Raw genomic sequence first — 113332 nt, forward strand, 5'->3', positions numbered from 1 at the left:
GATGCGGTGCAGGTAGGTCTTCTCGTCCTCGGGGGCCTGGTAGTTGACGACGTGGGTGACGTCGTCCACGTCGATGCCGCGGGCGGCGACGTCGGTGCAGACCAGGACGTCGACCTTGCCGTTGCGGAAGGCGCGCAGCGCCTGCTCGCGGGCGCCCTGGCCGAGGTCGCCGTGGACGGCGCCGGCGGCGAAGCCGCGGCGGGTCAGCTGCTCGGAGATGTCGGCGGCGGTCCGCTTCGTGCGGCAGAAGATCATCGCGCGGTTGCGGCCCTCCGCCTGCAGGATGCGGGCGACCATCTCCGGCTTGTCCATGTTGTGGGCGCGGAAGACGTGCTGGGCGATGTGGGCGTGGGTCTGGCCCTCGTCGTCCGGCGAGGTGGCGCGGATGTGCGTGGGCTGCGACATGTAGCGCCGCGCGAGGGAGATGACGGCGCCCGGCATGGTGGCCGAGAACAGCATCGTCTGGCGCTTGGCGGGGAGCATCGTGATGATGCGCTCGACGTCGGGCAGGAAGCCCAGGTCGAGCATCTCGTCGGCCTCGTCCAGGACGAGCGCCTTGATGTGCGCGAGGCTGAGCTTCTTCTGGCCCGCGAGGTCCAGCAGTCGGCCGGGCGTGCCGACGATCACGTCGACGCCCTTCTTGAGGGCCTCGACCTGGGGCTCGTAGGCGCGGCCGCCGTAGATGGCCTGGACGCGGACGTTGCGGACCTTGCCGGCGGTGAGGAGGTCGTTGGTGACCTGCTGGCACAGCTCACGGGTGGGGACCACGATGAGCGCCTGCGCGGCGTCGGTCAGCTGCTCGGGCTTCGCCCGGCCGGCCTCGACGTCGGCGGGGACCACGACGCGCTCCAGCAGGGGCAGGCCGAAGCCCAGGGTCTTTCCGGTGCCGGTCTTGGCCTGGCCGATGACGTCGGAGCCGGAGAGGGCGACCGGGAGCGTCATCTCCTGGATGGGGAACGGATTGACGATGCCGACGGCCTCGAGGGCCTCGGCGGTTTCGGACAGAATCCCGAGTTCGCGGAAAGTGGACAGAATCTTGCCTCTTCTGTGAGACGCGGCGCGTGGCGCACGAAGGGGGTCGTACGAATGTGACGTACGGACCGCGCCGGGTGACGATCCGGCCATGGGGTGACCGGGTGACGCGGGACCACTGCCTTCGCTCGAGCACACGTGCCGCTAGCGGATCCCTCCAGGTGTGCGTACGTCTCGTACGTACCGCGCGGAGGGCGGTCGGTTTTGTGGAAGCCGATCGGGCCACCGACCGGGCATCCGCTGGTGCCCCGGAGACGCGCCTCCAGAAGACTCAGCATGAGTTCGGCCCGTCGAATACTCGACTGGCCTATTACCACTGTACCCCGGAAAGGCGCATGTGTGTCCGGACAATCCCGTGTCCGGATCCTGAGGAACTGTCTGACCAGGGGCTTCCGCGTGTCGCGCGGGGGGCTATCGTTCGCTGCATGGAGACGCCCGACACGCCAGAGAACGCCACCGAGCCCGTGGCCGAGCTCACCGGAATCGCCGCCCAGGACTGGGCCCACGCCTCCGCCGACCCGCAGTACCGGGCGGCCGTGGTGGATCTGCTCGGCGCCCTCGCCTACGGCGAGCTGGCCGCCTTCGAGCGGCTGGCGGAGGACGCCAAGCTGGCGCCGACCCTGGACGACAAGGCCGCCCTCGCCAAGATGGCCGCGGCGGAGTTCCAGCACTTCCAGCGCCTGCGGGACCGCCTGGAGGCCATCGACGTGCAGCCGACCGGGGCCATGGAGCCCTTCGCGGCCGGCGTGGACGAGTTCCACCGCCAGACCGCGCCGTCGGACTGGCTGGAGGGCCTGGTCAAGGCCTATGTCGGCGACTCGATCGCCAGTGACTTCTACCGCGAGGTCGCGGCCCGGCTGGACTCCGACACCCGGGCGCTGGTGCTGACCGTGCTGGACGACACGGGGCACGCCACGTTCGCGGTCGAGAAGGTGCGCGCGGCGATCGAGGCCGACCCGCGGGTGGGCGGCCGGCTCGCGCTGTGGGCGCGGCGGCTGATGGGCGAGGCGCTCTCGCAGGCGCAGCGCGTGGTCGCCGAGCGTGACGCGCTGTCGACGATGCTCGTGGGCGGAGTGGCCGGCGGCTTCGACCTCGCGGAGGTCGGGAAGATGTTCTCCCGGATCACCGAGGCGCACACCAAGCGGATGGCCGCGCTCGGCCTGGCGGCGTAACGAAGGACGCGGCAGGGACAACGCGCACCACCGGATCCCGCGGGTCCGCCCCTCAGGCCGTGGCTGATCGGCGGGGCCGGGCGGCCGGGCGCAGCAGCAGGGAGACCAGCGCGAGGGCCACGCCCAGCGACACCCCGAGGGTGGCCAGGGTGTGGCCCGGTCCCAGCACCGAGTGGGCCAGCAGGGCGCCGAACAGCGCGGCGCCCGGTCCGGTGGACAGCGCGAGGGCGCGGGAGCGGAACTGTCCGAAGCGCGCGGGAAGCCACCGCAGGGCTCCGTAGGAGACGGCGAGGCCGATCAGGACCGAGCCGAGCGCTTCCCAGAGGATCATGCTCATTCCCTCCCGTGAGTGGCCGAGAAGCGGGGTGCAAATCGGTCGTAGCGGTCTTACCCCATGACCGACCCGGGCAACCCTCGTTCCGGGCCCGGTGTGGCGTACGAACAACGGCGGGGCCCCGGTGACTTCAGCACCGGGGCCCCGCCGTTCATTTCCGCTGAACGCGGGTCACATGGCGCCGAAGCCGACCTTGCGGACGGTGGGCTCGCCGATCTCCACGTACGCCAGGCGGTCGGCCGGGACCATGACCTTGCGGCCGCGGTCGTCCACCAGGGTCAGCAGCTGCGTCGTGCCGGACAGCGCCTCGGACACCGCGCGCTCGACCTCCTCGGCAGTCAGCCCGCTCTCCAGAACGATCTCGCGGGGCGCCTGCTGCACGCCGATCTTGACCTCCACGGTCTGTCCCTCCGAAGGTGTGGGGTTCCCCCTTGGCTGAGCCCAGGGGAGGGGTGCGCGGAGCGATCCGCGCCGTACGGTCCACACATTAGCCCGGCACGGGCGCCCAGCCGGGCCCGGTGCGCACGCTCGCAGCGAACACGTGCGACGCGCCCGGCCGCGGGGGTCAGTGCTGCTCGGGGCCGACCTTGGGGAAGCCCGCGATGCCGCGCCAGGCCAGCGAGGTCAGCAGCTGGACCGCGGTCTCACGGGGCACGGAGCTCTCGCTGGAGAGCCAGTAGCGGGCCACGACCTGCGAGACCCCGCCGAGGCCCACGGCCAGCAGCATCGCCTCGTCCTTCGACAGGCCGGTGTCCTCGGCGACCACGTCGCTGATCGCCTCGGCGCACTCGAGCGAGACGCGCTCGACGCGCTCGCGCACGGCCGGCTCGTTGGTCAGGTCGGACTCGAAGACCAGGCGGAAGGCGCCGCCCTCGTCCTCCACGTACGCGAAGTAGGCGTCCATGGTGGCCGCCACCCGCAGCTTGTTCTCGGAGGTGGAGGCGAGAGCGGTGCGGACGGCCTGGAGGAGGTTCTCGCAGTGCTGGTCCAGCAGCGCCAGATAGAGGTCCAGCTTGCCGGGGAAGTGCTGGTAGAGAACCGGCTTGCTGACGCCCGCGCGCTCGGCGATGTCGTCCATGGCCGCCGCGTGGTAGCCCTGGGCCACGAAGACCTCCTGCGCGGCGCCCAGAAGCTGGTTTCGTCGGGCTCGGCGCGGCAGGCGCGTGCCTCGCGGGCGCGCCTCGGTCTGCTCGATGGCTGTCACGCCGCCTCCCATGATTGTTCCCTGCACGGTGTGCACCGCGCCCGCCATCGTACTTTTGGGTAACCGGGCCGTGCGTGGTCGGAGCGGAGAATTTCACGGACCGGACGCTGTGGGAAGCCGACAAAGTCGACAAGCGGGCACAACGCCGCCCGTCCGCCCCTGTCCGTACCGGCCGGTATGCGGCTAGCGGTAGTCGTCCTCGTCGAGCTCCACCACCCGGGCCTGCTCGACCCGGTCCGCCTCGTTGGCCGAGGCCGGGTCGCCGGCCGGCAGTGCCTCGTCGCGCTGTGGGGCCAGGTCGGCGTGCTGTTCCGCGACGTCCGCCTCCGGGGTCTCGGGGTCGGCGGTGATCACGTCGGTTGCCGCTGCGTCCTCGTCCTCGAAGGTGTCCGGGTCGGTCGGGTCGACAGGCATGCGGGATCCCTTTCCAGCATCCAGGATGAGCGCCCTCGTACTCCTTGGTACGAGCCTAGGAGACACGGACGCGCACCGCCAGGCGATCTGTGACCGCCGCCACAACAGTCCCGGCGTGATCGTCTCGTAACATTGCCCGCATGTCTTCGACCGAGTCGCCGGATGCCCGCGCCGTACCGGTGGTGCCGCCCACGCGGTCATCGCAGGTCAGCGCGGGCGAGAAGCTGCGCACGGTGACCCTGCCCGGGGTCACGCTGACCGTGCGCTCCCGGCCGCCCGCCCGCGAGGGGCTGCCGCCGGCGCTCTACGTCCACGGACTCGGTGGTTCCTCGCAGAACTGGTCCGAGCTGATGGAGCGGCTCGCGGACACCGTCGACGGCGAGGCGCTCGACCTGCCCGGCTTCGGCGACGCGCCGCCCCCGGGGGACGGCGACTACTCCATCACCGGGTACGCGCGCGTGGTCATCCGCTACCTCGACGCCTCCGCCCGGGGCCCCGTCCACCTCGTCGGGAACTCGATGGGCGGCGCCGTCGCCACCCGCGTCGCGGCCGTGCGGCCCGACCTGGTCCGCACCCTCACGCTCGTCTCGCCCGCGCTGCCCGAGCTGCGGCCGCAGCGCACGGCGGTGCCCACCGGGCTGCTGGCCGTGCCGGGCGTCGTCTCGCTCTTCGCCCGGATGACGAAGGACTGGAGCCCCGAGCGCCGCACCCGCGAGGTGCTGGCCCTCTGCTACGGCGACCCCTCGCGGGTGTCGCCCGAAGGATTCGCCCTGGCGGTGGCCGAGTACGAGCGACGCCTGGAGCTTCCCTATTTCTGGGAGGTCATGGCCCGCTCGGCGCGCGGCATCGTCGACGCCTACACGCTCGGCGGACAGCATTCGCTGTGGCGTCAGGCGGAGAAGGTCCTTGCCCCTACTCTGCTGGTGTACGGAGTGCGCGACCAGCTCGTCTCCATCCGTATGGCCCGCCGCGCGAGCAAGGCGTTCCGCGACTCGCGGCTGCTGACGCTTCTGCAGGCGGGTCATGTCGCGATGATGGAGGACCCGGACGTGGTGGCTCGCGCCTTCCGGGAACTGCTCGCGGATACCGCCACGACATCTGAACGGAGCGCCCCGCCCCGTGGGTAAACACAGCGCACGCGCCGACCGGCCCCGCCAAGGCTCCGCCGCAGGCTCCGGCCGCCGGGTTCCGGACGGTCAGGGACCGGCCGACCACGGCCCGGGGGACCTGCCCCCGGTACCCGGTCCGGGATCGGGGCGCAGGCGTGGAGGGGCCTCCGGCGACGACGCCGCGGTGCTCGCGGCCGACTTCGACGCGGGCTTCGGCCCCGACTTCGACGCGGGCTTCAGCGCCGGGCTGCGGACGGGCTCCGGCCCGGAGGCGGACGCCGCCGGACGCGAGCAGAGCGCCGGGTGGGGCGTCATCGGCGCCCAGCGCGTCCAGGACGCCCCGGCCGGTCAGGTGCCCTCCGGACGGACGCACTCCGCCACCGGCTTCAGCCCCGGCGGGCTCGACGTCGCCACCCCCACCCGCACCCGGCCGGCCGCGCCGGCGGACGGCCCAGGGCGGCCGCGGGGTCGCGCGGCGGGCAGGACCGGCAGCGCCTCGCGCGCGCCGGGCGGCGCCGTGGCCCGCACGGTGACCGGGGTGGCCGCCGCCGTGGTGACGGCCGTGCTGGCGGTCACGGTGGCCGGGCAGGTCGAGGAGACCACCGAGAGCAAGGCGCAGGCGCGCTCCATGGACCTCGCGAAGCGCGGCGGGCCGGACGCCGCCTCCCGTTCGGACAGCAGACCGACACCCAACGGCGGCGTCACGATCCCCGCCACGTACGAGCAGAAGATGGCGCGCGCGTACCCGCTGGACGCCAAGGCGAGCGCCTCGGGTGAATTCGAGACCGTCGAGGGCGGCGAGAAGGCCCCCGGTAAGGGTGAAGTACTGCGATACCGCGTTGACGTGGAGAAGGGGCTGCCGCTGGACGCCGCGCTCTTCGCCGACGCCGTGCACCGCACCCTCAACGACGACCGCAGCTGGGGCCACGACGGCAAGCGCACCTTCGAGCGGGTCTCCTCGGGCAAGCCCGACTTCGTGGTGACCCTGGCCAGCCCGCGGACGACGGGCACCTGGTGCGCCAAGTCCGGGCTGGACACCACCGAGGACAACGTCTCCTGCGACTCGGCGGCGACCGACCGGGTGATGATCAACGCCTACCGCTGGGCGCAGGGCTCGCAGACCTACGGCGACGGCCGGATGTACCTCTACCGCCAGATGCTGATCAACCATGAGGTCGGTCACCGGCTCGGCCACGACCACGAGTCGTGCTCCGAGGAGGGCGCGCTCGCCCCCGTGATGATGCAGCAGACGAAGTTCCTCACCTCGGACGGCAAGACCTGCCGGCCCAACCCCTGGCCGCACCCGGAGGCGGCCGGCTCGCCGTCCTGAGGCCCGTAGCGGGGGCCGGTCGGCGTGTCTTCCTATCCGAGACGATTCGTCTCTGGATATGAGACACCTTTGCCACGGGCCGAAAATTCGTTCAGTCTTCTTTGCATGTCGCACCGCCACGCCTCCGAGAACGCCGGCTTCCAGCTGGCGCTGATCGGCGTGGCCGCACACGCTGTCGCCGACATCCACTGTCGCTGAGAAGTACTCCCTTCCGGCAGTTCCCCCTTCACGCGCCACCGCGCCTTTTGGCGTCGCGTCCGCCGGGGGCGGTCCGCGGTGCTTCCCGTGTGCTTTTCCCGACCGCCTTCCGTGGGTGCTTCGCGCTCTCCTCCACCTCGCTTCCCGCGAAAGGCTCTTCCTGTCATGCGTCAGATGTCCGTCATATCCCGTCGGGTGGCCGCAGCCGCCGTCAGTGTGGTCCTGGCCGGCGGCGCGGCGGCGTGCGGCCCGGAGAAGAGCGACGCCCAGGGCGGCGGCGCCGACGGCGCGCCCAAGAAGGGCGGCACGCTCACGGTCCTCAACAGAGGCCCGCAGAAGCAGTTCGACCCCGCGCGCCTCTACACCTCCGGCGGCGGCAACGTCCCCTCGCTCGTCTACCGCACCCTCACCACCCGCAACCGCGAGAACGGCGCCGAGGGCACCAAGGTCGTCCCCGACCTCGCCACGGACACCGGCACGCCCAGCGACGACGCGAAGACGTGGACGTACAAGCTCAAGGACGGGCTGAAGTTCGAGGACGGCTCGCCCATCACCTCCGCCGACGTCAAGTACGGCGTGGAGCGCTCCTTCGCGGCCGAACTCTCCGGCGGCGCCCCCTACTTGCGCGACTGGCTGATCGGTGGCGACACCTACCAGGGCCCGTACAAGGAGAAGAAGGGCCTCGACTCCATCGAGACGCCCGACGCGAAGACCATCGTCTTCAAGCTGAGGAAGTCCGAGGGCGACTTCCCCTACTTCGCCACCTCCACCCAGTTCGCGCCCGTTCCCAAGGCCAAGGACACCGGCGCCAAGTACGCCGAGCACCCGGTCTCCTCCGGCCCGTACAAGGTCGTCAAGAACGTGGGCGACGGCGAGCAGCTGACGCTGGAGCGCAACCCCCACTGGTCCGAGGCGACGGACAAGGAGCGGCACGCCTACCCCGACCGGATCGAGGTCAAGTCCGGTCTGGCCCCGGCCGTCATCAACCAGCGGCTGTCCACCGGCTCCGGCGCCGACGCCGCCGCGATCACCACCGACACCAACCTCGGCCCGGCCGAACTCGCCCAGGTCACCGGCGACAAGAAGCTCGCCGCCCGGGTCGGCACCGGCCACTTCGGTTACACCAACTACCTGGCGTTCAACCCCAAGGACAAGCCCTTCGACGACCCGAAGGTGCGTGAGGCGATCTCCTACGCCATCAACCGCACCAGCGTCGTCAACGCCGCCGGCGGCTCCTCGCTCGCCGAGCCCGCCACCACCTTCCTGCCGAACCAGAAGTCCTTCGGGTACACCGCCCACGACCACTTCCCGGCGGGCGCCAAGGGCGACGTGGACAAGGCGAAGCAGCTGCTGAAGGAGGCGGGCCACGAGGACGGGCTGGAGATCACCCTCACCCACTCCACGGCCCAGAACGCCGAGACCAGCCCCGAGATCGCCACCGCCGTCCAGGCCGCCCTCAAGGACGCCGGGATCAAGGTCAAGCTCGAGGCCCTCGAGGACAACGACTACGAGGAGAAGGTCCACAGCGTCGACAAGCAGCCGGGCCTCTTCCTCGCCCACTGGGGTGCCGACTGGCCCTCCGGCGGCCCCTTCCTCGCGCCGATCTTCGACGGCCGGCAGATCGTGAAGGACGGCTACAACTTCAACGCCTCCCGCCTCGACGACTCGAAGATCAACGACGAGATCGACGAGATCAACAAGATCACCGACCATGACGCGGCCGCCAAGCGCTGGGGCGCCCTCGACAAGAAGATCGGCGAGCAGGCCCTGACCGTGCCGCTCTTCCACCCCGTCTACAAGCGCCTCTACGGCAAGGACGTCAAGAACGTCGTCATCAGCGACTGGACCGGCGTCCTCGACATCTCGCAGGTCGCGGTCAAGTGACGACCGATCCGATCACCACCCAGGAACCGGAGGCGGGAGCCGCTCCCGCCTCCGGCACCCGGCAGGTCTGGCGGCGGCTGCGCACGCGCAAGGCCGCGCTCGCGGCCGCCGCCGTGCTGGGCCTGCTCGTCCTCCTCGCCGCCGCCGCGCCCCTGCTGGCCGCGCTCGAGGGCCAGGACCCCAACGCGTACCACGACACCCTCGTCGACTCCGCCCGCGGCGGCGTGCCCTTCGGCGACCTCGGCGGCATCAGCGCCGAGCACTGGCTCGGCGTCGAACCCGGCACCGGCCGCGACCTGTTCGTACGCCTGCTGTACGGCGCCCGCGTCTCGCTGCTCGTCGCCGTCGGCGCGACCCTCGTCCAGATCCTCGTCGGCGTCGGCATCGGCCTCGCGGCCGCGCTCGGCAACCGCTTCGTCGAGAGCGTGCTCACCCACGTCACCGACGTGATGGTGGCGATGCCCCTGCTGGTCTTCGCCATCGCCCTGATGGCCGTCGCCCCGGCGGACTTCCCCCGCCCGCTGCTCCTCGCGATCGCCATCGGTCTGCTGCAGTGGGGCGGCATGGCGCGCCTCGTCCGCGCCCAGACCCTCGGCCTGAAGAAGCTCGACTTCGTCTCGGCCGCCCGGCTGACCGGAGGCTCCACCTGGCGGGTGGCCCGGCGCGAGCTGCTGCCCTCGCTCGCCGCCCCCGTGATCACCTACGCGGCGGTCCTGCTGCCGACCAACATCGTGCTCGAGGCGAGCATGTCCTTCCTCGGCGTCGGAGTGAAGCCCCCGACGCCCTCCTGGGGCCACATGCTCTCCTCGGCCACCACGTGGTTCCGCGCCGACCCCATGTACGTGGTGCTGCCGGCGCTCATGCTGTTCGTCACCACACTGGCCTTCACCGTCCTCGGCGACGGGGTGCGCACGGCACTGGACCCGCGCGAGGCCTCACGCCTCCGCGTCGGCAGAAGCCGGCGCGCGGCGCGCAAGAGCGGCGCGGAGGGCGTGGCATGACCGGATACCTCCTGCGGCGCGCCGCCGGCGCGCTCGCCGTCGTCCTCGTGCTCACCGCCGTCGTCTACGCGACCTTCTACATCGCCCCCGGCGACCCCGCCCGCCTGGCCTGCGGCCCGCGCTGCAACCCCGAACAGATCGCCCAGGTCCGCGAGCAGCTCTCCCTCGGCGACCCCGTGTACACCCAGTACTGGCACTTCCTGCAGGGCATTCTCGCGGGGCACGACTACTCCACCGGCGCCGAGGTGCTGCACTGCGACGCGCCCTGCTTCGGCCTGTCGTACCAGAACGACCAGCAGGTCACCGACATGCTCGTCGAGAAGCTGCCGGCCACCGCCTCGCTCGCGGTCGGCGCCATGGCCGTATGGCTGCTGCTGGGCACCGGCACCGGCCTGCTGTCCGCGCTGCGCCGCGGCGGGATCACCGAGCGGGTCCTGACCTGGCTCACCCTCGCCGGCACCGCCACCCCGGTCTTCATCAGCGGCCTCGGCCTGCTGATGCTCTTCTGCACCTACCTGGAGTGGCTGCCCTTCCCGTCCTACGTGCCGCTCACCGACGACCCCGAGCAGTGGGCCTGGAACATGCTGCTGCCGTGGGCCGCGCTGGGGCTGCTGGAGTCGGCGAAGTACGCCCGGCTGACCCGCTCCTCGATGCTGGAGACGCTGGCCGAGGACCACATCCGCACGTTCCGCGCCTACGGCGTCGGCGAGCGCTCGCTCGTCGCACGGCACGCCCTGCGCGGCGCCGTCGCGCCCGTCATCGCGCTGTCGGCCGCCGACTTCGGGTCGATGTTCGGCAACGCGGTGCTCACCGAGATGATGTTCGGCCTGCCCGGGATCGGGCAGCTGCTGGTGAACTCCACCAAGAGCCTCGACCTGCCCGTGGTCGTCGCCGTGGTGACGGTCACCGGCACCGCCGTCGTCGTCGCCAACATCGTGGCGGACGTGCTCTACGCCGTCGCCGACCGAAGGGTGGCCCTGCGATGACGACCGAGCCGCTGGTGGCGGTCGACGGCCTGTCCGTCTCCTTCCCCGCCGGCCCCGACCCGGCCGACGGCCTGGTCCGCGCCGTGGACGGCCTGTCCTTCACCCTCCCGCCCGGCGGATCGCTCGGCATCGTCGGCGAGTCCGGCTCCGGCAAGTCCACCGCCGCCTACGCGCTGCTGGGCCTGCACCGGGGCACCGGCGCCCGCGTCACCGGCTCGGTGACCGTCGCCGGGCACGACGTGGGCGCGGCCGACGACGCCGGGCTGCGCCGGCTGCGCGGCGGGGTGGCGGCCATGGTCTTCCAGGACCCGCTGTCCTCCCTGGACCCGTACCAGGCCGTCGGCGACCAGATCGCCGAGGTCTACCGCGTCCACCGCCGCGACGCCTCCCGCCGGGCCGCCCGGGCCCGCGCGGCCGAGGTCCTCGACCGGGTCGGCATCCCGGACGCGGCCCGCCGCGCCCGCTTCCGCCCGCACGAGTTCAGCGGCGGCATGCGCCAGCGCGCCCTCATCGCCATGGCCCTGGCCTGCGAACCCCGCCTGCTGGTCGCCGACGAGCCCACCACCGCCCTCGACGTCACCGTCCAGGCGCAGATCCTCGGCCTGCTGCGCGAGCTGCGCGAGGAGACCGGCATGGGCCTGATCCTGGTCACCCACGACCTCGGCGTCGCGGCCGGCAGCGTCGACGAGCTGCTGGTGATGAAGGACGGGCGGGCCGTCGAGCACGGCCCGCTGCGCGAGGTGCTCGGCACGCCGCGCGAGACCTACACCCGCGACCTGCTCGCCGCCGTCCCGCGCGTCGAGGTCCGCCGCCGGGCCCGGCCGGCCGCCGTGCGCGCGAGCGCGGACGACGACGGCGTGCTCCTCGAAGCCGTGGGCCTGACGCGGCGGTTCGGGCGCGGCAAGCGGGCCGTCGACGCCGTGGACGAGGTGTCGCTGACCGTACGGGCCGGCGAGACCGTCGGCGTCGTCGGCGAGTCCGGCAGCGGCAAGACCACGCTCGGCCGGATGCTGGTGCGCCTGCTGGAGCCCAGCGCCGGGGAGCTGCGCTACCGGGGCCGCGACATCGGCGGACTGAAGGAGCGTGAGCTGCGGCCGTTCCGCAGCGAGCTGCAGATGGTCTTCCAGGACCCGGTCTCCTCGCTCAACCCGCGCCGCAGCGTCGGCGAGTCCATCGCCGACCCGCTGCGGGCCGCCGGGAAGCTGGGTGACCATCAGATCACCGCCCGGGTAAGGGAACTGCTCGAGCGCGTCGGCCTCGACGCCGGCTCCTACCACCGCTACCCGCACGAGTTCAGCGGTGGCCAGCGGCAGCGCGTGGGCATCGCCCGGGCGCTGGCCCCCGAGCCGAAGCTGATCGTCTGCGACGAGCCCGTCTCCGCGCTCGACGTCACCACCCAGGCGCAGGTCGTGCGGCTGCTGGGCGAGTTGCAGCGGGACCTCGGCCTGTCCCTGGTCTTCATCGCCCATGATCTGGCCGTCGTACGCCAGGTCAGCGACCGGCTCGTGGTGATGCGCGGCGGGCGGATCGTGGAGGAGGGCCCGGCCGACTCCGTCTACGAGGACCCCCGGCACCCCTACACCCAGGGCCTGCTGGCGGCGGTGCCGGTGCTCGAACCGGCGGAAGCCGCTGCATAGCGCGAGACAACGTCTCATCTATTGGAAAGTCACTCCTGTTCACCCCTTCCGGTGGCGCGACGGACAACCGTCCGCCGCGCCACCGGGAAGCGCGCATAGCGTGCTCCCCGCTGCCGTAACGGCGGCTGCCGACAAGGGAGAACGGGGGTGCGTTCGTGCGTGTGGGACTGCTTTCCGAGGGCGGGTATCCGTACGCCGCCGGCGAGGGCGGGGAGTGGTGCGACCATCTGGTGCGCGGACTCGGCCAGCACGACTTCGAGCTCTACGCCCTGAGTCGCAGCGCCCGCCAGGAGGACAGCGGTTGGCACGCGCTGCCCGGCAACGTCCGCCGCGTACGGGCGGCCCCGCTGTGGGGCGGCCCCGCACCGGGAAGCGTGGGGAGCGCCCACGGCTCCTACGGCCGCGAGCAGCGGCGCCGGTTCGCCGGGCACTTCGGGGACCTGGCCGCGGCGATCACCCTCCCCGGTGACCAGGCGTACCGTTTCGCCGACGGGCTCCACGGACTCGCCGACCTCGCCCGCGACGAAGGCGGCCTGGCCGCCGCCCTCCGCTCCGAACTGGCCCTGCGCGCCCTCGAGACCGCCTGCCGCGCACCCGGCGCCCACCGCGCCGCCTACAGCACCAAGGTCGCCGACCTCCTCGTCGTCTCCGGCTTCCTGGAACGGGCCCTGCGCCCGCTCTCCCTCGACTGGTACGGCAGCGCCGACGGCGACCGGGGCCTCGCCGGCGTCGACCTCTGCCACGCCACCTCCGCCGGGCCCGCCGCCCTCCCGGGCCTGCTGGCCAAACGCTTCTTCGGCACCCCCCTGCTCGTCACCGAGTACGAGGTCCACCTGCGCGAGTACTACCTCGCCGGCACCGAGACCCTCTCCCTGCCCGTACGCACCCTCCTGTCGGCCTTCCACCGTCGCCTGGCCGCCCAGGTCTACGCCGAGGCCGCCCTGATCACCGCCGGCGACGGCCAGGCCCGGCGCTGGCAGGAGCGCTGCGGCGCCGACCGCACCCGGCTGCGCACGATCCACCCCGGCATGGACGCCACCCTCTACGAGGCGGTGGGGGAGGGAGACCCGAACGACACCGCCGCCTCCGGCCCCGCCGCCGGCGGACCGGCCCTGGTGTGGGCGGGCGGCGACGTCGAGCCCCACCTGTGGGAGGCGCTGGCCGCCATGCGGACCGCCGAGCCCGGCGTACGGCTCAGGGTGCTCGGCCGGCCCCCCGCCTCCGGGAGCGTGCCCGACGGCGTCGCCTACGGTCCGGCCGGCGGCCCCGAGGACTACGCGGCCGGCGACGTCGTCGTCCTCTCCGGCGCGGCCGACGGCTTCCCCACGGCGCTGGCCGAGGCCATGTTCTGCGGCCGGGCCACGGTCTCGCCCGACGCCGGCGCGGTCCGCGAAGTCATCGGCGGCACGGGCCTGGTCGTCCCCGCGCAGGACCCGCGCGCCCTCGCCGAGGCCTGCCTCGCCCTGCTGCGCGAGCCCGAACGCCGCGCCCGGCTGGGCGCCGCCGCCCGGGCCCGCGCCCTGGAGCTCTTCACCGTCGAGCAGAACGTCTCCGCCTTCGGCGCCCTCTATCTCGAGGTCCTCTCCCGCGCCCCGGTCCAGCACGCCGCCCCGGACCCCTCCGTCCCCTTCTCCCACGCCGCCGGCACCCAGCAGCCGCTCAGCGTCTCCCCCCGCGCCGCCTCACCCACCTGGGCGGGCCGCCCATGACGACATCGCTGCGGCCCGAGAACGCCGCGCCGAACCCCGTCGGCATAGCCGAAGCGACGGCCGGCGACGCCGCCCCCGGCGAAGGACCGGCCCCCGAGGAGACACGGGCGCACCCGGACGGGACGCCCGCCGACCCGGTCAAGGCGCTCCTGCGCCGGCATCACGCCCTGTGCGCCGGTGCCGTCGACCCTCTGGAGATCGCCGCCGGCCTGGAGGCGCGCGGCGTCTGCGACCGGGTGGCCGCCGTGTACCGCCACCGCGACGTGTTCGCTCTCGCCGAGGAGCTCCACGCGCGCGTGGAGCGAGGACAGGAGAGCGAACGGACGGCGGAGCCCGCGCCCCGCCCGGCCGGCGGCGGCCCCTGCGCCGTGCTCCGCGTCGGCTGGGGGACCACCGGATCGCTCGCCTGGCTGTGGCTGGCCGCCTACGCCCTCGTCGGCGACGACCTGGTCGTCCTGCTGCTGCACGGCCGCCACGGCCTCTCCCCGCAGGCCCTGGCGTCGGCCGCCGTGACCGCCGCCGCGCCCACCGCGCTCGCCCTGGCCTGCTCGGTGGCGCCCGCCGCCTGGTGCGCGCACTGGTTCGCCGGCCGGGCCCGGCGCGTGCTCGGCGCGAGCCGGGGCCTCGCCGAGTTCGGCAGGAGGGTACGGCCGGCGCTGCTGGTGACCGTCGCGCTGTTCGTGGGCGCGCTGCTGGCCTTCCTGTGGCCCGCGCGCACCGCCCTGCCCGCCGGCCCCTCGCCCGCGGCCCCGGCCGCCACCCCGCTCCTCGCCTACACCGCCGTCGCGGCGCTCGGCGGCCTGATCTTCCTGGCCCGGCTGCTCGCCGCGCACGGCCTGGCCCGGCCGGCCGTCGCCGCCGTCCTCGCCGCCGCCGTGGCCGAGGCGGTGCCGCTCGCCACCCTCCTGGCCGCCCGCCTGCCCGGCTGCGAGGCCCTGCGCTGGCCCGTCGGCCGGGCGGCCGACGCCTACGGACCCGCCGCGATACCGCTCGTCGCCTGCGTGCTGCCGGCCCTCGCCCTGCTGGCCCACGCCGTCCCCGCCCTGTCCCGGGCCTCGGTCCACGGACGCGGCGACCTCCCGCACGTGCCCACTCCCGTCAGTCCCCCGGTGGCGCCCCCTGTGCCCACGGCATAGGGGAGCGTCCCTCGCCCGGTGACACCCACCCTTCAAGAGGAGAACAAGGACGATGACCGTTCACCCCCGCAGCACCACCGGGCGAGAGCGAGGGCACGACCGATGAGGGTCCTGCTGCTCGGCGCCAACGGCTACCTCGGCCGCTTCGTGGCCGACCGGCTGCTGGCCGACCCCGCCGTCCAGCTCACCGCGCTGGGCCGCGGGGACGACGCGGACGTCCGCTTCGACCTGGCCACCGGCAGCCCCGGCGCGCTCACCCGCTTCCTCAACGCCGTCCACCCCGGAGTCGTCATCAACTGCGCGGGCGCGACCAGGGGCGGGGCCCGTGAGCTGACCCGGCACAACACCGTGGCCGTCGCCACCGTCTGCGAGTCGCTGCGCCGCAGCGGCTGCGGGGCCCGCCTGGTGCAGGTGGGCTGCTCCTCGGAGTACGGCCCCTCCCAGCCCGGCTCCTCCACCGCCGAGGACGCCGTGCCGCGCCCGGGCGGCCCGTACGGCGTCAGCAAGCTCGCCGCCACCGAGCTGGTGCTCGGCTCCGGCCTGGACGCCATCGTGCTGCGGGTCTTCTCGCCGGTCGGCCCGGGCACCCCGGCCGGCTCGCCGCTCGGCCGGCTCGCCGAGGCCATGCGCCGGGCGATGCAGAGCGGCGACAACGAACTCAAGCTCACCGGACTGGGCGTGCAGCGCGACTTCGTCGACGTCCGCGACATCGCCCGGGCCGTGCACGCCGCCTCGCTGTCCGCCGCCCAGGGTGCCGTCAACATCGGTACCGGCCGGGCGGTGCGGCTGCGCGACGCGGCGAACCTGCTCGCCCGGGTCGCCGGCTTCGGCGGCGCCCTGCACGAGCTCGACGACCCCCACCTGGGCGCCCCGCCCGCCTACCCCTACCCCGACGGCTGCGGCAGCTGGCAGCAGGCCGACGTGCGCACCGCCCGCGACCGCCTCGGCTGGCGGCCGCGCATCGGCCTGGAGGAGTCGCTGGCCGACATCTGGATGGAGGCGGCGTGTCGTATCTGATCTCGCCGGGCCACCGCCGCGCCCTCTCCGCCCGGAAGGCCCCCCTCCGGCTGGCCGTCCCGGGCTTCGCCCACCCCCTGGTCGCCCCCGTCGAGTGGGGCGGGCTGCAGCGCGCCGGACTGCCCCTGGACTGGGTGGTGCTCGGCGGCAGTTCCCTGCGCGAGTCCGGCGGCGTCACCGGCGGGCCGGGCAGCCGCCAGGACCCGTACTGGCTGTCCGCCGTCGTCCCGCTGCGGACCGCAGGCGTCCGCGTCCTCGGCCACCTCGACATGGGATACGGCTCGCGCCCCTTCGGCGAACTGCTCTCCGACGCGCAGCGCTTCCTCAACTGGTATCGCGTCGACGGCTTCGCCCTGGCCCGCTGCCCCGCGGACGCCGCCTCGCTCCCCGAGACCCGGCGCATGACCGGCGCGCTGCGCACCCTGCTCGACAAGGCGCACGTGGTGCTCGTGCACGGCACCCAGCCCGCCGCCGGCTACGCCGCCCTCGCCGACCAGCTGGTGACCTTCGCCGGCCCCTGGTCCCGCTACCGCTGGTCCCAGGCCGCCGAATGGACCGCCGAGCACCCTCCCGAGCGCTTCTGTCACCTCGTGCACGGCGTGCCGCGCTCGCATCTGGACGAGGCGCTGCGCATCGCCCGCTGGCAGGGCGCGGGCACCGTCTACTTCACCGACCGCACCGATCACGACCAGGTCGATCCCTGGGAGTCCCTGCCCGGCTACTGGGACGATTTCGTCTCGCGGATCGGACCTGCTGTCTCGGAATGAGACGGGGCGTGGCAGTGTTACGGGTACGTGCGCCCCGCACGCGCGGGGACGTTCGCATGTGTCCGTTCGCGTATGTCCACCGACCTACGGAGACCCCGTGTCGCTGCCACCCCTGGTCGAGCCGGCCGCCGAGCTCACCGTCGACGAGGTTCGCAGGTACTCCCGCCACCTGATCATCCCGGACGTCGGGATGGACGGGCAGAAGCGGCTGAAGAACGCCAAGGTGCTCTGTGTGGGCGCGGGCGGGCTGGGCTCGCCCGCCCTGATGTACCTGGCCGCGGCCGGCGTGGGCACGCTGGGCATCGTGGAGTTCGACGAGGTCGACGAGTCGAACCTGCAGCGCCAGATCATCCACAGCCAGGCCGACATCGGCCGGCCGAAGGCGGAGTCCGCCCGTGACTCGGTCCTGGGCATCAACCCCTATGTGAACGTCGTTCTCCACGAGGGCCGGCTCGAGGCCGACAACGTCATGGAGATCTTCTCCCAGTACGACCTGATCGTGGACGGGACGGACAACTTCGCCACCCGCTACCTGGTCAACGACGCCTGTGTGCTGCTGAACAAGCCGTACGTCTGGGGCTCGATCTACCGCTTCGACGGCCAGGCGTCCGTCTTCTGGAGCGAGCACGGCCCCTGCTACCGCTGCCTCTACCCCGAGCCCCCGCCGCCCGGCATGGTCCCCTCGTGCGCCGAGGGCGGCGTCCTGGGCGTGCTGTGCGCCTCGATCGGCTCGATCCAGGTCAACGAGGCGATCAAGCTGCTGGCCGGCATCGGCGACCCGCTGGTCGGCCGGCTGATGATCTACGACGCCCTGGAGATGTCCTACCGCCAGGTGAAGGTCCGCAAGGACCCCGACTGCGCGGTCTGCGGCCCGAACCCCACCGTCACCGAGCTCATCGACTACGAGGCCTTCTGCGGCGTCGTCTCCGACGAGGCGCAGGCGGCGGCGGCCGGCTCGACCATCACTCCCAAGCAGCTCAAGGAGTGGATGGACGACGGCGAGAACATCGACATCATCGACGTCCGCGAGCCCAACGAGTACGAGATCGTCTCGATCCCCGGCGCCCGGCTGATCCCGAAGAACGAGTTCCTCATGGGCGACGCCCTGCAGGGGCTGCCGCAGGACAAGAAGATCGTCCTGCACTGCAAGACGGGTGTCCGCTCGGCGGAGGTGCTGGCCGTGCTGAAGTCGGCCGGGTTCTCCGACGCGGTGCACGTCGGCGGCGGCGTGATCGGCTGGGTCCACCAGATCGAGCCGCAGAAGCCCGTGTACTGAGGCCCGCGGGCTCCCGGGGACCCGGGAGCCGTGCCCGCTCTCCACCGCCCCCGCTCGCCTCGCGAGCGGGGGCGGTTCCCGTCTCACGGGCAGGTCGTGCCGTCCTTCGGCACCCTTCCCTCCAGGAAGTCGGCGTCCACGGCCTTCGTCGCGCACTCGTCGACGCCGTACGTGCCATGGCCCTCACCGGTGACCGTCAGACGGACGCCGACGCCCTTGCCGAGCTTCTCGGCCATCCTCTCGGCGCCCGCCACCGGCGTCGCCGGGTCGCCCGTGTTGCCGACCACCAGGATCGGCGCGGAGCCCTCGGCGCCCACCTCGGGCGTCTTCCACCGGCCCTTGACCGGCCAGTCCGTGCACGCCAGCAGCGACCAGGCGGCGGACTCGCCGAAGACGGGCGAGGCCGCGCGGAACTCCGGTAGGCGCCGCCGGACGTCCTCCACGGTGTAGCGCTGCTCGGCGTCCGCGCACGAGATGGCCCGGTTGGCGGCCTGGAGGTTGCTGTAGCGGCCGTCGGGGGAGCGGCCGCTCAGCGAGTCGAAGAGCAGCAGCAGGGTGTTGCCGGTGCGCTTGCCGATGGCCTCCTGGAGGCCGGCCGTCAGGTACTTCCAGGTGTCCTTGGAGTAGAGCGCCGCCGCGATGCCGTTGACCGCCTCGTCCTGCGTGAGCTTGCGGCCCTGGGCGGTGGGCAGCGGGGTCGCGTCGAGGTTCTTCAGCAGCGTGGTGATCTCGTCCCGCGACGGGCAGCGGCCCCCCGCCGCGCCGCCCGCGCCCTTGGAGGCGCAGTCCTTGAGGTAGTCGTCCAGGGCGAGTTGGAAGCCCTTGGTCTGGCCGAGGTTGCCCTGCACGGGGTCCTGGGTGGGGTCCACGACGGCGTCGAGGACCGTGCGGCCGACGTGCTTCGGGTACAGGTGGGCGTACACCGCGCCCAGTTCGGTGCCGTAGGAGATGCCGAAGTAGTGCAGCTTCTCCTCGCCCAGCGCGGCCCTGATCAGGTCGAGGTCACGGGCGGCGCTGACGGTGTCCACGTGCGGCAGGACCTTGGCGGAGTTCTTGGCGCAGGCGTCGACGTACGCCTTGTTCGAGGCGAGGGTCGCGCGGAGCTCGGCGTCGTCGTCGGGCGTGCCGTCGAGCTGGAAGGCGTCGTCCAGCTCCTTGTCGCTCTGGCAGCGCACGCCCGCGCTCTCCCCGACGCCCCGGGGATCGAAGCTCACCAGGTCGAAGCGGCCGCGCAGGGTGGAGTACGTGTCGGCCAGGCCCGGCAGGGTCGCCACGCCGGAGCCGCCGGGTCCGCCGAAGTTGAAGACGAGCGAGCCGATGCGGCGGGAGCCGTCGGTCGCCCTGGCCCGGATCAGCGCGAGCTCGATCTTCTCGCCGTCCGGCTTCGCGTGGTCCAGCGGGACGGGCAGCTTCGCGCACTCCCACCCCTTGCCGGGCGCCTTGCCGCCGCCCTGGGCGGCGGTGGGGGCGGAGCAGCGGCTCCAGCGGAGCGGGGCGGCGGAGGACCGGCCCTTGTCGTCGGTGGCGCTCGGGCCGTCGGCGCCGGGCTGCGCGTCGCCGCCGCAGCCGGTCGCGGTGAGGGCGATCGCCAGGGCGGCGGAAGCGAGGGCGAGGGCCCTTGGCCGTGTGGGACTCATTCCATCGACTCTACGGAGGAATCGGGCCGCCGGGCGTCCCCCGCCCCCGGCGTACGGTCGCCGTCAGAGGGAGCGCGGGGGCGTACGCCTCCTTCGCGCTCGTCGCGGCCGTGGGCGTCGGCGAGGGCGGCGACGGTGGGCCGGGGGCCGGCGGGGTCGGCGCCGGGAGCGGGGCGGGCACCGTCGCCTCCGTGGTCGCGGCCGTCGTGCCGGGCGTGTCCTGGTGGTCCGGCTGCTCCAGGGGGCTCGACTGCGTCTGCCAGAGCGAGACCAGGGCGGCCAGCAGGGCCGCGACGGCCAGCGAGCCCGTGAGCAGCCGGGCCCGCCGTTCCTCCCGGTCGCCCCTGGGGTGCCCGTACCCGTCCCCGTCGCCGTCGCCGTGCTCGGTGGTCCGGGACATCGCTTCCCTCCCCTCGCCGCCGCCCGCTCGGCGGTGACCGGTGCGTCGTTCCCTGCGGAACTCGCGTGCGGGAGATGGTAGTGCGGGCCACTGACATTCGAGCGGGCGGAGTTCGTCCTACCGGTGTGATGTGCTAATGGGTGCTATCGGTCCTATCGGTGCTATGACCACACCTATGTGTACACCTATGAACACACCTTATTGGGTCCTGGAACGGTGCCTTCCAAGAGGTATGCGTCGACTGCGGACTTCACACAGGCATTGCCGCTGTCGTACGCCCCATGGCCTTCGCCCCGGTACGTCATCTCCACCCCGACCCCCGGCCCGAGCTCCTGGGCCATCTTGTGCGCTCCCTCGTAAGGAGTCGCCGGGTCACCGGTGTTGCCGACGACGAGGATGGGCGCCGCGCCCTTCGCGCTCACATCGGGCGTCAGCCATTCGCCCTTTACGGGCCAACCGGTGCACTGCAGCAGGCTCCACGCCATGAAGTCGCCGAAGACCGGCGACGCCTTGCGGAACTCCGCCTCCTTCTGCCGGGCCTGCTCGGCCGTGTAGCGCTGGGCGAAGTCCGCGCAGGTGATGGCCGTGAGGGAGGCCTGCAGGGAGCTGTACTTGCCGTCCTGGCCACGGCCGTTCATGGCGTCGCCGAGCGCGAGGAGGATCTTGCCGTCGTTGTTCTCGGCGTCCTCGACGCCCTCGGTGAGGTAGTCCCAGAAGTCCTTCGAGTACAGGGACTGCGCGATGCCGCTCGTGGCGAGCGACTGCGTCAGGTCGCGGCCCTCGCCGCCGGGGACCGGCTGCTTGTCCAGGCGCGCCAGCAGGCTCGTGATCTGCTGCTCGGTGGGGCAGTTGTCGGACGTCTGCGCGCATGCCGTCATGTAGTTGCCGAGGGCCAGCTGGAAGCCGGCGGCCTGGGCGAGGGCGCTCTGCACGGGGTCGCTCGCCGGGTCCACCACTCCGTCGAACAGCGCGCGGCCGACGTTCCTGGGGAACAAGTGGGCGTAGACGCCGCCCAGTTCCGTGCCGTACGAGACGCCGAAGTAGTGCAGCTTGTCGTCGCCCAGGACCTGCCGCATCAGGTCCATGTCGCGGGCGGCGTTGGAGGTGCCGACGTACGGGAGGATCTTGCCGGAGTTCTTTCGGCAGCCCGCCGCGTACTTCTCGGTCCGCTCCACCATCGACGTCGCCTCCTGGTCGGTGGTGGGCGTGGCGTCGGAGGCGTAGTACGCGTCGAGCTCCTTGTCGCCCATGCAGGTCACGCCGCTGCTGCGGCCCACTCCGCGCGGGTCGAAGCTGACGAGGTCGTAACGGGTGCGCAGGGTGCGGTAGTCGTCGGCGAACGCGGGGAGGGTGGTGACGCCGGAGCCGCCGGGGCCGCCGAAGTTGAAGACGAGGGAGCCGATGCGGTGGGCCGGGTCGGTGGCCTTGGCGCGGATCATGGCGATGCCGATGGTCTCGCCCTGGGGGTGGGCGTAGTCGAGGGGCGCGCGCAGGGTCGCGCACTCCCAGTCGCCGCCCGGGGGGCTGCCGGCGGCTTCGCCGCCGCCCTGGCTGCGGCTGGGCGGCGGGCAGGACTTCCAGTTCAGCTTCTGGGTCGTGGAGGCGTTGGCGGTGTCCGTGTCGCTGTTCCCGTCGCCGCCGCTGCCGCCGCTGCAGCCCGCTGTCAGGGTGAGCAGTGCGGCGCAGAGCAGGGCCTTGGCTCTGGTCGCCCATGCGGATCTGGACACGGCTCCATCCTCCGGGCGGGGTGGGAGGGGCGCGCGTGGTGCGGTGCGTACGGGTTACCGGGGTTGGCGGCTCGTACGGCTCGTACGGCTCATCCGGGAACGAAGGTGACCTCGGTGGCCTTGATCGTCACCCAGACCGGGGTCCCCTCGGTGAGGGCGAGGTCCGCCGCCGCGGCGGGGGTGATCTCGGCCACCACGTCGGGGGTGCCGCTGATGAGCGCGCGCACCCGGCCGCCCTGGGCGGCGAGCTCGCCGACCTTGCCCTGCCAGGCGTTGCGGGCGGCGGCACCCGTGGGACGGGTGGTGTGCAGTTGGACCGCCGAGGTGGGGACCACGGCCAGGCCGTGCGGCGCGGCGGGCCGGTCGGCCGTGGTGAGTCTCGCGCCGTCGTCGAGCAGGAGGGTGCCGTCCGGTGCCGCCTCGGCCGGCCAGGCGTTGTGGCCCAGCATGCGGGCCGTCCAGGGCGAGCGCGGGTGGCGGGTCAGCTCGGCGGGCGTGGCGTACTGCGTGGTGCGGCCCTCCTCCAGCACCAGGACGTGGTCGGCCAGCGACACCGCCTCCACGGGGTCGTGGGTGACGATCAGGCAGACGCCGGGGAAGCCGGCCAGGTGCGTGCGCAGGGTGTGGCGGACGTGGGCCCGGGTGGACTGGTCCAGGGCCGCCAGCGGCTCGTCCAGCAGGAGCAGGCGGGGGCGGGACGCCAGCGCGCGGGCCAGTGCCACACGCTGGGCCTGGCCGCCGCTGAGCCGGCCGGGCCTGCGGTGGGCCAGGTGGGCCACGCCCAGGCTCTCCAGCCACCGGTGGGCCTCCTGACGGGCCCGGGCCCTGGGCGTGCCGTGGGCCCTCAGGCCGTACGCCGTGTTCCCCAGGGCCGTGAGGTGGGGGAACAGGGCGCCGTCCTGGGGCACCCAGGCGATGCCCCGGCGGTGCGGCGGGGTGGCGGACGTCTCGGTGCCGCCCAGGGTGAGGGTGGTCGCCGTGGCGCGGGTCGTCAGGCCCAGCAGGGCGCGCAGGAGCGTGGTCTTGCCCGCGCCGTTCGGGCCCACGACCGCGATCGTCGTTCCGGCCTCGGCGCGCAGCGTCGTCGCCACCGCGCCCTCCACCGTGGTGCGCAGGGGGTACGGGGTGGGAAGGGGCCGGGGCGCGGCGGGCCGTTCCGGGGCCGCGGGGTCCACGGCGGTCGCCGTCCGCGGGCCGGTGTGCTCCGCGTGCGGCCGCTCGTCACGCGCGCGTTGCGGGTTGAGCCAGCGGCCGCGCAGGGACACGAGGACCAGCGTCGCGATCAGCAGGAGGAGGAGGGAGAGGGCCGTCGCCCCCTCGGGGTCGTTCTGCAGAAGGAGGTAGACCTGCAGGGGGAGCGTCTGCGTGGTGCCGGGGAGGTTGCCCGCGAACGTGATCGTCGCGCCGAACTCGCCCAGCGCGCGGGCCCAGCAGAGCGCCGCCCCCGCCAGCAGCCCCGGCGCGACCATCGGCAGTGTGATCGTGCGGAAGACCCGCAGGGGGGACGCCCCCAGGGACGTGGCCGTCTCCTCGTAGCGGGGGTGGAGCGTGTTCAGGGCGCCTTCCAGGCTGATCACCAGGAACGGCATCGCGACGAACGCCGAGGCCACGACCGCCCCGGCCGTCGAGAACGGAAGGGTGACGCCCCACTGCTCCAGGTACGGGCCCAGGACGCCCCTCCGTCCGTAGCCCTGGAGCAGCGCCACGCCCGCGACCGTGGGCGGCAGCACCATCGGCAGCATCACCAGGCAGCGCACCAGCGCCTTGCCGAGGAACTCCGTCCTGGCCAGGAGCCATGCCAGCGGAACGCCCAGGAGGAGGGACAGCGCCAGTGCGCAGGACGACACCAGGAGGCTGAGCTTCAGCGCCTGTGTCGTCTGGGGCGCTGTCAGGTGGGCGGGGAGCGCGGCCCATGGGGTGCGGGCCAGGATGCCTGTCAGGGGAAGGAGGAGGAACGCCACCGCCAGGGCGGCCGGTGCCGCCAGCGTCAGGGGAGCGCGCGCCCTCATGGCTGCTGGAAGCCCGCCGCCCCGAGGATCTTCCGGGCCTCCGGGCCGCTCAGCCAGGTGACGAAGTCGTTCGCCTCCTCGGCGTGCACCGCGTTCTTGAGCGTCGCCGCCGGGTACGACGCCACCGCGTTCTGCGCGTCGGGGATCGTCACCGTCGCGACCTTGTTCTTCGCCGTCGAGGCGTCGGTGACGTAGACGATTCCGGCGTCCGCCTCGCCGAGGGCGACCTTGCTCAGCACCGCGCGGACGTTCGGCTCCTGGGAGGCGGGCTTGACCGTGACGTGCTGCTGGTCGAGGACCTTCTTGCTGTAGCGGCCCACCGGCACCTCGGGGGCGGCCAGGACGACCTTGAGGTCCGGCTTGGAGAGGTCGGACAGCTCCTTGACGTTCTTGGGGTTGCCCGGGGCCGTCGCGATCGTCAGGCGGTTCTTGGCGATCGTGTGCGGGGCGTTCGCCTGCTGGGCGAGGCCCTCCATCGTCTTGGTGTCGGCCGTCACCAGGGCGTCCGCCGGGACGCCCTGCCGGACCTGGGACGCCAGCTCCTGGGAGCCCGCGAAGGAGAAGGTGAGCTTGATGTCCGGGTGGGCCTTCTCATAGGCCGCGCCCGCCTCCTTGAAGACGTCCGTCAGGGAGGCCGCCGCCAGGACGGTGACGGTGGTCCGCTTCTTGGCGTCGTCGTGCTTCGCCTCGCCGCCGCAGGCCGCCACGAGCGGGACGAGGAGGGCGGCCACCAGGGCGGTACGGGTGAGGGTGCGGGGCATGTCGTCTCCTGGTCAGCCGCGGTCGATGTGCACGTTGGTGGCCTTCACCCGGGCCACGGCCTCCATGCCGACGGCCAGGCCCAGCTCCTCGACGGCCTCCCGGGTGAGGAGGGAGACCAGGCGGTGCGGGCCGGCCTGGATCTCCACCTGGGCGGCCACGTCGCCCAGCTTGACCGCCGTGATGATGCCCGGGAAGGCGTTGCGGGCCGTGGTGTACGGCTCGTCGGCCTCGCTCGCCTCGGCCGCCAGCGTCACCGAGAACGCCGCCAGGTCCGGGCCCTCGATCAGGCGCTTGCCCGCCTCGTCCCGGCGGGTGGGGATCCGGCCGGCGTCGGCCCAGCGCCGCACGGTGTCCGGGCTGACGCTGAGCAGACGGGCAGCCTGCCCGATGGTGTACGACCGCATGTGCGGCACCGTATGGCGTCGCAGGTCGCAGATGCAAGGCTGATCTAGATGGAGCCCTTGCGGGTGAGATGGCTGAAGGATGCCCAGCCGGGGAGCACCGGGAGCCACAGGGTCATCAGGCGGAAGAGGAGCACCGCCGGTGCCGCCTGCTCCGCGGGCAGGCCCGCGAAGGTCAGGGCGCCGGTCAGGGCGAACTCCACCGCGCCCACGCCGCCCGGGGTCGGCGCCGCCGAGCCCAGGGCGTTGGCGGTCAGGAAGACCACGGCGATGCTGGCGTAGCTGAGCTCGCCGCCGAAGGCGCGGATCGAGGCGTCGAGGCACATCACGTTGGCCGCGGTCAGCATCAGCATGCCGCCGATGCCGAAGAGGAGCTTCTGCGGCCGCTGGAGCACGTCCAGCATGCGGGGCACCACGCCGGCGAACAGCGACCGCAGGCGGGTCGAGACGAACTTCCGCAGGACCGGGATCGCGGCGACGACCAGCACCAGGACGGCCGCGGTGAGGAGGCCGCCGATCACGGTGCGGGACGGGCCGAGGGTGGAGCTGCGCTCGGTTCCGGTGACGTAGCCGAAGGACAGCAGCAGCATGATGTGGCAGGCCAGGCTGAAGAGCTGGGACGCCCCCACGCTCGCCACGGCCAGTCCGGGGCGGACGCCCTCGCGCTGCAGGAAGCGGGTGTTCAGGGCCACGCCGCCGACGGCGGCCGGTGCCACGAGCTTCACGAACGAGCCCGCGACCTGCGCGAGGACCGTACGGGCGAAGGGCACCTTCTCGGGGACGAAGCCCAGCAGGCTCATCGCGGCGGCGACGTAGGTCAGCACCTGGAAGGCGACCGCGACCGCCACCCAGGCCCAGTTGGCCTTGTCGACGAGGTCGCCGAACTTGATGTGCGTGAGCTGGGAGAGGAGGAAGTAGGCGGCGAACGCTCCGGCCACGAAGCTGATGAGGGTGCGCGGCTTGACGCGTTCGAGGCGCACGGGCTCTATCGGGGCCTGGGGGCGGATCAGGAGCACCTGTCGGCGGATCTGCGCGAGCAGGTCCTCCTCGCGGGCCTCCTCGAGGGCCTCGCCCATGGCCTTCTTCTCGGCCTGCCGCTCGGCCTTGAGCGCCTTGCGGCTGACCTCGTCGGAGCGCGCCTCCTTGGCCAGGCCGGCCGCCTCGAGGACCTTCTCGCGCTCGCGCTGGGCGCGCTCCCGGGCGAGCTGGCGCAGGGTCGCGCGGCTGATCCGGGTGAGGGCGAGCGGCTGGAGCAGGGGGAGGCTGTCGGCGACGGCGTCGGGGCCGAGGACGGCCACGCCGGTGGCCACGGCCCGTTCGGCGCCGACGCGCAGGCCGAGGGTGACGAGGAGCTGGGCGACGTCCATGCGCAGGACCAGGTCGCCGGCGGCGATCTCGCCGCCGCGCAGGTCGGTCAGGACGACATTGCCGGAACGATCCACCAGCAGGGCGTCGCCGTCGAGTCTGCGGTGGGCGATCCGGCGGGACTGCAGGGCCCGCACCTGGCGCCAGGCGCCGGCCAGGAGCTCGTCGGTGATCTCCTCGGTGGGCAGGGCGTCGAGCGTGCGGCCGCCGACGTGCTCGTAGACGAGCATGACGGCGTCCGGGCCGAGCTCGGAGGTGGCGATGAGCTTGGGCGCGTTGGCCCCGGCGGCGATGGCCGCGTAGGCGAGCAGCGCCTCCTGCTCGAGGGCCTGGCGCAGGGACAGCAGGCTGCGCCGCTGGATGATGCCGCGCAGCGCCAGGCGCTGCCAGACGCGGTAGAAGAAGCCCTGCGCCTGCTGTTCGCGGTCGACGACCGTGACGTCGAGGGGCGGGCCGTCCTCCAGCGTGACGATGTAGCGGCGGCCCCGGTCCTGGGACGGCGAGGGCTCGGTGTCGGTGGTGTCCTCCGCGCGGAGGGCGGAGACGGGCTTGAAGCCGACGCGGCGCAGGCCCGCCAGGAGGTGCTGGCCGGTGGGGCGCACATTGGGGGAGCCGACGGCGTAGAGGGTGCCGTAGGCGACGGTCCAGCCGATCAGGACGGTGATGGCGATGGAGAACGGCGTGGTGTAGCCGTTGACCAGCACCGCGAAGGCGTCCAGGAGGAGCACGGCCCACATGGCCACGCGCCAGCGGGGCCGGCGGGACATGCCGACGGCCGTCATATAGGCGATCACGGGGGCCAGATAGCCGTGCACCGGGTCGGTGAGGCCGCCAGCGGGCGAGGTCTGGGTGAGCGCGGCGCGGATGGACTCGGGCGCGGCCTCGGCCACCCACAGGGCGGTGGCCAGGGAGACGCCGTGGGCCAGCACGGCGGCCAGGACGCCGTCGGCGATGCGCAGGCCGTCGCGTTTGATCAGCCGCTCGATGGCGAAGGCCACCGGGACGATGAAGATCGCGACGTTGGCGGCGAGCCCGGCGAAGCTCGCCAGCAGCTGGGGCGCCTTGCCGGTGCTCTCGCTGACGTCCTGCGCCAGGCCGGTGGTGGTGGCGTGGGCGAAGGCCGCGAGGGCGAGCACGAGGGCGATGCCCACGATGCCCAGGAACAGCCGTACGAGGTCGGCCGGGCGGTGGACGCGGGCGGGGAGCAGGGGCTCGTCGCCGGAGACCTTGTCGATGTGGACCTCGCCGCCTTCGCACGTGAACCTGCCGGGGTCCTCCGGCTCACCGTCGCAGGGCAGCACCTCGGGGGCGCGGGCCTCGTCCGGAGGCTGCGCGCCCTGCTGCTCGTTGGTCTCTTCTCGGTCTCGTATCACCAGTCACCGCCCGGAAGATGGTGGCATGACCCGGCCGGGCAAGGGGGTATCAGGGTGCATTTCGGGGGCGCGGACTCCGGATCGTACGCCCTGTAGTGCCGGGACGCACTCTGGGTGATCTTGTGGAATGTCCGGCTCCGGTCGGTGCGGAGGGTGCTGTCGGTGGTCTGCGGCAGTATGGACCGGTGACCGACCTTCCCGAATACACCGAGCTCCCCGAATACGCGGAGCGGGTGCTGGCCGTAGCGGACCTGATCCCGCCCGGGAGGGTGATGACCTACGGGGACGTCGCCGAATGGCTCGGCGAGGGAGGCCCCCGCCAGGTGGGCCGCGTCATGGCGCTCCACGGCGCCGCCGTCTGCTGGTGGCGCGTCGTCCGCGCCGACGGCGTCCTGCTGCCCGGCCATGAGCTGCGCGCCCTCGAGCACTACCGCGCGGAGGGCACCCCGCTGCGGGAGGCCGGCCGGTCCGCCGACGGGCACGTGCCCCGCCTGGCCCTCGCCCGGGCCCGCTGGGACGGCTCCGGTGTGACTCCGCCCACCTGACGGCCGCCGCCGCCCTAGGGCCCCGCACCCGTACTCCCCAGGCATTACCCGAACGGATGAGGCTGCCGGAGAGCCACGGCGACTCCCGGGACGCCCTGCGCCCCACCCTCCTCCTGGCGTAGCGTCGGGGACCGCCCTTCGGCTCAGCACGGACGGCCGCACGACACCCCGCACCCCCACCAGGACCGGCAAACCACGTGAGCTCCTCTCCGCCCTCCCGCCCCGCCGCGGGCGCGTACCGTCTCGTACGCACCCCACCGGGGCCGGTGGTTCCTCCTGAGCTGGACGCGGCCCAGCGCGCGGTGGTTGAGCACCGCCGGGGCCCGCTGCTGGTGCTGGCGGGACCGGGCACGGGCAAGACCACGACGCTCGTCGAGGCGGTCGCGGAACGGGTGCGCCGCGGCACCGACCCCGAGCGCGTCCTGGTCCTGACCTTCAGCCGCAAGGCGGCGGTCGAGCTGCGCGACCGGATGGCGGCCCGGCTGGGCGGCGCCCACGGCCCGCAGGCGACCACCTTCCACTCGTACTGCTACGCGCTCGTGCGCGCCCACCAGGACGTCGGCCTCTTCGCCGAACCGCTGCGCCTGCTGTCCGGCCCCGAGCAGGACGTCATGGTGCGCGAGCTGCTCGCCGGCGAGGTCGAGCTCGGCCGGCAGGGCCGCGGCCGGGTGCGCTGGCCCGACGACCTGCGGGCCTGCCTGACCACCCGCGGCTTCGCCGACGAGGTGCGGGCCGTGCTCGCCCGCAGCCGCGAGCTGGGCCTGGGGGAACGCCACCTCGGCGACTTCGCCCGCCGCATCGGCCGCCCCGACTGGAGCGCGGCCGCCTCCTTCATGGCCGAGTACCTGGACGTGCTCGACATGCGGGGCGTCCTCGACTACGCCGAACTGGTGCACCGCGCCGTGCTGCTCGCCGAGCACGAGGACGTCGCCGCCGAGCTGGGGCGGCGCTACGACGCCGTCTTCGTCGACGAGTACCAGGACACCGACGCCGCCCAGGTGCGCCTGCTGCGCGCGTTGGCCGGCGGCGGCCGCACCCTGGTCGCCTTCGGCGACCCCGACCAGTCCATCTACGCCTTCCGGGGCGCCGACGTGAACGGCATCCTGGACTTCCCGCAGGCCTTCCCCGGGCCCGACGGCTCGGCCGCGCCGGTACGGGTCCTGACCACCTCGCGCCGCTCCGGCGCCGCCCTGCTCGCCGCGACCCGGCTGCTCACCCAGCGCATGCCGCTCACCCGCCTGCCGGCCGACGCCGTCCGCGCGCACCGCGAGCTCACGGCCGTACGGGGCGGCGGCCGCGTCGAGGCGTACACCTTCCCGACCCCGAGCGCCGAGACCGACAACATCGCCGACGTCCTGCGCCGCGCCCACCTCGAGGACGGCGTCCCCTGGCACGAGATGGCCGTCCTGGTCCGTGCCGGCTCCCGCTCGATACCGGGCCTGCGCCGCGCCCTGACCGGCGCGGGCGTCCCCGTCGAGATCGACGGCGACGACCTGCCCCTGCGCCACGAACCGGCGGTGGCCCCCCTCCTGACGGCCCTGCGGGCCGTGGCGGAGGCGGCGGGCACGCCGCGGGACGAGCCCTGGCTGGACGCCGAGACCGCGCTCACCCTCCTCACCTCGCCGCTGGGCGGCATGGACGGCACCGACCTGCGCCGGCTGGGCCGCGCCCTGCGCGAGGAGGAACGGGCCGCGGGCGAGGCCGTCCCCCGCCCGTCGGACACCCTCATCGCCGAGGCCCTGGCACAGCCCGCGCGCCTGGTCGCGCACGACCCGGCGTACGCGCGCGGCGCCCAGCGCCTCGGCGCACTCCTGCACACCGCCCGCGCGCTCCTCGCCGACGGCGGCACCGCCGAAGAGGCCCTGTGGGCGCTGTGGGACGGCACCCCCTGGCCCGGCCGCCTGCAGCGCGCCGCCCACCGCGGCGGCGCCGCCGGCCGCAACGCCGACCGCGACCTGGACGCCGTGTGCGCCCTCTTCGAGACCGCCGCCCGCGCCGAGGAGCGCACCGGCGGCCGCGGCGCCCTGAACTTCCTCGACGAGCTCGACGCCCAGGACATCGCCGCCGACACCCTCACCCGCCGGCCCGTGCGCCCCGACGCCGTACGGCTGATGACCGCCCACCGCTCCAAGGGCCTCCAGTGGCGGCTCGTGGTCGTCGCCGGCGTCCAGGAGGGCCTGTGGCCCGACCTGCGCCGCCGCGGCTCGCTGCTCGAGGCCGACCGCATCGGCCGCGACGGCCTCGCCGAGCCGCTGAGCCCCAAGGCGCTCCTCGCCGAGGAGCGCCGGCTGTTCTACGTGGCCGCCACGCGCGCCCGCGAGCGGCTCGTGGTCACCGCCGTCAAGGCGGCCGCCGAGGACGGCGACCAGCCCTCCCGCTTCCTGGCCGAACTCGGCGCCCAGCCCGTCGACGTCACCCAGCGCCCCCGCCGCCCCCTGGCCGTCGCCGCGCTCGTCGCCGAACTGCGCGCCACCACCGTCGACCCCGCCGCCTCGGACACCCTGCGGGCCGCCGCCGCCGAGCGGCTCGCCCACCTGGCCGCGCTGCGCGACGAGGAGGGCATGCCGCTGGTCCCCGCCGCCCACCCCGACCGCTGGTGGGGACTGGCCGAGCCGACCCACACCCCGGCACCGCTGCGCGACCCCGAGGACCCGCTCGCGCTCTCGGGCTCCGCCCTGGGACAGCTGACCGACGGCGGCTGCTCGCTGCAGTGGTTCCTCGGCCGCGAGGTGAAGGCGGACGCCCCCGCCACCGCCGCCCAGGGCTTCGGCAACGTCGTCCACGTCCTCGCCGACGAGGTCGCCTCCGGGCGCACCCCGGCGGACCTCGCCGTCCTGATGGAGCGGCTGGAATCCGTCTGGGACTCGCTCGCCTTCGACGCGCCCTGGAAGTCCCAGCAGGAGAAGGAGAACGCCCGCGCCGCCCTCGAGCGCTTCCTGCGCTGGCACGTCATGGAGCGCGGCCGGGCCGCCGTGGCCACCGAGCACCCCTTCGACGTGACGCTCAAGGCCCAGCAGTACCTGGTCCGCATCCGCGGCTCCATGGACCGCGTGGAGCGGGACGCCGAGGGCCGCGCGTACGTCGTCGACTTCAAGACCGGCAAGGGCGCGGTCTCCGCGAACGACGTCGAGCGCCACCCCCAGCTGGCCGTCTACCAGCTCGCCGTCGAGGAGGGCGCCGTGGACGGCCTCTTCGACGGCGAGCGCCCGCGCGCCGGCGGCGCCGAGCTCGTCCAGCTGCGCCAGGGCGCGAACCGCAAGGAAGGCGGCGAGGCCCTGCCCAAGGTGCAGGCGCAGCGGCCCCCGGAGGGCGAGTGGGTCGGCGAGCTCCTCGCCGAGGCCGCCGGCCGCGTCCTCGAGGAACGTTTCAGCCCCCGCCCCGGACAGCACTGCGCCCACTGTTCCTTCCGCGCCTCCTGCACGGCCCGGCCCGAGGGCCGCCAGATCGTGGAGTGAGGTGTCAGTGCCCCCCGCTAGCGTTTTCGGTGTGACCCCGCGCCTGACCGACCCCGAGCAGCTCAAGGAGCTCCTCGGCATCCCCTTCACCCCGGAGCAGACGGCCTGCATCACCGCGCCGCTCGCCCCGCAGGTCATCGTGGCCGGCGCCGGGTCCGGCAAGACCACCGTCATGGCCGCGCGCGTGGTCTGGCTCGTCGGCACCGGACAGGTCGCCCCCGAGCAGGTCCTCGGCCTGACCTTCACCAACAAGGCGGCCGGCGAGCTGGCCGAGCGCGTGCGCCGGGCCCTGGGGGAGGCCGGCATCGCCCCCGGCGAGCCGCAGGACGACGCCGCCGAGGGCGGCGAGCCCCAGATCTCCACCTACCACGCCTTCGCCGGCCGCCTGCTGAAGGAACACGGCCTGCGCATCGGCCTCGAGCCCACCGCCCGCCTCCTCGCCGACGCCACCCGCTTCCAGCTCGCCGCCCGCGTCCTGGCCGCCTCCCCGGGCCCGCACCCCGCGCTCACCCGCTCCTTCGCCGACCTGGTCGCCGACCTCCTCGCCCTCGACGGCGAGCTGTCCGAGCACCTCGTCACCCCCTCCCGGCTGCGCGCCCACGACCGTGAGCTGCTGACCGCCCTCGAAGGCGCCCGGCTCACCAACGCCGACCTGCGCAAGGTGCCCGACGCCGCCCGGGCCCGCCTGGAGCTGCTCGGCCTGGTCGAGGCGTACCGCCGCGAGAAGAACCGCCGCGACCTCCTCGACTTCGGCGACCAGATCGCCCTGTGCGCCGAGCTCGCCCGCACCCGCCCCGAGGTCGGCCGCATCCTCCGCGAGCAGTTCGCGGTCGTCCTCCTCGACGAGTACCAGGACACCTCGGTCGCCCAGCGCATCCTCCTGGCCGGCCTCTTCGGCGGCGGCACGGGCCACGCGGTGACCGCCGTCGGCGACCCCTGCCAGGCCATCTACGGCTGGCGCGGCGCGTCCGTGGCCAACCTCGACGACTTCCCCGCCCACTTCCCCCACGCCGACGGCCGCCCGGCCCGCCGCCACACCCTCAGCGAGAACCGCCGCAGCGGCGGCCGCCTCCTCGACCTCGCCAACGCCCTCGCCGCCCCCCTGCGCGAGCGCCACGCGGGCGTGGAGGCCCTGCGCCCCGCCCCGGGCGCCGAGCGCGACGGCGTGGTGCGCTGCGCCCTGCTGCCCACGCACGCCGAGGAGCTGGACTGGCTCGCGGACCGCCTCGCCCACCTGGTGCGCACCGGCACGCGCCCGGGCGACATCGCCGTCCTGTGCCGCACGGCCACGGACTTCGCCGAGATCCAGGCCGCCCTGGTCCGGCGCGAGCTGCCCGTCGAGGTCGTGGGCCTGTCCGGGCTGCTCCACCTCCCCGAGATCGCCGACCTGGTGGCGGTCTGCGAGGTCCTCCACGACCCCACCGCCAACGCCTCCCTGGTCCGCCTCCTGACCGGCCCCCGCTGGCGGATCGGCCCCCGCGACCTGGCCCTGCTGGGCCGCCGCGCCCGCACGCTGGTGCCCTACGCCGGCGCCGGCACGGACCCCGAGCGCCGCCTGGCCGAGGCGGTCGAGGGCGTGGACCCCGCCGAGGTGATCTCCCTGGCCGACGCCCTCGACACGTTCCTCGCCGCCGACGCCCCGGACGACGGCCTGCCCTTCTCGCCCGAGGCCCGGGTCCGCTTCGCCCGCCTGGCGGCCGAGCTGCGCGACCTCAGGCGCGCCCTGCCCGACCCCCTGATGGACGTGCTGCACCGCGTCCTGGCCACCACGGGCCTCGAGGTCGAGCTGGAGGCCTCCCCGCAGGCCCTGGCGGCCCGCCGCCGGGAGACCCTCAAGCAGTTCCTCGACATCGCCGCGGGGTTCGCGGCCCTGGACGGCGAGACGACGCTCCCGGCGTTCCTGGGCTTCCTGCGCACGGCGGCGCAGTACGAGAAGGGCCTGGACAGCTCGCTCCCCGGCGGCGACAACACCGTCAAGATCCTCACGGCGCACAAGTCGAAGGGCCTCGAGTGGGACGTCGTGGCCGTCCCCGGCCTGGTGGCGGACAGATTCCCGAGCACCAAGGGCGCCGACTCCTGGACCGCCCACGCCAAGGTCCTCCCGCACGTCCTGCGCGGCGACGCGGAGACCCTGCCCGGCGTGGAGACGTGGGACGGCAAGGGCCTGAAGGCGTATCAGCAGGCGATGAAGGACCACAAGGCCACCGAAGAGCTGCGCCTCGGGTACGTGACCTTCACCCGCCCCCGTTCCCTCCTGCTCGCCTCCGGCCACTGGTGGGGCCCCGCGCAGAAGAGGAAGCGCGGCCCCTCCGACTTCCTGGAGCGCCTGCGCGCGCACTGCGAGGCCGGCCACGGCGAGATCGACGCCTGGGCCCCCGTCCCGGGGGAGGACGAGACGAACCCGGCCCTGGAGGAGTCGGCGAAGGACCACGTCTGGCCGCTGCCCCTGGACCGGGCCGCCCTGGCCCGCCGCCGGGCGGCGGCGGACGCGGTGCTGGCCCGCCTGAACGACGACCGCGGGCCGGACGCGGCGAACGAGCCGGCGGACGAGCGGGCGGGCGAACCGGGAAAGGCTTCCCCCGTCCCGCCCCTCACCCCGGAGGAGGCCCGCGCCGTCGCCTCCTGGGACCGCGACCTCACCGCCCTGGCGGGCGAGCTCCGGCGCGCCCGCACCACGGTGCGCGACATCGTCGTACCCCCCGCCCTGAGCGCCTCCCAGCTGGTCCGCCTGGCCGCCGACCCGGACGGGTTCGCCCGCGACCTGGCCCGCCCCATGCCCCGCCCCCCGCAGCCCGCGGCCCGCAGGGGCACCCGCTTCCACGCCTGGGTGGAGTCCCGCTTCGAGGCCCTCCCCCTTCCCCTCCTGGGCCCCGACGAGCTCCCCGGCGGCCCCGAGGACGACCCGGAGATCGCCGACGAGCGCGACCTGGCCGCGCTGAAGGAGGCCTTCGAGCGCACCCCGTACGCCCGCCGCACGCCGTACCGCGTGGAGGTCCCCTTCCAGCTCACCCTCGCCGGCCGCATCGTCCGCGGCCGCATCGACGCGGTCTACAGGACCGGCACCGCCGGCGCGGAGACCTACGAGATCGTCGACTGGAAGACCAACCGGGCCCACGACGCCGACCCCCTCCAGCTGGCGGTCTACCGCCTGGCCTGGGCCGAGCGGCACGGCCTGCCGGTGTCCTCCGTCACGGCGGCGTTCGTCTACGTCCGCGACGGCGAGACGGTCCACCCGCCCGGTCTGCCGGACAGGGCCGGGCTGGAGCGCGTCCTCCTCGGCGACGGCGCCGCCCTCCCGGAGGAGACGGTGTGACCCCCGCGGGTGGCGGTGTGACGAAACCCGGTCCCGGTCACACCGCGTGTACGGATAGGCTCGATGTCATGAGCAACACCCCGGACAGCGCCGTCCGCACGTACATCGACGCCCATCGCGCCGCCTTCCTCGACGACCTCGCCGAGTGGCTGCGCATCCCGTCCGTGTCGGCCGACCCGGCCCGTGCGGGGGACGTGCGGCGCAGTGCGGAGTGGCTCGCGGCGAAGCTCGAGGAGACGGGCTTCCCGACGGCCGAGGTCTGGGAGACGGACGGCGCCCCGGCGGTCTTCGCCGAGTGGCCCTCCGGCGACGAGAACGCCCCCACCGTCCTGGTCTACGGCCACCACGACGTCCAGCCGGCCGCCCGCGAGGACGGCTGGCACACCGACCCGTTCGAGCCCACGACGGTCGACGGCAGGCTCTACGCGCGCGGCGCCGCCGACGACAAGGGCCAGGTGCTCTTCCACACCCTGGGCGTGCGGGCCCACCTCGCGGCCACCGGCCGCACCGCCCCCGCCGTCAACCTCAAGCTCCTGATCGAGGGCGAGGAGGAGTCCGGCTCGCCGAGCTTCCCCGCCCTGATCAAGGCCCGCGCCGACCGCCTGGCCTGCGACGCCGTGATCGTCTCGGACACCGGCATGTGGTCCGAGGACACCCCGACGGTCTGCACGGGCATGCGCGGCCTCACCGACTGCCAGATCGACCTCCACGGCCCGGACCAGGACATCCACTCCGGCTCGTTCGGCGGCGCCGTGCCCAACCCCGCGCTCGAGGCGGCGCGCCTGGCCGCCGCGCTGCACGACGAGAACCGCCGCGTCGCCGTCCCCGGCTTCTACGACGGCATCGTCGAGCTGACCGACGCCGAGCGCGAGCTCTTCGCGGAACTCCCGTTCGACGAGGAGCGCTGGCTGCGCACGGCCCACTCGCACGGCGCGCTCGGCGAGGACGGCTACAGCACGCTCGAGCGGATCTGGGCCCGCCCGACGGCCGAGGTCAACGGCCTGGGCGGCGGCTACCAAGGCCCCGGCGGCAAGACGATCGTGCCCTCGTCCGCCCAGCTCAAGCTCTCCTTCCGGCTCGTCGCCGGCCAGGACGCGGACCGCATCCAGCAGGACGTCCGCGACTGGGTGGCGGCCCGCCTGCCGGAGGGCATCCGGCACGAGGTGACGTTCTGGGGCGCGACCCGCCCCTGCCTCACCCCCCTCGACCACCCGTACCTGCGCTCGGTCGTGCGGGCCATGGGCCGCGCCTTCGGGCAGAAGATCCGCTTCACGCGCGAGGGCGGCTCCGGCCCCGCCGCCGACCTGCAGGACGTCCTCGGCGTCCCGGTGCTGTTCCTGGGCATCTCGGTGCCCTCGGACGGCTGGCACGCGCCGAACGAGAAGGTCGAGCTGGACCTGCTCATGAAGGGCGTGGAGACCGCCGCGTACCTGTGGGGCGACCTCGCCGGGAACGCTCCCGCCCGCTAGCACGCGAAGTACGCGCCGGCGGGCCCGCGTGCGCGCCGGCAGGCAGAGGCAAGACACCATTCCGTAGGGGGAGTTGGAAGCAGCCGTGACCACCTGGACCGAATACGCGGCCGAACGGCCGATCACGCTCAGCGGTGCGAGCGGCATCGACCGCGCCGCGCACCACCGCCTCGACGAGGCCTGGCTCTCCGCGGCGTGGAGCCACCCCTCGACGCGGGTCTTCGTGGTCTCCGGCGGTCAGGCGCTGATCGACGACACCCCCGACGGCCGCACCGAGCTGGTGATGACGCCCGCGTTCGAGGCGCCCGTCACCGAGACCCACCGCTACTTCCTCGGCGAGGACGAGGACGGCGTCGCGTACTTCGCCCTGCAGAAGGACGCCCTGCCCGGCCGCATGGACCAGTCGGCGCGCCCGGCGGGCCTGCGCGAGGCGGGCCTGCTGCTGTCCCCGCGCGACGCGGGCCTGCTCGTGCACGCCGTCGCCCTGGAGAACTGGCAGCGGCTGCACCGCTTCTGCTCGCGCTGCGGCGAGCGCACGGTCATCGCGGCGGCGGGCCACATCCGCCGCTGCCCGGCCTGCGGCGCCGAGCACTACCCCCGCACCGACCCGGCCGTGATCATGCTGGTGACGGACGACCGGGACCGCGCGCTGCTGGGCCGCCAGATGCACTGGCCGGAGGGCCGCTTCTCGACGCTCGCGGGCTTCGTGGAGCCGGGCGAGTCCATCGAGCAGGCGGTGCGCCGCGAGGTGGCCGAGGAGGCGGGCGTGACCGTCGGCGACGTGGAGTACGTCGCCAGTCAGCCCTGGCCCTTCCCGTCCAGCCTGATGCTGGGCTTCATGGCACGCGCCACGTCCGCGGACATCCAGGTGGACGGCGAGGAGATCCACGAGGCGCGCTGGTTCTCGCGCGACGAGCTGCGGGCCGCGTTCAAGACCGGGGAGGTCCTGCCTCCCACCGGCATCTCGATCGCGGCCCGCCTGATCGAACTCTGGTACGGCGAACCCCTGCCGTAGCGGGAGCTCAGACCCCGATCTTGGCCTTCACCTGGGCCAGCGAGGGGTTGGTGAGCGTGGAGCCGTCCGAGAAGAGAACGGTGGGAACCGTCTGGTTTCCACCGTTCGCCTTCTCCACGAAGGCCGCCGAGTCGGCGTCGAGCTCGATGTTGACCTCGTTGTACGTGATGCCCTCGCGGTCCATCTGGCTCTTCAGACGGCGGCAGTAGCCGCACCACGTCGTGCTGTACATCGTCACGCTGCTCGACATGCGACCCGCGCTCCTTTTCCTGGCTTTTGCTCGGTGTAATTCCGGAAGGAGAACACGCGGCCCCCCTGCCGTCATTCCCACCGGTCGTATCAGTACGACAATACGGGCCCGGCTGTGGACGACATTCCCGGTCGCCTCCGCGAACCTGGCAGCATGGCGGGGTGACAGCAGCAACGCACTCCACCCTCTTCCCCCAGGTGCCGGCCTCCGCCGACGCGGTGCTCGACGGGCTCGACCCCGAGCAGCGCGAAGTGGCCACGGCACTGAGCGGGCCGGTGTGCGTGCTGGCCGGCGCCGGTACGGGCAAGACGCGCGCGATCACCCACCGTATCGCCTACGGCGTGCGGTCCGGGGTGCTGCAGCCCGCGAGCGTGCTCGCGGTCACCTTCACCAACCGGGCGGCCGGCGAGATGCGCGGCCGGCTGCGCCAGCTCGGCGCGGGCGGCGTCCAGGCCCGTACGTTCCACTCGGCGGCCCTGCGCCAGCTGCAGTATTTCTGGCCCAAGGCCGTCGGCGGGGACATGCCCCGGCTGCTGGAGCGCAAGGTGCAGGTCGTCGCGGAGGCGGCGGCCCGCTGCCGCGTCCGCCTCGACCGCAACGAGCTGCGCGACGTGACCGGCGAGATCGAGTGGGCGAAGGTCACCCAGACCGTCCCGGAGGACTATCCGGCCGCCGCCGCCAAGTGCGGCCGGGAGGCCCCGCGCGACCCCGCCGAGATCGCCCGGGTCTACGGCATGTACGAACAGCTCAAGCGCGAGCGCGGCACGATCGACTTCGAGGACGTCCTGCTGCTGACGGTCGGCGTCCTCCAGGACCGGCACGACATCGCCGAGACCGTGCGCCGCCAGTACCAGCACTTCGTGGTCGACGAGTACCAGGACGTCAGCCCCCTGCAGCAGCGGCTGCTCGAGCTGTGGCTGGGCGACCGGGACACGCTGTGCGTCGTCGGCGACGCCAGCCAGACGATCTACTCCTTCACCGGCGCCACCCCCGACCACCTCCTCAACTTCCGCGTCCGCCATCCGAACGCCACGGTCGTCAAGCTCGTCCGGGACTACCGCTCCACCCCCCAGGTGGTGCACCTGGCCAACGGCCTGCTCTCCGCCGCCCGCGGCCGGGCCGCCGAGAGCAGGCTGGAGCTGATCTCCCAGCGCGACGCGGGCCCCGAGCCGGTCTTCGTCGAGTACGCCGACGAGCCCGCCGAGGCCGAGGGCACCGCCCGGCGCGTCAAGGACCTCATCGCCTCCGGCGTGCCCGCCAGCGAGATCGCGATCCTCTACCGCATCAACGCCCAGTCCGAGGTCTACGAGCAGGCCCTCGCCGACGTCGGCGTGCCCTACCAGCTGCGCGGCGCCGAGCGGTTCTTCGAGCGGCCCGAGGTGCGCGAGGCCGGGCTGCTGCTGCGCGGCGCCGCCCGCGCCGGCCACCACTCCGACCCCCAGCTGGCCGGCGCCGAGGACGTGCCGGCCCAGGTGCGGGCCGTGCTCAGCACCCGGGGCTGGACGCCGGAGCCGCCGGCGGGTTCGGGTGCGGTGCGGGACCGCTGGGAGTCGCTGGCGGCCCTGGTGCGGCTGGCCGAGGACTTCGCGCGGGCCCGTCCCCAGGCCACGCTCTCCGACCTCGTCGCGGAGCTGGACGAGCGGGCGAGCGCCCAGCACGCGCCGACCGTCGAGGGTGTGACGCTGGCCTCACTGCACGCGGCCAAGGGTCTGGAGTGGGACGCCGTCTTCCTGGTCGGTCTGGCCGAGGGCATGATGCCGATCACCTACGCCAAGACCGACGAGCAGGTGGAGGAGGAGCGCAGGCTCCTCTATGTCGGCGTCACCCGCGCCAGGGCGCACCTCTCCCTGACCTGGGCGCTGTCCCGCACCCCCGGCGGCCGCCCCTCCCGCCGGCCCACGCGCTTCCTGAACGGGCTGCGGCCGGGCTCGGCGGCCCCCCGCCCCGGCGGGCTCTCCTCCGGTGCCGGCCCGGGCGGCCGGGGCGGCGTCGAGCGCGGCGCTGGCCGGGCGCGGCGGGGTCCGGTGCGCTGCAGGGTCTGCGGGCGGACCCTGACCGACGCCGGTGAGATCAAGCTCATGCGGTGCGAGGACTGCCCCTCGGAGCTGGACGAGGCGCTCTACGAACGCCTGCGCGACTGGCGGGCCGAGCAGGCCCGGATCCTGGGCCAGCCCGCCTTCTGCGTCTTCACCGACAAGACCCTGCTCGCGATCGCCGAGGCCGTACCGGGAACCGAACCGGAGCTGGCGAGCATCTCTGGAGTCGGAGGACGCAAGCTCGGCAGGTTCGGAGCCGACGTCCTCGCCCTGTGCGCAGGCGACGAGCCGGCCTCGGAAGACGTGTCCCAGGACACGTCCGAAGAATCTCCGGAAAAATAGTTTGCGCGCGCGGACGGCATACCCATAGCCTTCCGAGCAGGGAGACGACGGCTCTGCGGTACTACCGGGATTCGTTGGATCCGTGCTGTACTGAACCGAAGACCAGGACCGGTTTCGACCGGTCCCCGAGACGCCGAAGGGAGGCGGAGAAAATGATCAGCTTTATCGCTCGCAACAAAATGACCGATCGCCAGATCGGCTCCGCCGCCATGCTCGGCTCCTCCCTCGGCATGTTCCAGGGCACCGGTCTGTCCGGCGCCGCTCCGGCCCTGCTGGAACAGCGACCGACCAGGGCGTCCGAGGTAAAGGCAGCAGCGGTGGCACAGGCCCAGGCCTATGTCGTCGTCGCCGCGGCCAATGGCGCCGGATCCCCGAACGCACCGCAGCACCACCTTCCCAAGACGTGGGCCTTCCGTGGGCTCGAACCCTGGAGAGATCCAGCCTGATCGCGATCAGGTCGGCACCTTCCAGGGCCGCGGAACCCACACCGGGATCCGCGGCCCTTTTGTTTGCCCCCAAGCCCGGGGAAAACCAGCCCGGCCACCAGCCGGAACAACAGACGAGGAAATGGACACCGTGCAACTCAAGGCGCACACCCCGTCAGTAGCGACCGACCTGATCCCGCCGCCTGTCCCCACGGAGGACACCTTGACCCCCCTCACCTCACTGACCACCCTCACCGACCTCGACGACGCCATCGAGAACCTGGGTGGCTCGGTGCCCTGCCGCAGCTATGACCCCGAGGTCTTCTTCGCCGAGTCCCCGGCCGACGTGGAGTACGCCAAGTCGCTCTGCCAGACCTGCCCGCTGGTCGCGGCCTGCCTGGCCGGTGCCAAGGACCGCCGCGAGCCCTGGGGCGTCTGGGGCGGCGAGCTCTTCGTCCAGGGCGTGGTCGTGGCCCGCAAGCGTCCGCGTGGTCGCCCGCGCAAGAACCCGGTCACCGCATGAGCACCGCCGGCACCATCGACCGCCCCACGACGTACGACCCCACGAAGCAGGACCCGATCATGCGGCACCCGTCCGAGCCATTCGGCTCCCACGCCCCCCGTCACACCTCCGCGATCGAGTCGCGGCAGAACAGGAACCTCGAAATGCAACTCATCCCAGAAGCCATGGCCCGGGCCCATATGCAAGATCGACTGCGCGAGGCGGAGTCCCAACGGACCGCCCTGCGGCTGGTCGCCGCCCGCCGCATGCAGCGCCGCGCCGAGCGCGCCTCGCTGCGGGCCCGCCGAGCCCTGGCCATGGCCGTCATGCAGTGAACCGCCCCGGGGCCGGTCCGAACGGACCGGCCCCGCGCCGCGTTCGGGTGCGTCATCCGCACCCGGCCCGCTCCCGGGGATATCGTCTGGGAGTGGACCGGAAGACGCATAAGCCAGTGCAGTTGAACCCTGAGGCCACCGAGACCCCCGAGCCCGTCGCCTGCGCTCGTTGCGGCACCGAGGCCCCCGGGGGCACGCCGCCCCCGACCTGGATCTGCTCCGTCGAGAACGGCAGCCGCCGGTACTTCTGCGACGACTGCTCCCGCGCCAACCTCAGATCGATCGAGGGCAGACTCGACTCGTCCTGGTGGTGAGCGGGCCCGGTGGTGAGCGGGCCTGGTGGTGAGGGAGCCCGGTGGTGAACGGGCGCCCCGGCGCCGTCAGGCGGGGGTGTCCTGACTCCGGCTCTCCGCCGCGAACCCGGGCACCCAGGCCTCCATCTCCTCCCGCAGCCGCACCGTGGCACCCAGCTGGCACAGCACCCCTATGGTGCTCATCGTCACCCGGTGGATCAGCAGATACGCCGGAGGAAGGTTGAGCTGCCGGGCCAGCTGGTACGCGGGGGAGCGGGGGTCGGCGATCCGCGTCGCCTGGGCGCGCATCCAGTCCCGGGTGAAGGTGAACTCCGCCACCTGCGCCGGCTCGATGATCGGCAGCAGATAGTCCAGCACCGCCCCCGGGTCGAGCTCGATCTCCGGCTTGACGAAGCCCTCATCGCGCAGCAGTTCGTGGACCGCGTCCGCCTCGCCGTCCAGCGTGAGCCGCAGCGCAGTCCCGATCTCCACGGGCAGCCCCTGCGGCAGCCGGTCGACGGTGCCGAAGTCCAGCACCCCCAGGCGCCACTTCTCCGGCGGCCCGTCGGGGGCGTCCCCGGTCAGCAGGCGGAAGTTGCCAGGGTGCGGGTCCGCGTGCAGCAGCCCCGTACGGGCCGCGCCGGAGAAGAGGAAGCGCGCCAGCAACTGCCCGGCCCGGTCCCGCTGCTCCTGTGTGCCGTTCGTGATCACCTCGGACAGCGGCACCCCTTCCAGCCACTCCGTCACCAGCACCTGATCGCTCTGGTGCACCACGTCCGGCACGGTCACATCGCCGTCGCCGGCGAACTCCCGTGCGTGCGCCGCCTGGGCCCGCGCCTCCAGCTCGTAGTCCAGCTCCTCCGACACCCGGTCGCGCAGCTCGGTGATCAGCGGCTTGATGTCCATCCCGGGCACCAGCGGCCCCAGCAGCTTGGCGAACCGCCCCAGCTGCGTCAGATCGGAGAGCAACGCCTCACCGGCCCCCGGATACTGGACCTTGACCGCGACCTCGCGCCCGTCGTGCCAGACCGCCCGGTGGACCTGTCCGATCGACGCCGCGGCCGCCGGCCGGTCCTCGAACTCCTCGAACAGCTCCCGCCAGTCCGGCCCCAGCCGCTGGGCGAGCGCCGCGTGCACCGACTTCGTCGGCATCGGCGGCGCGGCCTCCTGAAGCTTCGTCAGCGCCGCCCGGTAGGGGCCGGCGACCTGCTCGGGCAGGGCCGACTCGAAGACGGACAGCGCCTGACCGAGCTTCATGGCGCCGCCCTTGAGCTGGCCGAGGGTCGCGAAGAGCTGCTCGGCGGTGCGCTGCTGCAGCTCCGCGGCGATGATCTCCGCCGGCCGTCCGCCGATGCGCTTCCCCAGCCCGAGCGCCGTGCGCCCCGCGAAGCCCAAGGGCAGCGCGGCCAACTTGACGGTACGGGTGACCGCCTTGCGGGGTAGATCAGACATGCGCCCCTCCAACTAGCTGAACAGCCACGCCGCGGACGGCGGTTACCGGGTCATTGTCCCGTGCGGGACCGCGCGGACCCGGCGTTCTCCGGTCGCCCGGAGTCCGCCGCGCCGCACGGGCACCGCGGATGCGGCTCCACGGGCCGGGGGGACCAGGAGGGCCCCGGCAGGGCCAGCTCCAGCCGTTCCCCCGCGCCCGACGTGGACCCACCGTCGAGAAAGGCCAGCGCCCTCGCCACGGTCAGCCCCGCCACGACCGTGGCCAGTGCCATGTCGCAAGACGGTACCCCCGGGCCGCGGCCGGATCGCCACTGGGCGAGCATCCGGGGCCACGCCGGATCCCGCTCGGCCCGCTCCAGCTCGAGGCAGCCCGCGCACGCCGACTCCCCGGGCAGCACCAGCGGCCCCACCACGCCCGTGGCTTCCAGGACGCCCGCGTACAGGTGGGGAGTCCCACAGGAGACGAGCTCCTGGGCCGCCGCGACGTCCGGCGCGTAGGCCGCGAGGCCGTCGCGGGGCGCGAACACCACCAGGGCCGGCGGGGAGCCGTCGTCGCCCGTCCCGCCGGCTCTCGCCCTCGGGCGGGGCAGCGGCGCGGCCTGACGCACCGCCTGCCGGGCCGCGGCGTCCCGCCGCTCGCCGGTCCGCTCGGCCGCCACGCCGCCGGGCGCCACGTCCCAGGGCTCGACCCGGCCCCCGTCCAGCACGTCGACCCGCCCCACCCCCGAGGCCGCCAGCAGCGCCGCGACGGCCGCCCCCACCCGCCCGGCGCCCCGCACCCGGACCCGTACGGCCTGCCGCGCCGCCATCAGCCGCATCGCGGCACCCGGCTCCGGGTGGAGCACCGACAGCGAGGCCAGGTCCGGCCGCAGCCGCTCCAGCGAACCGCCCCGGGCGCGCAGCGCGGCCGCCGCCTCCCCGCCCGTACGCGGATCGTCGAGCAGCCCGGCCACCGCCAGCCGCCGCACCAGCGCGTCCGCCCGGCCTTCCGGCAGGCCGAAGCCGGTGGCCTCCTCGCGGAGCAGGGGCATTCCGCGCGTCCCGTCGAGCAGGCCCAGGAAGCTGCCCGTCGCGGTGTCCACCGGCCCCAGGAGCACCGCGTGCGCGGGAGCGGCGCCGAACTGCACCATGTCGCGGTTGCGCCAGGCCCGGCGCAGCGCGGGCTTGACCATCGGATGCGCGGAGTCGGGGATCGTCGGCTCGGCCGGGACCGCGGGCTCCGCCGGCCGTGCGGTGTGCGGGGCGCGGACGGGCTGTGCGGCGCGGACAGGCTGTGCGGTGCGTACGTGCGGTGAGGTGCGTACGGGCTGCGTCGGCATGTGTCCCCCTCGGTCGTCCTCGGTCGTCCCCTCGGTCGGCCTTCAGCATGCCCGTCCCGCCCGGTCCCCGCGTGACGTTATCCACAGATGCGGGGTGATTGTCGTACAAGCCTGCGCCGAAGTCGGCGTTTCCCCGACAAGCGACCCGAGGGGCGGGACTTCCCGCACCGCCAGCGGGTAACGTCGGGGCCGTGCCCGTCGATCCTCTGCACAGTGCCGCACGCCCACCGCGCAGTGCCCCGAGCCCGCTCGCGGGAGGGCAGGAGACCGGCGCGGTCGAGATCCGGCGGAGCACGCGCCGTCGCAGAACGGTCTCCGCCTACCGCGAGGGCGACCGGACCGTCGTCCTCATCCCGGCCCGGATGTCGGACGCGGAGGAGAAGCGCTGGGTCCGGGTGATGCTCGACAAGCTCGCGGCGCAGGAGAGCCGCCGCATGCTCGGCGACGGCGAGCTGGCCGAGCGGGCCCGCCGCCTCTCGGAGCAGTATCTGGGCGGCCGGGCGCGCCCCGCCTCGGTCCGCTGGGTCACCAACCAGAACACCCGCTGGGGCTCGTGCACCCCCGCAGAGGGCAGCATCCGCCTCTCGCACCGCCTGCAGGGCATGCCTGAGTACGTCGTGGACTACGTATTGCTGCACGAGCTGGCGCATCTGCTGGTGCCCGGTCACGGGCCGGAGTTCTGGCGGCTGCTGGAGTCGTACCCGCGCACCGAGCGGGCCCGGGGCTACCTGGAGGGAGTGGTGGCCGCGGACCGGCTGCCCCACCTCCCGGCGGCCCGGAGCGAGTGAGCGGACCTCCCCGGAGGCACTCCCCACGGTCCCCAGCCGTTAGCCTGGCGCAACGCATTTCACCGCAGGTTCGGATGGGGGACGGTCGTCACGCATGTCCAGGGAATTCCAGCGCGGCCACAAGGCCAAGATCACTGACCTGACGGCCGGGACGGATCTGTACGTGGGTGTGCAGATCGGCGGCCCCGGCCTGAGCTTCGACATCAGCTGCTTCGGTCTGGACGCCCGGGAGCGGCTCTCCGACGACCGGTACTTCGTCTTCTTCAACCAGCCGCAGTCGCCGGAAGGCGCCATTCAGCAGCTCGGGGCGCAGGCCGGGGACACGGACTCCTTCCGAGTGACCCTCGACCGGATCCCGGCGCACATCCAGCGGCTCAGCTTCACGGCCACGCTCGACGGCGCCGGGCAGATGTCGCAGGCCGGCCCGGGCTACCTCCGCGTCGTCGCGGGTGGCGTCGAGGTGGCCCGCTACTCCTTCACCGGCGCGGAGTTCAGCACCGAGCGCGCGGTGATGCTCGGCGACTTCTACCTCAAGGACGTCTGGCGGTTCGCCGCCGTGGGCCAGGGCTTCGACGGCGGCCTGGAGGCGCTGCTGAAGCACTTCGGCGGCGAGGTGATGGAAGAGGAGGCGCCCCCGGCGCCCGACCAGGGCGCGGCCCCCGTCTTCGCGCCCCCGCAACAGGCGAGCGCGCCCCCGTCCTTCGCGCCCCCCGCCGGATCCCAGCCCGCCCAGGCGCCGGCGGCCCCGCCCGCCCACCAGGCTCCGGCTCCGCCGCCGGCCCAGGGCTTCCCGCCCCCGCCCGGCAGCACCCCGCCCCCGGTGGCCCCGGCCGCGCCCCAGGTGCACGCGGCCGCCACCATGGCGGCGCCCATCGCGCCCCCCGGCTACTTCTCCGGCGGCCAGACGCCGCCCGGCGGTGTGGCCTCGCCGGGCGGTGTCGTCCCGCCCCCGCCCGGCCCGCCCGGTGTTCCGGGCCGGCCCGGCGTTCCCGGGCAGCCCGCCGCGTACGCCCAGCCCGGCGCGCCCACCCAGGCCTTCCCGGCCCAGCAGCCCTACGGCCAGCCCGCCGTGCCCGCCCAGCCCTACCCGGCGCAGCAGCCCCACCAGGCCCAGCAGCCCCACCAGGCTCCGTACGGCGCGCCGGCGCCCGGCATGCCCCCGCACGGAGCCGTCGCCCCCGTCGCCCCCGTCGCACCCGCCGTGCCCGGCGTCCAGGCGGCGTTCGAGCGGTACCGCGAGGCCCCCAACGGGCAGCGCTGGACCCTGCAGAACCCCAAGCTCGTCCGCGTCGACCTCGGGGCCGACCCGCAGCCGGTCCTCGCCCGGCAGGGCAGCATGGTCCTCTACCAGGGCAAGGTCGAGTTCGGCTACAAGGGCGCCGGCTTCATGGGCCGCATCGTCGGCAACGCCACCGGCCAGGAGATGCAGCTGATGCGCTGCACCGGCCGCGGCCAGGTCTTCCTCGCCGACGACTCCTCGCACGTGCACCCCATCCAGCTGGAGAACGACGCGATCTGCGTCTCCGCCGACGCGGTGCTCGCCTTCGACGAGTCGCTCCACCACGAGGTCCGCCGCATCGAGGGCCACGGCATCCCCGGCGGCGCGCTGTTCACCATGCAGTTCCACGGCACGGGCACCGTCGTCGTCAAGACGCACGGCACCCCCGTGGTGCTGCCGGTCACCCCGACCACCTTCGCCGACAGCAACGCCATCGTCGCCTGGTCCGCCGCGTCCCAGGTGATCGTCTCCAGCCAGGTGCGGCTGCGCCGCAACTCCTACCCGGGCCACAGCGGAGAGGCCGTGAACCTCCAGTTCCGCGGCGCGCCCGGCAACTTCATCGTCGTCCAGCCCTACGAGGTCTGAGGGAGCCCGTCATGGACCAGTCACTGATCGCGGGCCACGCCCCGACCCCGCCCGCCGCCCGCATGGAGAACCACGGCAGCAGCATGCTCAAGGTGGCCATGCAAAGCGGCCACGACCTGTTCGCCCGCACCGGTTCGATGGTCGCCTACGAGGGATTCATCCAGTACGAGCCGAACGCCCCCGCCATCCGCCAGATGGCCTCCCAGTGGCTCACCGGCGAGGGCGCCCCGCTGATGAAGTGCAGCGGCGACGGGCTGCTCTACCTCGCCGACTACGGCGCCGACGTCGTCTGCCTCAACCTCAACGGCGAATCGGTCTCCGTCAACGGCACCAACCTGCTGGCCTTCGACGCGCACCTGCAGTGGGGCGTGGAGCGGGTCAAGGGCATGGCCAAGTTCGCCGGGCAGGGCCTGTTCAACGTCGTGGTGAGCGGCAGCGGCTGGGTCGCGCTGACGTCCCGCGGCACGCCCATCGTCGTGGACTGCGGCGCCGGCGAGGACGAGACCTATGTGGACCCCGACGCGCTCGTCGCCTGGTCCACCAACCTGCGGATGAAGGGGAAGCGCAGCTTCAAGGCTTCCTCGATGATCGGCCGCGGCAGCGGCGAGGCCTACCAACTGGGTTTCTCGGGCCAGGGATTCGTGGTCGTACAGCCCAGCGAGGACAGCACCGACCGGCTCCGGGCCCGGGGCTGAGGGGGACGAGGAGACCATGCAGAGCCCGCTTTTCGGCTACACCGAGGCCCAGACGCAGGACCGCTACGCCCTGCAGAACCCCCAGATGCTGCGCGTCGCCCTCACCGGCCACGACGACGTCCTCGCCCGCAAGGGCTCGATGGTGGCCTACCAGGGCCTGATCGAGTTCGACGGCGAGTACCGCACGCACGGCCAGCACAACGCCCAGATGCACACCGGTGAGGGCCTGGACCTGATGCGCTGCTCCGGGCAGGGCACCGTCTACCTCGCCAACCTCGCCCAGCACGTCCACGTCGTGGACGTGGACCACGAGGGCCTGACCGTCGACAGCTCCTACGTCCTGGCGCTGGACTCGACCCTGCACTGGGACGCGGTCGCGGTGGACAGCCAGTTCGGGATCTCCGGCACCGGCGCGTACCAGCTCAACATCAGCGGGCGCGGCAAGGTCGCGCTGATGACCTCCGGGCAGCCGCTGGTGCTCCAGGTCACGCCGGAGAAGTACGCGTTCGCCGACGCGGACGCCGTCGTCGCCTGGTCGTCGTCGCTGCGCGTGCAGATGCAGGCGCAGACGTCCTCCTCGGGCGTGTGGCGGCGCCGCGGCGGAACGGGCGAGGGCTGGGAGCTCAGCTTCCTCGGCCAGGGGTACGCGCTCGTGCAGCCCAGCGAGATGCTGCCGCCGCAGGGCGCGCAGATCGGTCAGGGCGCCCTGGCGCAGTACGGCCTCGGCCAGCACGGCGCCCGCGGCCAGAACCAGGGCAACATCTGGTCCAACTGAACCGCTGAGGGGATGTACGGGTAAGGGGCGGCCACCATGGTGGCCGCCCCTTACCCGTGCCGTTCTTCCGGCGTCCCGCGCCGCCTACAGGCGGGCGAGCGTCCGCTGCACCAGCCGGGCGACCGACTCGTCGGCGACGTCGGCCACCTCGGCGTACGGGAACCAGCGCAGGTCCAGCGACTCGTCGCTGATGGCCTCCACCGCCCCGTCCGGCACCAGCGCGGCGTACTGCACGTCCAGGTGCCAGTTGCAGGGCGCCGGGATCGGGTGCCGGTCCAGCCGCACCGGGCCGCCCGGCAGCAGCGTCAGGCCGGCGATCCCGGACTCCTCGGTGGCCTCCCGCAGGGCGGCCGCCTCGAGCGTCGCGTCACCGGGCTCGCAGTGGCCGCCCATCTGCAGCCACATCCGCAGCTTGCGGTGCAGGGTGAGCAGGACCCGGCCCTGCGCGGGGTCGATCACCAGCGCGCTCGCCGTCACGTGTCCGGCCTCACACGGCTTCCACATGCCGTCCGGGTGGGCGGCCAAGTGGTCCAGGTAGAGCCCGCGCAGCTCCGGCTGGTCCTCGTACTCCTTCAGGACGAGGACCGCGTTCTCGTGGAGGCTCACTTCTTGTCGTCGCCTTCGCCGGATTCGTCCGAAGTGCCCTGCTCGGTGCCCTTCGTGTCGTCCGCGCCCTTCGCCCCCTCGGCACCCTTCGTGCCCTGGGAGCCCTTCGCCGCCTCGCCCAGCATCTTGTCGAGCTCGGAGAAGTCCAGCTGCTCGCGGTGGACGAAGCCGTCCGGGTCGTCCAGGTCGGCGGCCGTCGGCAGCATGTCCGGGTGCTCCCAGAGGCCGTCGCGGCCGTCCATGCCCCGGGCGTCCGTCAGCGAGGCCCACAGCCGGGAGGCGTCCCGCAGGCGGCGGGGACGCAGCTCGAGCCCGATCAGCGTGGCGAACGTCTGCTCGGCCGGACCGCCCGAGGCGCGGCGCCGGCGCAGCGTCTCGCGCAGGGCGCCGGCCGACGGCAGGTGCGGCGCGGCGGCCGCGTGCACGACGGCGTCCACCCAGCCCTCGACGAGCGCCAGGGCCGTCTCCAGGCGGGCCAGGGCGGCCTTCTGCTCCGGAGTGTCCTCCGGCTGGAACATGCCCTGCTGCAGTGCGTCCTGCAGCTGCTCGGGGTGCGTGGGGTCGAGCTGGCCGACCACGTCCTCCAGCTTGGCGGTGTCGACCTTGATGCCGCGGGCGTAGCCCTCGACGGCGCCGAACAGGTGCGAGCGCAGCCACGGCACGTGCGCGAAGAGCCGCTGGTGGGCGGCCTCGCGCAGGGCCAGGTACAGCCGCACCTCGTCCTGCGGGACGCCCAGGCCGGAGCCGAACGTCTCGATGTTCACCGGCAACAGCGCGGCCTTGCCGGCCGGGCCCAGCGGCAGGCCGATGTCGGTGGAACCGACCACCTCGCCCGCCAGCACGCCCACGGCCTGGCCGATCTGGGTGCCGAACATCGCGCCGCCCATGCTGCGCATCATGCCGAGCAGCGGGCCCGCCATGGCCTGCATCTCCTCGGGCAGCACGCCGCCCATGGCCGCCCCGACGCGCTCGGCGACCGGGTCGACGAGGTCCTTCCACACGGGCAGGGTCGCCTCGACCCACTCCGCGCGGCTCCAGGCCACGGCCGTGCCGGAGCCCGAGGGCAGCGACGTGACGCCGTCCAGCCACAGGTCGGCCAGGCGCACGGCCTCCTCGACCGCCGACCGCTCGCCGGCGGTGACGCTGGCGTCCTTCGTGCCGTCGGCGGTGCCCTGCGCGACGGTCTGGCGGGCGATCTGCTGGGCCATCTCCCAGTTCACCGGGCCGCCCTCGTAGGAGAGCATCTGCCCGAGCTGCTGGAAGGCGGCGCCGAGGTCGCCCGGGTTCATGGACCCGAACATCGCGGCGAAGGGGTTGTCCCCACCGCCGGCGGGCCCGCCGAACCCGAACGGATTCGCAGGCCCCTGGCCGCCCTGGCCGCCGCCCTTCTTCTTGCCGTCGTCGCCGTTCTCCGGCTCCTCCGGCGGAAGGCCGAATCCGAATGGGGTGTCACTCACGGGTTTCCTCGGCTCGTAGGGCCGCCGGCGTGGACCGGCGGCGAATGCCCGACAACACCACCAAGCGTAGACACCTCGCCGCTATCCGGGCTTGGTGCTCCACGCGCCCGGGGCCTGCGGCAGGATGGACGTCACCTGGTACGTACGTGTCATGACAACGGTGATGGCACATACGTACTGAAGACAACCGCTGGAGACGCCCGGTGAGTTCCCCCGACCGAGAAGTTCGCGCAGCGCGAAACGGTTCCGCGCGCGAAACCACGACCCCGCACGGCCCCGCCGTGCGCGGCCGGCGACCCGTCGTGGCCGTCACCGGTGCCGCGCGCGGCGTCGGGGCGCTGCTCACGCGGCGGCTCGCCGCGTCCGAGGAGATCAAGCACGTCGTGGCCATCGACGAACGCCGCGGCGACGTCACCGAGGCCCAGTGGCACGTGCTGGACGTCCGCGACCCGGCGATCGCCGAGAAGCTGCGCGGCGCCGACGTGGTGGTCCACCTCGCGCTCGACCTCGACCTGGAGACCGACGCGGCGGCGCGCACGGCGTACAACGTCCGCGGCACCCAGACCGTGCTGACCGCCGCCGCGGCCGCCGGCGTGCACCGGGTGGTGCTGTGCACCTCGGCCATGGTCTACGGCGCCCACCCCGACAACGACGTGCCGCTCGCCGAGGACGCCGAGCTGCGGGCCACCGCGGAGGCCACCGGCGTGGGCGATCTGCTCGAGATAGAGCGGCTGGCCAGGCGTGCGCCCCGGGCGCACCCCGGCCTGAACGTGACCGTGCTGCGGCCCGCCGTCCTGGTCGGCGGCACCGACACCGCTCTGACCCGCTACTTCGAGTCGCCCCGCCTCCTGGTGGTCGCCGGATCCCGGCCCACCTGGCAGTTCTGCCACGTGGAGGACCTGGTGAGCGCCCTGGAGTTCGCCGCCCTGGAGAAGGCGGAGGGGGAGCTGGCCGTCGGCTGCGACGGATGGCTGGAGCAGGAGGAGGTCGAGGAGCTCACCGGCATCCGCCGCATGGAGCTGCCCTCGGCCGTCGCCCTGGGCGCGGCCTCCCGGCTGCACCGCCTGGGACTGACACCGTCCCCGGCGGGCGACCTGGAGTACACGATGCACCCGTGGGTCGTCAGCGGCCACCGGCTGCACGACGCGGGCTGGCGGCCCGGCTGGACCAACGAGGAGGTCCTCGCCGAGCTGCTGGAGGAGGTCGCCGGCCGGCACACGGTCGCGGGCCGCCGCCTGGGCCGCAAGGACGCCACCGCCGCCGGCGCCGCGGGCGCCACCGTCGCCCTGCTCGGCACCGCCGCCCTGGTACGCAGGGCCCGCAAGGCCCGCCGGCGCCTGTAGGACCGTACGAAGCCCGCCGGGCGGGCCCGGCGGGACCGCCCCTCCCGCACGCCGCCGACGTGCGGCACGATGGGGCACATGACCAGCTACGACCATCCTGGCGAGCGCGCCGCCCAGGACCCCGTCCGTCTCCTCGCGGTCAGGGACGCCCCGCTGTCCCTGGACGAGGTCTTCGCGGCGGTCGGCGACGACGCGGCGGGCGGCACGGCCCTCTTCGTGGGCACGGTGCGTGACCACGACGGCGGCGCGGACGTGACCGGCCTCGGTTACTCCGCCCACCCCAGCGCCGAGGCGGAGCTGCGCCGGGTCGCGGAGAAGGTGGCGGCGGACTTCCCGGTACGGGCCCTGGCCGCCGTGCACCGCGTGGGCGAGCTGGCCGTCGGCGACCTGGCGGTCGTCGTGGCCGTCTCCTGTCCGCACCGGGCGGAGGCGTTCGAGGCCTGCCGCAGGCTGATCGACGACCTCAAGCTCGAGGTGCCGATCTGGAAGCACCAGACGTTCGCCGACGGGTCGGACGAGTGGGTGGGGGCGTAGCGCCGTCGAGCACCGTGCCACCCGGCTGTCCGAAACCGTCCACTTATGGGCCGCTCCTGGTTGCGTAACCGTCCCCCTGACGTAAGCGTTGAGACCGAAGACGACTAATCTGCTCATCAGTTGTTCTCATGATTGTTCTCATCGGTCAGTGCGGTTGCATAAGGGGTCGGAGGCCGGCATGGCGGCGCTCGCTTGGTTGCTGATTCCGGTCGCGGCGGCGGTCGCCGCGGCCCTCTGGGGAAGCTGGGCGGCACGTAACCGGAAGGCCGGTGATGTCGCGGAACTGGCGGGTTACGCCCGGTTCCGCGAGGCGATGGAACGCACCGAGTCCGGTTCCGGCTCGGCGAGCTAGCGGAGCGTCCCGTAGCTGCCCCGGACGGACCGCCCCGGGAGTGGACTGCCGGACCCGTCCCGTACTGTCGTTCCATGCCCCGCCGCACCGCGACGATGCTCGCCTCCCTCCTGATGCTGATCGCGCTGCTCTGCGCGGGCGTGCTGATCCCCGTGCCCTACTCGGAGATGTCCCCGGGGCCGACGGTCAACACGCTCGGTGAGCACGGCGGCGAGCCGGTGCTGCAGATCTCCGGGCGTACGACGTACCCCACCTCCGGCCACCTCAACATGACGACGGTCCGGGTGACCGGCTCGCAGTACCGGATGAATCTGGTCGAGGCGGTCTACGGCTGGCTCGCGCACGACAACCTGGTGGTTCCGCACACCACGCTCTACCCGGAGGACAAGTCCCCGGACGAGCTGAACCAGGAGACGGCGGAGGAGTTCACGCAGTCCCAGGAGAGCGCCAAGGTCGCCGCACTGCGGCAGCTGGACATCCCGGTGGGCACGCGCGTGATCGTCTCGTCCGTGGTCAAGGGCAGCCCCGCCGAGGGCGCCCTGCACGCCGGCGACGTGATCAAGGCCGTGGACGGCACGGCGGTCAAGGAGCACGGCGACGTCGCCAAGCTGGTCACCCGGCACAAGGCGGGCGAGAAGGTCACGTTCCTGATCGTCCCCGCCAAGGAGGCGGCCGCGGCGGAGAAGGAGAAGCGGCAGCCCAGGACCGAGGACAAGGTCACCCTCGTCACCGCCAAGGCGCCCGAGGACGGCCGGGCGATCGTCGGCATCCAGGCCGGCCGGGACCACACCTTCCCGTTCACCATCAACATCAAGCTGGCGGACGTCGGCGGACCGAGCGCGGGCCTGATGTTCGCCCTCGGGATAGTCGACAAGCTCACCCCGGAGGACCTGACCGGCGGGAAGTTCGTCGCGGGCACGGGCACGATCGACGACACCGGCAAGGTCGGGCCGATCGGCGGCGTGCAGATGAAGACGGTCGGGGCGCGCTCCAAGGGCGCGCGCTATTTCCTGACGCCCAAGGACAACTGCGCGGCCGCGGCCAAGGACGCCCCCTCGGGCCTGACCCTGGTGAAGGTCGACACGATCAAGGACGCCCTGCAGTCCCTGGAGAAGATCCGCAAGGGGGACGCGGCCGGCCTGCCGCAGTGCTCGGCACACTAGCCGCGCCCCCTCCGGAGCCGCAGGAGGTCAGTCCTCGAACGTCGCCGCCAGGGCTTCGGCCAGGCCGGGCACCAGGTCGGCACCGGTGAGGACCTCGGTCGGCGAGTCCTTCTCGCGCAGCCGTACGGCCGACTCGCGGGCGCCGTCGCGCAGCACGGCCACCGTCATCCGGACCTCCTGGCGGTCCGGGTGCTTGGCGACCCACGCGGCGAGCTGCTTGTCGCTCATGCCGTGGGGCACGGACCCCTCGGCGGACGGCGGGAGCATCAGCCGCTCCACGGTCAGGGCGCACCCCACCACGGCCTGCGGCCAGGCGATCGTGCCGAGGAACTTGTCGAGGGCGGTGCCGGGCGGCAGCTCCTCCTGTTCGATGGGGGTGTAGGACGACGCGGCCTGGGACGCGTCGTCGTCGAGGCCGAGCTGGGCGGCCAGGCCGGGCTCCTGGGTGCGGAGCTTGGCCGTGTCGACCAGGGCGAAGAGGCGGGCCGGCTGGTCCCAGCCGAGAGTCGACGCGTATTCGTCGATCTCGAGGACGGCGCGGGTCAGCGGGCTGGCCGCCATGGGCGTGCTGGGCTCGTGGGAGCCGGGAAGGTTCGAACCGGTATTGCTGGACATGGTCAATATCGTGCCCTGAGAGAGCCCGAAAACGGGAACCGAGTAAAGCCTCGGTAAGTTGCCACAGTGGGTCCTAGCATCACGGGGGCCTCAAACGCAGCACAAAACCCGCAGTACCACCCAGCACGACCCACAGCTTCATCGACAGCGAACTTCGAGGTGCGCACCTTGGCTTTCCAGATGCCGGACCGCGGCGGAGGCCCGTCCGGGCCACGGATCAGAGTCGGCCGACCGTCCCGGCGTGTCCGGACCCTGCTGATGACCTTGGGCGTACTGGCGGTGCTCGCCATGCTCTTCGTCATGTTCGCCGGGTTCTGGACGGACTGGCTGTGGTACCGCTCGGTGGACTACTCCTCGGTCTTCACCACCACCCTCGGCACCAAGATCGGCCTCTTCGCCGTCTTCGGCCTGCTGATGGCCGTGGCCGTGGGGCTCAACATCTGGCTCGCCCACAAGCTGCGGCCGCCGTTGAGCGCGATGTCCATGGAGCAGCAGAGCCTCGACCGCTACCGGATGAGCGTCGCCCCGTACAAGAAGTGGGTGTTGCTGGCGGTCACCGCGCTCGTCGGGCTCGTCGCCGGCGCCTCGGCCGCCGGGCAGTGGCGCACATGGCTGCAGTGGGTCAACGCCGTCCCCTTCGGCCGGACGGACCCGCAGTTCCACAAGGACATCGGCTTCTACACCTTCGACCTGCCCTGGTACCGCTTCCTGCTGAGCTTCGGCTTCGCGGCGACGATCCTGTCGCTGATCGCCGCCGCCCTCGTGCACTACCTGTACGGCGGGCTGCGGCTGACCAGCCCCGGCGGGCGGGCCACCAAGGCCGCCACGGGCCATCTGTCGGTCCTCCTGGGCGTCTTCGTCACGCTCAAGGCCGTCGCCTACTGGCTCGACCGGTACGGCCTCGCGGTGAAGTCCAGCGGGCTGAAGTCGGCCGACGGCTGGACGGGCCTGCGCTACGTCGACGCCAACGCCTATCTGCCGGCCAAGACCATCCTCTTCATCATCGCGCTGATCTGCGCCGTGCTGTTCTTCGCGACGCTCTGGCGGCGCACCTGGCAGCTGCCGGTGATCGGCTTCGGGCTGATGGTCCTGTCGGCGGTGCTGATCGGCGGGCTCTACCCCGCGATCGTGCAGAAGTTCCAGGTTCAGCCGAACGAGCAGGCCAAGGAGGCGCCGTACATCAAGAAGAACATCGCGGCGACCCGCGAGGCGTACGGCATCGACGGCTCGAAGGTGAAGGACTACGCGGGCACGAGCGACCTGAAGGGCAAGGACAAGGAGAAGCTGCGCGCCGACGCCAACGCCACGGCCAGCCTGCGCCTGCTCGACCCCAACGTCGTCTCCCCGGCCTTCCAGCAGGAGCAGCAGGTCCGCGGGTACTACCAGTTCCCCTCCACCCTGGACGTCGACCGCTACAAGGCGGACGGCAAGGAGCAGGACACGGTCATCGGTCTGCGCGAGCTGAACCTCAAGGGCATTCCCGAGCGCAACTGGATCAACGACCACTTCAAGTACACCCACGGATACGGCGCCATCACGGCGAAGGGCACCTCCACCGACAAGGCGGGCGCCCCCGACTTCACCGAGAAGAAGCTGCCGACCGAGGGCATGCTCGGCTCGTACGAACAGCGCGTCTACTACGGTGAGAAGACCACCCAGTATTCGATCGTGGGCGGTCCGCAGAAGGAGCTCGACCACCCCAGCGACCAGGGGGAGACGAGCTACAGCTACAAGGGCAAGAGCGGCGTCAACCTCTCGAACCCGGTCAATCGCGCGGCTTATGCGGTGGCCTTCGGTGAGCCGCAGATCCTCTATTCCGGCGCCATCGGCGAGGGTTCGCGGATTCTGTACAACCGCACGCCCAAGGAGCGCGTCGAATCGGTCGCCCCGTGGCTGACCATCGACGGCGACGCCTATCCGGCCGTGGTCGACGGGCACATCCAGTGGATCGTGGACGCCTACACCACGAGCAACGGCTACCCGTACGCCTCCCGCACCACCCTCGGCGACACCACGGCCGACTCGCTGACCACCGGCCAGCGCGCCGTCGTCGCCCAGCAGAACCAGGTCAACTACATCCGCAACTCCGTCAAGGCGACGGTCGACGCCTTCGACGGCACGGTCAAGCTGTACCAGTGGGACACCAAGGACCCGGTGCTCAAGACCTGGATGAAGGCCTTCCCCGGCACGGTGAAGGCGAAGAGCAGCATCAGCCCGGCGCTGATGGACCATCTGCGCTACCCGCAGGACCTGTTCAAGGTCCAGCGTGAACTGCTCACCCGCTACCACGTCACCGACCCGGGCACGTTCTACACCGGCAGCGAGCGCTGGCAGGTGCCGGACGACCCGACCAACGAAGAGGGCAACGCGGTACCGCCGTACTACCTGAGCATGAGGATGCCGGACCAGGAGAAGCAGACCTTCTCGCTGACGACGACCTTCACGCCCAAGAACCGGCCGAACCTCGGTGCGTTCATGGCCGTCGACGCCGATGCCAAGAGCGACGGATACGGCAGCATCAGAATTCTCAAACTGCCCTCCGAGACCACGGTCTGGGGTCCGGAACAAGCCCAGAGCAAGTTCAACGGACACACGCCCGTCGCCGACCAGATCAATATCTGGAAGAGGGGCGATTCCAAGGTCGAGTACGGGAATCTGCTGACCGTCCCGCTGGACGGCGGCCTGCTGTACGTCGAGCCGGTCTATATGCGCGGCACGGGCTCGAACTACCCGCTGCTCAAGAAGGTCCTGGTCAACTACGGCGAGAAGATCGCGTTCAAGGACACCCTGGACGAGGCCCTGAACGAGATCTTCGGCGAGAAGAGCGCGGACACCGGTCAGCCGCCGTCCGGTGAGCCCACCAAGCCGCCGGCCCAGGACGCGACGGTCAAGCAGGCCGTCAAGGACGCCCTGGACGCGTACGAGGCGAGCCAGAAGGCGCTCGACAACAAGGACTGGACGGCCTACGGCAAGGCCCAGAAGGACCTCAAGGAGGCCCTGGACCGGGTGGCCAAGGCCGAGGCCAAGACCGGCGGCGAGGCTGCCAAGCCCGGCAGCTAGTCCGGGGCCCACCCCGCGCCGTGGTACGGTTGTTCCACAACGGCGCGGGGTGGAGCAGCTCGGTAGCTCGCTGGGCTCATAACCCAGAGGTCGCAGGTTCAAATCCTGTCCCCGCTACTCAAAGACAAGGCCCGGAGTTCTCGGACTCCGGGCCTTGTCGTGTACCCGGATCCGCCAGGACCCCGGGCCGGGCCGCAGAACATGCGTCCGCCGCCCGGCACGCGTGGTCTGTGCGGGTTGTGTGCGGGGCCTTTGATTAGAGTTTGGAGCACCGCCGTGTCGGGAAGTCGGGAAGTCGACAAAACGCTGAAGTGACCTCACTGGCTGCGGTATTCCAGGTGTACGCAGGTTGCGGGAGTGCGACGATGGGACTTATGGGGGACAAGGCGAGGCTGTTGGAAACACGTCGGCTTGTAGCGGCTCCCGGTGACGGGAGCGATCAGGACGACCAGGACCCGTCGTCGTACGGCCCGGGGGAGGGCTCCCCCGACGCCGACTGCGCCACCGACGCGGCCGACCTGGAGCTCGAGACAGCCCGCCGCCGTGCCGCCGAGTCCGGCGACCCCGCCTCCCTGAGCATGCTCGGCGCCCTGCTGCTACGCCGCGGCGACCTCGACGGCGCCGAGCGCCATCTGCGCGCCGCGACCGCCGAGGGGGACCGCTCCGCCGCCAACAACCTCGGCGTGCTGCTGCACCAGCGCGGCTACCCCGACGAGGCCGCCAGCTGGTGGCGGGTCGCCGCCGTGGCCGGCTCCGCCGCCGCCGCGCACGCCCTCGGCCGCTACCACCGCGAGCGCGGCGACGAGCCCGCCGCCGAGTACTGGCTGCGCCAGTCCGCCGAGTCCGGCCACGCCCTCGGCGCGTACGCCCTGGCCGACCTGCTGGAGCACCGCAGCGACGTGGGCGCCGAGCGCTGGTTCCGCAGCGCCGCCGAGCGGGGCCACCGCGAGGCCGCGTACCGCCTGGCCCGGATACTCGACGGCCGGGCGCCCAAGGCGTCGTCCCTGTCCGACGGCCTCGCCGAGGCCCTCGGCCCGGCCGTCGGCCGGCAGGCCTCCGGCGGCCCCGACACCTCGGTGCGCGAGCTGCGGGCCGCCGCCGCCAACGGCCGCCGCCAGGACGGCCCGGCGGGCGAGGCCGAGCAGTGGTACCGCCAGGCCGCGGCCCGCGGCCACCGCCGCGCCGCCCTCCACCTGGGCACCCTGCTCGAGGCCCGCGGCGAGACCCAGGAGGCCGCGCGCTGGTACCTGACCTCCGCCAAGGACGGGGAGCCGCGCGCCGCCTGCGCCCTCGGCTTCCTGCTGCGCGACGCCGGGGACACCGACAGCGCAGCCGTCTGGTGGCGCAGAGCCGCCCAGGAGGGCGACGGCAACGCCGCCAACGCCCTGGGCGCCCTGCACGCCGACCGCGGCGAGTCCCAGCAGGCCGAGCGCTGGTACCGCGCGGCCCTGGACGCCGGCGACATCAACGGCGCCTACAACCTCGGCCTCCTCTGCGCCGAGCAGAGCCGCACCGCCCAGGCGGAGCAGTGGTACCGCCGCGCCGCCTACGCAGGGCACAAGGAGGCGGCCAACGCGCTGGCCGTCCTGCTGCTGCAGGTCGGCGACTCCGCCGGGGCCGAGCCGTGGTTCTCCAAGGCCGCCGAGGCCGGCAGCGTCGACGCCGCCTTCAACCTGGGCATCCTCTACGCCGGGCGCGACGAGGAGCAGCTGGCCTTCCAGTGGTACGAGCGCGCCGCCGCCGCCGGGCACACGGACGCGGCCCTGCAGGTCGCGATGGCGCTGCTGCGCGACGGCGGCGCCGGGGACGCCGAGGCGGCCGAGCACCATCTGCGCGTCGCCGTGCGCGGCGGCAGCGCCGAGGCCGCCTTCCGGCTGGGCGCGCTGCTCGACCGCGACGACGACAGTCGCTCCGGCTGCGAGGAGTGGTACGAGCGTGCCGCCCGGCAGGGCCACCGGCGGGCCCAGGTGCGCCTGGGCATGCTGGTCGCCGAGCGGGGCGACGTGGTCGCGGCCGCCCACTGGTACCGCGCGGCCGCCGAGGCCGGCAGCCGCAACGGCGCCTTCAACCTCGGACTGCTGCTGGCCCGCGAGGGCAGCGAGCAGGAGGCGGCGCTGTGGTGGGCGCGGGCCGCCGAGTCCGGGCACGGCCGGGCCGCGCTGCGCCTGGCGCTGCTGGCGGCGCGCCGTGGCGATCTGGCCGAGGGACGGCTGTGGTGCGCCCAGGCGGTCGAGCTGGGCCCCGCGGAGGTCGCCGAGCGGGCGGCGCGGCTGCGCGACGCGCTGCAGCAGGAGCTCACGGCGTAGAGCCGGCCCACGAGGTGAGCAGGGTTGTCACGACATTTGCCCGAGGGGTCACGGATGGGTTAAAGTGACACTACCGACGCGGGGTGGAGCAGCTCGGTAGCTCGCTGGGCTCATAACCCAGAGGTCGCAGGTTCAAATCCTGTCCCCGCTACTGACACGAAGGCCCGGATCCTTTCAAGGATCCGGGCCTTCGTCGTGTTCCCGGGCGCCCCGGGTGGGGCGCCGTCCCTCAGGCCGTGGCGCAGTCGGGGCAGATCCCCCGGAAGGTCACGTCGACCGCGGACACCTGGAAGCCGAAGCGCTCCTCGGACGGCAGATTGGCCACCAGGTCGCCGGCGGGGTGGACGTCGCGGATCGTCCCGCAGCGGGAGCACACCAGGTGCTGGTGGGCGTGGTGGGCGTTGGGGTCGTAGCGCTTGGCGCGGCCGTCCGTGCACACCTCGAGGACCTCGCCCAGCGAGACCAGCTCGCCCAGCGTGTTGTACACCGTCGCGCGCGAGATCTCCGGCAGCAGGTCGGCCGCCTTGGCGTGGACTTCGTCGGCGGTGTAGTGCACGTGGTCCCCGTCGAGCACTTCGGCGACGACGCGCCGCTGCGCGGTCAGCCGCCAGCCGCGTCCCCGGAGTCGTTCCAGCAGGTCACTCATGCCATTCACCTATCAGTCAGATAGGACCAGCGTAGCAGCGGGCCATGTCCACCCATGGAATGCGTATTTCTATGGTTCGCATCTTGACTTAGACAGAGTCCAATGTAGGATCGATCTCGGTCGAGGCCAGGGGCTTGGACCTGGCACAGACATCTGACGACGGAGGCGCACGTGACCACGGCGAACGGCGAGGCGACAACCACGACGGGCCCGCTGACCACGGAGTCCGGAGCTCCGGTCGCGGACAACCAGAACAGCGAGACGGCCGGCCTCGGCGGCCCCGTCCTGGTCCAGGACCAGCTGCTGCTGGAGAAGCTCGCGCACTTCAACCGCGAGCGGATCCCGGAGCGCGTCGTGCACGCCCGCGGCGCGGGTGCCTACGGCACCTTCACCGTGACCGCCGACGTCACCCGCTGGACCCGGGCGAACTTCCTCTCCGAGGTCGGCAAGCAGACCGAAACGTTCCTGCGCTTCTCCACCGTCGCCGGCAACCTCGGCTCCGCCGACGCGGTCCGCGACCCCCGGGGCTTCGCGCTGAAGTTCTACACCGAAGAGGGCAACTACGACCTCGTCGGCAACAACACCCCGGTGTTCTTCATCAAGGACGCCATCAAGTTCCCCGACTTCATCCACACCCAGAAGCGCGACCCGTACACCGGCTCTCAGGAGGCGGACAACGTCTGGGACTTCTGGGGCCTGTCGCCCGAGGCCACCCACCAGGTGACCTGGCTGTTCGGCGACCGCGGCATCCCCGCCTCGTACCGCCACATGAACGGCTACGGCTCTCACACCTACCAGTGGAACAACGAGGCCGGCGAGGTCTTCTGGGTCAAGTACCACTTCAAGACCGACCAGGGCATCAAGAACCTCACCACCGACGAGGCCGTGCGGGTCTCCGGCATGGACCCCGACAGCCACCAGCGCGACCTGCGCGAGGCCGTCGAGCGCGGTGAGTTCCCGAGCTGGACCGTGCAGGTGCAGATCATGCCGGCGGACGAGGCGGCGAACTACCGCTTCAACCCGTTCGACCTCACCAAGGTGTGGCCGCACGAGGACTACCCGCCGATCGAGATCGGCCGGCTGGAGCTCAACCGCAACCCCGAGAACGTCTTCGCCGAGGTCGAGCAGTCGATCTTCTCGCCGGCGCACTTCGTGCCGGGCATCGGCCCGTCCCCCGACAAGATGCTGCAGGGCCGGCTCTTCGCCTACGGCGACGCCCACCGCTACCGCGTCGGCATCAACGCCGACCACCTGCCGGTGAACCGCCCGCACGCCACCGTGGCCCGTACCAACAGCCGCGACGGCTACGCCTACGACGGCCGCCACGGCCGCGCCAAGAACTACGAGCCCAACAGCTTCGGCGGGCCCGTCGAGACCGGCCGCCCGCTGTGGCAGCCGCTCACGGTCACCGGGGCGACGGGCAACACCGAGGCTCCTTCGCACGCCGAGGACAACGACTTCGTCCAGGCGGGCAACCTCTACCGGCTGATGTCGGAGGGGGAGAAGGAGCGCCTGATCGCCAACCTGGCGGGCTTCATCGCCAAGGTCTCGCGCGACGACATCGTCGAGCGGGCGATCGACAACTTCCGCCAAGCGGACACCGACTACGGCAAGCGGCTCGAAGCCGCGGTCCAGGCCCTGCGCGGCTGATAGGCCAACTGGACGCTTGCCGTACAAACCGGAGAGGCCGGACGCCAAAGGGCTCCGGCCTCTCCGGCCTTCTCCCACGCCCGGACGGCCGGCGCGCGGACGGGTTCACCCGGCCAGCGCGCCGGCCCGCTCGCGTTCCGGCTCGGTATCGCGCCGCGCGCCCCGCACCCAGCAGCGGATGATGTCGCGCACCGACACCACGCCGACGGCCTCGTGGCCCTCGAGCACGATCAGGTGCCGGAACTCGCCGCGCGACATGGCGGCCGCCGCCTCCTCCAGAGTCCATTCGGGGGCCGCGAAGACGACGTCGGTGGTGGTGTGGCCGTGGGCGGTCTCGCGGTCGGGGTCGTGGCCCGCCCCGACCGCGTTGAGTATGTCGCGCTCGGTGAGGATGCCCAGGCCGCCGGCCTCGGGGTCGAGGACGACCGCCGCGCCGATGCCGCGCGCGGACATCAGCCGCGCCGCCTGCCGGAGGGTGTGGGCCGGGCCGATGGTGAGGACGACCGTGCTCATGGCGTCGCGGACGAGCATGGCTTGCGTCACCTCCTACATGGACTGCGGGTCGGTCCCGGAACGCCGAACCCGTCGGCCTCCAGCCGGGGTTCACAAGTTCACAAGCGTCGGGAGTGCCAGCGTGGCACGCCCGCGCGGCGGCCGACAAGGTTCGCGAGGCATGATATTTTGCCTACTTTTTACGACTGCCTTGTGGGTTTGAACCCGTTACGTCCGCAGATAGCCGAGCAGTTCGTCGTGCAGCAGCCCGTTGGACGCGGCGGCGTTGCCGCTGTGGGGCCCCGGAAGCCCGTCGAGGCCGGTGAAGCGGCCGCCGGCCTCCTCCACGATGACGACGTTCGCCGCCATGTCCCACAGCGACAACTCCGGCTCGGCACAGATGTCCACCGAGCCCTCCGCGACCATCATGTACGGCCAGAAGTCGCCGTAGCCGCGCGTCCGCCAGCAGTCCCGGGTCAGATCCAGGAAGCCCGGCAGCATGCCGCGCTCCTCCCAGCCGGACAGCGAGGAGTACGCGAACGACGCGTCCTCGATCCGGCCCACCCGCGAGGTCTGCAGCCGCGAGGCCGACAGCAGGCTCCGCCCGGTGTAGGCGCCCGAGTCCTTCGCCGCCCACCACCGGCGGCCCAGCGCCGGCGCCGACACCACGCCCACGACGGGCTGGAAGCCGTCCTTGTCCTGCACCATCAACGAGATCAGCGTGGCCCACACCGGCACCCCGCGGACATAGTTCTTGGTGCCGTCGATCGGATCGATGACCCAGCGGCGCGGCCCCATGCCCTCGCTGCCGAACTCCTCGCCCAGCACGGCGTCGCGCGGCCGGGCGCGCTGGAGATGACCCCGGATCAGCTCCTCGGCGGCCTTGTCCGCCTCGCTCACCGGAGTCATGTCCGGCTTGGTCTCGACCTTCAGGTCGAGAGCCTTGAACCGGTCCATGGTGGCCGCGTCCGCGGCGTCCGCCAGGACGTGGGCCAGGCGCAGATCATCGTGGTAGTCCGACATGCTCCGCACATTACCCCTGGCCAACGCCAGGTCACGTGCGGCGCGACCTGCCGGGGCTCTTGACACCGTCTGGCGGCGCGTCAATCCTGTGCCTGGCCCCCAATCTTCGTGCGGCCGTCCGGCCGGGGAGGCGACGATGCCCGCGGCACGAGAGCTCTTGCTGGACGCGGCGTTCACGGCGCTCGGCGCCCGGCCCTGGAACGGGGTCCGGATGGTCGACGTCGCAGCCGCCGCCGGGGTGTCCCGGCAGACCCTCTACAACGAGTTCGGCAGCAAGGACGGCCTCGCCCGCGCCCTCGTGCGCCGTGAGTCGGAGTCTTTCCTGGCCGGGGTGGAACGTTCCCTCGCCGACACCGCCGCCCGCGGCGGGGCCGACGCCGGGGACCGCTGCGCCGCGGCCGCCGTCTGGACGCTGCGCTCGGCCCGGGCGAACCCGCTCGTCCGCGCCGCCCTGACCGGCTGCCGGGGCGACCGCCTGCCGCCCGCCGCCGCCCCGCCCCTGCCGGCCCCCCGCACCCCGTTCGGCGTGCGGCCGGCCCGTGGCACCCCCTCGCCCGTCGCGCTGGCCGAGCGGATCCGCGACAGCGTGGCCGGGGCGCTCGGCGCGCTCGCCGCCGCTGCCCCGCCGGGCGCGGCGCCCGATCCGGAGGGGGTGCGGCGGGCCTGTGAGGCGGCGGTGCGGCTGACGCTGTCGTACGTCGTGGCCCCGGCCGGCTCGGACGAGGAGGCGGCGGGCGAGGTCGCCCGGCTCGTACGGATCCTGCTCGGCGGGCCCGTTGTCTGAGGGTGCCTGAGGGGATGCCTGAGGGAGTGTCCGAGGGGGGCTAGTGCGCCGACCCCGACAGCTGCAGCCCGATGACGCCCACGATCACGAACGTGATCGAGACGATCTTGAGCGTGGACACCAGGTCGCCCAGGAAGACCATGCCGTAGATCGCGGTCCCGGCCGCGCCGATGCCCGTCCACACGGCGTAGGCCGGACCCACGTCGAGCTTGCGCAGGGCGAGCGTCAGCAGGCCGAAGCTGCCCAGCGCGAAGCAGGCGAAGGCGATCGTGGGCCAGAGCCGGGTGAAGCCGTGGGAGAGCTTGAGGCAGACGGCGAAGCCGGTTTCCAACAGTCCGGCGACCACGACCAGCAGCCACGCCATCAGATTGCCTCCCGTTTCGCGGACCGCCCCGTGGGCTTCGGCGCTCTTGATGCACTTGCCGCCCGCGGTCACTCGCAAACGTAGGCGATCAGTCGCCTTCGCGCCGCTCCCTCGTCGCGAGCAGCCGGCGCAGCGAGTACAGCCGCTGCGGGTCGGCGTGGCCGTCGGCGACCCACTGGTCGAGCGCGCAGTCCTGCTCGTCGTGACTGCACGCGCGCGGGCAGCCCTCGGTGCCGGGCTCGAGGTCGGGGAAGGCGTGGATGACGCGCGAGGGGTCCACGTGGTTCAGGCCGAACGACCGTACGCCCGGGGTGTCGATGACCCAGCCCGTGCCGTCCGGCAACGGCAGGGCCAGCGCGGACGTGGTGGTGTGCCGGCCCCGGCCGGTGACCGCGTTGACGTGGCCGGTGGCCCGCTGACGCTCCACGAGGGCGTTGACGAGCGTGGTCTTGCCGACGCCGGAGTGCCCGACGAACGCGGTGATCCGCCCCTCCAGCTTCTCGCGGACCCGCTGCGCGGCCTCCCCGGCGGCCAGCTCCTCACGGCTGGTCACCACGTAGTCGATGCCCAGGGCCCCGTAGGACTCCATCAGCTTCTCCGCCGACGCCAGGTCCGACTTGGTCAGCACCAGCAGCGGCTCGAGCCCGGCGTCGAAGGCCGCGACCAGACAGCGGTCGATCAGCCGGGGCCGGGGCTCGGGGTCGGCGAGGGCCGTGACGATCGCCAGCTGGTCGGCGTTGGCGACGACCACGCGCTCGTACGGATCGTCGTCGTCGGCGGTGCGGCGCAGCACCGAGCTGCGCTCCTCGACGCGGACGATGCGGGCGAGGGTGTCCTTGTCGCCGCTGAGGTCGCCGACGACCGCGACCCGGTCGCCCACCACGGCGCTCTTGCGGCCCAGCTCGCGGGCCTTCATCGCCACGATGGTGCGGTCGTCGATGAGGACGTGCAGCCGACCGCGGTCCACGGTCAGGACGAAGCCCTCGGAGGCGTCCTCGTGCTTCGGCCGGATGTTCGTACGGGGGCGGTTGCCCTTGCGGTTGGGGCGGACGCGGACGTCGTCCTCGTCGGTGTGCTTGCCGTAGCGGCGCATGGTGCTTCCAGGTCTCTTCAGCTTCTCGGCGCCGTCGTCGCCCCCGCGACGGAGCCGAGCATCCCGGTCCACATCTCCGGGAAGTCGGGAAGGGTCTTGGCGGTGGTCGCCACGTTCTCCACCTCCACGCCGTCGACGGCCAGGCCGATGACGGCGGCGGCGGTGGCCAGCCGGTGGTCGTCGTAGGTGTGGAAGACACCGCCGTGCAGGGTGCGCGGGCGGATGCGCAGCCCGTCCTCGGTCTCGGTGACGTCGCCGCCGAGCTCGTTGATCTCCTTGGTCAGGGCGGCCAGCCGGTCGGTCTCGTGCAGTCGCAGGTGGGCGACGCCGCGCAGGACGGACTCGGAGTCGGCCAGGGCGGCCACGGCCGCGATGACCGGGGTGAGCTCGCCGACCTCGTGCAGGTCCGCGTCGATGCCCGTGATGCGGCCGGTGCCGGTGAAGGTCAGGCCGGCGTCGGTGAGCTCGCAGCTGCCGCCCATGGAGGTGAAGATCTCGCGCAGCGCGTCGCCCGGCTGGGTGGTGCGCTCGGGCCAGTCCGGGATGGTGACGCGTCCGCCGGTGACCAGGGCGGCGGCCAGGAACGGCGCGGCGTTGGACAGGTCGGGCTCCACGACCAGGTCGCGGCCGAGCAGGGCACTGGGGGAGACGCGCCAGACGTTGGGCTCGCCCCCGGACTCGGGGGTGTCGACCTGGGCGCCGGCCGAGCGCAGCATGTCCACGGTCATGCGGATGTGCGGCATCGACGGCAGCACGGAGCCGACGTGGCGGACCTCGACGCCCTGGTTGAAGCGCGGGCCGGAGAGCAGCAGGGCGCTGACGAACTGCGAGGACGAGGAGGCGTCGATCTCCACCGGGCCGCCGTCCAGCGCGCCCGCGCCGTGCACGGTCAGCGGCAGCGCGCCGCGGTCGTTGTCGTCGATGCGGGCGCCCAGGGCGCGCAGCGCGTCGATCACGCCGTGCAGGGGGCGCTCGTAGCTGCGGGGGTCGCCGTCGAAGCGGACCGCGCCGTCGGCGAGGGCCGCGACCGGCGGCACGAAGCGCATGACGGTGCCGGCGTTGCCGACGTCGATGGTGGCCGGGCCGTGCAGCCGGGCGGGGATCACCCGCCAGGCCTCACCGGTGGTGTCGGGGCCGTCCGCGACGGTGGAGCTGGAGGAGACGGTCTCCTCGATGCCGACGCCCAGGGCGCGCAGGGCGTCCGCCATCAGCACGCTGTCGCGCGAGCGCAGCGGGCGGCGCACCCAGCCCGGCTCGGCGGCGAGCGCGGCCAGGATCAGCGCACGGTTGGTGACCGACTTCGATCCGGGCACGGTAACGGTCGCGTCGACCGCTCCGGTGGCGAGCGGAGCGGGCCAGAGGTCAGGGTGCACGGGGCTCTCGGTCATGCCCTTACCTTACTGACGTTCTCGTCGTGGTTCGGTACGAGAAGCCCGGTCACAGCCCCAGCAGCCAGCGTCCGCCCCCGCTCAGGCAGCACAGGGTCACCACGTGGAACAGCCCCAGCCACACCGCCGCGGGCAGGTTCGTCAGCCGCGCCAGCTGGTCCGCGTCGGAATCCCGGGCACCACCGTGCCGGCGCTTGCTCCCCAGCTCGAACGGCGGCCGGACCCCGCCCAGCAGCAGGAACCAGACCACCCCGTAGGCGAACGCCGCCTGCACGGCGGGCCCCGTCAGCCACGACACCAGCACGAACGCCGCCCCCGTGAGCACCACGGTCAGGACGCCGTAGGCGTTGCGGATCATCACCAGCATCGCGGCCAGCAGCGCCGCCGCCCCCCACAGCAGGGCGGTGATGTGCCCGGCGGCCAGCAGGTAGGCCCCGCCGAGGCCGAGCAGGGAGGGGGCGGTGTAGCCGGCGGCCGCGGTGAGGATCATCCCGATCCCGGTCGGCCGGCCCCGGGAGACGGTCAGCCCCGAGGTGTCGGAGTGCAGCCGGATGCCGTCCAGGCGCCGCCCGCTGAGCAGGGCTACCAGGGCGTGACCGCCCTCGTGGGCGATGGTGACGGCGTTGCGCGTGATCCTCCATACGCCGTGCGGGACCACCGCGGCCAGCGCGACGACGCCGGTGACGGCTATGAGCCAGATCGATGGGTGCGGCTGAGTGCCGAAGACGCTCGAGGAACGGTCCCACAGATCGGTGGCGGTGGTGCTGTTGTCCATTTCTGAGCCGCTCCTAGCGTCTTCGTGGCAGTGTGGCACTCATGTGCGGTCGATATGCGGCGAGCCGGCGGCCGGAGGACCTGGCCGGGCTCTTCGGGGTGGAGAAGTGGGAACCGGAGGAGACGCTGGCTCCGGACTGGAACGTGGCGCCGACGAAGAGCGTCTACGCGGTGCTCGAGCGTCCTGTCAAAGACGCAGCGGACCGGCGTCCGGTTCGTCAGCTTCGCGCCCTGCGCTGGGGCCTGGTGCCGTCATGGGCGAAGACGCCCGAGGGCGCGGCGCGGATGATCAACGCTCGCGCGGAGACGGTCCACGAGAAGCCGTCCTACCGGCGGGCCTTCGGGGCGCGGCGCTGCCTGCTCCCGGCGGACGGCTACTACGAGTGGGTCACCGGCGAGCGGGAGCGCGAGCTGGAGGAGAAGGGGCGCCGCAAGCGCGCCCGCAAGCAGCCGTACTTCGTCACGCCGGCCGACGGGTCGGTGATGGCGATGGCCGGGCTGTTCGAGTTCTGGCGCGATCCCACGCTGCCGCCCGACCATCCCCGGGCCTGGTGGGCGACCTGCTCGGTGATCACCACCGAGGCCGACACGGAGCCGTTCGCGGAGACGGGGGAGACGGAGGAGTCACAGGAGCCCGGGCCGCGCTCGCTCGCCGAGATCCACCCGCGGATGCCGCTCGTCCTGCCGCCCGAGCGGTGGGCCACGTGGCTGGACCCGGCGCGCACCGAACCGGAGGAGCTGCTGCCGCTGCTGGCGCCCCCGCCCGCCGGGCTGCTGCGGGCCTACCCCGTCTCCACCGCGGTCAGCGACGTCCGCAACAACGGGCCCGAGCTGCTGAAGGAACTGCCCGCGCCGGAGGAGTCGACGCTGTTCTGAGCCTGCGCTGTTCCGAGCCGTCGCCGTTCCGAGCGCCGCGCGCCGCGGTCGGCGGCCCGCCCGGCAGGATGGAGGCGTGAGCGAACGCATCGAGCAGACCGTCCAGGACGTGCCCACCCCCGCCGGCGACGCCCGCGTCCACTGGCACCTCGCGCCCCACGCGCGCCTGGTGCTCGCCCTCGGGCACGGCGCGGGCGGCGGCGTCGAGGCCCGCGACCTGCGGGCGCTGGCGGCGGCCCTGCCGCCCGACGGGGTGAGCGTCGCCCTGGTCGAACAGCCGTGGCGGGTGGCCGGCCGGAAGGTCGCGCCCGCGCCCTCGGCCCTCGATGCGGCCTGGCGGGCCGTCTGGCCCGCGCTCACCGCGCCCGGGGTACCGGTGGTGGCCGGCGGCCGCAGCGCGGGCGCCCGCGTCGCCTGCCGCACGGCGGCCGGTCTCGGCGCCGCGGCCGTGCTCGCGCTGAGCTTTCCGCTGCACCCGCCGGGCCGGCCGGAGCGCTCCCGCGCCGACGAGCTGACCGGCGCCGGGGTGCCGGTGCTCGTGGTGCAGGGCGCCCGCGACCCGTTCGGCCGCCCCGAGGAGTTCCCGCCCGGCACCGAACCCGTCGTCGTGCCGCACGGCGACCACGGCTTCGCGGTGCCGAAGAAGGCGGACGTCACCCAGGAGGAGGCGCTGGACGTGATCACCCATGCGGTCGGGATGTGGCTGAAGGCGGTCTAGAGCGATCGGGCCCGGTTCATAAGGGCTCTTGGGAGGTTTCCGTTCGGGCGGGAATGATCCACCGGGTGCCGCTGTTGTGGTCTCTGTATCACGTACCGGCACAGACGAAGGAATGGGAGCTCCCCGCATGGGTTCGATCGCATGCCCGTCCCGCCCGCAGACGGCCGACCAGGGTTGGGCGGTCATGGGTATGGCCCAGTCGGCCCTGGCCGGAGCGGCGAGCGCACCGGATCGTCGTCTATTCTCCGATTCGAGCGGGTCCGGTCCGGGCGCCGCCGTGTTGTTGGAGGAGGTGGGTCCGGTCACTGGGATCGACGCTGGGGCCGACGACAACCGCAAGCGGGAGCCTGCCGAGAGCGCCGCGGAGCGCAACGCGCGCTTCGAGCGCGACGCCCTGACCTTCCTCGACCAGATGTACTCGGCCGCCCTGCGCATGACGCGCAACGCGGCGGACGCCGAGGATCTGGTGCAGGAGACGTATGCCAAGGCCTACGCGTCCTTCCACCAGTTCCGTGACGGTACGAACCTCAAGGCGTGGCTCTACCGCATCCTGACCAACACCTTCATCAACTCGTACCGCAAGAAGCAGCGTGAGCCGCTGCGCAGCGCGTCCGAGGAGATCGAGGACTGGCAGCTGGCGCGCGCCGAGTCGCACATGTCGACCGGGCTGCGCTCCGCCGAGTCCCAGGCGCTGGACCACCTTCCCGACTCCGATGTCAAGGAAGCCCTTCAGGCCATTCCGGAGGAGTTCCGCATAGCGGTCTACCTCGCGGACGTGGAGGGCTTTGCCTACAAGGAGATCGCGGACATCATGGGTACCCCCATCGGCACGGTGATGTCCCGGCTGCACCGGGGCCGCCGGCAGCTGCGCGGACTGCTGGAGGACTACGCACGCGAGCGCGGTCTGGTCCCGGCGGGGACCGCCCCCGCGCAGAACGGTTCCGACGAGTCGCACAATCGGAAAGGCTCGGACTCATGAGCTGCGGAGACCCGCACGAGACGGACTGCTCCGAAGTCCTCGACCACCTGTATGAGTACCTCGATCACGAGATGCCCGAAGGCGACTGCGCCAAGTTCGAGGTGCACATCGACGAGTGCTCTCCGTGCCTGGAGAAGTACGGGCTCGAGCAGGCGGTGAAGAAGCTGGTCAAGCGCTGCTGCGGCCATGACGACGTGCCGGCCGACCTCCGTTCGAAGGTCATGGGCCGCATCGACCTCATCCGGGCCGGGCACGCGGTGCCCGATCAGGACGTGGTGGCCGAGGCCAGGGCGGCCGAGGCCGCGCAGCAGGACTGACGCCCGCGCGCCGCGCTCGCGGCGCGGGCCGGATCCTGCGATAGCAGTGATCCAAACCACCGCACCAGGGAACGTCACCCGAACGGACGGCGGATTCCCCGTGCGCGGTTCTCCGGGCTTTCCTGAGCCTATTCTCCCCATCCAGACGCCATGTCCAAGGGTCGGGGAGGACGCGCCATGTGGGCACTTCCGGCGGCGGCGCGCGCGTATATCGCGTGCGCCGTGCTCGCCGCCGCGGTGTGCGCCGCGCCCGTCGTACGCGGCGGCCCGGCCGTGCCCTGGGGTGAGGTCGTCCTGCTCGCCGCCGTCTGCGCCGCGGGCGAGCGGCTGCCGCGCCGCCCCCTGACACTGCCCGTGCTGATCGCCGCGGCGGTGCTGCTGCCGCCCGCGTCCGCCGCCGTCGTGGCGGTGCCCGGGGCGCTCGTGCGGCGGGAGGGCCGGCGCCCGGCGTGGGTGCGGCGGCTGTGGCACGCGGCGCGGTCCTCCCTGGCGGCCGCCGCGGCCTCGTACGTCTACGGGCCCGGCCTGGGCGCCCCCCGCGTGCCCGACGCCGCCTGCCTCCCCGCCGCGCTGGTGCCGGCCGTCGCCGCCGGACTCGTGCTCGCCCTCGTCGGTGCCGTCCTGGACGGTGGCGTGCTGGTCACCGCCGAGGGCCGCTCGGCGCGGACGGCCTGGCGGACGCCGGTGCCGGCGGCGCTCGCGCCGGCGCTGGTCCACGGGCCGACGGGACTGATGACGGCGCTGCTGTGGCACAGCCCCTACGGGCCGCCGGCGGCGCTGCTGGTCCTGCTGCCGGTGTCGGTCTCCTCCTGGGTCCAGGACCGCTGCCGCCGCGAGCGGGCGGCCCACCAGGCCACGGTGCGCGCGCTGGTGCAGGCCGTCGACCTCAAGGACCGCTACACCCGTGGCCACAGCGAGCGCGTCGGCCGGGCGTCCGTGCTGATCGCCCGCGAGCTGGGCATCGGCGGCGAGCGCCTGGAGGCGCTGCGCTTCGCCGGCACCCTGCACGACCTCGGCAAACTGGCCGTGCCCACCGGGGTGTTGCGCAAGGACGGCCCGCTCACGCCGGAGGAGCGCCGGATCATCGAGCTGCATCCCGAGTACGGCCATGAGATGGTGCGCGGCATCGGCTTCCTCGACGAGGCCCGCGCCGCGATCCTGCACCACCACGAGCGGCTGGACGGCACCGGCTATCCCTACGGCCTGGCGGGCCGTCAGATCCCCGAGTTCGCCCGCGTGGTGGCCGTGGCCGACGCCTTCGACGCGATGACCTCCACCCGCAGCTACAGCCGCGCCCGGCCCGTGCCGGTGGCCCTCGCGGAGCTCGACCGCTGCTCCGGCTCCCATTTCGACCCCCGCGTGGTCGCCGCGCTGGTGCGCGCCCTCGACCGCCACGGCTGGCGACCGGAAGCTGTCATTCCGTCCAGCCGAAACGTCCCTGTTGATCACTGTTCCGTCCCGGGCGCCTCCGTGGGCCCACCGGCGGCGGGCGACCGTACGGACCGGGGTGGTCCCGGATGAGAACACGACCGCCGCAGGATCTGACCTGCTGTGACGCGCCGGCCTGTCGGGCGGCCGCGGACGCGTCCGCGGCCGCTCCTCCCGGGGCCGGCCCCCCGGGCGGCGCTTGCCGGGCCGCCTCGACGGCCCAGCCCGGTTTCGAGCGGCCCGGCGCGGAGGCGCCCTCCGGGGAGCGGTCCGCACGGGGATGGGGCGGTGGCGTCCCGGAGACGGGCGGCGTCCCGCCGTGCGCCGGCGCCCGGGGCCTCGGAGCCGCCCCGGCCCCGCCCGGGTGGGGCACCCCCGAGCAGCCGCCCGGGGCCGGCGCACGGGGCACGGCCCCCCAGGCCCCCACGCCCCCCTGGCCCGGCGCCGGCGGCGGGCCGGCCGCCCCGGACGCGCCCTACCGCCCCGGCACGCCCCCGGACGCCGGCGAGCGCGCCCCGCGGGAAGCCGCCCCGGACGCGCCGGAGTGGGCCCGACCCGGCGGGCCCGGCCGGGCCCGCGCCGGGGGGTTCGCGCGGGGGGTGCACATCGTCGCCGGGCTCACGGCGGTCCTCGCGCTGGCGTGGACGGCGTGGCGGGGGGTGGCGCAGCCGCACGTGGCCCTGGCCTACGGGGTGCTGATCGCGCTCGGGGAGGCCGCCCGGCGCACGCCGCGCGGGGCGGGCGCCGGAGCCCGGGAGACCGCGCCCGTGGGGTCCGCCGGCACGCTCGCGTACGCCCTGCTCGGCGAGGTCGGCGGAGAGCCCGCCTCGCACGGCGCCGCCCAGGTCGTCGCCGTCGTGCTCGGCGCCACCCTCGCCGGAGCCGTGGGCCGTCCGCCCGCGCTCGACCGGCTCGCGCGCCGGGTGCTCAACGCCGCCTTCGCCGCCGTCTGTTTCCAGCCGCTGCACGGCTGCGCGCCCAGCCCGTCCTACCCGCTCCTCCTTCTGCTGCTCCTGGCCCTGACCGCCCTGTGCGACGCGGTCCTGGCCGCCGCCCTCGCCCGCTCCCGCACCGGCGGCGGACCGTACGGGCCCCTCCTGCGCGAGGAGCTCAGGGCGCTCCCCGGCGTCGGCTCGGCCATCGGCGCCGGCGGCGTCGTCATGGCGCTGGCCGTGGCCGCGGCGGGGCTGTGGGCCCTGCCGGTGTTCTGCCTGCCGCTGCTGGTCACCCAGCTGTCCGTGCACCGCTACGAGGCCGTGTGCGCCACCCGCCGCCAGACCATCGCCTCGCTGGCCAGAGCCACCGAGATCGCCGGCTACACCCGGCCGGGACACGCCCGGCGGGTCGCGACGCTGGGCCGCGCCGTCGGCCGCGAGCTGGGGCTGTCGGGGGCCGACCTCACGGTGGTGGAGCACGCGGCACTGATGCACGACATCGGCCAGCTCTCCCTCCCGGTGCCGGTCCCCGCCGGGGCGACCGAGCCGCTGCCGACCGAGGAGCGCCGCCGCATCGCGCTCCTGGGCGGCGCGGTGGTCCGCCGGACCGGGGTACCGCCGGACGTCGTACTGGTGGTCGAGCGCCAGGCGGATCCGTACCGGGACCAGCCGCTCACCGCCCGTATCGTCCGGACCGTCAACGCCTACGACGACCTCGCCGGCGACCCGGCGTGCGGCCCGCTGCGCGCCCTCGAGCGCCTCCGTCTGGCCACCGCGCACGACCACGAGCCCCGGGTGGTGGAGGCGCTCGCGGCGGTGCTCGCGCGCGGAGGCCCCGCTCCATCAGGCCCGTGACAGCGGGGGTGAAGGGGGACTGGCCCGCCGAACCCACGGGTAATGAGCGGGCGTCCGAAGGGGCATGGTTGGATGCGAAGAGACGAAGAGAATGGCGAGAAAGCGGAAACCGGGGGGTGTCGTGCGCGGGGTCGTCGGCAAGGAGGTCCGACAGGGCGGCTTTCTCCGCCCGGTCCATCCGGCGTGGTGGCACGCAGAACACGCAGAAACCGGCAGGCGGGAATCGTGAGGATCTTCGGCAAGGTACGGCACCGGCCTTCCGCCTCGTGGCGGCAGGCGACCGACCGTGCCTTCACGCTCATCGGCGACGGCCGCTACGAGGACGCGGGAGCGCTGCTGACGCGCGCGGCCGACATGGAACCATGGCTGTCCGAGTCGTGGTTCAACCTCGCGCTGCTGCACAAGTTCCGGCACGACTGGGAGCAGGCCCGCGCCGCCGGGCTGCGCGCCGTGGCGCTGCTGGACCGCGAGACCGGCGCGCCCGACTGGTGGAACGTCGGCATCGCCGCCACCGCCCTGCAGGACTGGCCGCTGGCCCGCCGCGCCTGGCAGGCGTACGGGCTGCGGGTGCCCGGCGAGGGCGGCCCGGCCGGTGAGCCGACCGGGATGGAGCTGGGCAGCGCGGCCGTGCGGCTGTCGCCGGAGGGCGAGGCGGAGGTCGTCTGGGGTCGCCGACTGGACCCGGCGCGCATCGAGGTGCTGTCCATCCCGCTGCCGTCCTCCGGCCGCCGCTGGGGCGAGGTCGTGCTGCACGACGGCGTCCCGCACGGCGAGCGGGTGACCGCCGCCGGGCCCTCGTACCCCGTCTTCGACGAGATCGAGCTGTGGGCCCCCTCGCCCGTCCCCACCTGGGTCGTGCTGCTGGAGGCCGCCACCGAGGCCGACCGGGACGCGCTCGAGCGGCTCGCGGCCGACGCGGGCTTCGCCGCCGAGGACTGGTCCTCCTCCGTGCGTCTGCTGTGCCGGACGTGCTCGGAGAGCCGGATGCCCAGCGACGAGGGCGACGGCGAGCACCTCGACCCGCACGATCACAGCGAGCCCGGACACCCCGGCCCGCTGGGCCACCGCACGGCCGGCTCCGGCTCGGGCTCGCTGTGGGTGCCCGAGCGCGAGTGCGGCATCGCGGCACCCGCGGGGCTGGTCAGGGGGCTGCTCGACGGCTGGGTGGCCGACAGCCCGGACACCCGTGAATGGCGGGATCTGGAAGAGGTCTGCTGAGCGGCCGCTGTGGCCCCCGTACCCTGTAGAGACCCAGTGGATTCAGGGCAAGATATTGCTTTCGGGTTGTGAGAGAGGCATACGGCGGACATGGCGCAGCAAGACACGGACCAGCCCGTGAACGACGAGTCGAACGAGTCGACCGCTTCCGGCGAGTTCATCGTGGACACCGAGGACTGCGAGGCGCGTGAGCTCGCGCACCGCGAGCGCGGCACCTCCCGCCCGATCACCGTCGTCGGCAACCCGGTGCTCCACAAGGAGTGCAAGAACGTCACGGAGTTCGACGAGAAGCTCGCGCAGCTGATCGACGACATGTTCGCCAGCCAGCGCACCGCCGAGGGCGTGGGCCTGGCGGCCAACCAGATCGGCGTCGACCTGAAGGTCTTCGTCTACGACTGCCCGGACGACGAGGGCGTGCGCCACGTCGGCCACGTGGTCAACCCCGTGCTCGACGACCTGCCGGCCGACCGCCGCATCCTCGACGACTCCAACGAGGGCTGCCTGTCGGTCCCGACGGCCTACGCCGCCCTGGCCCGCCCCGACTACGCGGTCGTCCGCGGCCAGGACCTGCACGGCAACCCGATCGCCGTCGAGGGCACCGGCTACTTCGCCCGTTGCCTGCAGCACGAGACGGACCACCTGTACGGCTACCTGTACATCGACCGTCTCTCCAAGCGCGACCGCAAGGACGCCCTGCGGCAGATGGCCGACGGCACCCCGCGCTACCCGGTCGTCTCCAACGGCTGATCGCGCGTACGACGCACATGTGGCGGGCGCTCCCGAGGGAGCGCCCGCCACACGCGTTTCACGACTGGTCCGGGAAGTCGGAGGCCTCGAAGAGCGGGCGCACCTCGACCTCGCCCTCGCGGAAGGGGATGCGCCGGGCCCATTCCAGGGCCTCGTCCATCGAGCCGGTCTCGATGATCCAGAAGCCGGCGATCTGGTCGGCGGCCTTCCCGAAAGGCCCCTCGGTGACGACGGGCGGCCCGTCGGAGTACCGCACACGCGCCCCCTTGGAGGTCGGGTGCAGTCCGTCGCCGGCGAGCATCGCGCCGGCCCCGGCCAGCCGCTCGTTGTACTGCCCCATCTCGGCGATCATCTCCTTGGTCGGCATCACGCCGGCCTCGGAGTCCTCGCTCGCTTTGACGATCATCATAAAACGCGGCATCGCATGTCTCCCGTTCTGTCCGGATTTCGCACTGGATTCCCGGACGGGAGACACGCGATGCCGCGTTCGAGGCTATTTAACCCGCGAGGATCAGAACTCGTCGTCGAAGGCGACCGTGCCCTCGACCGCCACCTGGTACGCGGACGCGCGGCGCTCGAAGAAGTTGGTCAGCTCCTGGACGTTCTGCAGCTCCATGAAGGAGAAAGGGTTCTCCGAGCCGAAGACCGGGGCGAAGCCCAGGCGCTGGAGGCGCTGGTCGGCGACGCACTGGAGGTACTCGCGCATGGACTCGGTGTTCATGCCCGGCAGGCCGTCGCCGCACAGGTCACGGCCGAACTGCAGCTCGCACTCCACGGCCTCCTTCAGCATGTCGGTGACCTGCTGCTGGAGCTCGTCGTCGAAGAGGTCGGGCTCCTCCTGGCGGACGGTGTCCACGACCTCGAACGCGAAGTTCATGTGCATGGTCTCGTCGCGGAAGACCCAGTTGGTGCCGGTCGCCAGGCCGTGCAGCAGACCGCGGCTGCGGAACCAGTACACGTAGGCGAAGGCGCCGTAGAAGAACAGGCCCTCGATGCAGGCCGCGAAGCAGATCAGGTTGAGCAGGAAGCGACGGCGGTCGGCCTTCGTCTCCAGGCGGTCGATCTTCTCGACCTCGTTGATCCACTTGAAGCAGAACTGCGCCTTCTCGCGGATGGAGGGGATGTTCTCCACCGCGTCGAACGCCGCGGCGCGGTCGTCCGGGTCGGGCAGGTAGGTGTCGAGCAGCGTCAGATAGAACTGGACGTGCACGGCCTCCTCGAACAGCTGCCGCGACAGGTACAGGCGCGCCTCGGGGGAGTTGATGTGCTTGTACAGCGTCAGCACGAGGTTGTTCGCCACGATCGAGTCGCCGGTCGCGAAGAACGCGACCAGGCGGCCGATCATGTGCTGCTCACCCGGGGACAGCTTGGCCAGGTCGGCGACGTCCGAGTGGAGGTCGACCTCCTCGACGGTCCAGGTGTTCTTGATCGCGTCGCGGTAGCGGTCGTAGAAGTCCGGGTACCGCATGGGGCGCAGGGTCAGCTCGAAGCCCGGGTCGAGCAGGTTCTTCTGTTCAGCGGCGGACATTACTGGCAGGCCTCGCAGGACTCGGGGTTCTCAAGGGAGCAGGCGATGGCATCCGCGTCGGGCGCGGCCTGCTGCACGGGGATGGTGGCCGGCGCGGCGGCACCGGCGGAGGCGGCGCGGGCGATCCGGGTGGCCGGGCGGGAGCGCAGGTAGTACGTCGTCTTGATGCCCTGCTTCCAGGCGTACGCGTACATCGAGCTGAGCTTGCCGATGGTGGGCGAGGCCATGAAGAGGTTCAGCGACTGGCTCTGGTCCAGGTACGGCGTACGGGCCGCGGCCATGTCGATCAGGGCGCGCTGCGGGATCTCCCAGGCGGTGCGGTAGAGGTCGCGCACCTCCTGCGGGATCCACTTCATGTCCTGGATCGAGCCGTTGGCGTCGGTCATCGCGTCGCGGGTGGTGCGGTCCCACACGCCGAGCTTCTTGAGGTCGTCCACCAGGTAGGTGTTGACCTGCAGGAACTCACCGGAGAGCGTCTCGCGCTTGAACAGGTTGGAGACCTGCGGCTCGATGCACTCGTAGACGCCCGCGATGGAGGCGATGGTGGCGGTCGGGGCGATCGCCAGCAGCAGCGAGTTGCGCATGCCGACGGCGGCGATGCGGGCGCGCAGCGCCTCCCAGCGGTCGTCCCAGGCGGCGACGGCGTTGGGGTAGTGGTCCGGGTGCAGCACGCCGCGGGCGGTGCGGGTCGCGGACCAGGCCGGGTGCGGGCCGTGCCGCTCGGCGAGGTCGGCGGAGGCCTCGTACGCCGCGAGCATGATCCGCTCGGAGATCTTGGTGGAGAGGGCCTTCGCCTCGGCGGAGTCGAAGGACAGGCGCAGGCGGAAGAAGACGTCCTGCAGACCCATCAGGCCCAGGCCCACCGGGCGCCAGCGGCTGTTGGAGTTGCCGGCCTGCTCGGTCGGGTAGAAGTTGATGTCCACGACGCGGTCGAGGAACGTCACGGCCGTACGGACCGTACGGTCGAGCTTCTCCCAGTCCATCTCGCCGTCGGCACCGAGGTGCTGCGCGAGGTTGACCGAGCCCAGGTTGCAGACCGCGGTCTCGCCGTCGTCCGTGACCTCGAGGATCTCCGTGCAGAGGTTCGAGGAGTGGACTACCTTGCCCTTCTCGGCCGTCTGGTTGGCGGTGCGGTTGGCGGCGTCCTTGAACGTCATCCAGCCGTTGCCGGTCTGCGCGAGGGTACGCATCATGCGGGCGTACAGCACCCGGGCGGGGATCTGCTTGACGGCCTTGCCGGCGGCCTCGTAGGCGCGGTAGGCGGCGTCGAACTCGTCGCCGTAGAGGTCGACCAGGTCCGGGGTGTCGGCGGGGGAGAAGAGCGACCAGTCGGCGTCGGCCTCGACGCGGCGCATGAACTCGTCCGGGATCCAGTGCGCGATGTTGAGGTTGTGGGTACGACGGGCCTCCTCACCGGTGTTGTCGCGGAGCTCCAGGAACTCCTCGATGTCGGCGTGCCACGTCTCGAGGTAGACGCAGGCCGCGCCCTTGCGGCGGCCGCCCTGGTTCACGGCGGCGACGGAGGCGTCGAGGGTGCGCAGGAACGGCACAATGCCGTTGGAGTGGCCGTTGGTGCCGCGGATCAGCGAGCCGCGGGAGCGGATGCGCGAGTACGACAGGCCGATGCCGCCCGCGTGCTTCGACAGGCGCGCCACCTGGTGGTAGCGGTCGTAGATCGAGTCCAGCTCGTCCAGCGGAGAGTCCAGCAGGTAGCAGGACGACATCTGCGGGTGGCGGGTGCCCGAGTTGAAGAGCGTGGGGGAGGAGGGCAGGTAGGAGAGCGTGCTGGTGAGCCCGTAGAGCTCGGCGACGTCCTCCAGGGCCCGCACGGAGTGGTCCTCGGCCAGGCCGCAGGCCACGCGCAGCAGGAAGTGCTGCGGGGTCTCGATCACGTTGCGGGTGATCGGGTGGCGCAGCAGGTAGCGGCTGTGCAGGGTGCGCAGGCCGAAGTAGCCGAAGCGGTCGTCGGCGCCGTCGGCGAGAGCCTTGGCGACCAGCGCGTCCAGGCGCTCGGAGTGCTCCTTGACGAACGCGGCGGTCTCGTCCGCGATCAGGCCCTCACGGTGGCCGACGGCCACCGAGGCGGAGAAGGAGGTCGCACCCTCGCCGGCCGCCTCGTCGGCGATGGCGCGGGTGAGCAGCCGGGCGGCGAGGCGGGAGTACTCCGGTTCCTCGGCGATCAGGCCGGCGGCGGCCTCGGTGGCGAGGGAGCGCAGCTCGGCCTCGTCCGACGCGGCGCTGCGGCCGCGCAGCGCGGCGGCGGCGACCTTGCCCGGGTCGGTGGAAGGCAGGTCTGCGGTGAGGTCGGTCAGGGTGCGCAGCAGCGCGGTCCCGGGACCGCCGGTCGCTTCCGCGTTCGCTGAGACCGGATCTGCGGGCGCGATGGTCACGTGTGGCTCTCCCTCGCTCGGCTGGGGTGGGCCCGGGCGGGTGCGCGCGACGGTCGCGTACGGGCATGCCGAATGCACCGGGGCATGCCTCGTAGGCGTCCGTCGGCCCAACCCGCGGGGCCCGGACGAATTCAACGCCCATAGCCGAGCCCAGGGCAGGCTCGGTGGTGGGCGCGCTGGCGGCAGGTCCTCGGACTACAGGTGCGCTGGGTATATGCGCACACATACACCGTTGCGGGACAGTTCCGGACTTTCACCGGATTCCCCTGCGACATCAGCGAGGACGAGCATACATCTAGTGCCGCCCCTCGTACGCGCCCCCACATGTTGTGTCGTCCCGTCATGACACGGTCGCTGAATGTGCTAACGGGCGGGCTGCGCAAGGCCTCCACAAGGCTACGGAAGGCCACGCGAAAGGGCCGCCACGCCCCCCGGAGAGGGGTGTGGCGGCCCTGATGTCGGGGCGGGTCCGGCGGGCCCGCCAGGGTGCTGTCAGTGGCCGCCAGGGGCCCCCGCGGTGGCCGGGGGGAGCTCCGCCGGGACGCCCGGGTCGCCGGCGTCCGCGGTGTAGTCCGACGGGCTGGTCTGGTCGACGCCGTCGGGAGCCTTGATCGCCTTCAGGACGAAGGTCGCCACGATGACGACGATCACATTGAGGGCGAACGCGGTGAGGCCGATGTAGCCCTTCTCCCCGAGGAAGGGGATGAGGTTGGTGTTCCCGAAGTGGGACTGGGTGGCGCTCGGCGTAGCGTACGCCCGCCAGGTGCCGTACCCCATGCCGGCCGCCCAGCCCGCCAGCAGGGCCCAGCGGTGGAACCAGCGGGTGAAGAGCCCGCCGACGAGCGCCGGGATCGTCTGCAGGATCCATATGCCGCCGAGCAGCTGGAAGTTGATGGCGACCGTTTTGTCCATGGTGAGGACGAAAACGAGCGCTCCGACCTTGACGAGCAGGGAGGCGAGCTTGGACACCTTCGCCTCGTGTTCGGGCGAGGCGTCCGGCTTGAGGAACTCCTTGTAGATGTTCCGGGTGAACAGATTTGCGGCGGCGATCGACATGATGGCCGCCGGGACGAGCGCCCCGATGCCGATCGCGGCGAACGCCACGCCCGTGAACCAGTCCGGGAACATGTCCTCGAACAGCTGCGGGATCGCCAGCTGCCCGTTCTTGACCTTCACCCCGGCGGCCAGCGCCATGAAGCCGAGCATCGCCAGCAGGCCCAGCATCAGGGAGTAGAGGGGAAGGATCGTGGTGTTGCGGCGGATGACGTTGCGGCTCTTGCTGGAGAGCACCGCCGTCACCGAGTGGGGATACAGGAACAGCGCCATCGCCGAACCCAGCGCGAGCGTCGCGTACGACCACTGCGCGTCCGGGCCGGGGACGAGCGCGCCGCGCGGCTTGCCCGTTGCCGGATTTTCGGCCGCGAACGCATGACCGGCCTTGGCGAAGATCTCGTCGAAGCCGCCGAGCCGGATCGGGATGTAGATGGTCGCCACGATGATGACGATGTAGACCAGCGCGTCCTTGACGAAGGCGATCAGCGCCGGCGCCCGCAGCCCGGAGGAGTAGGTGTAGGCCGCGAGCACGCCGAAGGCGATCAGCAGCGGCAGGTCCTTGACGAACCAGTTGGTGCCCTCGCCGCCGCCGACGCCCAGCACGTCCAGGACGGCCTGTATGCCGACCAGCTGCAGGGCGATGTACGGCATGGTGGCGAGGATGCCGGTCAGCGCCAGCGCCAGGGACAGGCCCCGGGAGCCGAAGCGGCCCCGGACGAAGTCCGACGAGGTCACGTACCCGTGCTTGTGCGCCACCGACCACAGCCGCGGCAGGAAGGTGAAGACCAGCGGGTAGCAGAGGATGGTGTAGGGCACCGCGAAGAAGCCCGCCGCACCGCCCGCGTAGATGGCCGCCGGGACGGCGACGAAGGTATAGGCCGTATAGAGGTCGCCGCCGAGCAGGAACCAGGTGACCCAGGTGCCGAACGAGCGGCCGCCCAGTCCCCACTCCTCGAGATTGTCCGCGTTCTCCGCCCGCCGCCATTTCGACGCCATGAAGCCCATGACGGTCACGGCGAGGAAGAAGAACACGAACACGGCGAGTGCCACGCCGTTCACGCCGTCCTTCATCGGACCTCACCGCCCCGGTGCTTCCGCTCGTGACGGCGGACGATGACGTAGGCGACGACGGTGAGCATCGTCGAGATGAGGACCCACAGCATCTGGTACCAGTAGAAGAACGGGACGCCGGCGATGGCGGGCGTGAGCCGGGAGTAGGAACCGACCCACAGCATCGCCACGAAGGGGATGGCCAGGCACACCCCGGCGACGATCAACGGCACGGTGACGACCGGCCTTCGTGAGCCCTCTGCGGGCTGCTCGGGTGGTTCCGACATGCGGTGTCTCCGTCCCCTGTGCGATCACATGCGTAATGTCGGGGAAATCTAAGGGAGGCCCCCTCCGGACGTCACCCCCTATCCGCATATCGGAATGGCAACGCCCCGACGGTTCGTCAGAAACCGTAGGGGGAACCCCTGGTGTGGGAGTACCGGGCGCATCAACGGGAAGTAAAGAGTCCACTTGACGCATGGGGTGTATGTGGGCGTAGTCACGGTGGCGATGTGCGCGGTGCGCGCCCCAAGTGCCCAACCGCGAGCCCTATTTGATGAAATATTTACCTGTCATCAAAGGGTAACGTGCAGGTAAAGTGACTGTCTCGTCCGTCGCGCAGGATTGGCTGCACGGCGGCCGGCGCAGCCATGCACTGGCGCGCTCACACCCGTAATGCTGACTTGAACACACCGCGCCCCAACGGGAACCCACACGGGGCGCAGGAGGCAGGCCAACATGAAGTCGCTCATCGACAACGCCCGATCGTTCGCAACCCACGTGGCCGAGAACGCCGAGAGCTTCCGGGCTTTCGAAGCCGGCCAGTCGCCGGAGACCCTGTTCATCACGTGCTCCGACTCGCGCGTCGTGCCGTCCCTCATCACCGGCGCACGACCCGGCGAACTCTTCGAGCTCCGTACCGCGGGCAACATCGTCCCCGAGTACCGCAGCGACCACCCGTCCGGCGAGACCGCCACCATCGAGTACGCGGTCCGCGTGCTGGGCGTCCGCGACATCATCGTCTGCGGGCACTCCCACTGCGGCGCCGTGAGCGCCGTCGTCCGGGGCGATGACCTCTCCTCCGCGCCCGCCGTCCAGGGCTGGCTCGACCGCGCCGTCCCGGCGGACGCCGACGCCCGGACCGCCGACGCGGACTCCCCCGGCATGGCCGAGGCCGTCCAGGTCCACGCCGTCGCCCAGCTCAGGACCCTGCGGGACTACCCCTGCGTCCGCGAACGCCTCGAGGAAGGGCTGCTGACGCTGCACGCCTGGTACTACGAGGTGCACACCGGCTCGGTCACCGTGCACCGGCCCGAGAACGGCCACGGGCCGTTCGGACCTCTGTGAACCACCCGGCCGCACCACCCAAGGGGCCCTCACCCATGTTCTCCGTCAAGAAATCCGCCGTCCTGCGTCAGGACGCGCTCGCCTCGCTCGTCGTCTTCCTCGTGGCCCTGCCGTTGTGCGTCGGCGTGGCCGTGGCGTCCGGGGTACCGGCCGAACTCGGCCTGATCACCGGCATAGTCGGCGGCCTCGTCGTCGGCGCCATGCCGGGCAGCACCTTCCAGGTCAGCGGCCCCGCCGCCGGACTGACGGTGCTGGTGTTCGAAGCCGTAAGGGAGTTCGGCCTGGGCATGCTCGGCGCCATCGTCCTGGTCACCGGCCTCCTCCAACTCGCCCTCGGCGCCCTGCGCTTCGGCCGGTGGTTCCGGGCGATCTCGGTCGCGGTCGTCCACGGCATGCTCGCCGGCATCGGACTCGTCCTCCTCTTCGGCCAGCTCTACACCATGGCCGGCGTCAAGCAGCCGCGCTCGGGCATGGAGAAGATCGCGGGCGTCCCCGGGCTCGCCATGGACATCGTCACCGACGGCGACGCCCTGACCGCCTTCGCGGTCGGCGCGGCGACCATCGCGGTGCTGGTGCTGTGGAAGAAACTCCCGGGCAAGGCCCAGCTGGTGCCCGCGCCGCTGGTCGCCGTCGCGCTGGCCACGGCGGTCACCGCGCTGGGCGGCCTGGACATCGCCAACGTCGAGGTGAAGGGGCTGCTGGACGCCGTCCAGCCGCCCGGCCTGAACGACCTCACCTCGCTCGCCAGCGTCGCCGTGCTCGGCACGGTCCTCGCCTTCACCCTCATCGCCTCGGCCGAGTCCCTGTTCAGCGCGGCCGCCGTGGACCGGATGCACGACGGCCCGCGCACCCACTACGACAAGGAGCTGCTCGCCCAGGGCCTGGGCAACACGGTGTGCGGCGTGCTCGGCGCCCTGCCGATGACGGCCGTCATCGTCCGCAGTGCCGCCAACGTCCAGGCCGGCGCGAGGACCCCGCTCTCCCGGGTGCTGCACGGCGCGTGGCTGCTGCTGTTCGCGGTGCTGCTCCCCGCGGCGATCGGCGTCATCCCGCTCGCCGCGCTGGCGGGCGTGCTGGTGCACGCCGGCTGCAAGCTGGTGCCGGTGAAGGAGATCGGCCCGCTGTGGCGCGACCACCGGGGCGAGGCGGTGATCCTCGCGGTCACGGCCGTCGCCATCGTCACGACCAGCATGTTCGAGGGTGTGGTGCTCGGACTCCTGCTGGCGGTGGTGAAGTCGGCGTGGGAGACCTCCAAGATCCATGTGGAGGTCCGTGAGGACGACGGCCGGATGACGGTGGTCCTCACCGGCAACGCCACGTTCCTGCGGCTGCCCCGCATCCTGGAGACCCTGGAGGCGCTCCCGCAGGACCGGCCCATCGAGCTGGACCTGTCCCCCCTGCGCCATGTGGACCACGCGTGCCGCACGGCCCTGGAGGCCTGGGCCGCCCGCCACAACGACGCGGACACCGAGCCGGTACGGCTGCGGCACGCACGGCTGACCGCCGTGGCCTAGAGGTCTGGCCGGCCCGGCCCCTTCCGCCGACGACGGCCGTACCCGGCACCCCGGGTGCGGCCGCTGCGCCCGCCGGCCCGGCCGGCGGAGGGCGGCCAGTGGTGGTCAGTGGGCGGCCTGGCCCCGGTTGAGGGCCATGACCACCACGGACCCCACGATCACCAGCCGTTCCGTCAGCGCGTCGAGCTGCCGGCGCTGCTCCGGCGGCAGGTGCCAGTCCTCCCACCACGCGGCCTCCTGCTGCGAACAGGGGCCCGACCACTCCTCCTCCCACGCCCGTCCCAGCTGGACGGAGAGGGGGATCACCGAGCGGGCCAGGCCGCCGTAGGCGCCGAGCACCGCGAGCATGGGGCTGCCCGGCAGCCAGTCCCGCCAGGTCGCCAGCAGCTCGTCGGCGAGGCGGGCCACGTCCTCCAGCCACAGCACGTGCTGGGACACCCAGCCCTGGGCCTGGGGGCAGGCGGGCATGCCCGGCAGCAGGCGCTGTTCCAGCTGCTCACGGCGGGTGAGGAACTCCCGGGCGAGGCCCAGCTCGTAGTCGGAAGGAACCCAGGAACCCTCGGTCAGGGCGATGGCGGCGGCCTCGACCGCATCGACAGCTTGGCTCATCCCGCCACCGTACGTGACCCCTGGTCAGCGGGGGTGCCAAGACCCCCGATCCGCCGGATGCGGGCGCCTCGGTCCGTGAGGCGCCTCGGTCCGTGAGCGCCTCAGTCCGTGGGCCGCCGCAGCCTGGCGACGAACTTGTAGCGGTCGCCCCGGTAGACCGAGCGCACCCATTCCACCGGCTTGCCCTCCGCGTCCAGCGAGTGGCGCGAGAGCATCAGCATCGGCAGGCCGACGTCCGTGCCCAGCAGGCCCGCCTCGCGGGGGGTGGCCAGGGAGGTCTCGATCGTCTCCTCCGCCTCGGCCAGATGGACGTCGTAGACCTCCGCCAGGGCGGTGTAGAGCGAGGTGTGCTTCGCCAGGCTCCGGCGCAGCGCCGGGAAGCGCTTCGCCGACAGGTGGGTGGTCTCGATCGCCATCGGCTCGCCGCTGGCCAGCCGCAGCCGCTCGATGCGCAGCACCCGTCCGCCCGTGGCGATGTCGAGGAGCCCGGCGAGCCGGTCGTCGGCGGTGACGTAGCCGATGTCCAGCAGCTGGGAGGTGGGCTCGAGGCCCTGGGCCCGCATGTCCTCCGTATAGGAGGTCAGTTGCAGCGCCTGGGAGACCTTGGGCTTCGCGACGAACGTCCCCTTGCCCTGGATGCGTTCCAGGCGGCCCTCGACGACCAGCTCCTGCAGCGCCTGGCGCACGGTGGTGCGCGAGGTGTCGAACTCGGCCGCCAGCGTCCGCTCCGGCGGTACCGGAGTGCCCGGAGGCATGGTTTCGGTCATTTCCAGCAAGTGCCGTTTGAGCCGGTAATACTTGGGCACTCGCGCGGTCCGCGTGCCGCCCGCGGCCGCGCCGCTCTCCGTACCGCCCTCGGTCGCCATGGCGTGCCTTCCCGACTCCGATGATCCTGCTGCCGTCACCGGCTCCTCCGTCTATAGCGGTCACATGGTGGCACGGGCCGAGCCCGAGGAGCCCGGAGAAGCCCAGGTCGACCTCGAGGTGTCGGTCCGGTAACGGAGCCGACAGCGACTCTTATACACCCTTGACACCCCAAAAGGTCTAGGCCAAGCTGCGGGCACTGGTCTAAACCATTAAAGACCACATTCGGTCCTTGAGGAGAGTGCTGTGAAGCGAGGGCTCATAGCGGCGACGGGTGTCGCGGCCATGTTGGTGAGTGTTGCTGCCTGTGGGTCCAGCGACAGTGACAAGGAGACCGATGCCGGCGGTTCCCAGGGCAAGACCCTGACCGTCTGGTTCATGGATGGCTCGAATCCGCCTGGTTGGACGAAGGCCGTCCAGGCCGAGTTCGAACAGAAGACCGGGGCCAAGCTGGACGTCAAGATCCAGAAGTGGGACGGCATCCAGCAGAAGCTGACCACCGCCCTCTCCGAGTCCAGCCCGCCGGACGTCGTCGAGATCGGCAACACCCAGACCCCCTCCTACGCCGAGACCGGCGGCCTCGCGGAACTCGGCGACCTGAAGAAGGAGATCGGCGGGGACTGGACCGAGTCCCTCAACAAGCCCTCCGTCTTCGAGGGCAAGCAGTACGCCGCCCCCTGGTGGGCGGCCAATCGCGTCGTCATCTACAACAAGAAGGTCTGGGCGGACGCGGGCATCAAGGACACGCCCAGGACCCGGGACGAGTTCTTCAAGGACCTCGAGGCCATCGAGAAGAAGGGCGACGCCGAGCCCCTCTACCTGCCCGGCCAGAACTGGTACTTCTTCGACGGCCTGACCATCGGCACGGGCGCCGACCTGGTGAAGAAGGACGGCAAGAAGTGGGTGTCCAACCTGGCCGACCCCAAGGTCGCCAAGGCCATGGAGCTCTACAAGAAGTACCAGTCCTTCTCCAAGGCCCCCAAGGACAAGGACGAGGCCACCCCGCAGCAGGCCGACGTCTTCGCCAAGGGTAAGACCGGCGCGTTCATCGGCATGGGCTGGGAGGCCCAGACTGCGATCAAGGCCAACCCGGAGATCGAGAAGGAGATCGGCTACTTCACCATCCCCGGTGAGACCGCCGGCAAGCCCGAGGGCGTCTTCCTCGGCGGCTCCAACCTCGCCGTCGCCGAGGGCAGCAAGAAGAAGGACCTCGCCAAGGAGTTCCTGAAGATCGCGCTGTCCGACAAGAACGAGGGCGCGCTGGCCAAGGAGGTCGGCTCCCTTCCCAACAAGGACGCGCTGCTGCCCAACGTGAAGGGCAACGCCGTCGCCGAGGCCGCCGCGCCCGCCGCCAAGAGCGGCGGCACCACGCCGCTGATCCCCGAATGGGCGAGCGTCGAGAACGCGCCCAACCCGGTCAAGGCCTATATGACGGCCGTCCTGAACGGCAAGTCCCCCGAGGAAGCCGCCAAGCAGGTCGAGGCCGACATGAACAAGCGCCTCAGCCAGAAGCAGTGACCCGCCGCCTTCCGTACGGGCCGGCCGACCGCGCCGGCCCGTACGGAAGCGCGCAGACGTAACACGGTTCGACAGGGGAGAAGGCGGACGACGATGTCAGCGCAGATCGAAGAGGCGACGGCCGCCCCGCCGGCGCCGAAGGCCGGCAAGGGGGGCGCCCCGCCGGCGCGCCCGGGCGGCGTACGGGCCGGACGCGCCGTCCCGTACCTGCTGATCCTCCCCGCCGCCGCCCTCACCGTGCTGCTGCTCGGCTGGACGATGGTGAAGAACGGCCTGCTGTCGTTCCAGAACCTCAATCGGCGCCAGCTCATCCGGCACGTCACCGAGTGGACCGGCGTCGACAACTACCGCGAGGCCCTGGGCAGCGCGGAGTTCTGGGGCGTCACCGGCCGGTCCGTGGTCTTCACCGCCGCCAACGTCGTCCTGATCATGGTGCTGGGCTGCCTCATCGGCCTGCTGCTCGCCCGGCTCGGCACGAAGACGCGCCTGCTGCTCTCGCTCGGGCTCGTCCTCGCCTGGGCGATGCCCGTCGTCGCCGCGACCACCGTCTTCCAGTGGCTGTTCGACCAGCGCTACGGCATCGTCAACCACCTGCTCGACCAGGCCGGCTGGCACTCCATGGCCGGCTACAACTGGACCGGCGACCAGCTGTCGACGTTCTTCGTCATCACCGTGCTGATCGTCTGGCAGTCGATCCCCTTCGTGGCGATCAACCTCTACGCGGCCACGACCACGATCCCCACGGAGCTGTACGAGGCGGCGTCCCTGGACGGCGCGGGCGCCTGGAAGCAGTTCACCTCGGTGACCTTCCCCTTCCTCAAGCCCTTCTTCCTCGCCACCACCTTCCTCGAGGTCATCTGGGTCTTCAAGGCCTTCACCCAGGTCTTCGCGATCAACGAGGGCGGCCCCGACCGGCTCACCGAGACGCTGCCCGTCTACGCGTTCACCGAGGGCATCGGCAGCCAGCACTTCGGCATGGGCGCCGCGATCTCCATCCTGACCATCGTGATGCTGCTGGCCCTGACCGCCCACTACCTGCGCCTGGTGCTCAAGCAAGAGGAGGACGAGCTGTGAGCCGCACGGTTCCCCACCGCCGGACGGGCTCCGGCTCGCCGCTCGGCCGTCTCTGGCCGCAGGCGACGGCGGTCGTCCTCTTCGTGGTCTTCGCGTTCCCCGTCTACTGGATGTTCGCCACGGCCCTCAAGCCCACCCCGGACATCGTCAGCGAGACCCCGGTCTGGTTCCCCACCAGCCCCACCTTCGACCACATCACCAAGGCGGTGGACGCCGACGGCTTCTGGACGTTCGTCGGCAACTCCCTCACCGTCACCCTGATCGCCGTCGGGCTCTCGCTCGTCATCGCGCTGCTCGCGTCGTTCGCCGTCGCCCGCATGCGCTTCAAGGGCCGCAAGAGCTTCATCCTCGTGATGATGATGGCCCAGATGGCGCCCTGGGAGGTCATGACCATCGCCTACTACATGATCGTGCGCGACGCGGACATGCTCAACGGCCTGCCGCCCCTCATCGCCATCTACACGGTCATGGTGCTGCCCTTCACCGTCCTGACGCTGCGCGGCTACGTCGCCGCCGTGCCCAAGGAGCTGGAGGAGTCCGCGATGGTCGACGGCTGCACCCGCACCCAGGCCTTCCTCAAGGTGATCTTCCCGCTGCTCGCGCCGGGCCTGATGGCCACATCGCTGTTCGGATTCATCACCGTATGGAATGAATTCCCCATGGTCCTGATCCTCAACAAGGACCCCGGCTCCCAGACTCTTCCCCTGTGGCTCACCGGCTTCCGCACCACCTTCGGCGACGACTGGGGCGCCACCATGGCCGCCTCCTCCCTCTTCGCCGTGCCCATCCTCATCCTCTTCGTCATCCTCCAGCGCAAGGCCGTGGGCGGTCTTACGTCCGGCGCAGTGAAGGGCTAGCCCTACCGACATGACGACGCTGACCCCGCAGGGCACGCTCACCCGCGACGCCCTCACCGTCCTCCAGCCCGGCTTCACGGGCACCACCGCCCCCGACTGGCTGCTGCGCCGGCTCGGCGAAGGGCTCTCCTCCGTCGGCCTGTTCGGCCGCAACGTCGCCTCGCCCGAGCAGCTCGCCGCCCTCACCGCCCAGCTGCGGGCCGAGCGCGACGACGTCCTCGTCGCCATCGACGAGGAGGGCGGCGACGTCACCCGCCTGGAGGTGCGCACGGGCTCCTCCTTCCCCGGCAACCTCGCGCTCGGCGCCGTCGACGACACCGCGCTGACCCGGGACGTCGCCCACGAGCTCGGCCGCCGCCTCGCCGCCTGCGGCGTCAACCTCAACTGGGCGCCCTCCGCCGACGTCAACTCCGACCCCGACAACCCGGTCATCGGCGTACGGTCCTTCGGTGCCGACCCCGCCCTGGTCGCCCGGCACACCGCCGCCTACGTCGAGGGCCTGCAGGCCGCCGGGGTCGCCGCCTGCACCAAGCACTTCCCCGGCCACGGCGACACCGCCGTCGACTCCCACCACGACCTGCCGCGCATCGACGCGGGCCTGGCGACCCTGCGCGAGCGCGAGCTGGTGCCCTTCCGCGCCGCCGTCGCCGCCGGCACCAAGGCCGTGATGAGCGCCCACATCCTGCTGCCCGCGCTCGACCCCGCCCTGCCCGCCACCCTCAGCCCGGCCGCCCTGCACGGACTGCTGCGCGCGCCCGTCGCCGACGGCGGCCTCGGCTTCGACGGCCTCGTCGTCACCGACGGCATGGAGATGCGGGCGATCTCCGCCACGTACGGCATCGAACGCGGCAGCGTCATGGCGATCGCGGCGGGCGCCGACGCCATCTGCGTCGGCGGCGGCCTGGCGGACGAGGACACCGTGCTGCGGCTGCGCGACGCGCTGGCCGGCGCCGTGCGCTCCGGCGAACTGCCCGAGGAGCGGCTCGCCGACGCCGCCGCGCGGGTACGGGCCCTGGCGCGCTGGACCTCGGGGGCGGGCGGTGACGAGGAGGGGACCTCGCCCGCCCCGGAGGTCGGCCTGGTCGCGGCGCGCCGCGCGCTGCGGGTGACCGCCCCGGCCGGGCACGAGCCGCTGACCGGCCCCGCCTACGTCGCCGCGTTCACCCCGCTGGCGAACTTCGCGGTGGGCGACGAGACTCCCTGGGGCGTCGGCGCCGAGCTGGCCCGGCTGCTGCCGGGCACCGAGACCCGCGCGTACGGCCAGGAGACGGCCGGCGCCGAGGAGGTGCTCGCGGACGCCGGGGAGCGGCGGATCGTCGCCGTCGTCCGCGACGTCCACCGCCACCCGTGGATGGCGAGGGCCCTGGGCGCCCTGGTCGCCGCGCGCCCCGGCACGATCGTCGTCGAGATGGGCCTGAACCAGGCCCCGCCGTCCGGTGCCCTGCACATCGCCACCCATGGGGCGGCCCGTGTCTGCGGCGTCGCCGCCGCGGAGGTCATCGCGGGACGCTGACACGAACGCCGGAGGGGGGCCGCGATCGCGGCCCCCCTCCGGCGTTCGAAGCGACGGTTACAGGCCCTGCCAGACGGGCTTGTTGGCGTAGGCGTGGCGGAAGTAGTCGGCCAGCTTCAGCTTCGAGGCCGCCGCCTCGTCGACGACGACGGTCGCGTGCGGGTGCAGCTGCAGCGCGGAGGCCGGGACCAGGGCGGCGACCGGGCCCTCGACGGTGGCGGCGACGGCGTCGGCCTTGCCCTCGCCGGTGGCCAGCAGGACCAGGTGGCGGGCCTCGAGGATGGTGCCGATGCCCTGGGTGATGACGTGGTGGGGGACCTGGTCGATGTCGCCGTCGAAGAAGCGCGCGTTGTCGACGCGGGTCTGCTGGGTCAGCGTCTTGATACGGGTGCGGGAGGCGAGCGAGGAACAGGGCTCGTTGAAGCCGATGTGGCCGTCGGTGCCGATGCCGAGGATCTGCAGGTCCACGCCGCCGGCCTCGCGCAGGGCGCGGTCGTAGGCCTCGCACGCGGCCTGGACGTCGTCGGCGGTGCCGTCGGGGCCCATGAAGGCCTCCTCGGTCAGGCCGAGCGGGCGGACGACCTGGCGCAGCACCGTGGAGCGGTAGGACTCGGGGTGGTCGGCGGGCAGGCCGACGTACTCGTCGAGCTGGCAGATGCGGGCGCGCGAGGGGTCCACGGCGCCGGAGCGGACCTTCGCCTCGAGGGCCTCGTAGATGGGCAGCGGGGTGGAGCCGGTGGCCACGCCGAGCAGGGCGTCGGGCTTGCGGCTCAGCAGGGCGCCGATTGCCTCCGCGATCAGTTCGCCGCCTGCCTTGGCGTCCGGAACGATGACAATTTCCACGCTGGGGCCTGCCGATCTCAAGATAAAACTCGGTGGTATAGACCAATCTAGCAGAGGTGAAGGGCGCTTCCGGGGCCGGACGAGGGCTCGGATCGGAGCGGTGTGAGGGCCGGGTCGGGGCGGCGCGGGGGCCGGAACGTACTACGGGCCGCGGCGCCTGGCCGGGACCCTCGACCCGACCGGCACCGCAGCCCGGAGCGACATCGGCCGGCTCCGGATGCCGCGGGGTGTGCGGGCCCCACGGCCGGCGCAGGCCGACCTCGCCCCCTTGTACCGCGGGGGCGAGACTTTGCCATCTCATTGTGGACTAGACCATTCGCCGATGTCCACGCTCTTCACCCGGCCGGGGAAAATCCCCGCCCACCGGGCCCGCGGGTAGGCTCGGGGCCGTGCCCTCCATGAACGATCTCGTACGCCAGCACACCGCCCTCGGCGACTCCGACCTGGAGTGGCTGCACCTGCTGGTCTCGGAGTGGCAGCTGCTCTCCGACCTCTCCTTCGCCGACCTCGTCCTGTGGGTGCCCACCCTCGACGGCACCCGCTATGTGTCCGTCGCCCAGATGCGACCCAACACCGGACCCACCTCCTACCAGGACGACATGGTCGGCCACCTCGTCCCGCGCGGCCGCCGCCCCATGCTGGACGCCGCCCTCGACGAGGGCAGGATCGTCCGCGAGGGCGACCCGGAATGGCGCGAGGAGGTGCCGGTGCGGGTCGAGTCGATCCCCGTCCGCCGGGAGGGGCGGGTCCTGGGGGTCATCGCCCGGAACACCAACCTGCTCACCGTGCGCACCCCCAGCCGGCTGGAGCTCACCTATCTGCAGAGCGCCTCCGACCTCGCGCAGATGATCGCCGCCGGGTCGTTCCCCTTTCCCGGCCAGCAGGTCGACATGGACGCCTCGCCGCGCGCCGGCGACGGGCTGATCAGGCTCGACGCCGACGGCATCGTGCAGTACGCCAGCCCCAACGCCCTCTCCGCCTACCACCGGCTCGGGCTCGCCGCCGATCTCGTCGGGCATCATCTGGGCGAGACCACCGCTCAGTTGGCGCCCTCGCGCACGCCCGTCGACGAGGGCCTGGCCAAGCTGGCCAGCGGCTGGGCCCCCCGGGAGTTCGAGGTCGAGGCCAACGACGGGGTCATTCATCTGCGCGCGATCCCGCTCAAACCCAAGGGCAGCCACATCGGTTCGCTCGTCCTGCTGCGCGATGTGACCGAACTGAGACGTCGCGAGCGCGAGTTGATCACCAAGGACGCCACCATCCGGGAGATCCACCACCGGGTGAAGAACAATCTCCAGACCGTCGCGGCCCTCCTGCGCCTCCAGGCGCGCCGCATCGTCTCCGCCGAGGGGCGCGAGGCCCTGGAGGAGGCGGTGCGCCGGGTGGGCTCCATCGCGATCGTCCACGAGACGCTCTCGCAGAACCTCGACGAACGGGTCGAATTCGACGAGATCGCCGACCGGGTGCTCGCCATGGTCGCCGAGATCTCCCCGGGCCGGGTCGCCGCCCGCCGCACCGGCCGCTTCGGGATACTCAACGCCGAGGTCGCCACCCCCCTCGCGATGGTGCTCACCGAGCTGCTGCAGAACGCGCTCGAGCACGGCTTCGGGCCGGGGGATACGGGCATGGTCGAGGTCACGGCCGTGCGCGGCGGTTCGCGCCGGGACGCCCGGCTGCTCATCTCGGTGCAGGACGACGGCCGAGGGTTGCCCGAGGGCTTCGACCCGCAGCGGGCCGGCAACCTGGGCCTGCAGATCGTACGGACCCTGGTGGAGGGGGAGTTGGGCGGAAAGTTCGACATGCTGCCCGCTTCCGGGCAGGGAACGCGAGTGGTGCTCGACCTCCCGGTGCGGGCCGAGAAGCCGTAGCCGCCCGCCCGGCCCGACCCCCGGACCGGAGCCTGCGGCGCACAGCACTGAGCCCCGGACCTCGAAGGAGGTCCGGGGCTCAAAGCTCTTCGGTGCTTAGCGCACTGTGGGGGGTGCTGCGCGCTGCGGCTCGGGGGCCGAGGGGTGTCAGGCGGTCGCGTTGCGCGCCCGGTTGCGAGCGGCGCGGCGCTTCATGGCGCGGCGCTCGTCCTCGCTGAGGCCACCCCAGACGCCGGAGTCCTGGCCGGACTCGAGCGCCCACTGCAGGCACTGCTCCATGACGGGGCAGCGGCGGCAGACGGCCTTGGCTTCCTCGATCTGCAGCAGCGCAGGACCGGTGTTGCCGATGGGGAAGAAGAGCTCGGGGTCTTCCTCGCGGCAAACGGCGTTGTGACGCCAGTCCATGGCTGCTCCATCTCCTCGTGTTACGGCTACGTGGCTTGTGAATGTGAACGCTTTCACGAATCCCCCCGCAAGGGAAGGGCCGACGACCAGTCGCAGACCGGTGTGGTCCAAGGGGGGTAAGGAGGGGATTCGGGCTGTCCGGGAAGCCTTGATGGCGGGCTGTCCCGATCGCCAGGAAGAGACTCGCAAACCTCGGCGACGGATACAACCCCTTCCGGAAAGTTTTTTTTGATTCCTCGGTGTCGGCTAGGTCACAGCCGTCATTCCAGGGGGTGGAACCCAGTCTAAACGTTCGAGTGGAAGGACTTTAGGCCCCTGCACTCACACAATCACACGCAGTGCACGGCGAACGCCTGTGAACGTCACGCTTCTGCGCAGTCCGAGGTGGTCGCCGTCCATCTGGAAGGGGAGGGGAGCCTGCGAATGCAAGGTGAACGAGTCCTGGTCATGCAGTGACACAGCGTGTTTGCCCTGGGGGCCGCGCTCCGGCGTCGACGTCAGCAGCTGGGTGGCGTAGCGGGTCGCCGTCATGGTCGACAGCTTGGTGAATCCCAGCACGTCAAGGGCGGTGTCGAAGGACGCGTCGGGCAGCGCGTAGACCGGCCGGTTGCCCAGGTAGGTCCATGGCGCGGTGTTGCAGATTATCGACATGACGAGATTCTCGAGTGGCTCCTCGCCAGGCCGTTCGAGGGTGATCGAGCCATGCCGGCGGTTCGTTTCTCCGAGGAACTGGCGCATCACCTGTCGCACGTACAGGGAGTGCGTCGAACGCTTGCCGCGCTCGCGCTGCTGCTCCACCCGGCCCACGACGCCCGCGTCGAACCCGAAGCCGGCGCAGAAGGTGAACCAGCGCGCGGGCACCCCCTCGTCCTCCGTGCCCGGGGTGCCGGCCGCGAGCCCGAGGCCGACCGTCCGCTCGGAGCCCTCGCGCAGGGCGTCCAGCAGGGCGCCGGTGGCCTCCACGACGTCGTTGGGCAGCCCCAGCGCGCGGGCGAAGACGTTGGTGGAGCCGCCGGGCACCACGGCGAGCCGGGGCAGCGCCGCCGGGTCGGGGCCGGCGTGCAGCAGGCCGTTGACGACCTCGTTGACAGTGCCGTCCCCGCCGAGCGCGACCACCAGCTCGATGGTGCCGCTCTCCGCCGCTCTGCGCGCGAGGTCGCGGGCGTGCCCGCGGTACTCCGTGGTGGCGACGTCCAGTTTGAGGTCGCTGGCCAGGGCGTGCGCCAGGACATCGCGGGTACGGGCACTGGTGGTGGTGGCCGAAGGATTGACCACGAGAAGCGCACGCATGCGCGCCAGCCTACCTACCTGTCGGTACACCAACCGTCCCAGGTCCGGCTTCCGATGGTTTGCGTACCGATACCCTGCAGGGGTGAGCAGCAAGCAGTCCGTGTCGAAAACCGCCCGGAAGGGCGCACAGGGGAGCGCCGCCGTCGCGGCCTCCGAGCCCACCGGGCCCCGCCCGGCCCGGCTGACGGCGGCCGCCGCGCTGACCGGCCTGCAGGGCCTGGCGCTGGTCGCCTCGGGAATCTATCTGCTGGTGATGGGCCTGCTCGGCACGCCCGACAGCCCCCAGCAGGCCGAGACCGGCGGGCTGACCGTCCTCGCACTGGCCGCGCTGCCGCTGCTGGCCGCGCGCGGCCTGTGGCAGCTCCGCCGCTGGAGCCGCGGCCCGGCCATGATCACGCAGATCATGGCGCTGCCGGTCGCCTGGACCCTCCTCAACGCCGGCGGTGCCCTGATGATCACGGCCGCCGTGGCGCTGACGCTGGTCGCCGTGGTCACCCTGGCACTGGTGGTCAACCCCACGGCGACCGAGGCGCTGGGGATCGGGCCCCGCGAGTCCTGAGGGCGGCTCGCGCGGGCCGTGACACGCCGGGCCCTGCCGCTACTCCTCGATCAGCAGCCGGTCCCTCAGCTGGGCGAGCGTGCGCGCCAGCAGCCTCGAGACGTGCATCTGCGAGATGCCCACCTCCTGGGCGATCTGCGACTGGGTCATGTTGCCGAAGAACCGCAGCAGCAGGATCTTCTTCTCGCGCGGCGGCAGATCCTCCAGCAGCGGCTTGAGGGACTCGCGGTACTCCACGCCCTCCAGCGCCTCGTCCTCCGCGCCCAGGGTGTCGGCGACCGCCGGCGACTCGTCGTCGGTGTCGGGCACGTCCAGCGAGAGCGTGCTGTAGGCGTTGGCGGACTCCAGGCCCTCCAGCACCTCCTCCTCCGAGATGCCCAGGTGCTCGGCCAGCTCGTGGACCGTCGGGGCGCGGCCGTGCCGCTGCGACAGCTCGGCCGTGGCCGTGGTCAGCGCCAGGCGCAGCTCCTGCAGCCGACGCGGCACCCGCACCGCCCAGCCCTTGTCGCGGAAGTGCCGCTTGATCTCGCCGACGACCGTGGGCGTCGCGTACGTGGAGAACTCCACCCCGCGGTCCGGGTCGAAGCGGTCGACGGACTTGATCAGGCCGATCGTGGCGACCTGGGTGAGGTCGTCGAGCGGCTCACCGCGGTTGCGGAAGCGCCGCGCCAGGTGCTCCACCAGGGGCAGGTGCATCCGCACCAGGTGGTTGCGCAGCTCGGCCCGCTCCGGCGAGCCGTCCGGCAGCGTCCGCAGCTCGATGAACAGGGCCCGGGCACCGCTGCGGTCGTGCGGATCGGGATGCTGAGGCCGCTGCTGGTGCTGGCGCTGGTGCTGATCCATGTGGTCCGCCCGCTCTGGTGGGTCGCCCGCCTGGCCCGGCTCCGGACCCGTGCGGTCCGGCTCGAGTTCCTCCGGGTGCGGCCGGGCAGGCTGCTGCGGGATGGCCGGGGTACGCACTCCCCGCGATGACGCAGTACTCACGGAGCCCCCTCTTCCGTCACGGCTGCCCGGGGCCGGCGCCGCGCTTCTTGTGCAGGCTGATGCTGACCGTCCGGTCCTCGGCGACCGTGGAGTCGACCTCACCGGCCAGGGCGGAGAGCACCGTCCAGGCGAAGGTGTCGCGCTCGGGCGCGCGGCCGTCCGTGGTGGGCGCGGAGACGGTCACCCGCAGCGCGTCGCCGACCAGCCGGAAGACGCAGCTGAGCACGGAACCGGGCACGGCCTGTTGCAGCAGGATCGCGCACGCCTCGTCGACGGCGATGCGCAAGTCCTCGATCTCGTCGAGGGTGAAGTCCAAGCGGGCCGCGAGGCCGGCTGTCGCCGTCCGCAGCACCGACAGGTAGGCACCCGCAGCGGGCAGCCGGACTTCCACGAAGTCCTGGGTCGTCCCAGGCTCGCCTGCGATTGGGGACACCCTCACCTCCAAGGTGGCACAAGCTTCTTGAGCTGTTGAGGAGCGTCGGTCCGCCGCCTTCCGGTGAAGGGTGGCACGGTCCGGCGCGGCACATGGTCCGGCGAAGACGCTATCGCGATCCGCGGTTCCGCGCCGCAGCCCCGCGACTGTCACTCATGGTAAACCCATGAGCACGGACAGTGGCTAGGGGTCTGCGGTCTCAATTCGAAAGAGCAGTCGCCCTGTTGGGATTTTCGTCACTGTGCGCGAGCGCGGCAAGAGCCCGGAGCGAATCGCCGGACAACCGCTGAACCGTCCACTCGTCCATCGGCTCGGCGCCGAGGGACTTGTAGAACGCGATCGAGGGTGCGTTCCAGTCCAGCACTGACCACTCGAAACGTCCGTAGCCGCGGTCGACGCAGATGCGCGCCAGCTCCGCCAGGAGCGCCCTGCCGTGGCCGCCGCCGCGGGCGTGCGGGCGGACGTAGACGTCCTCGAGATAGACACCGTGCGTGCCCGTCCACGTCGAGAAGTTGCGGAACCAGAGCGCGAAGCCGACCGGCTCGCCGCCCGAACGATCTTCCGGACCCGAGAATTCGTCACTCTCCGCTATCAACGCGAAGACCGCGGGGTGTTCTCCGAACAGGGCCTCGCGCAGCTGTTCCTCGGTGGCCCGGGCCTCGTCCAGCGCCCGTTCGTACTCGGCCAGTTCGCGGATCATCGCGTGGAGGAGGGGGACGTCGTCCTGCGTCGCGGCTCGGATCATGCGTGCATGCTAGCGGGCCGCACCGACAGGCCCGGGGGCCGCGACGGCGCGCTCTCACACGATGTGCCGGTCCACATAGCACCAGCGCCAGCTCTGGCCCGGCTCGAAGCTGCGCATCACCGCGTGGCCCGTCTCCTCGAAGTGGGCCGTGGCGTGGCGGTACGCCGAGGAGTCGCAGCAGCCGACGTGCCCGCACTCCAGACACAGCCGCAGTTGTACGGGATTGCTGCCGCGCGCCTCGCACTCCGGGCAGGTGGGGGTCAGCGGCCGGGGTTCGGGGCGCGGCAGCGCCGCGAGGTGCGAGCAGTCGATCATGATGGCCAGGTTAGAGCGTCACCCGAACGCCGACCTGCTAGCGCCGACCCGGAGGGGACCGATGGACGTCATGCCCTTGCTGATGCTCGTGGCGGTCTCCGCCGCCGTGGCGGGGGCCGCCCGCCGCACGCCCGTGCCCGCGCCGCTGCTGCTCGTCGCCGCCGGGCTCCTGGCGTCGTACGTGCCGGGGGTGCCGTCGTACGCGCTCGACCCCTCCATCGTGCTGCCCCTCCTCCTGCCCCCGCTGCTGCACACGGCCGCGCTCGACAGCTCCTACCTCGACCTGCGGGCGAACTGGCGGCCCGTGGCCCTCCTGTCCGTCGGCTACGTGCTGTTCGCGACGCTCGCCGTCGGATACGTCGCCTCGCACGCCGTTCCGGGCCTGCCGCCCACCGCCGCGCTCGTGCTCGGTGCGGTGGTCGCACCGCCCGACGCGGTGGCCGCCACCGCCATCGCCCGGCGGCTCGGCCTGCCCTCCCGGATCACCACCATCCTGCAGGGCGAGTCCCTGGTGAACGACGCCACCGCCATCACCGCCTACCGGGTCGCCGTGGCGGCCGCCGTGGGGGAGGGCGTGGGGTGGGCGGAGGGCGTACGGGAGTTCGTGATCGCCGCGGCCGGCGGCATCGGGGTCGGCCTGATCCTCATGGTGCCGATCCACTGGCTGCGCAAACACCTGCGCGAGCCGCTGTTGCAGAACACGCTCTCCCTGCTCATCCCCTTCGTCGCCTACGCGGCCGCCGAGGAGGTCAAGGCGTCGGGCGTGCTCGCCGTGGTGGTGGTCGCCCTCTACCTGGGGCACCGGTCCTGGCAGGTCGACTTCGCCACCCGGCTGCAGGAGGCCGCGGTGTGGCGGATGGTGGCCTTCGTCCTGGAGTCCACCGTGTTCGCGCTGATCGGGCTGCAGCTGCCGGTGGTCCTGAAGGGACTGGACGCGTACGGGATGGGCACGGCGGCCGGCTACGCGGTGGTCGTCTTCGTCGCCGTGGTCGCCGTCCGCTACCTCTGGGTCTTCCCGGCCACGTTCCTGCCCCGCCTGCTGTCCCCCCGCATCCGGGAACGCGAGCCCGACACCACCTGGAAGGCGCCGGTGGTGGTGGGCTGGGCCGGGATGCGCGGCGTCGTCTCGCTGGCCATCGCGTTCTCGATCCCGCAGACCACGCACGACGGCTCCCCGTTCCCCGCCCGGAACCTGATCCTGTTCCTGACGTTCACCACCGTGATCGGGACGCTGGTGGTCCAGGGGCTCACCCTGCCGCCGCTGATCCGACGCCTGCGGCTGCCCCGACGCGAGCCGGGAGAGGTCACGCTCGCGGAGGCCCAGGCCCAGAGCGAGGCGTCCTCGGCCGCCGAGGCCCGCCTGGAGGAACTGCTGGCCGACGAGCACAACACGCTGCCCGAACCGCTCGCCGAGCGGCTGCGGGCGGTGCTCGAACGGCGGCGCAACGCGGTGTGGGAACGGCTGGGCGCCGTCGACGAACGGACCGGCGAGTCGGTGGACGACACCTACCGCCGGCTGTCGCGCGAGGTGATCGGCGCGGAGCGGGCGGTGTTCGTCGCGCTGCGCGACGCGCGCCGCATCGACGACGAGATGCTGCGCACGCTCCTGCGGAGGCTGGACCTGGAGGAGGCGGCGGCGTACCGGGAGGAGGGGGCGGGTGGTGGTGGCTGAGGCCGGTTGTCGGGGGCGGGTGGCTGTGGCTGAGGCCGGTTGTCGGGGCGGGGCCGGGGCGGGATGGGCCGGGCCCTTACGGGACTGGATTATTTACGGCCCGGAGCCGTCCCCCGGAGATGGTTGGCCCGTACTCGGGCCGCAAATAACCCTGACGTCCCTCTCAGGGCCCGGCCCATCCCACCCCGGCCCCTCCCGTGATCACGGCGGCCACCGTGGTGCCGGCGGGGAACGCGCCCTCCTCGGCCAGCGTCGTCAGCCCGTACAGCATCTTCGCCACGTACAGGGGCTCGAGCGGCAGCCCGTGCCGTGCCGCGAAGTCCTCCGCGAACGCGTCCAGCTCCGGGGTGCGCTTCGCGTAGCCGCCGAAGTGGAAGCGGTCCTCCAGCGTCCATGCGCCCCGGCGTCCTCCGAATGCCGCCTCTTGCAGGTGCTGTACTTCCGCTTCCAGGAAGCCGCCCTTGAGAACCGGGAAGCCGATGGCCCGCTGGTCTCCGCCCAGCCCGGCCGCCAGGCCGGCCAGCGTCCCGCCCGTACCGCAGGCCACGCCCACCACGTCCGCCACGCCCCGCAGCTCGCGTCCCAGCTCCGCGCAGCCGCGAGCTGCGGCCGCGTTGCTGCCCCCCTCGGGCACGACGAAGCAGCCCGGCGGGGCCAGGGAGGCCAGCACGTCCGGCTCGTTCTTGCGGCGGTACAGCGAGCGGGTGACGAAGCGCAGTCGCATGCCGTCCGCCGCGCACCGCGCCAACGACGGGTTCAGGGGGCGGTCCGCCAGCTCGTCGCCGCGCACGACGCCGATCGTCTCGAATCCCAGCAGCCGCCCGGCCGCGGCCGTCGCGCGGAGGTGGTTGGAGTACGCCCCGCCGAAGGTCAGCAGGGTGCGGCTGCCCGCGGCGGCGGCCTCCCGCAGGTTCGGCTCCAGCTTGCGCCACTTGTTGCCCGGCAGGTCGGGATGTATGAGGTCGTCCCGCTTGAGCAACAGCCGCAGCCCGCGCCGGGCGAAGCGCTCGTCCGTCACCTCGACGAGGGGCGACGGCAGCAGCGGCCGCAACGCGGCGGTGTCCGCCGTACCGGGGGGATTGTCGCTGGTCACACGGTCCATTTTGTACTCTTGCCCGGCCAGCAACGAAGCTAGGAAAGCGCAGCACTGCAGTGGACTACCAGGCCGTACTCGAAGAGGTCGCCGCGTTCGCGCGGCCGCTGGTCGGCCGCGGCCAGGTCGCCGACTACATTCCGGCCCTCGCCGAGGTGGACATCGCGCAGTTCGGGATGGCCGTCGTGGACGTCGACGGCGGGATCCACGGCGTGGGCGCCTGGGAGCGGCCCTTCTCCGTCCAGTCCATCTCCAAGGCCTTCGGTCTGGCCCTGGTCCTGGCCGAGGGCGGCGACAAGATCTGGGAGCGGGTGGGCACGGAACCCTCCGGCAACCCCTTCAACTCCCTGGTGCAGCTCGAGTACGAGCAGGGCATCCCGCGCAACCCGTTCATCAACGCCGGCGCGCTGGTCGTCACCGACCGGCTGCAGACGCTGACGGGCGACGCCAGCACGACGATGCTGGAGTTCCTGCGGGCCGAGAGCGGGAACCCGGAGCTCTCCTTCGATCCGGCCGTCGCCAAGTCCGAGTCCGAGCACGGCGACCGCAACGCCGCGCTGGCCCACTTCATGGCCAGCTACGGCAACCTCGACAACCCCGTGCCGACGGTGCTCGAGCACTACTTCTGGCAGTGCTCCATCGAGATGAGCTGCCGCGACCTCGCCCTGGCGGCCGGCTTCCTGGCCCGGCACGGCCTGCGGGCGGACGGCAGCCGGCTGCTGCCCCGCCGCGAGGCCAAGCAGATCAACGCCGTGATGCTGACCTGCGGCACGTACGACGCCGCCGGCGACTTCGCCTACCGCGTGGGCCTGCCGGGCAAGAGCGGCGTCGGCGGCGGCATCATCGCGGTGATACCGGGACGCTGCACGCTGTGCGTCTGGAGCCCCGGCCTGGACGCCCGCGGCAACTCCGTGGCCGGCGTGGCGGCCCTGGACCACTTCACGACCCTGACAGGCTGGTCCGTCTTCTAAGAAGGACGGGGCCAGACCAGAGGCCTCCCGACCAGAGGCTTTTTGGGGACGGGGCCCGGCCAGAGGCTTTTCGGGGCCGGGGCCCGACCAGCAGTCGGCGGGGCCGGGACCCGACCAGCGACCGGCGGGGCCTGGGCCCGACCAGCAGCCAGCGGGGCCTGGGCCCGACGACCGGCCGGAGGGGCCGGGGTGGGATGGGCCGGGCCCTGAGAGGGACGTAAGGGTTATTTGCGGCCCAAGTACGGGCCAACCAACCCCGTAGAGGGTTCCGGGCCGTAAATAATCCAGTCCCGTAAGGGCCCGGCCCATCCCACCCCGGCCCCGCCCCCGACCACCGGCCTCAGCCACAGCCACAGCCACAGCCAAGGCCACAGCCTACGGGCAGCGAATGACCTGCCCCGCATAAGACAGGTTGCCGCCGAACCCGAACAGCAGCACGGGCGCCCCCGGCTCCACCCGCCCAGAAGCCACCAGCTTCGACAGCGCCAGCGGAATGCTCGCCGCCGAGGTGTTCCCCGACTCCGTCACGTCGCTTGCGACGATCGCGTTGACCGCGCCCAGCTTCCGGGCGACCGGCTCGATGATGCGCAGGTTCGCCTGGTGCAGGACGACCGCCGCCAGGTCCTCCGGGCGGACCCCGGCGCGCTCGCAGACGCTGCGGGCGATGGGCGGCAGCTGGGTGGTGGCCCAGCGGTAGACGGACTGGCCCTCCTGGGCGAAGCGCGAGGGCGTGCCCTCGATGCGGACGGCGTGGCCCATCTCGGGCACCGAGCCCCAGACGACCGGGCCGATCTCCGGCTCGTCCGACGCGCCGATCACGGCCGCGCCGGCACCGTCGCCGACGAGGACGCAGGTGGTGCGGTCGGTCCAGTCGGTGACGTCGGTGAACTTCTCCACGCCGACGACCAGGGCGTGCCGCGCCGATCCGGCGCGGATGGCGTGGTCGGCGGTGGCCAGGGCGTGGGTGAAGCCGGCGCAGACGACGTTGACGTCCATGACGGCGGGCGCGGCGAGGCCGAGCTCGGCGGCGACGCGCGCGGCGGTGTTGGGGCTGCGGTCGACGGCCGTGCAGGTGGCGACGAGCACGAGGTCGATGTCGGCGGGGGCGAGCCCGCTGCCCGCGAGGGCCTTGGCCGCGGCCTGGGCGGCCATGGAGGCGACGGTTTCGTCGGGCGCGGCGACGCGCCGTGTGCGGATGCCGACCCGGGAGCGGATCCATTCGTCGCTGGTGTCCACCATGGTGGCCAGCTCGTCGTTGGTGAGCACCCTGGCGGGCTGGTAGTGGCCGAGGGCCAGTACGCGAGACCCTGACATCGGCGGTTCCTCCTGCGCGCGAGTGATGCGGAAGCAACAGTCTTGACGCTGGAGGGCCCGGACGGGGTATGTGATCCGCCAATGTTCAGGCGGGTTCAGTGGCCGGTCTCCACAGCGGCCGGGGTCCGCGAAGGGCGGTAAGCGGAATGGGGGCCCGGCCGCCGGCCGGACCCCCATGATCGTACGGCGCGCGGGGTCAGCGCAGGGAGAGCGCCGTGCGGAGGGTGGTGAAGAGCTCGGTCTGGTCGGTGACGCCGAGGACGCGGTGGGCCTGCGGGCCCTGGGCGGCGATGCGGACCTGGGTGCCGGTGTGCTCCTGGGCCTTGCCCGGGGTGTTGGTGGAGTAGTTCACCTTGAGCTTCTGGCCCTCGTTGGTGACCAGGGTGGAGGACAGGCCGGGCGGGGTGGCCTCGAGCGGCACGATCTGGCTGGTGTGGCCGTGGTCGGCGGTGGTGACGACCAGCGTGTCGGGGTGCTTGGCGGCGTAGTCGCGGGCGACCTTGACCGCGCGGTCGAAGGCGGCGGTCTCGCCGATCTGGCCGCAGGGGTCGGCGGCGTGGTCGCGCTTGTCGATGGAGGCGCCCTCGATCTGCAGGAAGAAACCATTCTTCTTGGCCTTGGGCGTGTCCAGGAGCGACAGCGCCTTGCGCGCCTGCTCCTCGAGGGCGGGGGTGCCCGCCTTGCGCTCGGGGTTGTTCGTCACACAGCGCTGGGCGTCGGTGCCGCCGACGGCGGCGGCCTTGCCGGTCCACTCGACGGGGACGTTGCCGTCGGCGAAGAGGCCGAGGACGGGCTTGCCGGACCGGGCCGAGGTCAGGCCCTTGGAGTCGGTCACGACCTGGTAGCCGAGCTTCTCGGCCTGCTGGGTGACGGTCAGGCCGCGGTAGCGACCCTCGGTGATCTTCTGGTCGAAGCGGGCCTTGCCACCGCCGAGGAGCACGTCCACCTTGTGGTCGACGCTCTGCTCGGCGATCGAGCCGGGGCCGCCCTTGGCGACGGTGTCGTTCGGGCAGGCCTTCATGTCGGCCGGGCCCGCGCAGCTGCGGTCGGTGGCGTGGGAGGCGAGGACGGCCGGGGTGGCGTCGGTGAGCTCGGCCGTGGTGACGCTGCCGGTGGCCAGGCCCTTGCGCTGCGCCAGCTCGAGGATGGTGGGGAGCGCCTTGTCGGTGTCGGGCGTCTTGGATATCCGGCCGTTGACGGTCTTGTGGCCGGTGGCCCAGCCGCTGCCGCTGGCGGCGGAGTCCGTGACGTAGTCCGGCTTGCCGTCCTTGTCGACCGAGTAGGTGGTGTACGCCCCGGTCAGCGGGAACTTGTCCATGTTGAGGCGGCCGGCCGCGCCCACGGTGTAGTCGCGGGCCAGCGTGATCTCCGAGTCGCCCATGCCGTCGCCGATGAGCAGGATCACGTTCTTGGCCTTCTTGGAGGCCGAGCCGTGGCCCAGAACCGACGCGACGTCCGACTGGCCGCCCTGGTCCGACGCGGAGGCCGCGGCGGGCACCGCCACGCCGGCGGCGAGCAGAGCGGCGGCGCCCCAGGCGAGACGGCGGCGGTACGGACGAGAACCCATGGTCTATTCCTCCTAGCTGCGCCGGACTTCGGTGCCCGGCGGGAGAAGCTCACCAGGGGCGGGTGTACCGCGGGGGACGTCCAGGTGACGTACGGGTCACCGGATGTTGTCGACAGGACCGGGCGGATTGTCCGCGCGCGGGGCGGCCGCCTCGCCGCCGTAACGGCGGCCTATAGTTGCTAGATTGCGCAAGTGGACAACCAAACTGCCGGGCAAGCCGTCTCACCCGGAGACGGGTAGCGGCCGGGGGAGCGGATGAGGGTGCGCACATGACGGGCAGCCGGAGGAAACCCAGGCGCGGGCGCATACGGGTCGTCACCGTCGTGGTGGTGTCGTTCGTGGTGCTGCTGACCGCCGGGGCGGGATGGGTCTATCTCAAACTCAACGGCAACATCAGCGTCTTCGATGCCGACGGGCTGTCCAAGAACCGGCCCCGGGCGAGCGCCGCCGGACAGAACGTCCTGGTCATCGGCTCGGACTCGCGCTCCGGTGACAACCGCTCACTGGGCGGTGGGGAGGGCGACGTCGGCCGGTCGGACACGGCCTTCCTGCTGCACATCCACGGCGACGGCGAGCACGCCGTCGCGGTCTCCATCCCGCGCGACACGCTCGTGGACATCCCGCCCTGCCGCAATCCCGACGGCAGTTGGACCGAGGAGCAGCGGCACGTGATGTTCAACTCCGCCTTCTCCGTGGGCGAATCACCCAAGGGCAACCCCGCCTGCACGCAGAACACCGTCGAGAGACTCACCGGGCTGCGCGTCGACCACACCGTGGTCGTCGACTTCGCGGGCTTCGCCGCGATGGCCTCGGCGGTGGGCGGCGTCGAGGTGTGCGTACCGGCCGACGTCCACCAGGGCGACCTCGACCCCCATCGCGGCTCGCGCGGCGACCTGATCTTCGCCAAGGGGCGGCAGACCGTCTCGGGGCGCAAGGCGCTGGACTACGTCCGCGTACGGCACGGCCTCGGCGACGGCTCCGACATAGGCCGCATACGGCGGCAGCAGGCCTTCCTCTCCGCGATGGTCGGGAAGGTCCGGTCGCAGGGCTTCAGCCCCACCACGCTGCTGCCGCTCGCGGACGCGGCCACCAAGTCGATGACCGTGGACCCCGGGCTCGGCTCGGCCGACAAGATGCTGTCGTTCGCGATGTCGCTCAAGGACATCGCCCCGCACGACATGAAGTTCGTGACCCTGCCCTGGCGCTACGACGGCAACCGCGTCGCCGTCGTCCAGCCCGACGCGGACGCGCTGTGGGCAGCGCTGCGGGCGGACCGCACGGTCGACGGCAAGAACGCGGGCAAGGGCGGCACGCCGCCGGCCGGCACGGCACGCGCTGGGGCGCCGTCGCCGCCGGCCGGCTCGGCCGTCCCCTCGCCGGCGTTCTCGCCGGTGACCCCCGCGCCCCCCGGAACGGTGTCCTCGGATGTGGTGAGCGGGGGCCGCTCGGCGGACGACGACCCCTGCGCCAACCTCTCCTACGGCTGAGCGCGGCCGAGTGCGCCGAGGAAATGCCGGGGAGCGGGAACGCCGATGCCTGAATCGTCCGTTTTCGTGGTAGGTGCAGAGTACGCCGTGAACGCAAGGAGCCCCGTCATGTCCGCCATCGCCGTCCTCCGGGGGCTGCCCAGGCCGGTCCTGGCCCTGGCCGTCGCCCTCGTCGCGCTCCTCGCTCCGGTGACCGCCGCGGCGGGCCCCGCGGCCGCGGCGCCCACGGCCGCCCGCGCCGGCACCACCACCGCCGCGGCCGGGCTCGACACCGTCGCCGAGGCCCTGCGCAAGGGCCCCGTCTACGTCGACCCCGCGGCCTCCGCCCAGCTCCCGCCCGCCGAGGCGGAGGCGCTGGCGAAGAAGATCAAGGACGCGGACAAGCCGATCTTCGTCGCCGTGCTGCCCGCGGCCCCCGAATACCCCCGGTCCACCGTCCTGCGGGACCTGCGCACCAAGGTCGGGCTCGCCGGCGTCTACGCCGTCCACCTCGGCGACGCCTTCAACGCGGCCGCCGACCGCTCGGTGATGTCCCGCAACGCCGTCGCCAACCTCGCCGGGTCCGTCCGGCGCTCCGGCGGCGACACCGCCTCCCAGCTCAACGACTTCGTCGACCAGGCCGCCCGGATCTCCCGGGGCCACGCCCCCGGCTCCTGGGGCGGCGATACGGGCGAGGGCGTCGGCGCTACCGGCCTGATCACCGGCGGGGCGGTCCTGCTGGCCGGCGGCGCGGGCGCGTACGCCGTCTACCGCCGCGCCCGGCGCCGGCGCGAGGAGCGCGAGCGCGCCGAACTGGACGCGCTGCGCGTCGTGGTCGACGAGGACATCACGGCCTTCGGCGAGGAGCTCGACCGGCTGGACTTCTCGCCCTCCGAGGCCGGCGCCACGGACGAGATGCGCGCGGACTACGAGCGGGCGCTGGACTCCTACGAGGAGGCCAAGGCGAAGATCGCGGCGGCCGCGCGGCCCGAGGACGTGCGAGGGGTCACCGAGTCGCTGGACGACGGCCGGTTCGCCCTGGCCACCCTCGCCGCCCGGCGCACCGGCACCCCGCTGCCCGAACGCCGGCCCCCCTGCTTCTTCGACCCCCGGCACGGGCCGTCGGTCAAGGACGTGGAGTGGGCCCCGCCCGGCGGCGCCCAGCGGACGGTGCCGGCCTGCGCCGCCGACGCGGCACGGCTGGCGGACGGGCAGGAGCCGATGTCCCGTCAGGTGCAGACGGCGTACGGTCCCCAGCCGTACTGGAACGCCGGGCCCGCCTACGCGCCCTGGGCGGGCGGTTACTTCGGCGGCGGGCTGCTGCCGGGCCTGCTGGTGGGCACGATGCTCGGCGGCATGCTGTCCGGGCCCGCCTACGGGGCGCCCTACGAGACGGGCCCCGAGGGCGGCGACTACACCGGCTCCGACTACAACCCCGACGACTTCGGCGGCGGTGGCTGGGGGGACGGAGGCGGCGGCTTCGGCGACGGCGGTGGTGGCGGGGGCGACTTCGGGGGCGGCGGCTGGTGAGCCGCCCCCGCCCGTTCCGGGGGCCTTACGGTCCTCAGGCGCCCAGGCCGCGGAGGGGTCCGGCGGCGGCGGTGTCCCGCTCGCGGCCCGTCCTGCGGTCGGCGAGCTGGCCGACCATGAGCCGCACGATGGTCACCACGTCGGGGTCGTCGACCAGGTAGACCACCCGGCGTCCCTCGCGCCGGGAGCGCACGAGCCCGGCGAGCTTGAGCTTCGCCAGGTGCTGGCTGATCGCGGGCAGGGCGCCGCCCACCCGCTCGGCCAGGCCGCTCACGTCGCTCTCGCCCTGGGCGAGAGCCCACACCAGGTGCAGCCGGGCGGCGGAGGCGAGCAGTCCGAACGCGACGGCCGCCTCGCCCAGTACCTCCGGCGAGGGGTCGGACCGGTCGGGGGAGTCACGCGGGTCGTCGAAAGACCCTTCGAAACTCTCGAAGCCCCCGACGCCTGCCGTCACTGTCGATCTCCCGTCCCCAGCGGGCGCCCCTACGCCCGGGAAGGCCCCAGTCTAGGCATCCCGGCCCGGCCCGTCGGTCTGACATGCGCGCGCCGTGAGATGGGCAGATCTATCGGCAGGAATCGGTCGTAAGGGGGAGGGCATGGGAATCTCAGGAATTATCAGTGCGATCGTGATCGGCGCGATCATCGGCCTGCTGGGCCGGCTGCTCGTGCCGGGCCGCCAGCACATCGGGGTGCTGGCGACCATCGGCGTGGGCATCGTGGCGGCCTTCGTCGGCGCGCTCATCGCCCACGCGCTGCACGTGGACCACACCAAGGGCGTCGACTGGATCCAGTGGCTCATCCAGATCGCTCTGGCGGCGCTGGGCATCGCCGCGCTCGAGCGGTTCAAGGCGCGGCACTGACCCGCCCGGGCGGGGGAGGGGGGTTCAGGAGAGCTTGCCGTCGTAGTCCGGCAGCTTGAAGGTCCGCTCCGCGTGCCCGCCCACCAGGTCGGTGGAGTTGTTCCCGATGTTGGCGATGATCGTGTAGCCCTTGGCCTCGATCTCCGCCCGCTTGGCGGTCTTGTACGTGCTCACGTCCTGGAAGAGGTCGGGGAGGTGGCGCACGTACAGGCCGCTGACGGGGTAGCCCACCTGCCGCAGGTTCCAGTCCGTCACGGAGTCGAGGATGCCGGGGCGGGCGGTGACGAAGAAGACCGCGACACCGCGGGAGTGCGCGTACCGGGTGAGCTCCAGGACCGGCTTGATGGCCGGCGTGGGGAACGTGGTCCAGTGGAAGTCCGTCTCGAGCGAGCTGTTGTCGATGTCGAGGACGATGGCCTGCTTCCGGCCCCGCGCGTCGGCGGTGCGCTCGGTGACGTAGGGCGTCGCCCGGTCGACGACGGCCTGGACGTCGCGCTGCCAGGCGGCGTAGTCGACGCCCTTGAGGCCGGCCGTGCCGCTCGTCCTCGCGGTGGCGGAGTCCGCGGCGGGGGCGGCCGCCTCGGCGGCGGGGGCGGCCGCGGCCACGGTGGCCAGGGCGGTGACGGCCACGAGGGCCGCGGCGGCGCGGCGGGCCATGATCGAGTCGCTCATGGGTGGCATGTTCATGGCCGTGCATGGCGGGCCGGGGAAGGGCTGGTTACGCGGGGGTGGACGGGGGCGGACAACGCCGGGCGGCCCGGGGCCGGCCCGCGGGACGCCGGGCCACCGCGACCGTCACCAGGGCGCCCAGCGCCAGCAGCCCGCCCAGCCACAGCGCGGCCGGCACCGACACCGCGTCCACGGCCCGGCCGCCCAGCAGCGCCCCCAGCGCGATGGCCACGTTGAACACCGCCACGAACAGCGCCGACGCCGCCTCCCGGGCGTGCGGCGCCGCCGCCGTCAGCCAGCTCTGCGTGCCGACCGACACCCCGCCGTACGCCAGCCCCCACACGACCAGCAGCCCGCCCGCCGCCAGGGTCGTACCGCGCGGGGCGGCCGACACCGCGGGGATCACCACGGCCAGGGCGCAGGAGAGCACCAGCAGCACCCGGCGCGGCCGCCGCGCGGCCGCCGCCCCGGCGAGGAAGTTGCCCGCCACCCCCGCCACCCCGTACGCCAGCAGCAGGGTGCCGACGGCCCCGGCGTCGGCACCCGGAACCCGTTCCAGGGCCGGGCGTATGAACGTGTAGCCCGCGAAGTGCCCGCTCACCAGCAGGAGTACGGCCAGCAGCCCGGCCCGCACCGGCGGGCGGAGCAGCAGCGCGCGCATCGCGCCGGCCGTCGTGGCCCGCTCGGCGGGGAGCGGGGGCAGCAGCACCGCGAGGGCCGCCGCCACCGCCAGCGCCAGCACGCCGACCACGGCGAACGGAAGCCGCCAGCCGCCCACCGCGCCCAGGAAGGCGCCCGCCGGCACGCCCAGCACCGAGGCCACGGCGATGCCGCTGAAGACGACCGACGTCGCGAGCCCCACGGACGCCGCCGGTACGAGCCGTGGGGCCAGCCCGGCCGCGATGGCCCACACGCCCCCGATGCACACCCCCACCAGCACTCGCAGCCCCACCAGCACCTCGATGCCGGGGGCGCGGGCGGACAGCAGATCGGCCGCCGCCAGCAGGACCATCAGGCCCACCAGCAGCGGCCGTCGGTCCAGCCGGCCGGTGGCCGCCGTCACCGCGGGCGCGGCCACGGCGGCCACCAGGCCGGGAACCGTCATCGTCAGCCCCGCCGTGCCCCCGGAGACGCCGAGGTCCTCCCCGATCGGTGTGAGCAGCCCGACCGGCAGCATCTCGGTGGTGACGACCGAGAACGTGCCCGCCGCCAGGGCCACGACGGCCGGCGCGCCGCCCGAAGTCTTGATCTTTTCCATGGACCCAGCCTCGGCGGCGGCCCGTCCGGGAACAACGGCCGGTTCCTCATGCTTCGATGAGCGGGGCTGATCGATGGAGAGGGCGGGCGGATGGACGGCGGGGCGGACGGCGGGGGCGGCCCGGCCGGCGGGCTGGAACTGCGGGAACTGGAGTGCTTCCTGGTCCTCGCCGAAGAGCTGCACTTCGGCCGCACCGGCGGGCGGCTGTACGTGTCGCAGAGCCGTGTCAGCCAGCTCCTGCGGTCCCTGGAGAGCCGGGTCGGCGCCCGTCTCGTCGACCGCACCAGCCGCCGGGTCGCCCTCACCCCGCTCGGCGAGCGCCTCCGCACCGGACTGCGCCCCGCCTACGACGCCCTCAAGGGCGCAGTCGACGACGCCCGTTCCGTCGCCCGCGGCATGGAGGGCACCCTGCGGGTGGGCTTCCAGGGCACCGCCGACGAACGGGTCATGACGGCCGTCGAAGCCTTCCAGGCCCGGCATCCCGGCTGCGTCGTCGAGATCACCGAGGTGCCCCTCGCCGACCCCTTCGGCGCCCTCCACCGGGGCGAGGTCGACACCGCGGTCGTCCTGCTGCCCGTCCGGGAGCCCGGGCTGGTGCTGGGGCCGGTCTTCTCCCGGGAGTGCCAGACCCTCGCCGTCTCCGTCCGCCATCCCTTCGCCCGCAGGCCGTCCCTGCCCGCAGAGGACCTCGCCCGCTGCCCCCTCATCTCGGCCGCCGCCCCCGCCCCCGCGTACTGGCGTGCCGCCCAGGCCCCCGCCCGCACCCCCGGCGGCCGCCCGATCCCCCGGGGGCCCGAGGTGACCACCCTGCAGGAGGGCATCACGCTGGCCGCGGCCGGCCGCGGCGGCATGCTGCTGTGCCGGCCGACGGCCGACTACCACGGCCGCCGCGACATCGCCTTCGTCCCGGTCACCGGCCTTCCCGAGTCGGCCCTCGGACTGGTCTGGCGGCGGGACGCGGAGACGGCACGCGTGCGGGCCTTCGGCGACGTCGTGGCGGAGGCGGCCTGAGAGGGGTCAGCCGCCCGTGACCGTGACCGTGACGGGAGCCCCGGCCCACCGCGCGGCCCGGACCTGAACCCTGCCGAGCTCGCCGGGCGGTACGGCCCTGGTCGTCGCCCACGCCGGCCCGCCGACCGTGATCCGCCAGCCGTGCGGCGACGGCGGCAGGGAGAGCTCGGTGATGCCCGCCGGGTGGGGCGCGTAGGTCAGCCGGTAGGCACGGGTGCCGGGGTCGTACGCCTCGGTGCGCGGCGTGCCGGCCACGGCGGGGGCGTACGGCCGGACCGTGCGCTCCTTGTTGGGCTGGAAGCGCCCGTCCGCCTGGAGGGCGCAGTAGCCGCCTCCGTAGCACCACTCCCAGCTCGCCCAGCCGGACGCGTACCGGCCGATGGAGGCGACGGCGTCCTCGTAGAACCGGCCCATGTTCGGCAGCGAGCTGTCGCGCGGGCCCCACTCGCCCACGACGACGGGCACGCGGTGCTCGCGCGGGTAGCGCGCGATCTCGCGCTCGTAGGCCTCCAGCCAGCCGGACGCGGGGTCGTAGTCCCCGCCGGCCTCCATGACCGCGTTGTAGAAGTGCGGCGCGTAGACCACCTTCGGGTCGTCCACCCGGCCCAGGCCGGTGGGCCTGCCCTCGCCCGCGGCCGGGGTGGGCTCGACGAACAGCCAGTGCTTCCGGTCGACCTCGCGGATCG

103 protein-coding genes, 2 tRNA genes and 1 riboswitch (2 of these 106 running past the window's edge) are annotated in these 113332 nt (G+C 72.7%); of the genes, 59 read left to right on the top strand and 46 right to left on the bottom strand.

Features of this window, described 5'->3' with window-relative positions; genetic code table 11:
- Positions 1 to 942 carry the 5' end (the start) of a DEAD/DEAH box helicase gene (locus tag AB4K12_RS16635; RefSeq protein WP_368434939.1) on the bottom strand. It extends 1443 nt beyond the left edge of the window, so only the first 942 of its 2385 coding nucleotides appear in the window; its start codon is at positions 940 to 942; the stop codon falls past the left edge of the window.
- Between the two features lie 515 nt (positions 943 to 1457).
- Between AB4K12_RS16635 and AB4K12_RS16640 the strand changes: the two genes are divergently transcribed.
- The gene (locus AB4K12_RS16640; protein ID WP_368434940.1) at positions 1458 to 2204 is read left to right on the top strand and encodes a ferritin-like fold-containing protein; all 747 of its coding nucleotides are present in this window, start codon (positions 1458 to 1460) and stop codon (positions 2202 to 2204) included.
- Positions 2205 to 2256: 52 nt separating this feature from the next.
- Here the strand turns inward: AB4K12_RS16640 and AB4K12_RS16645 are convergent, their stop codons facing one another.
- The 4 genes from AB4K12_RS16645 to AB4K12_RS16660 all read right to left on the bottom strand — a co-directional run bounded on the left by AB4K12_RS16645 (position 2257) and on the right by AB4K12_RS16660 (position 4156).
- Positions 2257 to 2535 carry a hypothetical protein gene (locus tag AB4K12_RS16645; protein ID WP_179198883.1) on the bottom strand — a complete coding sequence of 93 codons (279 nt, stop codon included), beginning with the start codon at positions 2533 to 2535 and terminating at the stop codon, positions 2257 to 2259.
- 174 nt (positions 2536 to 2709) lie between these two features.
- On the bottom strand, positions 2710 to 2937 hold the full coding sequence (locus AB4K12_RS16650) for a DUF3107 domain-containing protein (protein ID WP_368434941.1): 228 nt from the start codon (positions 2935 to 2937) through the stop codon (positions 2710 to 2712).
- Positions 2938 to 3103: 166 nt separating this feature from the next.
- Entirely contained in the window at positions 3104 to 3742 is a 639-nt protein-coding gene (locus tag AB4K12_RS16655; RefSeq protein ID WP_207247910.1) for a TetR/AcrR family transcriptional regulator, read from the bottom strand.
- 183 nt (positions 3743 to 3925) lie between these two features.
- Positions 3926 to 4156: a hypothetical protein gene (locus tag AB4K12_RS16660; protein WP_368434942.1), complete on the bottom strand. Its 231-nt coding sequence runs from the start codon at positions 4154 to 4156 to the stop codon at positions 3926 to 3928.
- A gap of 140 nt (positions 4157 to 4296) precedes the next feature.
- On the opposite strand from AB4K12_RS16660, the gene AB4K12_RS16665 reads away from it, so the two are divergent.
- From AB4K12_RS16665 to moeZ, 12 genes are all read left to right on the top strand, one after another.
- Positions 4297 to 5283: an alpha/beta fold hydrolase gene (locus AB4K12_RS16665; RefSeq protein WP_086569704.1), complete on the top strand. Its 987-nt coding sequence runs from the start codon at positions 4297 to 4299 to the stop codon at positions 5281 to 5283.
- Between the two features lie 166 nt (positions 5284 to 5449).
- Positions 5450 to 6595, top strand: a complete 1146-nt coding sequence (locus AB4K12_RS16670; protein ID WP_368434943.1) for a DUF3152 domain-containing protein — start codon at positions 5450 to 5452, stop codon at positions 6593 to 6595.
- Positions 6596 to 6700: 105 nt separating this feature from the next.
- Positions 6701 to 6793, top strand: coding sequence for an Ms4533A family Cys-rich leader peptide (locus tag AB4K12_RS16675; RefSeq protein WP_342749518.1), 93 nt, complete (start codon positions 6701 to 6703; stop codon positions 6791 to 6793).
- A 165-nt stretch (positions 6794 to 6958) separates the two neighbouring features.
- Entirely contained in the window at positions 6959 to 8677 is a 1719-nt protein-coding gene (locus AB4K12_RS16680; protein WP_368434944.1) for an ABC transporter substrate-binding protein, read from the top strand.
- Positions 8674 to 9678, top strand: coding sequence for an ABC transporter permease (locus AB4K12_RS16685; RefSeq protein ID WP_368434945.1), 1005 nt, complete (start codon positions 8674 to 8676; stop codon positions 9676 to 9678). The genes AB4K12_RS16680 and AB4K12_RS16685 overlap by 4 nt, the downstream gene beginning before the upstream one ends.
- Positions 9675 to 10664 carry an ABC transporter permease gene (locus tag AB4K12_RS16690; RefSeq protein WP_368434946.1) on the top strand — a complete coding sequence of 330 codons (990 nt, stop codon included), beginning with the start codon at positions 9675 to 9677 and terminating at the stop codon, positions 10662 to 10664. Before AB4K12_RS16685 ends, AB4K12_RS16690 begins: the two co-directional genes overlap by 4 nt.
- Entirely contained in the window at positions 10661 to 12301 is a 1641-nt protein-coding gene (locus AB4K12_RS16695) for a dipeptide ABC transporter ATP-binding protein (RefSeq protein ID WP_368434947.1), read from the top strand. Before AB4K12_RS16690 ends, AB4K12_RS16695 begins: the two co-directional genes overlap by 4 nt.
- A 155-nt stretch (positions 12302 to 12456) precedes the next feature.
- Positions 12457 to 14010: a DUF3492 domain-containing protein gene (locus AB4K12_RS16700; protein WP_368434948.1), complete on the top strand. Its 1554-nt coding sequence runs from the start codon at positions 12457 to 12459 to the stop codon at positions 14008 to 14010.
- Positions 14007 to 15146, top strand: a complete 1140-nt coding sequence (locus AB4K12_RS16705) for a hypothetical protein (protein ID WP_368434949.1) — start codon at positions 14007 to 14009, stop codon at positions 15144 to 15146. Before AB4K12_RS16700 ends, AB4K12_RS16705 begins: the two co-directional genes overlap by 4 nt.
- A 102-nt stretch (positions 15147 to 15248) precedes the next feature.
- Complete coding sequence (locus tag AB4K12_RS16710) at positions 15249 to 16163, top strand: NAD(P)-dependent oxidoreductase (protein ID WP_086573224.1); 915 nt, start codon at positions 15249 to 15251, stop codon at positions 16161 to 16163.
- Positions 16160 to 16930 (top strand): spherulation-specific family 4 protein, encoded by a 771-nt coding sequence (locus AB4K12_RS16715; protein WP_368435266.1) that lies wholly within the window; start codon positions 16160 to 16162, stop codon positions 16928 to 16930. The genes AB4K12_RS16710 and AB4K12_RS16715 overlap by 4 nt, the downstream gene beginning before the upstream one ends.
- A 97-nt stretch (positions 16931 to 17027) precedes the next feature.
- The gene (gene moeZ, locus AB4K12_RS16720) at positions 17028 to 18206 is read left to right on the top strand and encodes an adenylyltransferase/sulfurtransferase MoeZ (protein ID WP_086575038.1); all 1179 of its coding nucleotides are present in this window, start codon (positions 17028 to 17030) and stop codon (positions 18204 to 18206) included.
- Between the two features lie 83 nt (positions 18207 to 18289).
- Here moeZ and AB4K12_RS16725 read toward each other — a convergent pair whose 3' ends face one another.
- The 7 genes from AB4K12_RS16725 to AB4K12_RS16755 all read right to left on the bottom strand — a co-directional run bounded on the left by AB4K12_RS16725 (position 18290) and on the right by AB4K12_RS16755 (position 27880).
- Complete coding sequence (locus AB4K12_RS16725) at positions 18290 to 19843, bottom strand: alpha/beta hydrolase (RefSeq protein ID WP_368434950.1); 1554 nt, start codon at positions 19841 to 19843, stop codon at positions 18290 to 18292.
- Between the two features lie 10 nt (positions 19844 to 19853).
- Positions 19854 to 20243 (bottom strand): hypothetical protein, encoded by a 390-nt coding sequence (locus tag AB4K12_RS16730; RefSeq protein ID WP_368434951.1) that lies wholly within the window; start codon positions 20241 to 20243, stop codon positions 19854 to 19856.
- 185 nt (positions 20244 to 20428) lie between these two features.
- On the bottom strand, positions 20429 to 21970 hold the full coding sequence (locus AB4K12_RS16735) for an alpha/beta hydrolase (RefSeq protein WP_368434952.1): 1542 nt from the start codon (positions 21968 to 21970) through the stop codon (positions 20429 to 20431).
- An 89-nt stretch (positions 21971 to 22059) separates the two neighbouring features.
- Positions 22060 to 23979: an ABC transporter permease gene (locus tag AB4K12_RS16740; RefSeq protein WP_368434953.1), complete on the bottom strand. Its 1920-nt coding sequence runs from the start codon at positions 23977 to 23979 to the stop codon at positions 22060 to 22062.
- Complete coding sequence (gene modA, locus AB4K12_RS16745; protein ID WP_368434954.1) at positions 23976 to 24740, bottom strand: molybdate ABC transporter substrate-binding protein; 765 nt, start codon at positions 24738 to 24740, stop codon at positions 23976 to 23978. The genes AB4K12_RS16740 and modA overlap by 4 nt, the downstream gene beginning before the upstream one ends.
- Positions 24741 to 24752: 12 nt before the next feature.
- Positions 24753 to 25145 (bottom strand): molybdopterin-binding protein, encoded by a 393-nt coding sequence (locus AB4K12_RS16750; protein ID WP_086571072.1) that lies wholly within the window; start codon positions 25143 to 25145, stop codon positions 24753 to 24755.
- A 44-nt stretch (positions 25146 to 25189) separates the two neighbouring features.
- Positions 25190 to 27880, bottom strand: a complete 2691-nt coding sequence (locus AB4K12_RS16755; protein ID WP_368434955.1) for a flippase-like domain-containing protein — start codon at positions 27878 to 27880, stop codon at positions 25190 to 25192.
- A gap of 167 nt (positions 27881 to 28047) precedes the next feature.
- Between AB4K12_RS16755 and AB4K12_RS16760 the strand changes: the two genes are divergently transcribed.
- From AB4K12_RS16760 to nudC, 5 genes are all read left to right on the top strand, one after another.
- Positions 28048 to 28425: an MGMT family protein gene (locus AB4K12_RS16760; protein ID WP_368435267.1), complete on the top strand. Its 378-nt coding sequence runs from the start codon at positions 28048 to 28050 to the stop codon at positions 28423 to 28425.
- 197 nt (positions 28426 to 28622) lie between these two features.
- Positions 28623 to 31880 (top strand): ATP-dependent helicase, encoded by a 3258-nt coding sequence (locus tag AB4K12_RS16765; protein WP_368434956.1) that lies wholly within the window; start codon positions 28623 to 28625, stop codon positions 31878 to 31880.
- Between the two features lie 31 nt (positions 31881 to 31911).
- Positions 31912 to 35193, top strand: coding sequence for a UvrD-helicase domain-containing protein (locus AB4K12_RS16770; RefSeq protein WP_368434957.1), 3282 nt, complete (start codon positions 31912 to 31914; stop codon positions 35191 to 35193).
- Positions 35194 to 35261: 68 nt separating this feature from the next.
- Entirely contained in the window at positions 35262 to 36662 is a 1401-nt protein-coding gene (locus AB4K12_RS16775; RefSeq protein ID WP_368434958.1) for a dipeptidase, read from the top strand.
- An 85-nt stretch (positions 36663 to 36747) separates the two neighbouring features.
- Positions 36748 to 37677 (top strand): NAD(+) diphosphatase, encoded by a 930-nt coding sequence (gene nudC / locus AB4K12_RS16780; RefSeq protein ID WP_362251654.1) that lies wholly within the window; start codon positions 36748 to 36750, stop codon positions 37675 to 37677.
- Between the two features lie 7 nt (positions 37678 to 37684).
- On the opposite strand, the gene AB4K12_RS16785 is transcribed toward nudC, so the two are convergent.
- Positions 37685 to 37927 (bottom strand): mycoredoxin, encoded by a 243-nt coding sequence (locus AB4K12_RS16785; RefSeq protein WP_368434959.1) that lies wholly within the window; start codon positions 37925 to 37927, stop codon positions 37685 to 37687.
- A 161-nt stretch (positions 37928 to 38088) separates the two neighbouring features.
- On the opposite strand from AB4K12_RS16785, the gene AB4K12_RS16790 reads away from it, so the two are divergent.
- From AB4K12_RS16790 to AB4K12_RS16810, 5 genes are all read left to right on the top strand, one after another.
- Complete coding sequence (locus AB4K12_RS16790; protein ID WP_368434960.1) at positions 38089 to 40305, top strand: ATP-dependent DNA helicase UvrD2; 2217 nt, start codon at positions 38089 to 38091, stop codon at positions 40303 to 40305.
- A gap of 152 nt (positions 40306 to 40457) precedes the next feature.
- Positions 40458 to 40751 (top strand): hypothetical protein, encoded by a 294-nt coding sequence (locus tag AB4K12_RS16795; protein WP_368434961.1) that lies wholly within the window; start codon positions 40458 to 40460, stop codon positions 40749 to 40751.
- Positions 40752 to 40881: 130 nt separating this feature from the next.
- Complete coding sequence (locus AB4K12_RS16800; protein WP_086574142.1) at positions 40882 to 41253, top strand: WhiB family transcriptional regulator; 372 nt, start codon at positions 40882 to 40884, stop codon at positions 41251 to 41253.
- Positions 41250 to 41567 carry a hypothetical protein gene (locus AB4K12_RS16805; protein ID WP_086574129.1) on the top strand — a complete coding sequence of 106 codons (318 nt, stop codon included), beginning with the start codon at positions 41250 to 41252 and terminating at the stop codon, positions 41565 to 41567. Before AB4K12_RS16800 ends, AB4K12_RS16805 begins: the two co-directional genes overlap by 4 nt.
- A 122-nt stretch (positions 41568 to 41689) precedes the next feature.
- Entirely contained in the window at positions 41690 to 41881 is a 192-nt protein-coding gene (locus tag AB4K12_RS16810; RefSeq protein WP_362252163.1) for a hypothetical protein, read from the top strand.
- Positions 41882 to 41947: 66 nt separating this feature from the next.
- Here AB4K12_RS16810 and AB4K12_RS16815 read toward each other — a convergent pair whose 3' ends face one another.
- Both AB4K12_RS16815 and AB4K12_RS16820 read right to left on the bottom strand, forming a co-directional pair.
- Entirely contained in the window at positions 41948 to 43312 is a 1365-nt protein-coding gene (locus AB4K12_RS16815) for an AarF/ABC1/UbiB kinase family protein (RefSeq protein ID WP_362251646.1), read from the bottom strand.
- 50 nt (positions 43313 to 43362) lie between these two features.
- Positions 43363 to 44484 (bottom strand): TOMM precursor leader peptide-binding protein, encoded by a 1122-nt coding sequence (locus AB4K12_RS16820; RefSeq protein WP_368435268.1) that lies wholly within the window; start codon positions 44482 to 44484, stop codon positions 43363 to 43365.
- Between the two features lie 338 nt (positions 44485 to 44822).
- On the opposite strand from AB4K12_RS16820, the gene AB4K12_RS16825 reads away from it, so the two are divergent.
- The 4 genes from AB4K12_RS16825 to AB4K12_RS16840 all read left to right on the top strand — a co-directional run bounded on the left by AB4K12_RS16825 (position 44823) and on the right by AB4K12_RS16840 (position 48753).
- Positions 44823 to 45419, top strand: coding sequence for a M48 family metallopeptidase (locus AB4K12_RS16825; RefSeq protein WP_368434962.1), 597 nt, complete (start codon positions 44823 to 44825; stop codon positions 45417 to 45419).
- 94 nt (positions 45420 to 45513) lie between these two features.
- On the top strand, positions 45514 to 47283 hold the full coding sequence (locus AB4K12_RS16830; protein WP_368434963.1) for a TerD family protein: 1770 nt from the start codon (positions 45514 to 45516) through the stop codon (positions 47281 to 47283).
- Between the two features lie 11 nt (positions 47284 to 47294).
- Positions 47295 to 47978: an AIM24 family protein gene (locus tag AB4K12_RS16835; RefSeq protein WP_368434964.1), complete on the top strand. Its 684-nt coding sequence runs from the start codon at positions 47295 to 47297 to the stop codon at positions 47976 to 47978.
- 16 nt (positions 47979 to 47994) lie between these two features.
- Entirely contained in the window at positions 47995 to 48753 is a 759-nt protein-coding gene (locus AB4K12_RS16840; protein ID WP_368434965.1) for an AIM24 family protein, read from the top strand.
- Between the two features lie 84 nt (positions 48754 to 48837).
- On the opposite strand, the gene AB4K12_RS16845 is transcribed toward AB4K12_RS16840, so the two are convergent.
- Positions 48838 to 49359, bottom strand: coding sequence for an NUDIX hydrolase (locus AB4K12_RS16845; RefSeq protein WP_362251628.1), 522 nt, complete (start codon positions 49357 to 49359; stop codon positions 48838 to 48840).
- Positions 49356 to 50816 (bottom strand): zinc-dependent metalloprotease, encoded by a 1461-nt coding sequence (locus AB4K12_RS16850; RefSeq protein ID WP_368434966.1) that lies wholly within the window; start codon positions 50814 to 50816, stop codon positions 49356 to 49358. The genes AB4K12_RS16845 and AB4K12_RS16850 overlap by 4 nt, the downstream gene beginning before the upstream one ends.
- Positions 50817 to 51019: 203 nt before the next feature.
- Here AB4K12_RS16850 and AB4K12_RS16855 point away from each other — a divergent pair, with 203 nt between their 5' ends.
- The 4 genes from AB4K12_RS16855 (at position 51020) to AB4K12_RS16870 (ending at position 54208) form a co-directional block, all read left to right on the top strand.
- Positions 51020 to 52159 carry an SDR family oxidoreductase gene (locus tag AB4K12_RS16855; protein WP_086566448.1) on the top strand — a complete coding sequence of 380 codons (1140 nt, stop codon included), beginning with the start codon at positions 51020 to 51022 and terminating at the stop codon, positions 52157 to 52159.
- Positions 52160 to 52237: 78 nt separating this feature from the next.
- Positions 52238 to 52693, top strand: coding sequence for a molybdenum cofactor biosynthesis protein MoaE (locus tag AB4K12_RS16860; RefSeq protein WP_368434967.1), 456 nt, complete (start codon positions 52238 to 52240; stop codon positions 52691 to 52693).
- Between the two features lie 178 nt (positions 52694 to 52871).
- Positions 52872 to 53045 carry a hypothetical protein gene (locus AB4K12_RS16865; protein ID WP_179198745.1) on the top strand — a complete coding sequence of 58 codons (174 nt, stop codon included), beginning with the start codon at positions 52872 to 52874 and terminating at the stop codon, positions 53043 to 53045.
- 74 nt (positions 53046 to 53119) lie between these two features.
- Positions 53120 to 54208, top strand: coding sequence for a PDZ domain-containing protein (locus AB4K12_RS16870; protein ID WP_368434968.1), 1089 nt, complete (start codon positions 53120 to 53122; stop codon positions 54206 to 54208).
- A gap of 27 nt (positions 54209 to 54235) precedes the next feature.
- On the opposite strand, the gene AB4K12_RS16875 is transcribed toward AB4K12_RS16870, so the two are convergent.
- Complete coding sequence (locus AB4K12_RS16875; RefSeq protein ID WP_368434969.1) at positions 54236 to 54823, bottom strand: PPA1309 family protein; 588 nt, start codon at positions 54821 to 54823, stop codon at positions 54236 to 54238.
- Positions 54824 to 55003: 180 nt separating this feature from the next.
- On the opposite strand from AB4K12_RS16875, the gene AB4K12_RS16880 reads away from it, so the two are divergent.
- From AB4K12_RS16880 to AB4K12_RS16895, 4 genes are all read left to right on the top strand, one after another.
- On the top strand, positions 55004 to 57883 hold the full coding sequence (locus AB4K12_RS16880; protein WP_368435269.1) for a UPF0182 family protein: 2880 nt from the start codon (positions 55004 to 55006) through the stop codon (positions 57881 to 57883).
- Positions 57884 to 57926: 43 nt separating this feature from the next.
- Positions 57927 to 58000, top strand: a tRNA-Met gene (locus tag AB4K12_RS16885).
- 248 nt (positions 58001 to 58248) lie between these two features.
- Positions 58249 to 60189, top strand: a complete 1941-nt coding sequence (locus tag AB4K12_RS16890) for a tetratricopeptide repeat protein (RefSeq protein WP_368434970.1) — start codon at positions 58249 to 58251, stop codon at positions 60187 to 60189.
- A 77-nt stretch (positions 60190 to 60266) separates the two neighbouring features.
- Positions 60267 to 60340 (top strand) — tRNA-Met (locus AB4K12_RS16895).
- Positions 60341 to 60418: 78 nt separating this feature from the next.
- Here the strand turns inward: AB4K12_RS16895 and AB4K12_RS16900 are convergent.
- Complete coding sequence (locus AB4K12_RS16900) at positions 60419 to 60835, bottom strand: Fur family transcriptional regulator (RefSeq protein WP_362251611.1); 417 nt, start codon at positions 60833 to 60835, stop codon at positions 60419 to 60421.
- A 171-nt stretch (positions 60836 to 61006) separates the two neighbouring features.
- On the opposite strand from AB4K12_RS16900, the gene AB4K12_RS16905 reads away from it, so the two are divergent.
- Positions 61007 to 62485, top strand: coding sequence for a catalase (locus tag AB4K12_RS16905; protein ID WP_362251608.1), 1479 nt, complete (start codon positions 61007 to 61009; stop codon positions 62483 to 62485).
- Positions 62486 to 62590: 105 nt separating this feature from the next.
- Here the strand turns inward: AB4K12_RS16905 and AB4K12_RS16910 are convergent, their stop codons facing one another.
- Positions 62591 to 63016: a CBS domain-containing protein gene (locus AB4K12_RS16910; RefSeq protein ID WP_362251605.1), complete on the bottom strand. Its 426-nt coding sequence runs from the start codon at positions 63014 to 63016 to the stop codon at positions 62591 to 62593.
- Between the two features lie 189 nt (positions 63017 to 63205).
- A complete protein-coding gene (hisN, locus tag AB4K12_RS16915; protein WP_086566465.1) occupies positions 63206 to 64000 on the bottom strand; it encodes a histidinol-phosphatase in 795 nt (264 codons plus the stop codon).
- 136 nt (positions 64001 to 64136) lie between these two features.
- On the opposite strand from hisN, the gene AB4K12_RS16920 reads away from it, so the two are divergent.
- Positions 64137 to 64784: a TetR/AcrR family transcriptional regulator gene (locus AB4K12_RS16920; RefSeq protein WP_368434971.1), complete on the top strand. Its 648-nt coding sequence runs from the start codon at positions 64137 to 64139 to the stop codon at positions 64782 to 64784.
- 40 nt (positions 64785 to 64824) lie between these two features.
- Here AB4K12_RS16920 and AB4K12_RS16925 read toward each other — a convergent pair whose 3' ends face one another.
- From AB4K12_RS16925 to AB4K12_RS16940, 4 genes are all read right to left on the bottom strand, one after another.
- Positions 64825 to 65148 carry a multidrug efflux SMR transporter gene (locus tag AB4K12_RS16925; protein ID WP_190063483.1) on the bottom strand — a complete coding sequence of 108 codons (324 nt, stop codon included), beginning with the start codon at positions 65146 to 65148 and terminating at the stop codon, positions 64825 to 64827.
- 88 nt (positions 65149 to 65236) lie between these two features.
- A complete protein-coding gene (rsgA, locus tag AB4K12_RS16930; protein ID WP_368434972.1) occupies positions 65237 to 66241 on the bottom strand; it encodes a ribosome small subunit-dependent GTPase A in 1005 nt (334 codons plus the stop codon).
- Positions 66242 to 66258: 17 nt separating this feature from the next.
- Positions 66259 to 67629, bottom strand: coding sequence for a 3-phosphoshikimate 1-carboxyvinyltransferase (gene aroA / locus AB4K12_RS16935; protein WP_368434973.1), 1371 nt, complete (start codon positions 67627 to 67629; stop codon positions 66259 to 66261).
- A gap of 49 nt (positions 67630 to 67678) precedes the next feature.
- Positions 67679 to 68404: a M50 family metallopeptidase gene (locus tag AB4K12_RS16940; RefSeq protein WP_368434974.1), complete on the bottom strand. Its 726-nt coding sequence runs from the start codon at positions 68402 to 68404 to the stop codon at positions 67679 to 67681.
- A gap of 41 nt (positions 68405 to 68445) precedes the next feature.
- On the opposite strand from AB4K12_RS16940, the gene AB4K12_RS16945 reads away from it, so the two are divergent.
- From AB4K12_RS16945 to def, 8 genes are all read left to right on the top strand, one after another.
- Complete coding sequence (locus AB4K12_RS16945; protein WP_368434975.1) at positions 68446 to 69279, top strand: SOS response-associated peptidase; 834 nt, start codon at positions 68446 to 68448, stop codon at positions 69277 to 69279.
- Between the two features lie 76 nt (positions 69280 to 69355).
- Positions 69356 to 69997, top strand: a complete 642-nt coding sequence (locus AB4K12_RS16950; protein ID WP_368434976.1) for an alpha/beta family hydrolase — start codon at positions 69356 to 69358, stop codon at positions 69995 to 69997.
- Positions 69998 to 70289: 292 nt separating this feature from the next.
- Entirely contained in the window at positions 70290 to 70976 is a 687-nt protein-coding gene (locus tag AB4K12_RS16955; protein ID WP_224323048.1) for a sigma-70 family RNA polymerase sigma factor, read from the top strand.
- Positions 70973 to 71293 carry a mycothiol system anti-sigma-R factor gene (gene rsrA, locus AB4K12_RS16960; RefSeq protein WP_362251584.1) on the top strand — a complete coding sequence of 107 codons (321 nt, stop codon included), beginning with the start codon at positions 70973 to 70975 and terminating at the stop codon, positions 71291 to 71293. The genes AB4K12_RS16955 and rsrA overlap by 4 nt, the downstream gene beginning before the upstream one ends.
- A 177-nt stretch (positions 71294 to 71470) precedes the next feature.
- Positions 71471 to 72814: an HD-GYP domain-containing protein gene (locus tag AB4K12_RS16965; RefSeq protein WP_368434977.1), complete on the top strand. Its 1344-nt coding sequence runs from the start codon at positions 71471 to 71473 to the stop codon at positions 72812 to 72814.
- Positions 72815 to 73356: 542 nt separating this feature from the next.
- Positions 73357 to 74511 (top strand): HD-GYP domain-containing protein, encoded by a 1155-nt coding sequence (locus AB4K12_RS16970; protein ID WP_368435270.1) that lies wholly within the window; start codon positions 73357 to 73359, stop codon positions 74509 to 74511.
- Between the two features lie 225 nt (positions 74512 to 74736).
- A complete protein-coding gene (locus AB4K12_RS16975) occupies positions 74737 to 75729 on the top strand; it encodes a hypothetical protein (protein ID WP_086572405.1) in 993 nt (330 codons plus the stop codon).
- 90 nt (positions 75730 to 75819) lie between these two features.
- Positions 75820 to 76476, top strand: a complete 657-nt coding sequence (gene def / locus AB4K12_RS16980) for a peptide deformylase (RefSeq protein ID WP_086572406.1) — start codon at positions 75820 to 75822, stop codon at positions 76474 to 76476.
- A 58-nt stretch (positions 76477 to 76534) separates the two neighbouring features.
- Here def and AB4K12_RS16985 read toward each other — a convergent pair whose 3' ends face one another.
- The 5 genes from AB4K12_RS16985 to AB4K12_RS17005 all read right to left on the bottom strand — a co-directional run bounded on the left by AB4K12_RS16985 (position 76535) and on the right by AB4K12_RS17005 (position 82784).
- Positions 76535 to 76885 carry a YciI family protein gene (locus AB4K12_RS16985; RefSeq protein WP_368434978.1) on the bottom strand — a complete coding sequence of 117 codons (351 nt, stop codon included), beginning with the start codon at positions 76883 to 76885 and terminating at the stop codon, positions 76535 to 76537.
- 102 nt (positions 76886 to 76987) lie between these two features.
- Positions 76988 to 78004 carry a ribonucleotide-diphosphate reductase subunit beta gene (locus AB4K12_RS16990; RefSeq protein ID WP_179198988.1) on the bottom strand — a complete coding sequence of 339 codons (1017 nt, stop codon included), beginning with the start codon at positions 78002 to 78004 and terminating at the stop codon, positions 76988 to 76990.
- Positions 78004 to 80394, bottom strand: coding sequence for a ribonucleoside-diphosphate reductase subunit alpha (locus AB4K12_RS16995; protein ID WP_368434979.1), 2391 nt, complete (start codon positions 80392 to 80394; stop codon positions 78004 to 78006). The genes AB4K12_RS16990 and AB4K12_RS16995 overlap by 1 nt, the downstream gene beginning before the upstream one ends.
- 163 nt (positions 80395 to 80557) lie before the next feature.
- Positions 80558 to 80715: riboswitch (cobalamin riboswitch) on the bottom strand.
- A 171-nt stretch (positions 80716 to 80886) separates the two neighbouring features.
- Positions 80887 to 82518 (bottom strand): monocarboxylate uptake permease MctP, encoded by a 1632-nt coding sequence (gene mctP, locus AB4K12_RS17000; RefSeq protein ID WP_368434980.1) that lies wholly within the window; start codon positions 82516 to 82518, stop codon positions 80887 to 80889.
- Positions 82515 to 82784, bottom strand: a complete 270-nt coding sequence (locus tag AB4K12_RS17005) for a DUF3311 domain-containing protein (protein WP_368434981.1) — start codon at positions 82782 to 82784, stop codon at positions 82515 to 82517. Before AB4K12_RS17005 ends, mctP begins: the two co-directional genes overlap by 4 nt.
- Before the next feature lie 451 nt (positions 82785 to 83235).
- Here AB4K12_RS17005 and AB4K12_RS17010 point away from each other — a divergent pair, with 451 nt between their 5' ends.
- Together AB4K12_RS17010 and AB4K12_RS17015 are read left to right on the top strand one after the other, a co-directional pair.
- A complete protein-coding gene (locus AB4K12_RS17010) occupies positions 83236 to 83844 on the top strand; it encodes a carbonic anhydrase (RefSeq protein WP_086572418.1) in 609 nt (202 codons plus the stop codon).
- Positions 83845 to 83879: 35 nt separating this feature from the next.
- Complete coding sequence (locus AB4K12_RS17015) at positions 83880 to 85358, top strand: SulP family inorganic anion transporter (protein ID WP_368434982.1); 1479 nt, start codon at positions 83880 to 83882, stop codon at positions 85356 to 85358.
- Positions 85359 to 85463: 105 nt separating this feature from the next.
- On the opposite strand, the gene AB4K12_RS17020 is transcribed toward AB4K12_RS17015, so the two are convergent.
- A complete protein-coding gene (locus AB4K12_RS17020; RefSeq protein ID WP_368434983.1) occupies positions 85464 to 85967 on the bottom strand; it encodes a hypothetical protein in 504 nt (167 codons plus the stop codon).
- A 101-nt stretch (positions 85968 to 86068) separates the two neighbouring features.
- Positions 86069 to 86833 (bottom strand): GntR family transcriptional regulator, encoded by a 765-nt coding sequence (locus AB4K12_RS17025; RefSeq protein WP_086572424.1) that lies wholly within the window; start codon positions 86831 to 86833, stop codon positions 86069 to 86071.
- 244 nt (positions 86834 to 87077) lie between these two features.
- Between AB4K12_RS17025 and AB4K12_RS17030 the strand changes: the two genes are divergently transcribed.
- The 4 genes from AB4K12_RS17030 to AB4K12_RS17045 all read left to right on the top strand — a co-directional run bounded on the left by AB4K12_RS17030 (position 87078) and on the right by AB4K12_RS17045 (position 91793).
- Positions 87078 to 88349 (top strand): extracellular solute-binding protein, encoded by a 1272-nt coding sequence (locus AB4K12_RS17030; RefSeq protein WP_368434984.1) that lies wholly within the window; start codon positions 87078 to 87080, stop codon positions 88347 to 88349.
- 93 nt (positions 88350 to 88442) lie between these two features.
- Positions 88443 to 89423, top strand: a complete 981-nt coding sequence (locus AB4K12_RS17035) for a carbohydrate ABC transporter permease (RefSeq protein WP_368434985.1) — start codon at positions 88443 to 88445, stop codon at positions 89421 to 89423.
- Positions 89420 to 90280: a carbohydrate ABC transporter permease gene (locus tag AB4K12_RS17040; RefSeq protein ID WP_086572429.1), complete on the top strand. Its 861-nt coding sequence runs from the start codon at positions 89420 to 89422 to the stop codon at positions 90278 to 90280. Before AB4K12_RS17035 ends, AB4K12_RS17040 begins: the two co-directional genes overlap by 4 nt.
- A gap of 10 nt (positions 90281 to 90290) precedes the next feature.
- Positions 90291 to 91793, top strand: a complete 1503-nt coding sequence (locus AB4K12_RS17045) for a glycoside hydrolase family 3 protein (RefSeq protein WP_368434986.1) — start codon at positions 90291 to 90293, stop codon at positions 91791 to 91793.
- A gap of 57 nt (positions 91794 to 91850) precedes the next feature.
- Here AB4K12_RS17045 and nagB read toward each other — a convergent pair whose 3' ends face one another.
- Positions 91851 to 92636 (bottom strand): glucosamine-6-phosphate deaminase, encoded by a 786-nt coding sequence (gene nagB / locus AB4K12_RS17050; protein WP_368434987.1) that lies wholly within the window; start codon positions 92634 to 92636, stop codon positions 91851 to 91853.
- 398 nt (positions 92637 to 93034) lie between these two features.
- Between nagB and AB4K12_RS17055 the strand changes: the two genes are divergently transcribed.
- Positions 93035 to 94504, top strand: a complete 1470-nt coding sequence (locus tag AB4K12_RS17055; RefSeq protein WP_368435271.1) for a sensor histidine kinase — start codon at positions 93035 to 93037, stop codon at positions 94502 to 94504.
- Between the two features lie 147 nt (positions 94505 to 94651).
- On the opposite strand, the gene AB4K12_RS17060 is transcribed toward AB4K12_RS17055, so the two are convergent.
- Positions 94652 to 94909, bottom strand: coding sequence for a WhiB family transcriptional regulator (locus AB4K12_RS17060; RefSeq protein ID WP_004937597.1), 258 nt, complete (start codon positions 94907 to 94909; stop codon positions 94652 to 94654).
- Between the two features lie 321 nt (positions 94910 to 95230).
- The gene (locus AB4K12_RS17065; RefSeq protein ID WP_362251537.1) at positions 95231 to 96199 is read right to left on the bottom strand and encodes a diacylglycerol kinase family protein; all 969 of its coding nucleotides are present in this window, start codon (positions 96197 to 96199) and stop codon (positions 95231 to 95233) included.
- 181 nt (positions 96200 to 96380) lie between these two features.
- On the opposite strand from AB4K12_RS17065, the gene AB4K12_RS17070 reads away from it, so the two are divergent.
- Positions 96381 to 96758, top strand: a complete 378-nt coding sequence (locus AB4K12_RS17070; protein ID WP_368435272.1) for a hypothetical protein — start codon at positions 96381 to 96383, stop codon at positions 96756 to 96758.
- A gap of 39 nt (positions 96759 to 96797) precedes the next feature.
- On the opposite strand, the gene AB4K12_RS17075 is transcribed toward AB4K12_RS17070, so the two are convergent.
- The 4 genes from AB4K12_RS17075 to AB4K12_RS17090 form a co-directional block, all read right to left on the bottom strand.
- Positions 96798 to 97742 (bottom strand): RNA polymerase sigma factor SigF, encoded by a 945-nt coding sequence (locus AB4K12_RS17075; RefSeq protein ID WP_368434988.1) that lies wholly within the window; start codon positions 97740 to 97742, stop codon positions 96798 to 96800.
- Positions 97743 to 97758: 16 nt separating this feature from the next.
- Complete coding sequence (locus AB4K12_RS17080; protein WP_126915983.1) at positions 97759 to 98175, bottom strand: anti-sigma regulatory factor; 417 nt, start codon at positions 98173 to 98175, stop codon at positions 97759 to 97761.
- A 199-nt stretch (positions 98176 to 98374) separates the two neighbouring features.
- Complete coding sequence (locus AB4K12_RS17085; protein WP_368434989.1) at positions 98375 to 98920, bottom strand: N-acetyltransferase family protein; 546 nt, start codon at positions 98918 to 98920, stop codon at positions 98375 to 98377.
- 54 nt (positions 98921 to 98974) lie between these two features.
- Positions 98975 to 99235 (bottom strand): UBP-type zinc finger domain-containing protein, encoded by a 261-nt coding sequence (locus tag AB4K12_RS17090; RefSeq protein WP_368434990.1) that lies wholly within the window; start codon positions 99233 to 99235, stop codon positions 98975 to 98977.
- A 61-nt stretch (positions 99236 to 99296) separates the two neighbouring features.
- On the opposite strand from AB4K12_RS17090, the gene AB4K12_RS17095 reads away from it, so the two are divergent.
- Positions 99297 to 100907 carry a Na+/H+ antiporter gene (locus tag AB4K12_RS17095; protein WP_368434991.1) on the top strand — a complete coding sequence of 537 codons (1611 nt, stop codon included), beginning with the start codon at positions 99297 to 99299 and terminating at the stop codon, positions 100905 to 100907.
- 163 nt (positions 100908 to 101070) lie between these two features.
- Here AB4K12_RS17095 and AB4K12_RS17100 read toward each other — a convergent pair whose 3' ends face one another.
- Positions 101071 to 102009 (bottom strand): 1-aminocyclopropane-1-carboxylate deaminase/D-cysteine desulfhydrase, encoded by a 939-nt coding sequence (locus AB4K12_RS17100; RefSeq protein ID WP_368434992.1) that lies wholly within the window; start codon positions 102007 to 102009, stop codon positions 101071 to 101073.
- A gap of 50 nt (positions 102010 to 102059) precedes the next feature.
- Here AB4K12_RS17100 and AB4K12_RS17105 point away from each other — a divergent pair, with 50 nt between their 5' ends.
- On the top strand, positions 102060 to 102971 hold the full coding sequence (locus AB4K12_RS17105) for a glutaminase (protein WP_368434993.1): 912 nt from the start codon (positions 102060 to 102062) through the stop codon (positions 102969 to 102971).
- A 375-nt stretch (positions 102972 to 103346) separates the two neighbouring features.
- Here the strand turns inward: AB4K12_RS17105 and AB4K12_RS17110 are convergent, their stop codons facing one another.
- Both AB4K12_RS17110 and AB4K12_RS17115 read right to left on the bottom strand, forming a co-directional pair.
- Positions 103347 to 104285, bottom strand: a complete 939-nt coding sequence (locus tag AB4K12_RS17110) for a beta-ketoacyl-ACP synthase III (protein ID WP_207247936.1) — start codon at positions 104283 to 104285, stop codon at positions 103347 to 103349.
- Between the two features lie 196 nt (positions 104286 to 104481).
- Positions 104482 to 105852 carry an alkaline phosphatase gene (locus AB4K12_RS17115; protein ID WP_368434994.1) on the bottom strand — a complete coding sequence of 457 codons (1371 nt, stop codon included), beginning with the start codon at positions 105850 to 105852 and terminating at the stop codon, positions 104482 to 104484.
- Positions 105853 to 106121: 269 nt separating this feature from the next.
- Between AB4K12_RS17115 and AB4K12_RS17120 the strand changes: the two genes are divergently transcribed.
- A complete protein-coding gene (locus tag AB4K12_RS17120) occupies positions 106122 to 107339 on the top strand; it encodes an LCP family protein (protein ID WP_368434995.1) in 1218 nt (405 codons plus the stop codon).
- Positions 107340 to 107447: 108 nt separating this feature from the next.
- A complete protein-coding gene (locus tag AB4K12_RS17125; protein WP_368434996.1) occupies positions 107448 to 108848 on the top strand; it encodes a hypothetical protein in 1401 nt (466 codons plus the stop codon).
- 34 nt (positions 108849 to 108882) lie between these two features.
- Here the strand turns inward: AB4K12_RS17125 and AB4K12_RS17130 are convergent, their stop codons facing one another.
- Complete coding sequence (locus AB4K12_RS17130) at positions 108883 to 109209, bottom strand: ArsR/SmtB family transcription factor (RefSeq protein ID WP_368435273.1); 327 nt, start codon at positions 109207 to 109209, stop codon at positions 108883 to 108885.
- Between the two features lie 235 nt (positions 109210 to 109444).
- On the opposite strand from AB4K12_RS17130, the gene AB4K12_RS17135 reads away from it, so the two are divergent.
- Entirely contained in the window at positions 109445 to 109708 is a 264-nt protein-coding gene (locus AB4K12_RS17135) for a GlsB/YeaQ/YmgE family stress response membrane protein (protein ID WP_207247938.1), read from the top strand.
- Between the two features lie 24 nt (positions 109709 to 109732).
- Here AB4K12_RS17135 and AB4K12_RS17140 read toward each other — a convergent pair whose 3' ends face one another.
- Together AB4K12_RS17140 and AB4K12_RS17145 are read right to left on the bottom strand one after the other, a co-directional pair.
- Positions 109733 to 110380, bottom strand: coding sequence for an HAD family acid phosphatase (locus AB4K12_RS17140; protein ID WP_368434997.1), 648 nt, complete (start codon positions 110378 to 110380; stop codon positions 109733 to 109735).
- Positions 110381 to 110426: 46 nt separating this feature from the next.
- Positions 110427 to 111635 (bottom strand): MFS transporter, encoded by a 1209-nt coding sequence (locus AB4K12_RS17145; protein ID WP_368434998.1) that lies wholly within the window; start codon positions 111633 to 111635, stop codon positions 110427 to 110429.
- A 90-nt stretch (positions 111636 to 111725) separates the two neighbouring features.
- On the opposite strand from AB4K12_RS17145, the gene AB4K12_RS17150 reads away from it, so the two are divergent.
- Positions 111726 to 112646, top strand: coding sequence for a LysR family transcriptional regulator (locus AB4K12_RS17150; RefSeq protein WP_368434999.1), 921 nt, complete (start codon positions 111726 to 111728; stop codon positions 112644 to 112646).
- Between the two features lie 6 nt (positions 112647 to 112652).
- Here AB4K12_RS17150 and AB4K12_RS17155 read toward each other — a convergent pair whose 3' ends face one another.
- Positions 112653 to 113332 carry the 3' end of a cellulase family glycosylhydrolase gene (locus AB4K12_RS17155; protein WP_368435000.1) on the bottom strand. The gene runs 727 nt beyond the window's last position, so the window shows 680 of its 1407 coding nt (coding positions 728-1407); its start codon lies beyond the right edge, outside the window; it ends in the stop codon at positions 112653 to 112655.

Source organism: Streptomyces sp. C36 (assembly GCF_040932295.1).
Classification (GTDB): domain Bacteria; phylum Actinomycetota; class Actinomycetes; order Streptomycetales; family Streptomycetaceae; genus Streptomyces; species Streptomyces triculaminicus.

Coding starts and splice junctions, on each gene's coding strand:
- AB4K12_RS16640 (WP_368434940.1), top strand. CDS start 1,458: ATGGAGACGCCCGACACGCCAGAGAACGCCACCGAGCCCGTGGCCGAG.
- AB4K12_RS16645 (WP_179198883.1), bottom strand. CDS start 2,535: ATGATCCTCTGGGAAGCGCTCGGCTCGGTCCTGATCGGCCTCGCCGTC.
- AB4K12_RS16660 (WP_368434942.1), bottom strand. CDS start 4,156: ATGCCTGTCGACCCGACCGACCCGGACACCTTCGAGGACGAGGACGCA.
- AB4K12_RS16665 (WP_086569704.1), top strand. CDS start 4,297: ATGTCTTCGACCGAGTCGCCGGATGCCCGCGCCGTACCGGTGGTGCCG.
- AB4K12_RS16675 (WP_342749518.1), top strand. CDS start 6,701: ATGTCGCACCGCCACGCCTCCGAGAACGCCGGCTTCCAGCTGGCGCTG.
- AB4K12_RS16680 (WP_368434944.1), top strand. CDS start 6,959: ATGCGTCAGATGTCCGTCATATCCCGTCGGGTGGCCGCAGCCGCCGTC.
- AB4K12_RS16690 (WP_368434946.1), top strand. CDS start 9,675: ATGACCGGATACCTCCTGCGGCGCGCCGCCGGCGCGCTCGCCGTCGTC.
- AB4K12_RS16695 (WP_368434947.1), top strand. CDS start 10,661: ATGACGACCGAGCCGCTGGTGGCGGTCGACGGCCTGTCCGTCTCCTTC.
- AB4K12_RS16705 (WP_368434949.1), top strand. CDS start 14,007: ATGACGACATCGCTGCGGCCCGAGAACGCCGCGCCGAACCCCGTCGGC.
- AB4K12_RS16710 (WP_086573224.1), top strand. CDS start 15,249: ATGAGGGTCCTGCTGCTCGGCGCCAACGGCTACCTCGGCCGCTTCGTG.
- AB4K12_RS16725 (WP_368434950.1), bottom strand. CDS start 19,843: ATGAGTCCCACACGGCCAAGGGCCCTCGCCCTCGCTTCCGCCGCCCTG.
- AB4K12_RS16730 (WP_368434951.1), bottom strand. CDS start 20,243: ATGTCCCGGACCACCGAGCACGGCGACGGCGACGGGGACGGGTACGGG.
- AB4K12_RS16740 (WP_368434953.1), bottom strand. CDS start 23,979: ATGAGGGCGCGCGCTCCCCTGACGCTGGCGGCACCGGCCGCCCTGGCG.
- modA (WP_368434954.1), bottom strand. CDS start 24,740: ATGCCCCGCACCCTCACCCGTACCGCCCTGGTGGCCGCCCTCCTCGTC.
- AB4K12_RS16750 (WP_086571072.1), bottom strand. CDS start 25,145: ATGCGGTCGTACACCATCGGGCAGGCTGCCCGTCTGCTCAGCGTCAGC.
- AB4K12_RS16775 (WP_368434958.1), top strand. CDS start 35,262: ATGAGCAACACCCCGGACAGCGCCGTCCGCACGTACATCGACGCCCAT.
- AB4K12_RS16785 (WP_368434959.1), bottom strand. CDS start 37,927: ATGTCGAGCAGCGTGACGATGTACAGCACGACGTGGTGCGGCTACTGC.
- AB4K12_RS16795 (WP_368434961.1), top strand. CDS start 40,458: ATGATCAGCTTTATCGCTCGCAACAAAATGACCGATCGCCAGATCGGC.
- AB4K12_RS16805 (WP_086574129.1), top strand. CDS start 41,250: ATGAGCACCGCCGGCACCATCGACCGCCCCACGACGTACGACCCCACG.
- AB4K12_RS16815 (WP_362251646.1), bottom strand. CDS start 43,312: ATGTCTGATCTACCCCGCAAGGCGGTCACCCGTACCGTCAAGTTGGCC.
- AB4K12_RS16820 (WP_368435268.1), bottom strand. CDS start 44,484: ATGGTCAAGCCCGCGCTGCGCCGGGCCTGGCGCAACCGCGACATGGTG.
- AB4K12_RS16830 (WP_368434963.1), top strand. CDS start 45,514: ATGTCCAGGGAATTCCAGCGCGGCCACAAGGCCAAGATCACTGACCTG.
- AB4K12_RS16835 (WP_368434964.1), top strand. CDS start 47,295: ATGGACCAGTCACTGATCGCGGGCCACGCCCCGACCCCGCCCGCCGCC.
- AB4K12_RS16840 (WP_368434965.1), top strand. CDS start 47,995: ATGCAGAGCCCGCTTTTCGGCTACACCGAGGCCCAGACGCAGGACCGC.
- AB4K12_RS16860 (WP_368434967.1), top strand. CDS start 52,238: ATGACCAGCTACGACCATCCTGGCGAGCGCGCCGCCCAGGACCCCGTC.
- AB4K12_RS16865 (WP_179198745.1), top strand. CDS start 52,872: ATGGCGGCGCTCGCTTGGTTGCTGATTCCGGTCGCGGCGGCGGTCGCC.
- AB4K12_RS16870 (WP_368434968.1), top strand. CDS start 53,120: ATGCCCCGCCGCACCGCGACGATGCTCGCCTCCCTCCTGATGCTGATC.
- AB4K12_RS16875 (WP_368434969.1), bottom strand. CDS start 54,823: ATGTCCAGCAATACCGGTTCGAACCTTCCCGGCTCCCACGAGCCCAGC.
- AB4K12_RS16880 (WP_368435269.1), top strand. CDS start 55,004: ATGCCGGACCGCGGCGGAGGCCCGTCCGGGCCACGGATCAGAGTCGGC.
- AB4K12_RS16890 (WP_368434970.1), top strand. CDS start 58,249: ATGGGACTTATGGGGGACAAGGCGAGGCTGTTGGAAACACGTCGGCTT.
- AB4K12_RS16900 (WP_362251611.1), bottom strand. CDS start 60,835: ATGAGTGACCTGCTGGAACGACTCCGGGGACGCGGCTGGCGGCTGACC.
- AB4K12_RS16910 (WP_362251605.1), bottom strand. CDS start 63,016: ATGCTCGTCCGCGACGCCATGAGCACGGTCGTCCTCACCATCGGCCCG.
- hisN (WP_086566465.1), bottom strand. CDS start 64,000: ATGTCGGACTACCACGATGATCTGCGCCTGGCCCACGTCCTGGCGGAC.
- AB4K12_RS16920 (WP_368434971.1), top strand. CDS start 64,137: ATGCCCGCGGCACGAGAGCTCTTGCTGGACGCGGCGTTCACGGCGCTC.
- AB4K12_RS16925 (WP_190063483.1), bottom strand. CDS start 65,148: ATGGCGTGGCTGCTGGTCGTGGTCGCCGGACTGTTGGAAACCGGCTTC.
- rsgA (WP_368434972.1), bottom strand. CDS start 66,241: ATGCGCCGCTACGGCAAGCACACCGACGAGGACGACGTCCGCGTCCGC.
- aroA (WP_368434973.1), bottom strand. CDS start 67,629: ATGACCGAGAGCCCCGTGCACCCTGACCTCTGGCCCGCTCCGCTCGCC.
- AB4K12_RS16940 (WP_368434974.1), bottom strand. CDS start 68,404: ATGGACAACAGCACCACCGCCACCGATCTGTGGGACCGTTCCTCGAGC.
- AB4K12_RS16945 (WP_368434975.1), top strand. CDS start 68,446: ATGTGCGGTCGATATGCGGCGAGCCGGCGGCCGGAGGACCTGGCCGGG.
- rsrA (WP_362251584.1), top strand. CDS start 70,973: ATGAGCTGCGGAGACCCGCACGAGACGGACTGCTCCGAAGTCCTCGAC.
- AB4K12_RS16965 (WP_368434977.1), top strand. CDS start 71,471: ATGTGGGCACTTCCGGCGGCGGCGCGCGCGTATATCGCGTGCGCCGTG.
- def (WP_086572406.1), top strand. CDS start 75,820: ATGGCGCAGCAAGACACGGACCAGCCCGTGAACGACGAGTCGAACGAG.
- AB4K12_RS16985 (WP_368434978.1), bottom strand. CDS start 76,885: ATGATGATCGTCAAAGCGAGCGAGGACTCCGAGGCCGGCGTGATGCCG.
- AB4K12_RS16990 (WP_179198988.1), bottom strand. CDS start 78,004: ATGTCCGCCGCTGAACAGAAGAACCTGCTCGACCCGGGCTTCGAGCTG.
- mctP (WP_368434980.1), bottom strand. CDS start 82,518: ATGAAGGACGGCGTGAACGGCGTGGCACTCGCCGTGTTCGTGTTCTTC.
- AB4K12_RS17005 (WP_368434981.1), bottom strand. CDS start 82,784: ATGTCGGAACCACCCGAGCAGCCCGCAGAGGGCTCACGAAGGCCGGTC.
- AB4K12_RS17010 (WP_086572418.1), top strand. CDS start 83,236: ATGAAGTCGCTCATCGACAACGCCCGATCGTTCGCAACCCACGTGGCC.
- AB4K12_RS17015 (WP_368434982.1), top strand. CDS start 83,880: ATGTTCTCCGTCAAGAAATCCGCCGTCCTGCGTCAGGACGCGCTCGCC.
- AB4K12_RS17020 (WP_368434983.1), bottom strand. CDS start 85,967: ATGAGCCAAGCTGTCGATGCGGTCGAGGCCGCCGCCATCGCCCTGACC.
- AB4K12_RS17025 (WP_086572424.1), bottom strand. CDS start 86,833: ATGGCGACCGAGGGCGGTACGGAGAGCGGCGCGGCCGCGGGCGGCACG.
- AB4K12_RS17035 (WP_368434985.1), top strand. CDS start 88,443: ATGTCAGCGCAGATCGAAGAGGCGACGGCCGCCCCGCCGGCGCCGAAG.
- AB4K12_RS17045 (WP_368434986.1), top strand. CDS start 90,291: ATGACGACGCTGACCCCGCAGGGCACGCTCACCCGCGACGCCCTCACC.
- AB4K12_RS17055 (WP_368435271.1), top strand. CDS start 93,035: ATGAACGATCTCGTACGCCAGCACACCGCCCTCGGCGACTCCGACCTG.
- AB4K12_RS17060 (WP_004937597.1), bottom strand. CDS start 94,909: ATGGACTGGCGTCACAACGCCGTTTGCCGCGAGGAAGACCCCGAGCTC.
- AB4K12_RS17065 (WP_362251537.1), bottom strand. CDS start 96,199: ATGCGTGCGCTTCTCGTGGTCAATCCTTCGGCCACCACCACCAGTGCC.
- AB4K12_RS17085 (WP_368434989.1), bottom strand. CDS start 98,920: ATGATCCGAGCCGCGACGCAGGACGACGTCCCCCTCCTCCACGCGATG.
- AB4K12_RS17090 (WP_368434990.1), bottom strand. CDS start 99,235: ATGATCGACTGCTCGCACCTCGCGGCGCTGCCGCGCCCCGAACCCCGG.
- AB4K12_RS17095 (WP_368434991.1), top strand. CDS start 99,297: ATGGACGTCATGCCCTTGCTGATGCTCGTGGCGGTCTCCGCCGCCGTG.
- AB4K12_RS17100 (WP_368434992.1), bottom strand. CDS start 102,009: ATGGACCGTGTGACCAGCGACAATCCCCCCGGTACGGCGGACACCGCC.
- AB4K12_RS17110 (WP_207247936.1), bottom strand. CDS start 104,285: ATGTCAGGGTCTCGCGTACTGGCCCTCGGCCACTACCAGCCCGCCAGG.
- AB4K12_RS17115 (WP_368434994.1), bottom strand. CDS start 105,852: ATGGGTTCTCGTCCGTACCGCCGCCGTCTCGCCTGGGGCGCCGCCGCT.
- AB4K12_RS17120 (WP_368434995.1), top strand. CDS start 106,122: ATGACGGGCAGCCGGAGGAAACCCAGGCGCGGGCGCATACGGGTCGTC.
- AB4K12_RS17125 (WP_368434996.1), top strand. CDS start 107,448: ATGTCCGCCATCGCCGTCCTCCGGGGGCTGCCCAGGCCGGTCCTGGCC.
- AB4K12_RS17135 (WP_207247938.1), top strand. CDS start 109,445: ATGGGAATCTCAGGAATTATCAGTGCGATCGTGATCGGCGCGATCATC.
- AB4K12_RS17140 (WP_368434997.1), bottom strand. CDS start 110,380: ATGAGCGACTCGATCATGGCCCGCCGCGCCGCCGCGGCCCTCGTGGCC.
- AB4K12_RS17145 (WP_368434998.1), bottom strand. CDS start 111,635: ATGGAAAAGATCAAGACTTCGGGCGGCGCGCCGGCCGTCGTGGCCCTG.
- AB4K12_RS17150 (WP_368434999.1), top strand. CDS start 111,726: ATGGACGGCGGGGCGGACGGCGGGGGCGGCCCGGCCGGCGGGCTGGAA.